We start from the raw sequence: 113,042 nt of genomic DNA on the forward strand, positions 1-113,042 counted from the left end.
CTCCTTGCGCAGGGATGGCCTCACCACTTTTTTCCAAGCGCTTCCTTCAGCAAATCGTTCTGCATGCTTTTCTCAGCATACATCTTCTTGAGCCGCTTATTCTCTTCGTCCAGTTCCTTCATGCGCGCCATCAAGCTGGCGTCCATCCCGCCATACTTGGATCGCCATTTGTAAAAGCTTGCGCTGCTCATGCCGTGTTCTCGGCACAGATCAGAGACCGGCACACCGTTCTCTGCCTGCTTCAGGATCGCCATGATCTGTGCATCGCTGTACTTCGACTTTTTCATCAGAATCTCCTCTTTCATCATTCGAGAAAATTCTACTTTCAGACACACCTAAATTTCGGGGGGATTACCTCCGCTGCTATGCCGCGTGAGAAGCGGTCATTGATGACACGTGCGGTAAAATCTTGGGGTTAGAGGGCAGCAATGCGGGACAAAGGGTGAATTCGCCGCAATCGCGCCTAACTCGCCTTAGGCACCGCACATGCGAAACCTTAAGAGCGCCCACCTCATAGCCCGCAAAAAGTGGGGTGCGCTTTGCCAAGAACTATTTTGCTGAAAATCTCGGACTCGGGCCATTGGTTTCGCGCCGTTTATTCGCCCCAATTGGGAGCCTCGTCCCAGCGTTTTTCTACGTTTAATCTGGGTCAGGTGTCCGCATCCTATCCAAAATATTTGATTTTATTACAAACTGTTGGAAGATCGCCCCGAGGATGTGGAGCCCTACAAAAATCAACATGATCACCCTTAAGACCCCATGCGCATCGCCCGCTGGAACAAAGTCTGCAAACACCGCAACCATGCCGGAAATCGGCATCAAGATAAGCATCAAATAGAGTGTCCAATGGGTTAAATGCGCCAATCCTTTGAGAGCTGGATGTTCTTCTTTGGGAAGCTGTGGTGCGCCTCGCTTCAGGCGAATAGTTAAACGCCAAATCACCAGCACCAAGACCAACAATCCACTGGCAACATGTTGAACAACAAGGGGATGCAGAACAGGCTCCTCCCCCTTCTTAATCAATTCCCAGCCAGCAGACATCGGGCCGTTCAAAGTGAACTGCAAAAGGACCAAAAGAAAAATTACCCAGTGCAATCTGATCTGGGCTTTGCTGTAACCTTGTGGCATGTGCAACATTTCCTTTGTATCGTTGAATGAATAATCCGAACTAAGTTGTATCCGAATTCGAATATTATGCACCCTTTAGATATTCTGGGGCCCTTTAAACCACCAAAGTTCGACATTGTTTTCACCAATGCGTAACCTTGGCTGACTGCGCCTACAGGCCAACGGCCAAACCTGCCATTCATGCATGACGCAGCACTGGTTGAAACGGGCTCAGACCTGCCTTTGACCACTGGAAACGTGATTTTCCCGTTTGAAAGTCAGCTTTCGGGAAGTCGAGGTTGTCTGCTTGCGCCTGCCGAATTGTCGATTGTGCTCGTCTGAAATTGGTCACTTTGGGCTGGGAGCTGCCATTAGACATCAAATCAAAGAATGGCAGGTATAGGCCGATTGCCTCATTCTTTTAACAACGATTTCTAATACGGACCAATCACCTTCCCAGTCCTTTCCTGGAACCGCAGCAACCGCTGGACATACCCCTCACAGGGACTCTGCTCCTTCCCGTAGACCGCCCAGCGCAAGTCGTGGACGTGCTTCTGCAGTGCCGCTTCATCCACATCCTCGAACTCTTCGCGCCCTGGAACGTTGTAGGACATCCTCAAGGGCCTCCCGGTCACTTCCTCTGATGCGTCCAGCATGACCTGCCTAAGTTCCCCAACATGCCGACAATCGACAAGGTAGCTGTCATGGACAGACAGAAGGCCCCCAGGAATGCCCCACTTTGGCTCTCTGGCAGGGTAAGCCGAAGAAAGGGAACATCAGGCTGGAATTCCTACCACCCCAGCCACTTTTCTTTAGTCATCGAATACGCGACCTGTCTGAGAAATGGTCTCGGATTCTTCTCGGTGCGCGCCTGCGTATATCGTCCTCAACAAACGGTTGGAAAATCGCGTGTCGCTGCGATGAGATCACCCAATCTTAACCATGCCGGAAATACCTTCGGTCCAAGATTCGACGCCTGCGTCGAGAACTGGAACTGGGGGCCAGAATGGCGGACAACATCGCGAGTGAATTGCGGAAGGGACGTGCCTTTGAGAAAATTGGCAACTGGGCAAGCGCAGAGCTTTGCTATCGAGCCATACTGTCAAAATTTCCCAAAAACGTGCGGGCGCGCAAAGCGCTGGCAGATGTCAAACACAAGAGCGGCGTGGCTCCAACCGAAACCCTACAGAAACTTAGCGATCTTTATCGGGCTCAAAAATTCGCCGACGTGGCTGCTTTGGCAGAAACTCAAAGCCGGGAATTTCCCCGTTCCGAAAAGCTCTGGAATTTACTGGGCGCTGCCGCGGAGCGGCTTGGCGACCTAAACCGCGCCAAACATGCCTTTTGCAAGGCGGCGGAGATCAACCCCAAGCGCGCATCGGGCCACGCCAACATTGGAGCCATTCTCGAAAGGCAGGGGCTCTTTGACGAAGCGCTTCCGCATTTTTCTCAAGCACTCCATCTGGCGCCGGCGACTCCGAAGTATCTACTGTTTCGCGGCAACGCGCTCTTCGCTCTGGAAAACTTTGCCGACGCTATCACCGACTTGGAAGCCTGCGTCGAATTGGACCCCAACAACCACAAGGCCCAACAACTTTTGGGCGATGCGCGGCGCAAATCCGGGCGACCTGCCAGCGCCGCCTCGGGGTTGCTGGACGCGGTCAAATTGCTCGAAGCCGACAGTCTTCAGGATCCTGGCAACGCTGGCATTCACACTCAATTGGCTGAAACCTATGAAAGTCTTGCCAACGCATATTGCGCGGAAGACAATAAAGATGCGGCGATTGCGGCCTATGAAAAAGCGCTTCACTTGAACCCCAAGAGCGAAGCTGCTCTTGCAAACAAATTGCATACCCAAATCCACCAATGTGACTGGCGGGCCTATCGCGAGTTTGACGAAGTCCACAAGGACATCGGCATTGACGGCGGCGGTCTGCAGCCGTGGGCGTTTCTAGGTTTTGAAGATAACCCAGCCAAGCAAAGGTTGCGTTCCGAGGTCTTCGCCCGTCAGTGGTCTTTGGCGCGACCGGCGTTCCCGCCTCGCAACGAGCCCACGAAATTGCGGATCGGTTACTTTTCATCAGATCTTTATGATCACGCCACCCTGGTGCTGCTTACGGGCATGCTGGAGCACCACGACCGCGAGTCCTTTGAAGTCTTCTTCTATGGCCTCACCAGACCACGAGAAAGTGCACTGTTTTCTCGCCTTTTGAGTGCGGTCGAGCATTTCCGAGATTTGAGCGATCTTGATGGTGAAGCAGCCGTCGCATCTGCCCGTCAAGATGCACTGGACATCGCCATTGACCTCAAAGGCTACACCGACGATGCCCGCACCGATCTCTTCTTTGCCGGCCTCGCTCCCGTTCAGATCAACTACCTCGGTTATCCCGGCACGCTCGGATCAACCGCCTTTGACTACATCGTTGCCGACGCGACGGTTGTCCCGGACTGCGCCCGCGCCCACTACACCGAATCTGTGATCGCACTGCCCCACTCCTACCAGCCCAATGATCGGGTACAGGGCGTGGCCCGAACGCCGACTCACGAAGAAGCCGGCCTGCCGGAAGACGTCGTTGTGTTGTGCTGTTTCAACAGCAACTACAAGATAACTCCAGCCGAATTTGATATCTGGATGCGCTTAATGCGCAAACACAACAACACCGTGCTGTGGCTTTTGGACGGGGGCGAAACACCCAAGCAAAACCTGCGGAAAGAAGCCGAACTTCGTGGTGTGAAGCCCGAACGCCTCGTATTTGCCACCAAGATCAGGCGCGACCGCCATCTTGCGCGCCATCGTCTTGCGGATCTGTTTTTGGACACCTTCAATGTCAACGCACACACCACAGCCAGCGACGCGCTTTATACCGGGCTTCCTGTCATCACGAGAGCGGGATCGCAATTTGCGGCCCGCGTCGGAGCCAGCCTCTGCTGCGCAGTCGGCATGGACAACCTCGTTGCCAGTGACAGCGCCGAATACGAAGCGATGATTGACCAACATCTGCAAAACCCCGACATCCTTGCGGCGACCCGCGACAGGCTTGCCCGCAATTTGCAAAACGCCCCGCTTTTTCAAACCGAGGCCTACACCCGCCATCTCGAAGCAGGGTTTCAGGCAGCTTGGGACAACTGGCTGGCCGGAAAGGCACCAACTTCAATCCAAATCAAAGCGGACTGACTTTCCTTCTTTCATTCCCTCCCCAGACCGAGCACTACACCATGATCATCTGTCACCCGCTCAAGCTAATCTTTATCAAGACAAAGAAGACCGCAGGCACCTCGCTGGAAATTGCGTTGTCGAAATTCTGCGGCCCGGACTGTGTCATAACGCCAATTGCTACTGAGGACGAACTGATCAGACAGGAACGTGCAGGTCGCTCGGCACAGAACCACCTCAACCAGAAATGGCCTGACGGAACGACTTCTGATCGTGTGTTTTTCAACCACATGACCGCACCTGCATTACGCCGGCTGGTGCCGACAAGTATCTGGTCAGAATACAAAAAGATTACAATCGTGCGAGATCCGTATGACGCGGCCATTTCACGGTACTGGTGGGAGGGAGGCGACGCGTCCGGATTGGATTTTGGCCGGTTTGCCGATCTCTACCGCGTAATGCTTGGCGAAAACGACATCATCGCGCCACTTGATGGCACCTGTGACTTGGATGTTTATTTGCGATACGAGCACCTTGAAGACGAGATCAAGGCCCTCAAAATTGACGGTCTTTGGCAGGAGTTTTCGGGCTTGCGGGCAAAGTCGACGCAACGCCCCTCCAAAGGCACCACTGTCGCCGATACATATGCGGCATTCCCCTCTGCTGCCGAAATGGTTCGTGATGAGTGTGCAGAAACCATCGCTCGCTTCGCTTATCCGTCTCCAGCGAAGGCTCCGACAGGGCCCGCAACCTCCCAGGTCAGAAACAAACCTTTGATTTTCGCCCTGTCAGCCGGGCGCACAGGCACAGCATGGCTGGCAGAACTGCTTGATCAGAATCTGAATATCCCTGCCATTCACGAACCTCTGCATCCTTCTGATTTCGGCACAAAAATGCCCGACATTCGCATCATGCGTGAATTCAACAGCTATGGATTGACTCGGCATGTACGTGGCTTTTGGAAGAACAAGCTCGCAGAGCTGCCCGATGGATATGCGGAGACCAATCACACGCTGGGAAAATGCGGGTTGATTGAGTCCCTCGCAGAAAGTGATCTGGCCGATCGCGCCACTGTTGTGATCCTCAGGCGCAATCTCGTGGATCAATGCGCCAGCTATATTCTACGCGACGATTTCGGTCATGCCACGCAGGAATGGCAATGGTATCTGTCGCCGCGATACCGAAACGCTTTGGTTGACTCCACTGCTTTTCTGTCGCGGGGAGCCCCTGGTCATGCCATGTGGTATTGCTTCGAAATGGAGGCCCGATACGCCTACTACAAACGCGCATTTCAAGACCGAATCCGATTTGTAGACGCGATGCTGGAGCCAGCATCGACACCTAAGGGAGCACAGACTCTGCTGGCTGATCTCGGCTATGGCGGCTTGGTCACATTGCCCGAGAAAACCAACGCCACGACATCTCAAGCCGAAGCTTTGGCACGCGTGAAGGAGCAAATCGCGCCCATCATAAATTCTGTACAATTTGATGCGGACGCGATTGCCGACACATATATTCGAGGCGGTAAAAAACTATCACTCATTTGACGCGTTCTTTTTCACGCAGCCCACCAACAGAGCCGCAATTTAGAGTCCCTATTGCAGCTGTTGTTTTTGCGGCACGTGTCCGAGGGCTTGTCGCCTTCTGGTTGCTCTCTCTGTTTTCCGATGCTGGTGTACGCTAATACATCAGCAAAGCGCCCTGTGGAGCGCGCAGGAGGCGGCACCAAAGATGCAGGATTATATTTCCCCAAACTCTCAGACAATTTCCAGTCTGCGCGCGTCAGTGCAAGAACGGCTGGCTGTGTCACTGGAACATCTCCTGTTCGACGTTTTCGCAGCCTTCAACACAGGCCAGATAAGCACGCAGGCGCTCAAGGGCACGCTTGACAAGGAATGCGGTTTCCCAAGCGCTTCGGTGTTCGCCCTTCACGGCGTTCTGCTCAAGGCTGCGTTGTCCCAGAACGTGTCGAAAGTTCCACAGGCGGCCAGCGCGTTGGCGGGTGTACTTGAGCGCAGTGCAGATCGGTCAACTGCCCTCCAAATTACCCCATTCGGCCTTCCTGACCTTCACAACGACGATTGCTGGGTTCTGCAAGATGCCTTTGCGGATGACATCGGCCTGACATCGGACCTACGCACACCGGACAAATCACTGGTTATGGGCGCGCAGTCCCTGATTTTTCAAGCCGTGGACTTGCTGAAAGCGGCCGCCCCTGAATGGTATCATGAATTCATTCTTCTCGCCGATCAGCTACTTCTTGCGGAATCGTCCTCAGACACTCACTGGTTTGTCGGAGCTGCCGTGTTTGACGCGTTTGGTGCAGTGTTGCTTAACCCTGCGGCCCTTACTGATTTACCTTCCACCGTGATGGCGCTGATCCACGAAAGCTCACATCAGCAAATGTTTTTGTATCACCTTGATGATCCGATTGTTTTGAACCCCGCAGAGGAAGGCTACCCTTCCCCCTTGCGCAAGGAACCGCGTCCGATGGAGGGGATCTTTCATGCGATGTGGGTCAGTGCCCGCATGGCATTGGCGGCGAACGCTCTGCTTACCCACAACGCCGCTGCAGAGTGGCACCAAGACCTGACACAACAAAAACTCCAAGCCATCGGTGCCTTTCGCGATTGTGAGGCCACCGTTGCGGCCCATGGCGATCTTTGCGAGTTTGGCAAGACACTGTTTGAAAACGCGCGCTCGGCCGTCAATGCAATTTGAAAACCGCAATATCGGCACGATAGTTCGGGAGTGGGCCGAACGCGCACCTGACGCCAGAAGTATCGAATATCAAACCGAAGTTTTCACCCGTCAGGATGTTCAAAATTCCGCTGCGCATCTTGCCCAACATTTTTCGCAGTTGGGTGTGCAACGCTCCGGCTCTGTCGCCCTTCTCGTTGGAAATCCAGTGCGCGGAATTGAGTCAATGCTTGCGCTTTGGTCACTGGGCGCCGCGGTTCTGTTTCTTGACGCCCGCCAATCAGATGAAGAAATTGACCGCGCCTTTCAAACCAATGGCATTTCCATAGGATTTAGCGACCTCCCCAGATTTCAAAAAACAGCACAATTTGAGGCGCTGCCACCTAGGCAAGACGACATCGTCAAACGGGAAATGTTGATATTCGCCGACGAAGCTGGAGAATTAGATGCGTTGATACTCAGCTCCTCAGGGACCACAAGTTTGCCAAGATATCGACGGGTTTCTCATCAGGCCTTTGTGCAGCAACTCAACGTTGCCGCAAATCTGATCGGCAATCCTGTCCCTTATCCGTCTTTGGTCTATGGCAGCCCTGCCTTTGGCGCGGTCATCGGCAATTGGGTGCGCCTGCTGATGCACGGGACTTTTGCCTTGAGCCTGCCTATGTTCCTTAAGACAGCGGAGCTGGATCGCGCGTTGCGCAGATCAGACGTTCTCGCCGCAGGTCTACCACCGGTTCTGATACGTGCATTGATTGAGTTCCACAAAAGCGAATCACCGCTTGCCTCAACTCCCGCATATGCCAATCTGAAACGTCTCATCTCGGTTGGCGGACCGATTTCTGCAAATGACCTGCAGGAGGCTTACGCACTTCTGAGCCGAGGCGTTCGCAATATCTATTCCATGACCGGCGTTGGCGCAGTGTCCCTACTTGAAGGCAACGACATCCCACAACGGCCCAATTCCGTCGGCAAACCTCTAAAAGGGGTCAAGGTACGCATTGTGGGAGCCAGTGGTGAAACGCTGCCCATTGGAGAAACTGGGCGGATCATGGCGCGCGCTACTTGGAAAAGCGGTGCGGACGAGATTGAAAGCGGAGACATTGGCCGCAAAGACGAGCAGGGTTTTCTCTATGTGGTTGGTAGATCGGAGCAAATAGCGACCCGCAACTCGGTCAATGTGAATCTGATCGACCTTGAAACAGACGTCAAAAAAATTGACGGTGTGCGCGATTGCATCGCTTTCTCCAAAGCCAGCGAAAACACGGCAGACGACGAGATCTTTCTTGCGGTCGAAACAAGTAGGCCCTTTACCGAAATGCGGAATCTTGTCCAACGATCTGCAGCAGTTTTCCGTCATCCAGACTATTTTCTTGTAAGCCCCCTATTGCCCAGAAACGCCGCGAACAAACTGTCGCTGCGCGCCCTGAAAGACGAAGTCACACAGAAGGAAACCCGTTTTGTCGCATTCTGAAACCGCTTTGTCATTGGTTCTGGACACGTTTGCCAGCGTGTTTCCCAACACGAAAATTCTTCCTGACAGTGACTTCTTCGACCTAGGTGGCGATTCCCTCGACTTGGTCACTTTGTGTGACCGTCTAGAGCGCCTTTCAGGCTGCGAACTGCATCCCTCTAGCCTGTTATATCATCCGACTGTGTCTGAACTGGCCGCCGAGTTGACAACACGTATGTCAGAGTAGGCTGCCGCGAAGGACGCAAATTCCCGCAAAATGTCTTTAAGCACACCCGGCTCGTAAAACTGACCGTGGCCCGCGTCCAAAAGACATCTTTGGTGGTTTGAAAAGACCTGCGCCGCGCGTTTCTCAGCCCTTGCCGCGTCTTTGGAAAACGGATCTTGAAGCGGATCGCCACTGCCATAAACCAGTAGCGCTGGCAGACCTGTTGCCACGTCCGGCAGCGAACAGTTTATGATACATAGCGCATTCACCAGTATCCCGGTTTCCCAAGAATTCTGTGCAAACCGCAAGGCGATCCCTGTTCCCTGACAGCTGGTCCCTAAATTCAGTGTTTCCCCTCCAAACCGTCGGTCCACTTCCGTCAAGAAATGATCCGCAAGGCAGTTGCGGGTTTCTGCGGGGTCTTGGCCTGGCGGCACCATAAGGTGCGCTGACCGTGTGAAAACCAATGGCTGGTCGCTCCCTAAAACACTCGCGAGGGCTTCGGGTTCATTGGCTGTGTTGAAAATCCACAGGATTGGCGGCTTGCTGCCACCTTCGTTCAGGACACGTACAACGCCTGCGCTCTCCAGATGATGGCCGCACCAGCTTCCCATCATCTTTTGTTGCCGAGCCAAAATCTCCTGACTGGACATGTTCCGGTTCGCCTCCTAACGTAATGGGGAATTTCTATCTCTCAATTTGGCCCACGACGAGGAAACAATGAGTATGCAGGAAAATAAATTGCTTAAGCTGCAAGGCAGCGCATCGGCACGCGCGCCCAAAGTCGGCATTCCGGAACCGTTGGATCGCACGCGCAAGCCCGATCAAGGCAAACTGTTGTCACTGAAAGGCAGCGCGCAAGCAAGCACCGCAAAAGTTGGCTCTCTCGAACCGACCGCGCCGACCAAATAATCAGCACAAACGCTACAAATTTGATTTCGCCGGGCGATAGCCCGGCGTTTTGCATTCTATGCATAACGCACTATTGAACGGGCTTGTTGCGGAACCAAAAACTGACAATCTGTTTTTGACCTGACTGGACCGGACGCCCTTCGTGCATACTCAAGGGATGAACCGCCACGTCCCCCGCCTTTGTGTTTTGCCAAAGCGCAAGACGCCCCGCCTTTGGTCGCAGCGTAAGATCCAATCTGGGAAATACCGTTTCACCGCCTGCAAATTCGTCATTTAGATAAAGAATGGCAGTCAGAACGCGCTGACTGTGTTCGGCTGCATCTGCCGGTGCTTTGTACATCGCACCTCCCAGCGCCGCATCAAAGTGGCGCTTGAAAAGCCCCCCCACACCATAGGAAATCAGTTCGGGGCTTTCACAATGGCTCACCGGCAACCCGAAGATTTTTGCAATCCGAGTTGCCACGGCGTCTAGAACCGGCAGAGAACCGTGCGGAATTTTCGCGCTGTCAGCGACACGCCTGGGATCAACCCCCTGCCCCATTACGCCTGTGACCTGCGCCGCAGCCTGACGGATGCTAGACAAACCCATCATCAAACCATGCAACTCCGCTTCTCCGACAAATTCGTCCAGCGTCGCAACAAGCGGACCAATACTGTAAAGCCGCGCCCCACGAAGGTCGCTCAAAGCCGTTTCTTGTGAATCATGCGTCAATCGTGTGCTCCCCTTGGCGGTGACTACACCACGATACTCAGCTTTCTTCCGCATTTATACGCTGCAAAGAAGCCTTTTGGCCTGGCCCCTTCCGCAATGAGAGAGCTTGGTAAAAACGAGACAGTGTACGCCCACTCATTCCGTTGCGAATTGTGAAGAGACTTCCTTCAGACTTTGTCTGAATCGAAGAGCCTTCGATTATTGCAATCGCCAAAAAACGCTACCGGTTGCGATCATGTTTTGCTGCTTCTGAAAATCCCGAAACTTGAAAGTGGCGCCCGAGCAGGAACATTGCAACTTCTTGAAACGGTTAAAAGATATCTGCCTTGCTCGGCAACCTTGGTGTTTCCGACACTAACAAAGAGGAACAAAAAGAGGGTGAAACCAGAACCTGTTAACGCTTCCTTATTCCCTGTGCAGCACCATAGCCCCAAGTATTTTGTTCAAAGGTTTATTGGTTATGGCACAAACACCCCCGGGCCCCGACGTTAACACTGTTATTGGCACAACTGGCGATGACACGATCTTGTCCGGCGACGGCAGTGTGGACTCTGTAAATGGTAGTGCTGGCAACGACACGATCGACACCGGCACTGGCAACGATCTGGCCGCAGGAGACATGGTCGGAGCGGAATGGATTTTCGTCGATGGAAAATGGGTCTACAACCCCGAGGCTATCGACACCACAAGTGCACCGGTTTCACGTGAATACGACGACATTATCTCGACGGGGGACGGCGACGATGTTCTCTTGGGCAATGGTGGCAATGACCGCCTAGACGCAGGGGCTGGCGAAGATATCGTCAATGCCGGCACCGGACGCGACTGGGCGGACGGCGGCACCGGTGATGACATCGTCAATCTGGAAGCGGGCGATGACACAGGTCAAGGGGGGCTCGGGGCCGATACGATCAATGCAGGTCGTGGAGACGATTTAGTCTACGGCGATCTGGAAAACGGGAATTTGCTTCAAGGCGGGCTGCCCAATTGTGGCGGCACCTTTGCCCAACACGCCGGCGCCGGCGATTGGAGCGTTGCCGACGTCGAGGGTGTCACCGAGATTTCGCAAGTGATTGAAACGGTCGAGGGCGAAAACTACAGCCTGAGTTTCGATATCGCCGCAAACCTGTCCGGCGGTTCCACGACCTGCGTGATGGAGGTACTGTGGGACGATGAAGTGGTTTGCGTGATGGATAGCAAATCCGGAGTCTACGAAACTGTGAAATTGGACCTTGTCGGCAAAGGGGGCGATTCCAAACTGACATTCCGGGAATTGTCGCCAAACGATGAAACTGGCCCCCAAATTGACATGTCAGGCCCAATCTTCAGCTATGATAAATCTGTTTCCATCGGCGGACAGGAAGTGGATGTTGCAGCCTTTGCACCGGGGCAGTCCAAGCTCTTTCAGATGATCGACGGTCAACTGAATGTCTTTGACCCTCAGAAGGAACAATATGAGGTGGCAGGCGATCCTACAGGTCTGCGCATCAACGCAATAGGGTTCAACACCGAAGACGATTTGATCTACGGCATAGCAAAGGCAAATGGCGTCGATGCCATGGGAAATCCGGTTTCGGTGCGCGATTTGGTTATGGTGGATGCCAACGGCGAAGCCTACCGCGTAGGCGCGACGCCTGTGGGCGACTACGTTGGGGATTTCGACAATGAGGGAAATTTATGGACGTTTCAGTCAAGCCTGAACCGCGTTACACGAATTGACGTGAACGACATAGGGTCTGACGGCAACCCGGCGGCGACAAATTTTGACCTACCCGACGGTTTGTTCCAAGGTCGAAGTTACGACATTGCCTACAACGCCGCGGAAGACGCATTCTATGCGGTGGAAAGCCCCGGAAGAAACGGCGGCAACGGCATGGTTCATAAGATCGATTTGAACGGACTGGAAGACGGCGGGACGCCGATCATCACATCCGTGCCGATCACCGCCACGATGTATGACGACGGTTTAACCGCCGGAATGCCCAAAGGGGCCTATGGCGCCGTGTTCCTGGATGGCGACGGTAATCTCTATTTCGGCCTGAACCGCGGCGATCATGATTTGGACGGAACCACCGATGCCGCGGGCGGCATATACAAGATAAACATAGATTGGCCCGCTGGCGCCGCCATGAGCGAATACATGGCTGAAGCTCAATCCACCAACAGCAACGATGGAGCCGTGGACCCTCGCGCGCCTGACCCATTCTCCGAAGTTGACCCAACCGGAAGTATTTTGTTGCGCTCGCCCGAGATTGAACCCACATCCGGCGGCAACGACAAACTACGTGGCGGTCAAGGAGACGACACTATGTTTGGTGGTGGAGGCGACGACACCCTGCACGGAGGATCCGACGACGACGTACTAAGCGGAGACGCGGACAACGATCGCGTCTATGGCGGAGACGGTTCAGATATCGTTGACGGCGGAAGCGGCCACGACCGATTGTTCGGTGGTGACGGAAACGACAAAATGGATGGCGCCTCCGGGCGAGATTTGCTTAAGGGCGGCAGCGGTAATGACTTCATGAGTGGCGGCGAAGGATCCGACAAGCTTGTGGGCGGCTCAGGATCCGACACACTCGAAGGCGGCGCTGGAAATGATCACCTTTGGGGCGGAAACTGGTGGAAGGACGGAAGTTCTGACACATTCGTAACGGCTGCAGGCGGCGGCAAGGATATGATCCACGACTTTGAGACCGACAAAGACGTCATTGATTTATCGTCCTATGGCATCGAATTCTCAGACCTGCAGACCCACATTCAGGATCAGGGATGGGCGACGGTGATCGACCTAAGCGCCCTTACCGGCGGCGAAGTGAACGACCGCCTTGTCCTCAAATCAGTTTCGCCTGATGACCTGGACGAGACCAACTTTCTGCTCTGAGGGAGTCTTCTGTGTCTCAGTCTTCCATTGGTCAGCTCAAGCGGCTCGCGGTGCCTCTTGTCGCGTTGAGCCTGATCACCAACCTGGCCATTCTAGTCAATCCGATCTTCATGATGCAGGTGCTCGACCGCGTCGTGCCGACGGGAAATCTCCACACACTGGCGATGCTACTTGCGGTCGCGTTGGGCGCGCTCGCGCTGCAGGCAACAGTGGAATATTTGCGGGATGTCAGCTTCAGACGTGCCTCGCACTGGCTTGAAAGCGCAAGCATTCCCATGGTGTTAAACAGTGCCGCTGATCTAAGAGACGGCGTAATGTCGGACCGTAACTGCGTTACGCAGGCCCTGTCGGGATCGACAGCCACAACCGCGTTGATGCTGCCATGGATACCATTGTTCCTGTTGGTCCTATGGCTCATACACCCTTGGTTTCTTGGACTCTCGCTTGGGTTGGCAGCAATTTCTGCGACCGTTCGTTTTACCAGAGACAGCCTTACCAACACCGCACAAACAGAACACATCCGTCTGCTAAAATTGGAAAAGCGTGCCTTGCGCGACGCCGAGACCGTGGTGTTGGGGTCCGGAATGCCCGGTGTCTTTCGAAATCTCCTAGACCGTTTTGCGGGCCTGGTCATGCAGCGCCTTGCTTCCGCCGAGCAAATGACCCGTCCAACGGTGGCAACAAACTCGATTGCCGGCTTTTTACGCGGTGGCACACAGCTTCTCGGGCTAAGTTTGGGGGCTGCGCTGGTTGTTTCCGGTGAATTGACCGCGGGAGGGATGATTGCTGCCAGTTTGATCCTGGCGCGGAGCGTCGCAAACTTCGAGCAAGTTCTGAACGGTTGGCCGGACATCTTGGCCGCCCGGCATGCGGCCAAAAGGTTGTCAGATTACTCTTTGGTGGCTCCGCCCACCTCCACCGATATAGCGGAATTGTCAGGGAGCATCGCGGCTCAGGGTCTTATTTTCCCACGCGGAGGCGGGGCGCCACCGCGCCTCGATCGCATCAGCTTTGAGGTGCCGGCCGGAAAATGCCTCGCAGTTGTCGGCTCATCTGGCGGTGGCAAAACGACTCTGCTTGAAGCTCTGAGCGGCATAGCCCCATGCCCAATTGGATCAGTGTTGTTGGATGAAACCGACATCAAGACACTGCCGGTGGACAGCCTCTCAAAACATGTGGGGTACCTGCCACAACACGCGCATTTATTCCACGGTTCTTTGTCTAACAATATCAGCGGGTTCTCATCGCACCCAGATAGCGGGCGCATCGTCGCAGCAGCCAAAACCGCCGGTGTCCATGGCCTCATCAGCGCTCTGCCAGAAAGTTACGACACCGACATTGGTGCACAGCCGTTTTTGTTGTCCGCCGGGCAAAAACAGCGCGTTGCGTTGGCGCGGGCAATTTACTCTGAGCCACGCTATCTGTTTCTGGATGAACCAAATGCGCTTTTGGACGCCGCGGGAGAACGGCAACTTTGCGCGGCTCTTGCCCGCCTCAAACAAATGAACACAACAATCGTCATGGTCATCCACCGGTCCGGGCTGATGGGGTTGGCTGACTATGTGTTAGCGCTCGAAAACGGGCGGGTAGCAGATTTCGGAAACCGGCCGGACGTGTTGGGTCGAATGAGTGGCGGGCGCAGGCGCATTGAGCTGCCAATACTAGACGCATCATTGCAGGATTTGGTGGATTGGATCGGAGCACAATTCACACGTGCCGGAGATGCCGAACTGGCTGGCCGCGCAGAGGTTCTTGCCAGCGAAATGTTCAATCTGGCGCTGGCCGACGTAGAGACGAACTCGATCCGGGCTGCAAGTTTCCAATTTCAATTCTTGGATGCAAAAAGCTGCGAAATTTGCATGACCGAGGACCGAGAAAGCAAAGCCAGCGCCAAAATTCGTAAAGTGGCCTCTTTGCTGCAACACCCTGACCCTGACCTCTCCTTGTTGGGTGATGACGAAGCAGCGATTGCCTCTATTTCCCGCATGAGCGATGCATTTGATGTACAGTCTGGCGACGGCCGGTCAGTTTTCCGCGCGGCGCTCTCCGCTCCAACGGCGCGCACCAACGGGGGGACATCACATTGACCCCAAAACCCGACCAATCAGGCACCGAAAATTTCGACGCCCCCCCCCCTGAGGCCCTCTCTCCCGTCACCGACCCGATCGTGCCAGACGCAGTAATGCGCCCGCTCAGAACAGGGTTCACCGTTGTCGTTTTGACGTGCATCGTCTTTGTAATCTGGGCGATGACGGCACCATTGACTACATCAATCCACGCCAACGGCCACCTCTATGCTCCTGAACCTAGCTTTGACATTCAACACCCCTTTGGCGGTGACATTGCCGAAGTACATGTGCGCGAACACGAAAATGTGGTCGCTGGCCAAATTCTGATGCAAATGGACGTCACCAGCGAGCAAGCTCAAAAAGACGAACTTGAGGAAAGCCTACGTCTTTTGCAAGAAGAGCGGGATGCGCTGGAATGGGCGCTTGATCACGATCGCGCCCAACTCTTGAAGCCCGATTGGCAAGGCTCAACATCCCCTTCAATCGGCCCCGTTCAGGCCAATCACATGACCGCTGCACCTAAAATCCCAGAAAATCAACAAGTCTGGCGTATCCGCAATATGCTTGAAACCCTCAACGTCAGGCGAGCAGCAACCGCCATGACCGCAGATGCGATGCGGGCGCGAGCCGAAGGGCTAGAGAACAGCCTGGCCGCTCGCCTAGACCGCAAAGCATCTATGGAGGCACGGTTTGATCGCTACAGTAGGCTGGTAAAGTCCGGTGCACTGCGGGCCACGGATAATGACACTCTGCTAGAATCGATGCTTGATCTGGATGCCAGCATCCTCGGTGAACGCGCGGAGGCCGCTGCCCTCAGGTCTCAAGCGGAGCAAGTCAGTCTTCAAGTCAAAGCCGACGCGCTTGACTTGCGGCAAAGGCTGTTGGATCGACAAAGTCAGGTAGCCGAGGCCATACCCAGACTGCGAGCACAGATCCTGCGTTTGGACGCGGTCATCCGCAACGCGGAGCTTCGTGCGCCAAGTGACGGAACAATCGCGCGCCTTTTCTATGATACAAATGAAATGTTTGTACCGCGCGGTGAAACAGTTTTGACTCTCACCAGTCCGACCAGGCAACATGAGGTGGCCTTTGTCGTGCCGCCCCACGCGATTGACCAAACCCGTGTCGGGCTACAGGGGACACTAACTGTGTCGAGTCTTCCTCAGCGCAACCACCCCAAGGTCGACGTAAAAATTCGCTCTCTGTCGCCTGAGGCCCGCCGCAATCGTGAAGGGGTGATCGTTGGATATGATGGCATCGCCGAAATTGACCCAAATGATCTTGTTGACCTTGACAAGCAACTCGGCAGCGACTTTGCACTGTTCATCGACATGCCAGTCACTTTGATTTTTGCTGGAAGAGAAACCACATTTTCGGACTATTTGGTCGGCCCGTTTCTAGATTTTCTGGCAAAGGCAATGCAGGATTGACTGCACAAAAGGCGCCGGAAATTGTGGAAGAGATCAAGTTTTCTTTGACAACGCACCACAATGAAGCTGACATTGGAGCAACATATCTCGAACCGAATATCAAATGCCCCTTCGCGCTCACCTTCTCCCCATTCTGCCATGCTGTCACCCATCGCACAGGCCCACAGCACTCAGAGGCCATGGCAAGCCGATGCACTATCAGCCACCTCCGAAGAAATGAGTTGAGACAACAAATCCCAACTTTTCATATCGGAGAATTTCATGACTCAGCGACCCAACATCGTCGTTATTATGGCCGATCAGCTTACGCCACACTTCACCGGCGCCTATGGCCATCGTACAGCAAAAACCCCTAACCTTGACGCGCTCGCGGCCCGCGGCATGAGGTTTGATGCGGCATATTGCAACTCGCCACTTTGTGCGCCCTCGCGGTTTTCACTCATGTCCGGCCAGCTGATCAGCCGCATTGCCGCCTATGACAACGCATCCGAATTTCGCGCCTCGGTCCCGACTTTCGCGCACTACCTCAAAGCGTTGGGATATCGCACCTGTCTTTCGGGCAAAATGCATTTTGTCGGACCTGACCAAAAGCACGGATTTGAGGACCGTGTGACCACCGACATTTACCCGGCTGATTTTGCCTGGACGCCTGATTGGGAAGCTCACGATGAACGGATCGACAAATGGTACCACAATATGCAAACCGTCAAAGAAAGCGGCGTGGCCCAGGCGACCTATCAAATCGACTATGATGACGAGGTTGGCTTTGCTGCCAAGCGCTGGTTGTTTGACGAAGGACGGCGGCGCGCGTCCGGAGATGACGCGCCTTTTGCCATGGTCGCGAGCTTTATCCATCCACATGATCCTTATGTCGCCCGACCGGAATGGTGGAACCTCTATTCAGATGACGATGTGGACATGCCTGCATATGTCCCTCCGATTGAGGAACAAGACGCCTTCTCCAAACGCCTTCTGGATGGCATCGAGGCGAGCTACATTCCCCTGAGCGACGAGGAATTGATCCGCGCCCGGCGCGCATACCTTGCCAACGTCAGCTATTTTGACAGCAAAATTGGCGAGATTGTTCAAACACTCGAAGACATGGGTGAACTTGACAACACCATTGTGATTGTGACCGCCGACCACGGTGACATGCTGGGCGAGCGCGGCCTGTGGTACAAAATGAACTTCTTTGAGTACTCCGCACGGGTGCCGCTGGTGATGGCAGGCCCCGGCGTGACGACCGGAACAGCCGGAAACGCCTGCTCTCTTGTCGATATGCTTCCCACGCTCATCGACATAGCCGGCGGGTCGCTCGACATGGTCGGAGAACCGGTTGACGGGCGCAGCCTGATGCCCTTGGCGCGCGGAAACACCGATCCTGTGGATGAGGCAATTGGCGAATATTGCGCCGAGATGACACCCTATCCGGTGGTGATGATCCGGCGCGGGTCCTTCAAATATGTGCATTGTGACATCGACCCACCTCAAATGTATGACGTCGTGAATGACCCTCTGGAAACCACCAATCTGGCCGCACATCCTGACCATGTACAGGTTGCGGCTGATTTTGCGGCAGAAGTTGCACGGCGATGGGATGGCGAAGCTTTGCGGGCCAAAGTCATAGCGACCCAAAAATCGCGTCGGGCATTGCACGCGGCGATGGAGGCCGGCGCTGGTGAGGATTGGGATTACAACCCGCCCTCAGACGCATCTCAGCAATACGTGCGCAACCATATGGATTGGGCGGAGGCGAATAATTTCTACAGGTTTCCCCCGCTCAAAGAAGAATCAACGTGAGCGCAGCGGGATGGTAAAAACCTGCGACTTGACCTGAAGTTTGGCCGGAGCCTTAGGCATCCGGCCAGCCTTTTTCACCGCCACCAAAGCCAGCTTATCCAGCCGCGCGTTGCCCGATGATTTCACCAGTTTTGCTCCAAGCACTTGCCCGTTCGCGGCCACCGAAATTCGAACATGCGCAACCCCTTTGCCTGCTCCCTCAGGAGCTCTATGAGCAACTCGTGCGCGCACCTGAGCCCCCCATTTCTTCAACAAGCTGACGCGTTTGCTATCCGAAACGCTCGCAATCTGATCCGAGCCGTTGTTGCCTTTAGCAGTCTCTCCTCCGCTCCCCTGCGCTGTCCGCCCAGCGCTGGCGCTGCTTGCAGCAGACCGCGTTTTTGCAACAGGCACGTCCTTGGGCTTTGGCTTGACAGCAGGTGGAGATGGCTTGGCTTGGGGGGCCATAGGCTTAACTGGAGGCATCGGAGTGGGTATCGGCGGGGGCACGGGCGAATCATCGGGCGCTACGGAAGCCACCCGCGGCGGGGCGGCCTCATTCTCGGGCTGCTTTGGACTGTCCTGCAAAGCTGGTGCAGCCGCGCCAGACACCGTTGCCGGAGGTGGAGAAGCCACTGGCAGAGGTGGCGCGTCAGCGCTGGTATGTTGCATGCTCACGGCCGGCAGCATCGCGGGCGCGACCGGCGTTTCCGGCTGCGGCGCCATCTGCGAGGGCGAAACTTCGGGGGCTGTCATCGCCGGCAACGGAGGAGGAGAATCGAGCGGTGGCGTCTCCCATGCCTCGACCATTGCCGCGACGGACGCAGTTGATGCCATCGCAGACAAAAGATCCTGACCTGCGGAACCGGCACTTTGCAGGCCCTCCTCAAGGTCCGGCGTCGCCAACGCAAGATGGCCTACAGCCACCAGCCCAACAAAGGCGGTTAGCTCAAGTGTTGTTCTTGTGCTCATCTGGAGGTGCTCACCAGTTTGAGGGCCCGCACGCCGTTTGCTGCAAGTTTTGGTAGCAAAGCCGCTATGGTTTCTGCTGCGACCCCCTGATCGGCCCGCAGCATCAGACTTTCATTTTCCGGAAAGCCCGCCAGTGCAGCCAAAACAGCATCTTCGCCACGTGCGTCTTCAAACGCCATCTCTCCGGAAGCGGAGACAAACAAAACACGACGACCCTCCGCCGGAGTATCAATTTCGGCTTCCGGCGGGGTGACGTCAAAGGGTTCTGGCGGCGCGATCTGCGCGGTCATCAGAAAGAAAACAAGCAGCAGGAAAACCACATTTATCATCGGAATGATGCTTTCGCCCTGAGGGCGACGGGGGGGTGATGTGATGCGCATGATCTACTCTACCAACACCAACGTTTCATAGCCTGCGTCTGTCAGGCGCTCCATAACGCTAACCACTCGTTGCAATTGCGCGCCATCGCGCGCCCTCAGTATGATTGCATCATCGTGGCTAAGCATCATCGTGCCCAAATCGGCCAAAAGCGCGTCCATCGGGGTCGCGGCTCCGTTAAGGCGCACGGTATCCGGTGCGATATCCACCAGACGTGGCGGCCCTTGATAGGGCTTTTCCGAGGCGGCAGTCAGCGGCAGGTCGATTTCAACGTCCATACCAAAGCGCGCCGCGAGCATGAAAAACACCAGCAGCAAAAAAACCACGTCAATCATCGGAGTGAGACTGGGTTTACGCCGTGCTCGATTGGGCCCGAGATGCATTTTATTGCGCTGCCGCCAAGGATGGCGCCGCCTGATCGCGCGTCATGATGCGCGTTGCGGCATCCTCCATGTCTCCTTGGGCGCGATCCACGACGCTTTCAAACCACGTCAGCGCAACTGATGCCGGAATGGCCACAGCCATGCCCGCAGCAGTGGTCAGCAGAGCCTCCCAGATGCCTCCTGCCAAGGCGGCAGGATCGGCGCGGGACCCCGCGGCCTGCAGTGTCTGAAATGCGGCAATCATCCCGAGCACCGTACCCAAAAGACCCAACAAGGGGGCGATGGTTGCAATAAGTTCGAGTGCCCTCAAACCGCTGCGGGCCTCACTCAGCTGGCGCCGTGCGACCCGCTCAACTTCCTCGCGCTGCTCTGCCTCGTCCAACGTGCCTTCAACGCGCTCCGTCATCGCGGCGCGGGCCACAACGGCGCGCAATGAACTGCGCCCCTCAAGTGCTGCGCGGGCTCCTTGACGGTCGCCTTGTGTCCAAAGGGTCACTGCATATTCCGTGTTTTTTCCGGCCCATGCACCGGCGAGCACAAACCGCCAAACCTTCCAGAGGATGATTGCTCCCGTCAAAACGGACAGCGCCGTAATCGCCCAGATTGCGGGGCCTCCTTGTTCAAGAAAGGCAAAGGCCTTGGTGATGCGGTCATTAAAAAGCATAGAGGACTCCAAGAGGTCAGCCGGCTCGGCGCGCAAGGTGCGGCAACAGGAAGGTGCCACTGTCCGGAGCGGCATTTACACGAAGGGTGCAGTGATATGCGGCACTGAGGTTTTCATTGGTGAAGACCGCGTTGGGCGCTGCTTGGGCGACCACCCGACCCTCACTGATCAACGCCACTTGATCGGCAAACATCGCGGTCAGATTCAGGTCGTGCATCACGGCGACAACTCCACCGCCCGCGTCGGCATAGTCCCGTGCGATCTGCATGACTTGAAGCTGATGGCCGATGTCGAGCGCCGACACAGGCTCATCAAGGAAAAGCCAACGAGGCTTGCCGTGCCCGACGGGATCCCAGACCTGCGCCAAAACACGCGCCAACTGCACGCGCTGCTGTTCGCCTCCGGAAAGCTCCTGATAGAACCGCGCGCCATAGGTCACGAGTCCAACACGATCCAGCGCGTGTTGCACCAGTTCGTGTCGCGCGGCCGAAATGCCCGAAGCCAACCCCAGCCGCACCACCTCCGAAACGGTAAACGGAAAGGCCAAAGGCGTTGCCTGCGGCAGGACACCCCGCATCGCCGCAAGTTCCCATGGTTTTGCTGTGTCGATATCCACGCCGTTCAATGTGACCACGCCGGTGTGATCAATTTCACCAGTGACGGCCTTGAGCAATGTGGACTTGCCAGACCCATTAGGGCCAACAATAGCAGTCACGGCGCCCCCTTTGGCGTGAAAAGCAACGTCATGCAAAATTTTGCGCTGTCCGTAACTGGCAGAAATGTGTTTCGCACTCAGCATGGCTTACAAGTCCAGAAGGCCGCGTTGCCGCAGCAAAATCCATAGGAAGAACGGTCCGCCGATGACCGCTGTGATGATCCCGATTGGCAACTCTGCCGGCGCGATCACGATGCGGCTGATGACATCGGCAAAAATCAAAAGAGACGCGCCCAACAATGCCGAATTGCGCAAGAGATATCGGTGGTCCGGACCCACGGCGAGGCGCAGCAGATGCGGCACCACGATGCCGACAAACCCGATGCCGCCACTCACCGCCACCGCGGCCCCGACCGCCAAAGCAACGGCCAGTATCGCGGTGTTTTTGACCCTCTGCACATCTACGCCCATATGGCTCGCGGCCGCCTCGCCAAGAGCCAGTCCATTCAGACCTTTTGCGATCAATGGCATTGCACAGAACGACAAGACAATAAGCGGACCCGCGACGGAGAGCTTGCTCCAGGTCGCGCCGGCCACAGATCCCATGCCCCAGAATGTCAAACTGCGAAGTTGCGCATCATCCGCGATGTACACCAGCAGCCCGGAAACTGCCCCAGTTAATGCGCCCAGCGCAATACCGGCCAGCAACATCGTCGCAATCGACGTACGCCCTTTGCGGGTCGAAACGCGATATAGAATGATCGTGCTGATCCAGCTGCCGGCAAAAGCTGCAAATGGCACAAGATGCGGGCCAACCAAAGCCGCAAGGGACGCGGGAAGGAAGCCGCCCAAGACAATTGCCGCAATGGCTCCAAAGCCAGCACCTGCACTGACCCCGATCAAACCCGGATCCGCCAGAGGATTGCGAAACAGGCCCTGCATTGCCGCACCGGAAAACGCAAGCGCAGCCCCAACCAGTGCCGCCATAATCGTACGCGGAAGCCGTATGTCCCAAAGCACCACGCGATCACGCACGGAGAGCGTATTACCCTGCAAACTTTCCCACAGAGCGTTCCACAGTGAAGCGCCCGACGCCCCGACCGCAAGCGACGTGATACAGGCCACCGCCAATAGCCCTATCAACCAAAGCGTCAACGCATTCGCGCGGGCGCTCCTGTCAACAGCTTGAGACGCCGCATGCATTTCCATTGTCATCGTCATGATGGTCAGCCCGACACGTCGGCCAGCGATTTGGCCAAAGTGGCAATGGCTTCACCAGTCCGGACCGAAAAGCCGAGCAACAGCATGCCATCCATCCGCACGACCGCACCCGCTTGCGCCGCCGGCGTTTGGCCCAACGCCGGATGGGCCAGAATGTCCGCGTCGGTCAAGCTGTGGTCGCCGGTTCGTGACATCATCAAAATCACATCCGCCTCACTGGTCACAATCGCCTCTTCGGTCATGGGCTTAAACCCGTCAAACGCAGTGGCGACATTTTCGCCGCCCGCCAACGAGATGATGGCGTCAGCAGATGTATTGGCCCCACCAACCATCACGCGACCGCCTGCGGCCGACAGTACAAAAATCACCTTAGGTTGGTGATCTCCGGTCACAGAGAACAATGCCGCTGCGATCTCCGCGTCCACTTTGGCCGCAAGCGCCGCTCCTTTGTCCGGCACATCCAGAACTTCAGCCACCGTTTCGATCCGCGCGCCGATGGCCTCTCGGGTAAAGCCGCCAGGAACTTCGGTGATCCCGATCGAGGCCTCCCGCAATAAATCCATTGCCTCGGGCGGGCCTGAGCCTTCTTCGGCGAGAATAAAGTCAGGGTTCACCGACAGGACACCTTCGGGCGACAACCGCCGGATGTAGCCAACGTCCGGCAACGCCAGAGCTTCGGCAGGGTAATTCGACGTGGTGTCGCGAGCCACAAGGCGATTTTCCTCACCGAGAGCATAGACAATCTCTGTCACGGCACCGCCTACCGAGACAATCCGGCTCGGCGCTTCCTCTGCCTTGACTGCTGTTCCCAACAACAGGGCCAGCGCGCCGATCATTGCGGATTGAACGCCAATAAGTTTGCTAATCGGGGTCATGCGGCACCTGCCTGAAAATCCGCCTCAAGCTGGTCAACAAGCACATTCCATTGCCCTGCTGCGTCCTCATCCCGAAGGACACCGAAGAACTGCACAATCAATGCGCCATCTGCGCCAAAGGCCTCTATCGAAATAGCAGCCCCTCGGCGGGTGTTTTTTGTCACGGCATAGACTTCGGCAATATGATCTTTGCGAAGGTGAAGATCATGCCCCGCATCCAGAACGTTGATCCAAGGCCCCATCTCGACGATGCGTTTGACCGGGCCTGCGTGAATTTCAATACAGCCACGATTGCCGACAAAAATCATGATAGGCGTTTCCGTGTCTGAGGCGCGGTGCAACAACGCCTCAACCGCCTCCGGACTAATTTTGCGCGCATAGGGGGCGCCGGCAATGCGATACGCACCAAGTCGGTTCATCTTTAACTTGCGGGTCAGTTGCATGAACTGATGCGTGTCCGTGAGCTTGCCCCACTCCAGTCGCAGCTTGTCGGCGTTCTCTGGATCGCCCTTGACATCTTCAACAGGCGCACGCACAGACACAACAAGCTGGTCGCACTGATCTTCCACCGCCAAATCGGCCACAATGGTTTTCCACCGCGCAAGATTTGATGTCTCACGCAGGTGAACCTTGTGAACCGCGTCACCCGCCGCGTCAAAAATCTGAACGGAACGGCGCACACCTTTGGGCGTCACTTTTTCCACTGCAAAGGCATGCACCCAAAGGCGCGGGAACATGCGAAGATCGATGTCCTCGTTCACCACCAAAGACGCGTGGTCTCCACCACGGTAATTTTCGTATTTCCCAACCTTTTCAATCACACAGCTCTCGTTTCGGGTCAGCGCCATTACCTCGCCGAGTTGACCGAAAGCTGCAAAAAGAGTGTCCAGATCATTGGTCACACGCGTCACCCCGTGCCCGATGTGAGCAGCCACAAGCTGCCCTTCTGAGATGTTGAGTTTGTCTGCGAGATCGCGCTCGCGCAGTGCGTCGTGCTCGACACGGGCTGCGCGAATTTCATGCGAAGAGATGGCAGTAGCCGTGGCCATTGTGCGCTCCTGAGTATCCTGTTTTCGGAAGAGGCAGTCTGGCATGCGATAAAAATGTCGCATTGGCTGGCGCCTGTGATTGGGTGTGAATCACATTGTTGACAGAATTAATCAGATTTCTTAATGCCGCGCAAGTCACCACGAAAATTCGTGGGGCAAACACTCACAATATCGCCAGCTCCTTAGCCAGCAGTTCTCAACTGGAAGGGGAAATTATGCGCGCCAGTTACACACTAAGATCCGCACTGCTTTGTAGCGTTGCCTTTGTTGCAGCCTTGCCTGCATCCGCTCAGGACATCATCGAAGGCGACGCGATCCTGCTTGATGAAATCTTGCTCAAAAAGTCAAAGCGCGACATCAAAACTGACACTGCCACCTCCGAAACCAAGATCGGACAGGAAGAAATCGACGACCGGCAAGCAACAACAATTGCCGAGCTCGTTGACTCCGTGCCTGGCGTGACGCTCGTAAACGGCAACACCCCCACCGGGTCTGGCATTAATATCCGTGGCTTTGGTGCAAACGGCACCTTTGGCACCGATCAGAAAGTGCTGATTCAAATCGACGGCGCCAGCGTTGGCGGTGAAGAGTTGTATCGGATCGGCACGCAATTGTTCACAGACCCCGCACTCTACAAGAGCGTTCGCGTCTTGCGCGGTATGGGTGGGTCTTTTGAGTACGGCTCCGGGGCAGTCGGTGGCGTCGTCCAGCTCGAAACCAAAGATGCATCTGACTTCACCGGCGGTGAAGTTGGGTTCCGTTTCCGCCAGACCCTACAGGGTTCCACAAACGGTTCGGGCCTGATTAGTTCGTCAATATTTGCTTGGCAACCAACCGACAACACGGAGTTTCTGGCAAATTACGTCTACAACACTTCAAAGGAATACAAGGACGGCGACGGCAATGTTGTCCCGAACACAGACTTCACAATGCCGTCTCTCCTGCTCAAAGGTACCGCCCATTTCGGCGAAGATCGCGCGCACAGCGTGACCCTAAGCTATAGCGACAGCACCCTGGAAGAGTTCGACGTTCCATATGACGCCATAGGCGGCAATCCGGCCTTCGGAAACGTGGACCGGAAATTTGATACACAGCAAGCCGTAGCCAAGTATCGCTTCAATCCGTCGGACAATGATCTGGTCGACGTGGAAGTTGTCCTGAGCTACGCGGATCAGTTCATCGAACAAAGCAGCGTCAGCGGTTCCGGGTCCAGTCTCTATAGAGATACGCAATACGAAACCACAAAGCTGCTATTCAAAAACACCGCGGCTTTTTCGGCAGGTTCAACGTCTCATGACCTGCGGACCGGCGTCGAGTTCAGCAATCGAAGTCGCCTTAATCAAGGCACATCTGCACCCGGTGGCAATGACCAAAGGTTGGCATTGTTCATTGTAGACGAAATCGACTTCGGTAACGGCTTGACCTTGACGCCCGGCCTCCGTTTTGAAGATCAGAAACTGACCGGCGACATCACGGACGCCTTCCCGGGCTCCTATAACAACTCTGCTTTGATGGGCGGGATTTCCGCGTTCTATCAGTTTGACAGCGGTTGGGGTCTTTTTGGTAGCGCAGGTTACACTGTTGGTATGCCGCCCATCGACGATCTTGGAAACCCGACCTACGCAACGCAACCCGAGAAAGCCACAAACTACGAGGTGGGTGTGAGCTATGCCAACACCGGTGTCTTCACAGACCTCGACACGGTTGGCTTCAAGTTGACGGCATACAAAACGCACCTTTGGGACGTAACTTCTTATGTTGTTCCCGGCACGTTCAGCACACCCATCGACACTGTTGATTTGCACGGCTTTGAACTTGAGGCTCTCTACTCGATGGACAACGGCTTCTACACTGACGTAAACGCAAACATTCAACGTGCGAAGTATTTCTCGACGGCTGCCGGCGGTTCAGGTTTCTGGGAAAACATACCTGCAGACCAGCTGCGCCTGACGCTGGGCAAACGTTTTGGCAACGAAATTGATCTGTCGTGGGAGGTCATTGCGACAGCGAAGATGGACCGGACAACAACGCCGTCGGCCTCCCATCTAATCAACAACGTGCGTGCGACCTACCGCCCGCAGGCGGGGGCTTTTGAAGGCACCGAAATCCGCTTTGGAATCGAGAACCTTTTTGACGTTGCTTACCAGCCTCACTTGGCTGAGCGGGCTGCTGCGGGTCGCACGTTCAAGCTATCGCTGGCAAAAACCTTCTAAGCCGTTCACCTGCACAAAATGCCAACGGCAGGGTGCTTTTGCACCCTGCCGTTTTTTTCATCCGGCCTGAGCAGCCTCGCCTTGAGCCCGTATGTCGGACAAAGACGCCATCGGGGTCAGCGCTTCAGGATCGACCTGCAATTCAATGAGATAGCCGACGTCAGACGCCTGCGCCCGCACAAGCGCGTCCGCGAAGTCTTCGGTACGACGCACCACTTCTCCCGCGATCCCGAACGATTTCGCATAGGTCACAAAATCCGGATTCTCCAGATCGGTGGAAATCACCCGCCCCGGATGGTTGCGTTCCTGATGCATCCGGATGGTCCCGTACATGCCATTGTTGACCACAAGGTAAATCACTGCGGCGCCGTATTTTTTTGCTGTCGCCATCTCTTGTGCCGTCATCAAAAAACAGCCGTCACCGGCGACACTGACAACGGTTCGATCGGGATGCGCGATCTTCGCAGCCACAGCGGCCGGAACCGAATACCCCATAGAGCCGCTCGTCGGCGCAAGTTGCGTGCGATAGGCGCGATGCGCATGGAACCGGTGCAACCAAACCGCATAATTACCTGCACCATTGGTAAAGACCGTATCAGCCGGCAAGCTGTCGGACACATAACGGATCACATGTCCCATGTTGAGATCTCCGGGCACCTCAGTTGGCGTCCGGTATGCCTCGTAGCGAGCATGAAAACCTTGGGTCCAAGCGCTGCGATCTATTTCCGGTGCATGCATCGCCAGCAGTGCGCGGAGGAAGTTCTCGGCAGACGAGACCACCGAAAGATCCGGCGCATAGACATGCCCGAGCTGCTCCGGGCCGGGATGAACGTGTACAAATTTCATTTGTGGCACAGGGCTTTCAATCAGCTCATATCCCTGCGTTGTCATCTCTCCCCAACGGCTGCCGATGGTGATCAATAGATCAACCTCTCCGCGCACGGCCTCCAGCAACGAAGGCAGGGCTGCAATGCCGATCACACCCGCATAGTTGGGATGGCCATTGTCAACATAATCCTGGCACCGGAAGGTGGTGGCGACCGGAAGATCAAATTTTTCCGCCACTTCTGCGGTCATCTTTGCGGCTTCCGCGCTCCAGCCTGGCCCACCAACCACAAGCATTGGCTTTTTGGCCTTACTCAGCATTTCGCTCAGCTGTGTCATCGCTTCCGACGCAGGCGCCCCAAAACCCGGATTGGCAGGCCGCGCATCGACCACTTCGGCAACGCTGGACAACATGTCCTCTGGCAAGGCCAGCACCACAGGGCCTGGCCGCCCAGACATAGCCACATGCCAAGCGCGTGATATATACTCGGGAATGCGGGCCACATCGTCAATTTGGGCCACCCATTTCGCCATTTCGCCAAACATTCGACGATAATCAATCTCCTGAAACGCTTCGCGGTCCATCATCGACGTCGCCACCTGCCCGATCAGAACTATCATTGGCGTGCTGTCCTGAAAGGCCGTGTGCACCCCATTTGACGCGTTGGTCGCGCCTGGGCCACGTGTCACCGCACAAACGGCGGGCTTGCCAACAAGCTTGCCATAAGCATCCGCCATATTGGCTGCACCGCCTTCATGACGGCAGGTGATCACATCAATTGTATCGCGATGGTCATACAAACCATCCAACAACCCGAGATAACTTTCTCCGGGGACGCAGAATATCTTTTCCACACCGAGAATGGCCAATTGATCTGCCAAAATGCGCCCACCATGGCGGGGTGGCTTGGGCGATTGCATGGTCGGGTTGGACATGTTGCGGGCTCCCTTTGGCGACATGGCATTCGCGCCATCTGACCAGCGCAAATGATGCTCAGCAATAGAAAAAACGTACAAAGGTGCCCGTGTCGCCAGACAATTTGTCTAGGCCGGCACACGAAGTGACATCTGCACGCACCGGCATGGATCAGCGCCCCAAACGCTCGACCTGTGAAAGCAGGACGCGTGCATGGTGCAACGCGGTAGTACAAGTGCTCACCATGGCCGGCAAAGTCATCCATTCCACCGTCCACGCGGCACCTGAGCGTTCCTGTTCATGCACCAAAGCACCGTGCATCAAGGGCAACTGCGCAGCATTGTAGCGTGCCAGCGCCACAAGGGTTTCAGCCAAAACCGGATTTTGTTTGTGAGGCATGGCGGAACTGCTCCCACCGCCGGAAAACTGCACCTCTTCAATGCCTTGCTGTGCCATCAAGGCCAGATCCTGTCCCATTTTAGCAAGACTCGCCGTGACCAGCGACAGCCAGTGCGCATAGTCCGCGAGCGGCGCGCGCATCGAATGCCACGAACGATCGGGGTTGTGCAGCCCCAATTCCTCGGCCATCGCCGCAGCCATTGCCTCGCCAAACGGTGCGACAGCGGCACGATCTCCTACTGCCCCGCCAAATTGCAGGATTTCGACCCGTTTTCGCAACTCGTCTAGACACCCCTGACCTTCGACCAGTGGCAGCCGCCAGGTTTCCATCCGGTCCCGGACAAGGATCGGCAACGCCGCCTGCATGCGGGTGCGCCCCATCAAGGGCTGATCGCCCCAATCCCCTTCGAGCGTTTGAAGCGCTGCAGTGACCTCAGAAAGCTGCGACACGAACATCACATTCGCTTGGCCCAAGATCAGCGATACCGCGGTGTCAATCAGGTCCTGACTGGTCCCGCCGACGTGAATCGCAGGCCGCGAGGCCTCGCGCGCATGAGCCTTGAGTTGGCCCACAAATGCCGGAACCGGCAGGCCGTCGCGCTTCACCCCCTCCTCTATTCCCACGAGATCGGGCACAAAGTCAGCAATGTCTTCAACCGCCCTCGCCGCCTGCTCCTGTGTGACCAGCCCAACCCGCGCCGCCGCGTTGGCCAAGGCGATCTCATAGGCCTTGAAATGCGCCAAAAACGCCTCACTGCTCCACAACGCTTCCTGACTTTTCTGCATAAACAGCGGACCAAACAGGTGATCGGAGCGGGTCATCGGAGTCATTGCACCAAATCCAACCCAAGGATTTCACGCGCCTGTGCCGGAGTTGCCACAGGGCGCTCATATTTTTCACAAAGCACGGCCGCGCGGGCAATCAGTGCCGCGTTTGATGGTGCCAGTGTGTCGCGGTCAAGCCGGACATTGTCCTCCAGACCGGCCCGCGTATGCCCGCCGGCCGCGATCGCCCACTCGTTGACGTCGATCTGCGCCGCGCCAATTCCAGCCGCACACCATTCTGCCTCCGGGGCACGCTCCCGCATGATTTTGACATAGAAATCAAACACCTCCCGATCTACAGGCATGGCGTTTTTGACCCCCATCACAAACTGCACGTAAAGCTTTCCAAACAGAAGGCCGTCCCTGTGCATCCGGATCGCCTGAAGAATGTGAGAAAGATCGAAGGCCTCCACCTCGGGGGTGATCCGATACTGCCGCATCTCAGACGCCAGCCACGCGATCAATTCCGGTGGGTTCTCATAAACCCGCGTCGGAAAGTTGTTTGATCCCACCGACAGCGATGCCATATCAGGCGCAAGGGACAACATGCCCCCCCGCTCTTTGCCCGCGCCAGAGCGGCCACCGGTCGAAAACTGGATGATCACGCCAGGGCAATGTGTTTCCAACCCTTCCTTCAGGCGCGCAAACTTTTCAGGATTGCTTGATGGCGTTTCGTCCTCGTTACGCACATGAGCGTGAATGATCGATGCTCCTGCCTCCACGGCGGCATGGCTGCTTTCGATCTGTTCGCTTACGCTGATCGGCACCGCAGGATTGGCCGCCTTGGTCGGCACAGAACCGGTGATCGCACAGCAGAGGATGCAAGGTTTTGTCATTAAGATGTCTCCGATAAAATCGCGCTCCGGTTTGGGCGCGCCGTGCCCCACTCAGATATCAAAGAAAACAGTCTCGTTGTCGCCCTGCAATTTGATGTCAAAACGATACACAATCTGCCCGTCTCGTGCATCACGCTTTGCAATCAAGGTTTCGCGGCGACGTTCCCACTCGATCAGGTTGATGACAGGATCAATGCCATTGGCTTCTTCCTCGTCTTCAAAATAGATCCGCGTGTTCAGGCCAACGTTGATGCCACGGGCCACAATCCAGAGATTGATGTGCGGCGCCATCATTTGTCCGTTCCGCCCCTCGACCTGACCGGGTTTTATTGTGTCAAACGCCCACTCTCCGGTCTCAAAGTCTGTGATCACACGTCCCCATCCGCGAAAGCCTTCTTCGACCTCAACGGCTTGTTCGGGATGCGCATAAACTCCCGCTGAATTGGCCTGCCATGTCTCAAGCATCACATCCTTGATTGGGCTGCCAGTACCGTCAACGACCACACCTTCGACACGGATGCGCTCGCCTTTGGCATTCGGGCCGGCAATATCCCATCCCAATTCCTGCTCATAAATGCCAAAGCCCGCAGCGCCAGGCGCAAGACCAATATGAACATAGGGGCCCGCCGTTTGCGACGGGGTCTCTTTGAGATACTTCAAAGGCTGCACCATTCTCAGTTCCCCTCTAACCGGTTTTCAAACAATGTCGAGCGCCGCCCGCGCAGTACAATGTCAAATTTGTAGGCAATCGTGTCCAACGGAATGGTCGCGTTCATATCCAGCGCCGCCACCAATTGTGCCCGCGCTACCGGATCGGGAATTGTTTTCACGATGGGGCACCGCGCAATTAGCGGATCCCCTTCAAAGTAGCACTGCGTGATCAACCTTTGAGAAAACGCCGTGCCAAAAACAGACAGGTGAATATGCGCCGGCCGCCAATCATTCACCCCATTGCGCCACGGATATGCCCCGGGTTTCACCGTGCGGAAAAAATAGTAGCCGTTTTCATCGGTCATAGTGCGTCCGCACCCACCGAAATTCGGATCAACCGGCGCCAGATAGGTGTCTTTCTTGTGCCGGTAACGTCCTCCGGCATTTGCCTGCCAGATTTCAACCAAGGTGTTTGGAACCGGTCGGGCGTTTTCGTCCAGCACGCGGCCGTGCAGAATGATCCGCTCGCCAATCGGGCTTTCGCCGGTTTTGGCATAGTTGCGCAACAAATCACAATCGAGCGGATCAATGTCGTTGTGCCCGAATACCGGCCCTGTGATCTCGCTGGCGGTTTGCTCAAGGCTGATCAACGCATATTGCGGCGATCGCGCCACGGAGGTTTTATAGGTCGGCGTCAAAGCGGGCGGATGCCAGTCGCGGTCTCGCTGATAGAATTCACCAGGTTTTCTCATTCAGCCGCTCCTTCATTGACTGGCACGTGTCGCCAAGTCATTTCATCTCTTCAAAGGTCTGTTTTGCAAGCTTGATCGCATGATTGGCCCGCGGCACGCCGCAATAAACCGCCACATGCTGGAATACTTCCATCACATCCTGCTGGCTTGCTCCGGTATTGGCACAGGCACGGATGTGCATGGGGATTTCCTCGAAATTTCCGGTCGCAGCCAACAAGGCCAGTGTCAGCATCGACCGCTCCCGCAGGCTAATGCGGTCATTGGCCCAAACCGAGCCCCACGCAGATTCTGTAATTAGCGCTTGAAATGGTTGATCGAACTCAGTTTTTGTGGCCTCTGCGCGGTCGACATGAGCGTCGCCAAGAACCTTGCGCCGCACTTTCATGCCCAATTCAAACTTGTCTGACATTTCTGCTTTCCTTCCCTGCGTCGCCGACTTGAGCACTCAATACGGCAGACCGACATAGTTCTGCGCAAAGGCTTTCTGAGCCGCCTCATTGCTGCGCAAAAACGCGACATCCGCCTGCTGCATTTTCAAATCAAACGCAGACTGGTCTGGATAACGATGCAAGAGGTTTGTCGTCGACCAACTGAACCGCTCAGCTTTCCAGACCCGCGCCAGCGCATTTTGTGAATAGGTTTTGATGCCTTCTCTGTCGCCGTCATCATAAAACCGCGCCAAACCATGATACAAATAGTGGACATCCGACGCCGCCGTATTCAGCCCTTTGGCGCCCGTGGGCGGCACGATATGCGCCGCATCACCACAAAGAAACAAGCGGCCCCATTGCATCGGCTCCGTGACAAAACTGCGCAGCGGAGCGATTGATTTTTCTATCGACGGTCCGGTGATCAGGGCCTCCGCATGCCGCTCGGGAATGCGCCGCTTAAGTTCTTCCCAAAATGCCGCGTCCGTCCAATCCTCGGGGGAATCACTTAGAGAACACTGGATGTAGTAGCGGCTAAGGTTGGCATTGCGCATTGAACACAAAGCGAACCCGCGCTCTGATCCGCTATAGATCAGTTCGTCATGAACCGGTGGGGTTTCCGACAGCACCCCGAGCCAGCCGAACGGATAGACTTTTTCGTACTCTCTCCGCACCGACAGAGGGATTGATTGACGACTGACCCCGTGGAATCCGTCGCAGCCGGCAATGAAATCACAGTCAAGTCGATGCTCAGTGCCATCCGCCACATAGGTCACATAGGGCGCATCTGTCCTGGCTTCGTGAATACAGACACCTTCAACATTAAAAACAGTGCGCCCGCCATCGACCTCTCGCGCCTCATATAGATCCCGCGTTAGCTCTGTTTGGCCATACACCATCACGTCCGAGCCAGTGTGTTGCTTAAAGGAGATGCCAAACTCTTCATCACCATAGGCAATCACCGTGCCGTCATGGCGAAACCCTTCGGCCTCCATCCGCGCTCCGACACCGGCCTCGCGCATCAAACCTACCAAACCGACTTCGAGAATACCCGCGCGAATGCGCCCCAGAACATAGTCACGCGTCTTGCGCTCCAGCACCACAGCCTCGATACCCTTCCGATGCAACAGCTGTGCCAACAACAGCCCAGACGGCCCCCCTCCGATGATGCAAACCTGCGTGCGCATGGCATTTCCTCCCCTCAGCGAGTTTGAAATACCAAAACAGAAATGTAAAATGAGATAACTGATAATATAGTTACCTGAAATGATAACAATCCAATGATCGATCGCCGCATCAAGTTCCGACACATTCAATGTTTCGTTGAAATCGTTCGGCGCAAAAGCCTCAAGGCCGCAGCCCGCCACCTGCTTTTGACCCAGCCTGCAGTCTCCAAAACACTCCGCGAACTGGAAGACATCTCCGGTGCCACACTGCTCATCCGCAACCGCAGCGGTATCGCTTTGACACCCCAAGGAGAGGTTTTCCTGCATTTCGCCGACATGAGCCTCGCGGCGCTGCAACAGGGGTTTGACGGCATCGACCGAATTGGCAAGGACGGTAAAACCACGCTTTCGGTCGGTGCCCTTCCCAGCGTCGCAGCCCGATTGATGCCGCAGGTGGTGGACGCCTTTTCAGCCCTCGCCCCCGACGTTACGCTGCACATCGTCGAAGGTCCCCACGGACATCTTCTCGACCTTTTGCGCCAAGGCAGCCTGGACCTTGTTCTCGGAAGATTGGGCCAGCCGGAGATGATGACGGGGATCGCCTTCACCACGCTTTATGACGAATACGCGACCTTTGTTGTGCGCAAAGGCCATCCGCTGGAAGGGGCGACTGACATGCGGTTGATCTGTGATTGGCCGGTGGTTTTTCCACCGTCCAGCTCGGCAATAGGCCCCTTGGTGGAGCGCGTTCTCATCGCGCACGGTATTGGCGAATTGCCCCACCGGATCGACAGCGTTTCGGGCGCTTTCGGGCGCACATTCACCCGCACCCGTGACGCTATCTGGATCATCTCCAGCGGTGTGGTTGCCAACGACATAGCCGAGGGATCATTGGTGCCCTTGCCATTTGACACGTCTCTGACCAAAGGCCCTGTTGGCCTGATGACACGTCCGGACCGCCAGATGTCTTCTGCGGAACATGTTTTGCGTGTCGCGGTCAACACCGCGGCAAAACAAGTCGACGACGCCACCAACGGACTTACAAAACTGTAAGGCTACGGCAATCCCAATCCCAAACTGAAGTCATCTAGTCGCACTGACAAAAAAGAAGGGTCTGCCTTCGTAATATGATCAGGAGCGCGCAATGACGGTGCCGAAACTTTCTATTATCATCATCACCCTGAACGAACAGGATCGGTTGCCGCGCCTTTTGTCGGACCTCGCAGCGCAAACCTTTGGCGACTTCGAAGTTATCCATGTCGACAGCAACAGCGACGACGAAACCGTATCCCGGTCAAGGCAAGCCGCATCTGGCTTTGATCGCTACAAAATTGTTGAGATGTCCCAGCGTGGCGTCAGCCTTGGGCGCAACGTCGGCGCATCCCATGCAAAGGGCAAAAGGCTTCTTTTTCTGGATGCGGACACCCGTTTACCCGCCAATTTCCTGGAGGAATCTTTGACGGAGCTTGCGCAAGCCCACGCTGATGTTGGCGTGGTCTGTATGTCCGCCGAAGGCCTGAACGTTCTTTATCGCATTGGTTTTGGCGCTTTCAATCTCGGCATTAGGGCAACTTCATTGTTTTTCCCCACTGCCATCGGAGCCTGCCTGTTTTCCACGCCCGAGGTGCACCGCACGATTGGCGGTTTTGACGAGTCCCTCAGCCTGTGCGAGGACTGCAACTATGCTCTCAAGGCGCACCGGTGCGGAATGTTCAGGACTCTGGTGCCCAAAAACAAGTTCCAGTTTGACCCACGGCGCCTGCGACAGGACGGATTTGTCGCAACCGGCTTCCTATACCTGCGCGCCAACCTGCACCGGTTTTTTATCGGAGAACTTCACAAAAAAGAAATTCCATATGCCTTTGGCCACTACAGCTAAGGGCGAGCGCTGTGACTGACCTTCTGACAATGGCAAACAGCGTCCCTGGCTATTTTCTCCTGGGGCTTGTGGCATTTTGCGACACACTCATCGGCGTCGGGTTCTTTGTGTTTGGCGAAGCCGCATTTCTTGCGTCGGGCGCTCTCTGGACATCGACTGGGCAAGCATGGCCAGTGGCCATGGTGTTTTGTCTCTCTTGGGCGGGAGACTTAACCAGTTTCACTCTCGGCCGCCGGTTCGGGCGTAGATTTTCTCTGCGCTACCTGAAACGCCTCAAGCGTCGGCGCGCGTGGCGTGGTGCGCAATCTGCACTCCACCGTAAAGGTGGCGCCTTTGTCATCGTGTCTCGGCTTCTCGGTCCGACGGCTTGGGTGACACCCTTTCTCGCCGGTACGATGGGCATGGCCACACCCATATTTGCCGCAGCCTCCGCCATTGGTGTAATACTGGGAGTCGGCCAATTCGTCCTGCTGGGCGCGTTGGGATACCAAAGCCTGCCTTACATCACCTCATTGTTGTCTGATCATATCTGGACGATCGCGCTCGGCCTGACCCTGCTTCTGTCCGCAATTTTCGTGTGGCGCCGTAGCGAGGCCAGCTGTGCCATGCGCGCCCTCAAGGTGGTCATAGTTGCCGCAGTGGTGTTTGGCGCCAGCAACCTTCTTTATTTCTTTGCCCTCAATCCCCATCCGGTCGCGGCCAGTCCGGCACTGTCCACTAGGTCGGTCTGCGACCTCGCAAACCGCCCCCTGCTGGCCCACCCGGGACACACCGACTGGCACCTTCCCCAGCCTGTGAACGTCGTCCTCTTGTCCGGTCGCAGAGGGTCCGATTTGATGTCTGCCCTGGGGTGGCACCAAAATCTCACGTTTTCGCAAAACGCGATCAGCTTCGTAGATTTTCTTCGCCAACTGGCCCGGCAAACCCCTCCGGTATCAGAATTGCTCTTTGACGGTCGGCCGGCCAACAGCGCATTTCAGATGTCAGGCACCATAAAAAAACGGGAACACATACGCTGGTGGGATGTTGGCCCCGACTTTTCAGTCGGCGCCATCAGCCGCGATGATGAACTTGCGATCAAATACTATCGTCACCTACCGGTTCTGCTGCATGACATTGACCCTCGCGTCGATCATTCGCGGGATATGCTGAGGTCTCAGGTCATCGAAAACAACCGCTTCGACGTGCTGGGATTTGCATCGCTTGCCCAAGAAGTTCCCGATGGTGTCGAGGCAGACTATCAAACCGATGGACGTGTACTGGTGATTGTAGATCGGGACGCAGACATTCCTCCTGATACTCTGTCATGCCTGAAAATCACTCCACTGACATAGGTCGAGGCGCGCTTACAAAACTGTAAGTGTCTCCTCAGGCAGGTGTAATTTGCACTTGTCAGATTTCACGAACATCGCACATCGCCTATAGGAGACCATCGTGAAGTCACGCGCCCTTCTCGCCGCCGCTTTTGTCCTGTCGCACATCGCACTGGTCGCCCCATTTGTTCCACTGGCAAATATTCTTCCTGCCGGTTTGGGTGCGTTGGCGATTTCATCAATGTCCCTCTCCTTGATCCTCGCCGCACGTTGGCGCCTTATAGATCGGCTGACCGGAGGTCCGGACAAATCATACGGCCTTCACCGTTATCTCGGCTTTTTTGCCTTGTTCGGCACCCTCGGCCATTGGGCGCTGGCTTCCTCGGTTGGCTCAGGCGTCTTGCCTTCGCTCGCCGAAAGCGGAGAAGACGTCGGCACCATTGCTGCCTTCGGTTTGATTGGCATGACGGCGGCCGCTTTGGCGCGGGCCCTGCCCTATCACATCTGGAAAATGAGCCACATGCTCATGGGGCCAGTCTTTTTGCTCGCGGTATATCACACGTTCTTTGTTGCAAGCCCACTGGCGCTTGGCGCCGTGCCTTGGGTAGTCCTCGCGGTAATGAGCGGCTTGGGCGGCATTGCCTGGGTTCAAACGCTTATGCGAAAACGCTCTCCTACACGTCTGATGACAGTCGAAAAGATCAACTCATTTAGCGGAGGGATCGATGTGACACTGCGCTCATCCAGTGCACTTCCCGCTTTTCACGCCGGTCAATTCGCCACTCTTGCAAAAAACGAGGCCGGTGCCGAAGCACATCCGTTCACCATCGCTGGAGGCGATGCTCACACCCGTCGCTTTGTGATCCGTGCCGCCGGAGACTGGACCAAAACTCTCGTCTCTTCTGCTCAACCTGGCACGCAGTTGCGGGTCGGGCGCGGAGAGGGCCGGTTTCTGCCACAAACCACTGCAAAACGCCGACAGCAACTCTGGGTTGCCGGCGGCGTGGGGATTACCCCGTTTCTGGCCGCCCTCGAAACGATGACGCCAGACGACAAAGCTCCGGTTACGCTTATCTACTGCATCCGGTCTGAAGACAGCGCCGGAGCCCTTAAGGATATAGAAACCCATGCCAACCGACTGCCTCAGCTGGACCTAATCGTGCTGTCTGCGGATTCAGGCGACACTCTGACAACAGAACGCTTGTCCTCCATTCTTACGGGCATTCCCAAATCCGCACACGCCTATCTGTGCGGGCCTGAAGGTCTCAAGACTCTTGTTACAGAGGCATGGGAGATTACCGGTATGACCGGCCGAATTCACAGCGAGCGTTTTGACTTTCGCGGCGCCTATGGCTTGAGCGATCTGATGACAATCGGCGAGCGCCTTGTTAAGTGGGGGCAAAACGTGGCTTTCAAAGTTGGAAGGAATGCCAATGCGCCTGCTGGTTCTTGAAGATGACACAACGCTTGGGCCATGGATCGAACAAGGCCTGAGCGAAGCAGGCCACGTTGTCGATCTGTTCGGTGACGGCAAAGATGCGCTCGTCGCGGCCACAACCCAGCCGTATGATGTTTTGATCCTGGACCGGATGGTTCCGGGGCTTGACGGTCTTTCGGTTCTCAAAGCCCTGCGGCAAGCCAAAATCGTCGTTCCCGCTATTTTTCTGACCGCCCTTGGCGACGTCGACAACCGTGTCGAAGGACTTCAGGCCGGCGGCGACGACTATTTGGTAAAACCCTTTGCCTTCAGCGAACTCAACGCAAGGATCGAAGCCATCACGCGCCGCAGAAGTGGTCAGGATATGGACAGCGCGATACTGACCGCAGGCGACATTTCCATTGATCTGCACAAACGGATTTGCACGCGTCAGGGACAAGTTGTGGACCTGAATCCGAAAGAGTTTCTGTTGCTCGAGGTGTTCATACGCTCCAAGGGGCGGGTTCAAACACGTACGATGTTGCTCGAACGGGTCTGGAACATGAATTTCGATCCAACGACCAGCGTGGTGGAAACTCACATCAGCCGCCTGCGCGCAAAAATTGAAAAACCTTTCAAAGATTCGGTCATCCGCAACATTCGGGGCACCGGCTATGTCTTCGAACCTGTTTAAGCGCATATTACGGCAATCAGCACTTCGTCAGGCCCTAAGCCTGATTGCCGTTTTCGCCGTCACGTCGTTGATCATCTGGTCCGCGACATACTGGTCCGTCAGGAGTGAGATCAATCGCTTGGTCGACGCGCGCCTGTCCACCCAGATGCAAGCTGTCGTGACAGCTTTGGCCAACGATGATCCCCTGCCCGTCGCCGGCTTCGGCCAATCCATCGCGGTGATTTCAGGCGATCGGGTCGTCCGGGGATCTCTGCCTTTCGCACTTTCGAGTGTGACATTGGAGGATGGTTTTTTCCGGTACGATACCAATTCCTATCGCGTGTCCGACGTCAGGTATCTGGTGCAGTCAGTCGATGATGGGCAGGTCATCGTTCTGGAAGATGTTGAGCGGCAAGATGAAGTGTTTGAAGTCATGCAAAACGGTTTGCAAGGCGCGCTCATCATTTCGCTGATCGCTGCTCTCATCACCAGTTTGCTCATCGCACGCCGTAACCAGGTACGTCTGGACGCCATCGGCGACGGGCTCGCCAAGGTCGCGCACGGCGAACTCAGCACCCGCATTGACTTACCCAAAGGTAACGATGACCTGAGCCTATTGGCGCTGCGGATTGACGCAACAACTGCAAGGCTTGAGCAAAGCATTGACCAGATCCGTGTCCAGTCCTCAAATATCGCCCATGATCTCCGGACACCGTTGGCGCGTCTGCGGGCCTTGATTGAATCTCGCTACATTGCGCTTGAGACCAAGAAGGATCCGGTAAAACTCGAGGATCTGGAAGCCGCACTTGCTCAGATAGACCGCATCGTCGGCACATTTGACGCGCTCCTGCGAATTGCCCGGATCGATAGTGGCGCACGCAAGTCTCGCTTCAGAAAGTTTGACCTTGGCGAGGTGGCAAAGGCCACCGAAGACACCTTTGGACCGGTCATCGAAGACGCCGGTCAAAAACTGCAGGTTTCCATTGATGCACCTGCGCAAGTTTCCGGGGACTTTGAGTTGTTGGTACAGCTGGTTGCCAATTTGCTTCAGAACGCGCTGAGATACGGGTCTGCTGATCAGACAATCAGTCTAAAGGTACACGGGCGATTGTTGCAGGTGACGGATCAGGGGCCCGGAATCCCGTTTGCGGAGCACGACAAAGTGCTTGAACCGCTTTACCAGTTGGAAAATGCCCGCCAAGGTGAAGGCTTTGGTCTCGGCCTGTCACTGGTACGTTCCATCAGCCAGCTCCACAACGCGCAGCTGTCCCTGTCAGATGGCCCCAACGGCCAAGGCCTTTCCGTCGCGTTGCGGTTTCCAAGACTTACAGATTTGTAAGCCACAGCAGAAAAAGAGTTCAGAAATGACGTGCACTTCATCCATATCCAAATGGAAGAAGGCAGCTAACTATGAACCGGTCTATACTCCGCGGAGCCCTTGCGCCTCTTTTTGTTGTGCTTGTGCTTGCACTGGCCACTTTTTACCCCAGTAATCTGTCCGAGGATTATTCCATTTCCCGAAACGGTCATGCCATGCCGGTCGTGCAAGGCACCGAAAACTTTGCTCGCCACATCAACATTGCTCTGCCACTTGCGATGGCAATCGTATTACGGGATTGGAACGGGCTCGGACAAATTTTCCTTGTCGCCGCCACAACCAGAGGCGCGACACTCGGGCAGAAACACCTGTTCAATGATGTGATGGTCGGGAATACACGCCTAGGGCAACGCCCGATTTCGCCCAACAGAAACCACAACATGCCGTCAGGACATTCTTCCGCCGCCGCCGCAGGCGCATGGTTCACAATGCGGCGGTATTCCATGTGGTTCGGATTGATTGTCATACCGGTTTTGTTTCTTACCATGTACGCCCGCTACATGATGGATGCGCACACGATTTCAGCCACAATCGCCGGCGCCGCCACTGGTATATTGGCGACATCCATCATTGTGCGTCACGCACCCGGCTTGCGCAGGCGGATCGGAGTTTGGCTCTCCAACGCGCTACGCCGTTTTCAATTCTCGGAAACACAACCTGCAAACCGCGGCACCTGACCAGGCGGCGATGTGAGGGCGCTTACAACTCTGTAAATTTCCCGTCAGGCATCTGTATGGGCCTCTGATTAGGTCATCTACAACAGCAAATCAAAGGAGACCTCTCATGGAAAAAGTCAAATCCACAATCCTCGTCGCGATCGGCGCCGCCATTGCCGCCGCTGCGTTTGGTTTTTTTGCCACCGTCGGTTTTGCCCTTGTCGGCGCGCTTGCCATTGCGACGCTGCTCGGCGCCGGCTTCACAACCGCCATGTCATTTTTTGCTCGCAAACAGCATCGACAAGAAGCCTAAGCACTTCGCGGCCAGAGAGGACAAAAAACGTGTGGTGATGTTGAGCGTTAAACCAGAATAAGCGCCTGATTTAAAAAAGGAAATCAACACCCATTTGTGGGTGGCGGAGGGGACGCGACTCGGATCAGACCCTCTCTACCCCTTAAGTCATTGTAATAATTGTCGTTTATGTGAGTTCGCGAGTTAACTGGCTTAAACGCGACTGACAGCGAACACCGTCTGCGGACCAACTTGAGCAAGGCAAATCTCATTCGGCGGCGTTCCAACCACGATACCAATCCACAAAATGCTGCACGCCCTCCCGAATGTCCGTACGAGGCAATTTCCCAACCAAAGCTTCTACCAGGCTCGCATCTGCCCAGGTTGAAGGCACATCCCCAGGCTGCATCGGCATCAAGTTGCGCTGCGCCTCACGCCCAGTCGCGGCTTCGATGGCCGCGATGAATTCATTCAGCGCAATGGGCATCCCGTTTCCAATATTAACGACCCGAAATGGTGCGACTGGCGAAAGGGTGTCCATCAGGCCAATTGGATCTGTTCCGGGGACAGTTCCAGCTAGACGCACTATTCCCTCGACCAAGTCTTCGACGTAGGTAAAGTCACGCTGCATGTTGCCATGGTTATAGACATCGATTGGCTCACCATCGAGGATCGCTTTTGTAAACTTGAACAACGCCATATCAGGACGTCCCCAGGTTCCATAAACAGTGAAAAATCGGAACATGGTCGTCGGAATACCAAACAAATGCGCGTAGGAATGCGCCATCGCTTCATTGGCAATTTTGGTCGCCGCATAAAAACTCATGGGATGAACGGCCCGATGCTTCTCGGCATAGGGCATCTCGGTGTTGGCGCCATAGGCAGAACTAGTAGACGCCATCATCAGGTGCTTGGGCTTGCAGGCCCGTGCCGCTTCCAAGACCTCGTGCGAGCCTATCAAGTTTGATGCAACATAGGACCTTGGTGCATCGATCGAATATCTAACACCTGCCTGAGCCGCTAAATGGACAATCACATCAGGATCAAATGTCCGGACCAGCTCAGTCAGGCGTCCCTCCTCCTCGAGCATTCCTTGCTCAAAAGAAAATCCTGGCTGAGCCTGCAGAAAAGATAAGCGAGCCTCTTTCAGTTTGGGACTGTAATACGGCGTCATGCCATCAAAACCCATCACCTTCCAGCCGTCACTCAGCATTCGTTTTGCAAGGTGGAACCCGATGAAACCGGCAGCGCCGGTGATGAAAACTCGCCCCGTCATCGTGCTGCTCCTTTCACACCAATCCGTCCCGTTGCGCCACATGCATGATGGCCTCGAGGAACCCCTTGACAGACCCGCAATCGAACCGTTGCCCGTTCAGCGCCACAGCCTCTACCTGACCGGCGGCTGCTTGAGTGTTGATCGCGTCTGCCAGTTGGATTTCGCCACCGGCACCGGGCGCTTGGCCACGCAGAATCTCGAAGATGTCAGGCGTGAGGACATAGCGGCCGATCGACGCCAGGTTTGATGGCGCCTGCTCGAAGGCGGGCTTTTCGACAAGGCCCGCGACACTGCCAGAAGCAGTTCCAGGCCGCACTACGCCATATTTCGAGATGTCGAGGCCGTTGACTTCCATGACCGACAGCTGCGTGTGACCTGAGACTGCATAGCCTTTGACAAGATCGGCGGTTACACCTGCCCCCTCGTAGGTCAGGAAGTCGTCGGCCAGGAGAACCGCGAAGGGAACATTACCTACAGCGCGTTCGGCGCAGAGGACTGCATGGCCCAGGCCCAGCTGCTCTGGCTGGCGCACGAAAATGCATTCGACGCCCTGCGGAAGGATATTCCGCACCATGTCGGCTTGGTCTGTCTTGCCCTTGGCCCGCAGCGCGGCTTCCAGTTCTTGATTGCTGTCGAAATGATCCTCAATTGCCCGCTTGTTGCGCCCCGTCACAAAGATCAGCGTATCAATCCCAGCTGCGATCGCTTCCTCGGCCGCATACTGGATGAGCGGTTTGTCCACGATCGGCAGCAGCTCCTTCGGCATGGCCTTGGTGGCCGGCAAGAACCGGGTGCCAAAACCGGCAACGGGAAATACAGCTTTGCGAACGGGTTTCATATTGAGGGAGACTTTCTGAACGTCGTCTTGTGTTGAAAATGCGGGATTGGTGGTCTTGGTGAGTTGTGACGGAAACTTGGGCGTTACCCAGAATACCCGCCGGTTTGATACCAGCGCCAGGCATCGGCGATCATGTGCTGCAGCGTCGAGCGCTGCGGTGACCAGCCCAATTCTTCGGCCGCACGCCTGCTGCCGGAAACCAGTGCCGCGGCATCACACGCCCGGCGCCGGCCAAAACTGTGCGGAACGTCATGGCCAGTCGCTGCCTTACATTCGGCAATCACCTCTTTGACTGAAAAGCCAGTGCCTGTTCCCAAGTTAAAAACTCGGCTGCCTTTGCCCTCAAGCAGCCATTCGAGGCCTTTGATGTGGGCGTCGACCAAATCCATCACATGGACGTAATCACGCACGCAGGTGCCGTCCGGTGTCGGATAATCCGTGCCATAGATGGTCAGGGCGTCCCGCTTGCCGGCGGCGGCCTCGATCATCACCGGGATCAGGTGCGTTTCTGGTTGGTGCCACTCGCCGACTTCTGCTTCAACGTCGGCGCCTGCAACGTTGAAATATCGAAACACCACCGCCTCAATGCCGTGGCTCACGCCAAAGTCTCGCAGGATCTCTTCGACTGCGCGCTTTGAGGCGCCATAGGCATTGAGCGGCATCTGAGCGCTCTGTTCATCCAGAACGACGCCATCTTGGTCGCCATAGGTCGCACAGGTCGAGGAAAATACCATGTGCTTGCAACCCGCTTCCACCATGGCTTCGACCAAGTTCAGCGAGCCCAGCACGTTGTTGCGCCAGTAGCGCCCCGGTTCTCGTGTCGCCTCACCCACCTGGCTCAGGGCTGCGAAATGCATCACTGCGACCGGTTCATATTTGGCAAACACCGCATCCAACGCGTCACGATCCAGCAGATCGCCCTGAACGAAGGGGCCAAACTTCACCGCACTGGCCCAGCCTGTGACAAGACTGTCGAAGGTCACTGGAATATAGCCCTGCCGCGCAAGCAGTTTGCAGGCATGAGAGCCGATGTAGCCGGCACCGCCCGTGACCAAGACATGTTTCATGCAATTGCCCTTCAAACACGCATTTAAGAAATATCCAGGTTCAAACCGACCGCAACTGATCGGCACCCACCGCAACCCGGGTCTGACCGCCCATGATCTCCATCAGGACCCAGACCCGCCGGTCGGATGCGATCTTTTCCACCTCTGCCACAAAATTGGCAAAGGGCCCCTTGGTCAGGGTGACCTGATCCCCGGGCTTCAAGAGCTTTGGTGGCAGCAATTTGCCCTTCGCATCGCAGCGCAGCATCAGCTGCGAGACCAGATCCAGCGGCACCGCCGTCGGCTCCTTGCCGAAGCTCACCAGCCGCGTGATGCCGTAAGTCGAGTTGACCGTTCGCCAGAACCCGCGCGCCACATCGAACGCCACGAAGATGTAACCGGGAAACAGGGGCCGCATCGCGGTGACAAACTTGCCGTTCCGCTGACGGGTTTCCTCTTCCATCGGCAGGAAGGTTCTGAAGCCCTGGCGCTTGAGGTTCTTGTCCGCGATGTTGGCGCAGTTCGGTTTCAGCTGCGCCAAAAACCAGCTTGTGCTGCGATCGTGGAATGTCATCTTGCAACCTCATTAAAACTTTACCACCCACATATCGCTCGAACTTGAACAGATGCAAGTCAGGTTTTCCGGAAGATGTGTGATATTTTGATGAAGACGACGGAGCGCTCACTGTCCAGATCATTGATATAATGAGATAATCCAGCACTATCAGCTTGATACGTTTTGCCACTCACGCAAACGTCCGACCGACTTGAAGACGGATCGGAGGCTGAGTTGGACGGGAGTGGCGAGATTACCGAGTTTCGGGCGGCGCAATATGTGCGCATGTCGACGGAGCACCAGCAGTATTCGACCCACAACCAGTCCGACAAGATCCGCGAATATGCCGAAAAGCGCGGCATCGAGATCATCAAGACCTATGCCGATGACGGCAAGAGCGGCCTCTCCATCGGCGGGCGCGCAGCTCTGCAGCAGTTGATCGCCGATGTGGAATCAGGGGCCGCCGACTTCAACGTGATCCTCGTCTATGACGTCAGTCGCTGGGGGCGGTTCCAGGACGCGGATGAAAGCGCCTATTACGAATACATTTGCAAGCGCGCCGGCATCAACGTCGCTTATTGCGCTGAGCAGTTCGAGAACGACGGCTCCCCCGTCTCGACCATAGTCAAAGGCGTCAAGCGCGCCATGGCTGGGGAATACAGCCGGGAACTCTCGGTCAAGGTCTTTGCGGGCCAATGCCGTCTGATTGAACTGGGTTTCCGCCAAGGTGGCATGGCTGGGTTCGGGCTGCGCCGCGTGCTTGTGAACGAACGCGGCGAGATCAAAGGCGAGTTGAAACGCGGCGAGCACAAATCGCTGCAGACAGACCGCGTCATCCTGATGCCCGGGCCCGACGAGGAAGTGGCCTGGGTCAACAAGATGTATCGCTGGCTGATCGAGGAGGACCTGTCCTTCCGCGAGATCGCCGATCGCCTGAACGAGGAAGGCGTGACCACCGATCTGGATCGCCCCTGGAATTCCGGCACCGTCCGCACGGTTCTGACCAATGAGAAATACATCGGCAACAACGTCTACAACCGCTCCTCCTTCAAACTGAAGAAGCTGCATGTGGAAAACCCACCTGACATGTGGGTTCGCAAGGAAGGTGCCTTTGAAGGGATCGTGCCGCTCGAGTTCTTCCTGACCGCGCAGGAAATCATCACGGCGCGGTCGGCACGCCTTTCCGACGAGGAACTGCTGGATCATCTGAAACGACTCTACGCCGACGCCGGCCAGCTGTCTGGGGTGCTGATCGACCAGACGCCGGACATGCCGTCGTCATCAGCCTATCGCAACAGGTTCGGCTCGCTGGCACGGGCCTATGAGATGATTGGCTATCGCTCGGACCGCGATCAGGAGCGGATTGCGCTCAACAAGCGTCTGCGCGGGATGCACCCGGAGATCATTGCGCGCACGGAGGCGGCGATCGCGGAAGTCGGCGGCACGGTGGTGCGTGATCCCAAAACGGATCTTCTGACCATCAACGATGAAATGGTGGTCAGCTTGGTGCTGGCGCGTTGCCAACCGCAGGGCGATGGACGGCTGCGCTGGCGGATCCGGTTTGACCCGATGCGTTATCAGGCTGACGTCACGCTGGCGGTGCGTCTCGATCCCGACAATCGCGAGGAGCTCGATTACTACCTGCTGCCCTGGCTCGACCTCCCCCGGCAGGAAATCCGCCTCTGCAACCGCACCAACATCGCCTTCGAGGCCTTCCGGTTTGAGAACCTCGGGTTCTTCTACGGCATGGCCGAGCGGGTCGGCATTCGCCGGAAATGGGGATGAGGGCCAGCATGATGCTAATCAACGCAAGCACAAAACATGAACAATTTTGCCGAAAAAGGAAACCAACCCAATGATGACTGACACACCCGAGAGCGTCACGCTCGTCCCCATCGACAGGATCGAGGTCCTGAATTCTCGGGACCGCAACATGAAGGTTTTCGAGGAGATCGTCGAAAACATCCGCTCCATTGGCCTCAAGAAGCCGATCACTGTCACCGAACGCGAGGGCGCCGATGGGGCGCCCGCCTATTTGCTGGTCTGCGGCGAAGGCCGATTGAATGCCTTCCGGCTGCTTGGCGAAAGCCACATCCCGGCACTGGTCGTCAATGTGACCGATGAAGACGCCTTCATTATGTCGCTCGCCGAAAACATCGCCCGGCGGGGCCACAGACCGCTGGAGATACTGGCCGACATCGAACTTTTGCTCGCGCGGGATTACACCATCGACGACATTATCACCCGCACGGGGCTATCCGAGAAATACGTACGCGACATCGTTTTCCTGCTGGAAAAGGGAGAGGAGCGCCTGATCGAGGCGGTGCAGAACGGCACCATTCCGCTGACCACGGCCCTCGAGATCGCCCGCGCCAAGCATGACGATGAAAACCTCGGCGACATGCTGGAAGAGGCCTACAAGACGGGTCAACTGAAAGGGCATCAGATCACGGATGCCAAGCGGCTGATCGAAAAGCGCCGCGAAAAGGGTCCGAAAACCGGTGGCGATCGCCCGAAGCTGCCGAATTCGGCGCATTCGCTGGTCAAGACCTACCAACGCGAGGTCGCCCGCCAACACAAGCTGATGCTGAAGGCCGATCATGCGCATCAGCAGCTGCTCTTGGTGGTCCAAGGGCTGAAACGCCTCTTTGCTGATGAGCACTTCGTGACGCTCCTGCGCGCCGAAGGCCTCGACAGTCTGCCGAAATACCTCGCCGACCGCATTGAAACTGCCTGAACTCCGAAAAGGATGATCCCATGAATGACCTTAGCACCGTGAAACCGCTTTACCCAGGGGCCTTTCCCCAGGCCGACACCGACGACAGCGACGCGCCCTATCCCAAGGCCCCGCTGAACTTGACGCTCGGTTTTGATCTGGAAACCTTCCAGATCCCTCTTGAAGAGCTCATGCCCTCGAAAAAGGTCCCAGACGGCGTAATGACCACGCGCAAGTTCAAGCAGATCGTTTCTTCGATCCGGGAGATCGGATTGATCGAGCCGCTTTCGGTGATCAAACCGGACCCGGAGGCAGCGGGATTTCTGCTGCTCGATGGCAATTTGCGCGTTCTGGCGTTGAAGGAACTCGGTCAAGACACGGCGCCCTGCCTGATCGCCAAAGATTTTGAGACTTACACTTACAATCACCGGATCAATCGGCTCTCGACGGTGCAGGAGCACTACATGCTACGGCGCGCCATCGACAAAGGCGTCAGCAAGGAACGGCTTGCGCGGGCCTTCAACGTCAACCTTTCCACCATCAACAGCCGGATCAACCTGCTGCACGGCATCTGCCCCAAGGCGGTGGAACTGCTCCAGGACCATCAGTTTACGCCGGATGTGACCCGGCACCTGCGCAAGATGAAAGCTGCTCGGCAGATTGAGGCGGTGGAACTGATGATCGCGGCGAACACCATCACGGCCGCACACGCGGACGCCCTACTGAAGGCCACGCCGCCTGAACAGCGCACCGACTACAAGCCGCCGCAGCCAGAGCAGCCGAAGGGCGACCCGCTGGAACAGATCGTCAAACTTGAGCGCGAGATGAGCCAGGTGCAGGAAAAATACAAGCATGCCGAGGAAAACTATGGGTCCGAGCTGCTAAATCTTGTCGTCGCCAAAGGCTACCTGAAAAAGCTGATGGAGAACGAAGCGGTCCGCTCCTACGTGGCGCGACATGCGTTCGAGATCCTCGAGCAGTTCGAACTGGTGCTGAATACAGTGAGCATGGAAGAAGCGGTGGAGCAGGCCGAACGAGAAGATGGACCGAGCGGAGCCGAGTCGGTGGCACGGACACATCCCAAGCAAGATGACAGTAGCGCAGCATCGGACCCGGGCATAGCTGGTTAACTCGGGTGATGGGATCGACTCGGGATGAGCTTACGAAATCTTTGCCCAAGTGCTTGAGCTAAAAGCGACATGTGGCCGTTTGTCGAGCAGCTAACGCCAAGCCACGCTAGTGATCTTCGACTAGCAAAGATCATGAAGCGGCCTTGTGCTGACAAGGTTGTTCAGTTATGAGCTTTATGGAGCGCAAGGGCTACGGCATGGAAGCGTGTGTGAATTCCAGCCGCAGCCGTCGACCTACGCCAGGCTCCGCCTACGTCTAAGCGCCAAACTCGCAGATCGACTACCGCGCGCGATTTGACGAAAACCTCTTTTATCTCTGAATTTCCCTCTTGTTTGCATGCGCAGCATTTGCTATCGCTCAGAGTTGAACGATGTTGAAGCTGCTCTCATCCTCACCTTTGCATCCAACAAGGCGCCCAGCGGGCAGTCCTTGTGCGGTAGCCTGAGAAAATCACAAAATGACCAGCAAGCGCACCAAGCTGCAAGAGGACACGCATTTTCGCGTTCTTCGCCTTCTGCAAGAAAACCCTGAGATGTCACAACGGGAGTTGGCCGCCGCGGTTGGGGTGAGCGTTGGGGGCATGCATTACGTGCTGAATGCTCTGATTGAAAAAGGGCTGGTGAAGTTGGGGAATTTCACGGCGGCGGAAGACAAGCGGCGGTATGCCTATGTGCTGACGCCGAAGGGTATCAAGGAAAAATCTTTGATCACCGGCAGATTCTTGAAGCGCAAGTTGGCGGAATACGAAGCGCTCAAGGCTGAAATCAATGTTCTGCGCAGTGAAATCGAAAGCGATGCCGCACCAGAGCAGGCGCCCACTCTGAAGGGGCGATAGTGTGGCGTTTGGGAGGTCCCCCGGTTTAATGGACACTTTTCACTTGAAGAACGAGAGTGTTTTTCATGCCGAGAACGAGGAACCCGTACCCTGCGGAATTCAGAAAACAGATGGTTGCGCTGGTGCGGCCCGTACTCCGCAGGCGTATCGCGCCCACGCAAGCTATTGGGTTTATGAATATCATGCCGCTCAACACACGCCTGTCGTCCACAAGAGGCTTGCCGTGAGACTTTGGGAAAAGGGTACCAGCTTGTCCATCTGCGTGTCGTTCAACCAGTATAGATCGTTGATGTCACCACTCCGTTTTCGGAGCCGTGAATCACGCAGCGCAGCGGAAATCAATGCGTCCTGACCCTATTCCGATCTGAAAGCAAAACCTATTGTACGATCACTTCCAAATAAAAATTCTATATCCGCTCGAATGACATATTAAATTAGTTTGATTGAGAGAACTTTGAAAACACTCATTATCGCATATGCCTGTGAACCCGGTAAAGGTGGCGAAAGTGAAATCGGCTGGACGCTAGCCCGCAAGTTGGCAAAGGACCACCAAGTTTGGGTTTTGACGCGCAGCAACAACAAGTCTGCGCTTGAAAGCGAAGATTGTGGTCCAAATTTGAAATTTCTATATTACGATCTACCCCGCTTCCTTACAGCGACAAAAGGTCGGGGGAAAAAGAATTTTTTGCTCTATTACTACTTATGGCAACTGGGGTCATCTGCAGCGATCCGCAGGTTTGATAAGGATTATGATTTTGACATCATCCATCACCTGACCGGAGGGATGGATTGGATGCCGTCTGGCGCAGCTTTCCAGAAAAAGCCGTTCATCTGGGGGCCGGTCGGCAGCGAGAACACGCATCCGCTAATCCGCAGGCATATGCCATGGCGCGCGTGGCTGAAGGATCTCGCAAGATCCGTCCTGCGCTCTGCCCTGCGCAGTCTGGATCCGAATGTCCGCCGTACCCGGGCCCGGGCTGATGTCATACTATCGCATACGCCGGGCAATTTCCCCGCCAGTGTGCAGAAGAAAGTGATGCCTTTTGTGCAGACCGGGATCGAAGCGTCTCCCCGTTTGGCGCTGCAAAAAACGGATCTGAAGCGTAACGGGCCGCTGCGGGTCATCTATGCGGGAGAATTAGTCGATTGGAAGGGCGCGTTGCTTGCGGTTAAGGCGTTTGCAAAGTTCCATGTGGAACACCCGGACTCATGCATGACAATGGTCGGCGCCGGTAACCTTGAAGGTGCGATAAAGGCGGAGATTCAGCGCAACGATCTTGGCGATGTGGTGTCCCTGACCGGCAAGCTGCCGATGGACCGGCTGCTGATCGAGCTGAACCGGGCCGATATTTTTCTTTATCCTTCCTATCATCACGGGCTGGCAACCATTTTGCTGCAGGCAATGCTGACAGGCCTGCCGACGATTTGCCTGGAAGGGGATGCGATCGGACGGGCTGTCGGGCAGGAGGCAGGCATAACCCTGCCACCTCCGGAAACCGGCCAGCTGGCCGGGGTCTTGTCCCGGGCATTGCTGGAGCTGGCCGAAAATGACGCTCTGCGGCAAAGAAAGGCACAGGCTGCAATTGAGCTCGCGCTTAACACCTATAATTATGACGACATCGTGATGCGGCACACGGAAGTCTATTGGTCTCTTGTGGGCAATGACGGCAAATCTGCCGGGCCGGTTTGAGGGTATTCAATGACGTCCAAAAGACACTCCAACCCACCGGGCAATCTTGTTTTTTATCTTCGCAGCGGGTCCGTTGTCGGTGGCATCAAACTGGTTTCCGTGCCGCTGGTTCTGTCGATTTCGGTGCTGCTGGCCCGCTGGCTGGGACCGGAGGAATACGGTGTCTATGCCATTTCCTGGTCCCTTGCCACAATCGGAGCCGCCGCTGTCTCGGGCGGGGTGTCGCAGTATCTGACGCGGCGGGTAGCCATGCTGAACACCAAAAACCGGCATCCGGATATCCGGCCGGCCATCACCGCCTCCATGCAGTTTGTTACGCTGGCCGCACTCTTGTTTCTGCTGGTGCTCGCCATCGGGTGGATGCTGGATGCGACCCCGCTAGAGCTGTCCGGCCAAACCATTGTCATGATCTTCCTGTGCGCCGCCTTCATTGGCGTGATGAATATTGGCAGCGCCGGGCTGCGCGGCCTGGAACGGGCCAGCGAAGGACAGCTGTATCTCCTGATCGTGGCGCCGCTGGCCTCGATTTTGCTACTGTTCCTGCTGATGCAGATGCCCATCCCCCGGACTTCCTGGGCCGCGCTTGCCGCGATGGCGGTGGGCTACGGTTTCGGGGCCTCGCTGTCGCAGCTCCGGCTGCGGCGGCTGACAAAGGATTTTGGCCGCTCCGGCTCGGCGCATGCCCTGATCCCCGCGCTGGCCGTTCAAAGCAAGGGCTATATTGCCTATACCACGCTGATGATCGTCGGGCTGCAGCTGAATTTGATCCTGGTCGGTTTTCTCCTGCAGGGAGAGCATGTCTCTTACTACAACCTTGCAGATAAAGCTGCGCAGTTCGTCTCGCTCCCGGTCGGTATCCTTGAACTGTTGATGGCCACCCGGGTTGTCAGCTTGCATTCTGAAGGTAATTTCGGCGCGCTTCAAAAACTCTACCGGACGCTGTCGCTGGCGGGGGTTGCGGCCGCGCTGCTGATTGCGGGGCTGCTATATCTACTTGGAGAGCACATCATAAGCCTGCTTTTGGGGCCGTCCTATGCGGGAAATATCTACCCGGTGCTTGTGCTTCTGCTCGTGGCGCAGTTGATCCGGGCGGCTTTCGGGCCGGTTACCATGACGCTGCTGATGACCGGCCATCAGAAATATTGTGTGGCCAGCCAGCTGACCGGCGCCGCAGCCCTTGCCGCCGCCACTTGGCTGCTTGTGCCCATTTATGGTCTGCAGGGCGCTGGCATGGCCGCGTCCGTCGGCATGCTGGCCGCCTGCCTGCCTCTGGCAATAGGAGGCTACCGGACCCTTGGCCTGCGGCCGCTGTTCTTGTGAGGCGCAGCATGTTTACTCTGACCCATCCAAATTTCGCGGAATTCATTGAAGAGCTGAGGCTGCTGGGCCTGGAGCAAAGCACGGCCGACGATCCGGAGGCTGCCGCTTTTGCTGTGCTCAAGGCGGCAAGCGTGGAGCGCTGGCTTCTTATTCCACTGCAAAGCCGGGCGGCCGCGGCGGCGGCGCTTCGGATGCTGACGCCGATATCGCCGCGTTCCCGCTTGGCGAAATCCGCGGTTCTTGCGCTCAATTCCCTGGGCTTGCACCGGCCATGGGCCCGCAACCGTATCTACCTCCGGGTGGCGGTGCCAAGGCGCTGCATTCACAATTGGCCCATGGCGGCGTTCTTCTCGGGCACGCCCGGCCCAGAACGTAAGATCACGGTTCAGCTGCGCAGTGCGGACAGCCGCCGGAACGCCTATCTGAAGATGGCTTGCTCGCCGCTTGCCAACCAGTTGGTCACCAATGAGGTCCGGGCCCTGCAAGTGGCCACGAAACTAGGGCTGAAAACGGCAATTTTGCCGACAGTTCTGGGGTTTACGAAGTTCGGATCCCGCAGGTCCTATATCTGCAGCGACGAGACGCAGCCCGGTTTCAAGGCGGTAATGATACTCGGCGGAATCCATTTTGCCTTTCTGGAGGAAATGGCTGCCAAAACGACGGTGCCGCTCAGTCGGCAATATGTTGATTCGTTGCGGCAACGGCATGAAGCGGGGGCGCAAACATTGGCCCCGACCTTGAACAAGCTCGCCGTCGGCGTGTTGGATGAACTCAGCAAGATCCTCGACCGCGGTACGGTTAACGGTGCAATGTCCCATGGGGATTTCACCCCATGGAACTGTGTCGCCGCTGGCATGCGGCTATATGTCTTTGATTGGGAACTCTCTGGGTTTCATCCGCTTGGTTATGACCATCTGCATTTCTTGACTAGCACGGGTGCGGCCGACGCTGACGTGCTCCGCAGCTTGTTGCAGGATCGCTGGCACGGCGGATCTGAGGACGGCGCCCAGTTCCTTATGCTGTCCTACTTCCTGGCCAAGATGTTCAGCGGCGCGGCGGGCGCAGACGACATGCTGCAGAAGTTGATGACGGAGACCGGGAAGACCACAAGATGGTAGAAACCGTGCACCTGATCTACTACGGGGTCGTTCTGGCCGCAGGGCTGTCTTTACTGGCGATCCAATCGCTGCACGCCGAGCGAGATCGGCAGCTACTTACTTTTCCGATTGTGGCGCTTGTCTCGCTGGCCGTCAGCCTGCGCGACATACGATTTGGTGCCGATACCCGTACTTATCTCGAGATGTACAACAGCCCAGAGGATTTCGAGGACTTTGTCGAAATCGCCTACCTCACAGCGCTTCGTCTACTACGGTTCATCAGCGACGACGAAACATTTTATCTTTTTGCCAGCGCCTTGGCCATCAATCTGACCGTCTATCTTGCTTTTGTACGGTTCAACCCCAGGCTGGCTGCATTTGCCTTTACTCTCTACTACGCGGCACCGGTTTTCTGGACCGCAAACACCCTGATCCTGCGGAACGGTTTAGCCGCAGCCTTTGTCATGCATGCGGCGATGATCCTCGTGACAGCGGGGCGGACGAAGGGTTTTTTCGCCTTTGCCCTAGCCGGAGGCGCGTTTCACTATTCCACCCTGGTTCACGCAGTTTTTTTGTCGATAGCGAATTTGTCGACAGCAAAACGCTTCGTGATTTCCGGGGCAACGCTAATCATCGCGGGGCTCAGTCTAGTCTTTATCTTTCCGTTGTTCTCAGGGATTTTCGGCCCTTGGATCGTGCGGTTCTCGGACTATCAGTTTTACGCTTCCACCGGACAATTTTCTTACGATAACTCTGGTTTCAAGCCCCAGTATGCGATACCCGTTTTTGTCGTTCTTGGGGCGCTGCTGTTACGGACACGCCTCCACGGCACTGAAATGCTGGTGCTCAAGTATTACTTGGCCATATTGATGCTATCTATCATTTTCTGGGGCAACGTTCTGTTCCGGGACAGGATGTACGTGCCAGCCCAGATGATGGAGCCCCTTATCATTGCATTTCTGATACGGCGCGCAATAAATGACAATTTCATGTTCGTGGCGGCAGGCGCAGCCTCTGTACTCATCTTGGCTGCCGTAACTATTCTCATTTGGGCACCCAGAAATGTACTCCAAATATACTGATCCGCTGCTTCCATTATGCGGCGATGTAAGTCACCTTTTCAAAGACGCGGAATTTGCGTTTCTCAGAGCTAGGCTACAATTATGAACGATCTCAGCCTTTATCAGCGCGATCAGCTGTTGATGCGTTTTCTGGCCTACCTGAATGATCACAGTATTTCATATTGTGTCCTGTCCAATTTGTCGAACGCGAACCCTGAATACGATCTGGACGTGGATATTTCGATAGCGTCAAAAGACAGTACCAAGGTTGCCAGGCTGATCCGAGAGTTCTCACACAGCAACGATCTTCTACTCATCTTTGACATATGGTCCGGAACTCATAGCCGCGCATATACGCTGGTAAAGCGCGGGAGCGCGGCGCGCGTTGTGCTCAAGCTGGACATAATGGTTGGCTACGCCTCCTTAAGGACCGGAGAACTCCTGCGTCATGAAGAGATCGCCCTGGACAGGGTCTTTAACGGATTTTTCTGGGGGCTTTCAGAAAGAAGCGAACTGGCCTATCTTTCGGTTCGGCATTTCATCAAAAACGACGGCCGTGCCTATCGTATCGAGCGGATAAAATTCCTTAGTGAAAAAGTCAGCCCAGAATCATGCAGGGAGGTTTTTCCACCTGTAATAGTGGAAGCTATCGGTTTGGCGGCATCAGGGTCTCCACAAACAGCGGATCGCGCCATACACCTGAAACTTAAGAATTACGGAAAAGCGCGAATGGGTCTCATTGGGCGGGCCGCGGCGGGAGTCAGTGAAATCAGGCGCGCAGTTCATCGGGTCAGCAGACCCGTAGGCAGCACGATTGCGTTTCTTGGCCCCGACGGAGCCGGAAAGTCGACGCTTATCGAAGCACTCAGAGCTAGAATGGCGCCGGTTTTTCACGGGAGTACGTCATTTTACTGGCGCCCACGCCTGCTGCCTTCCCCAGGTCGGCTCAAGTTTTGGAACCCATCACTCGAGAAACAAGAAAACCCCGATCCACATAATGTTTTTCCTCACGGCAAAGCCGCCTCGCTGGCCCGGCTTCTGTATTTTAGCTTGGATTATATTCTGGGGTATTTCGTGTTGGTCCGGCCCCGCACCATATGCAAAGATCTTGTGATTTTCGACCGCTTTCTCAATGATATACGCATCGATCAGCTGAGATATCGGATGAATGTTCCAGAGCTCATGCTAAGATTTGTTGAACGCCTCGTCCCTAAGCCAGACATCATCTTTGCTCTATATGGGCCACCCGAATTATTACATGCAAGAAAACCCGAGCTCAGCATAGAAGAAACTGCAAGGCAGGTGGCACTGTTATGCCAAATGGCCGATGAAAACCGTCATTTCACATTGGTAAGCGTGGATAATGACGTTGAGAAAATTGTTGATGAAATCATTGAGACCATCATGCTTTCTTGCGCAAAAGCTGGTGAGGGTTTGACTGGGAGCAGTCCACATGCCGTATGAAGACTCTCCTGTTCTGTTCGTCGATTCTGTTTCAGACATGTATGGTTCTTCCCGTATCGGGCGGCTGATCATTGGATTCATGCAGGGAGCGGGGCGGGAGGTTGACGCGCTGGTTGCGGTCGAACGGAACGAGCCCGATTTACGTTATGCCGAACAAGCTGAGCTGCCGATCCTTGTCATGCGGGACTTTCGGAGGGCCCCCGTCAAAAGCCTAGCAAAGGTGTGTGCCAACAGTGTCCGCTTCGCCACCCTGCTGCGTAGGCGCTTCCCCCGGCACCGGACTGTGTACTGCAATACCTTTGCGACCTTGCCCGCAGCCATCATTGCCCGTGTTATGCGCCGCCGGTGTTTTCTGCATCTGCATGAGACCTCACCTTCTCCGGCGGTGGCATCTTTGTTGAAGACGGCAATCCGGGTTTTCGGCCTGCAGACCGTTTTTGTGTCGCAAGCTATCAAGGAATCCTGGCGGTTGGAAAACCACGCGCAGGCGCAGGTGGTTCACAACGGGATTCCAGATTTGGACTGGACCGGTTTAGACAGAGCCAGTCCGGGCGGCTCTGATGCGGAGGAGGGTCGTGCAAACCCGAAACAGTCCCGCAACTGGGATATAGCCTTTGTCGGACGGCTTACGGAGAAAAAGGGTTTTCACGTTCTCCTGGAAGCACTGCGTATTCTAGACACTCCAGAGCGGGCGGGGACAAAGGTTTTGATCCTCGGTGGTTGCCTTCCCGGTGTCTCGCTGCCACCCGGAATCTTTTCGGACTTTGAGCATTTACAGATAGATTACTTGGGGGAGCGCGCGGATGCAGCAGTGTTTTTTGCGCAAAGTAAAGTCGCCTGTATCCCGTCCCTGTTTGCCGACCCGTTTCCGACAACCGCATTGGAGGCGCTTCGGGCAGGCTGCCTAGTTGTAGCCTCGGATACTGGCGGGCTGCCGGAGTCCCTGCAAGGAACGGCCAGCGTGTTGGTGAAGCCTGGCAATGCCGAAGAGCTTGCCAACGGCTTGGCGTTCATGTTGTCCAAACCTGTCGGCGGCAGAGCCGACCTGAATAGATCACAATACGAAGCCCGGTTTTCCCTGGACCGGTTCAAAGAGCGTTTTATGGCATTCTTTGCCCCACAGGCCGTCGCCTCGCTGCCATTGAAGGTCGCGGTTTTGGGAACAGTTGGCGTGCCGGGCCGCTATGGCGGATTTGAAACCCTGGCCGAAAACCTTGTCCGTTACCACAAAACGCACGGTCATAAGGCAGCACTTACTGTCTGGTGTTCTGCCAAGGACAATGTGGATCACCCGACGCGGTTCGAAAGCGCCGACCTGCGCTATGTGGGTCTGCGGGCGAACGGGGCGCAGAGCATCCTCTACGATGCTATCAGCCTTTGGCAAGCGGTGCGCAGCGGGCATGACCGCATCCTGCTGCTTGGCGTCTCGGGGGCACTTGCCCTCCCCCTGATCCGGCTCGTCAGCCGCGCGCGCATCCTGACTAATATCGACGGGATCGAGTGGAAGCGCGAGAAATGGAAAGGGCTTGCCCGCATGGTCCTGCACGCCTCTGAATGGGCGGCGGTGCGGTTCTCGCACGAGGTGATTGCCGACAACCAGGCCATCGCCGACCACGCCCGGGACACGTACGGAATTGAATGCCACGTCGTTGCCTATGGTGGCGACCACGCATTGGATCATGCCGGCGAAGCAAACGCCCCAGAGGGTTTGCCAGACCGCTTTGCGCTGGCGCTGTGCCGGATCGAGCCCGAGAACAATGTGCATGTCATACTCGAGGCGCTGGACGGGCGTGACACGCCGCTGGTCTTCGTCGGCAATTGGGACAACAGCGCCTACGGGCGCGACCTAAAGGCGAAGTATGGCGACAGCTCCAACCTCTACCTGCTTGACCCAGTTTATGATCCCGGCACACTCCATGCGCTGCGCGCGCGAGCATCCGTCTATCTTCACGGCCATTCGGCCGGCGGGACCAACCCGTCTCTGGTCGAGATGATGCATTTTAACATACCCGTAATTGCGCATGGCTGCGCTTTCAACCGCTTCAGCACCGAAGGAAAGGCGCGCTATTTCGAAACCCCCGCCGAGCTTACGGACCTACTAGAGGGCCTCGACCCAGACGAGGCCGCTCGGATAGGCGCTGACATGCGCGAGATCGCGCAACACCGCTACACCTGGGATCAAATCGGCAAAGCCTATTTTGAGCTTCTTGATCGCGTCTGAGGCGAAGTGTTGGGGCTGAAAACAAGATTTGAGAAAATCAGAAAGTCGAATACAAAGTGGAAATCACTGAAACAAAACTATCGGGCGTTAAGCTGCTGAAAGCTCATCGATTTGGTGATCACCGCGGCTTTTTTGCGGAAACCTACAGCCAGCGGGCTTATGCTGCGCTGGGGGTGGATGCCACATTCGTGCAAGACAACCACTCGGTTTCTGCGGCTGTGGGCACGGTGCGGGGCCTGCATTTTCAGGCGCCGCCACATGCGCAGGCCAAGCTGGTGCGCTGTGGGCGCGGTGCCATTTTCGATGTGGCGGTCGATATTCGGCGCGGCAGCCCCACCTATGGTCACTGGGCGGGCTATACGCTGAGCGCGGAGAACGGCGCGCAACTTTATATTCCCGTGGGCTTTGCCCATGGCTTTGCCACGCTCGAGCCCGACAGCGAGATTATCTACAAATGTAGCGATTATTACGCCCCGGAAACCGAGGGCGCGCTGCGCTGGGATGACCCGGATATTGGTATCAAATGGCCCCTTACCAGCGCCCCGGTGCTGAGCGGGAAAGACGCCGCAGCCCCGCTGCTGGCCGGCTTTAACAGCCCATTCACCTTTGAGGGATAACAGATGAAGCTACTGGTCACAGGGGGGGCGGGGTTTATCGGCTCGGCCGTGGTGCGGCTGGCGGTGGCGCGCGGGCATCAGGTGGTGAACCTTGATGCGCTGACCTATGCCGCCAACCTGGCCAATGTGGCGCCGGTGGCGGATAGCCCGCTTTATGCCTTTCAGCAGGCCGATATCCGCGATCGCGCGGCGCTGGATGCGGCCTTTGCCACGCACCAGCCCGATATCGTGCTGCATCTGGCGGCCGAATCCCATGTCGATCGTTCCATCGATGGGCCCGCCGATTTTATCGACACCAATATCACCGGTACCTTCAACATGCTGGAGGCCGCGCGTAAATATTGGCAGGCGGCGGGGCGGCCAGATAGCTTTCGCTTTCATCACGTCTCGACAGACGAGGTGTTTGGCTCGCTGCCCGCAGACCCCTCCGTGCAGTTTACCGAGGCCACAGCCTACGACCCGCGCAGCCCCTATTCCGCCTCGAAAGCCGCGTCAGACCATCTGGTGCGCGCCTGGTCTGAAACCTATGGCCTGCCCGTGGTGCTGAGCAATTGCTCGAATAATTACGGGCCCTATCACTTTCCAGAAAAGCTGATCCCGGTGGTTATTCTGAACGCGCTGGCGGGGCGGGCGCTGCCGATTTACGGCGATGGCAGCAATATCCGCGATTGGCTTTACGTCGAAGATCACGCCGATGCGCTGCTGCTGGTGGCCACGAAAGGCGCGCTGGGGCGCAGCTATAACATCGGCGGCGAGAACGAGCGCACAAACCTGCAGCTGGTGCACACGATCTGCGCCATTCTCGACCGGTTGCGCCCGCGCGATACGGGCGCTTATGCCGATTTGATCACCTTTGTCACCGATCGCCCCGGCCATGACGCGCGCTATGCCATCGACCCCACGCGCATTCGCGCCGAGCTGGGCTGGCGCCCCAGCGTGACGGTGGAAGAGGGGTTGGAACGCACCGTGCGCTGGTATCTCGAAAACGAGGCCTGGTGGCGCCCGCTGCTGGGCCGCCAGGGCGTGGGCCAGCGGCTGGGCCGGGCCGCACCATGAGCGGCCTGTTGATCTTTGGCCGCACGGGCCAGGTGGCGCGCGAACTGCAGCAGCTTGCCCCTGTTGTGGCCTTGGGGCGCGATGCGGCCGATCTGGCACAGCCCGGCGCCTGTGCGGCGGCCATCCAGGCCCACCGCCCCCGCGCGGTGATCAATGCCGCAGCCTACACCGCCGTTGACCGCGCGGAAGCGCAGGAAGACCTTGCCACCGCCATCAACGGTGCGGCGCCGGCGGAAATGGCCCTGGCCTGCGTTGCGCTGAATATTCCCTTGGTGCATATCTCTACCGATTACGTGTTTGCTGGCACCGGCCACCGCCCTTGGGCGCCCAGTGATATGGCACAGCCCGCCAATGCCTATGGCCGCAGCAAATGGGCGGGCGAAGAGGGCATTCGCGCCAGCGGCTGCACCCATGCCATTTTGCGCACCTCTTGGGTGTTTTCTGCCCATGGTGCGAATTTTGTCAAAACCATGCTGCGCCTGTCTGACACCCGCGACCAGATCAGCGTGGTTGATGACCAAATCGGCGGCCCCACGCCGGCGCGCGCCATTGCGGCGGCGTGTTTGGCCATCGCCGAGCAGCTGAAGGAGGCGCCGGAAAAAACCGGCACCTATCATTTTAGCGGCGCGCCCGATGCCAGCTGGTGCGCCTTTGCCCGCGCGATATTCACCCTGGCGGGCCGGCCCACCCGCGTGCAGGCGATTTCCACCAGCGCCTATCCCACGCCAGCCGCCCGCCCGCTGAACAGCCGTCTTGAGTGCAACACAACCACCTCCGTTTTTGGTTTGGCGCGCCCAGATTGGCACGCAGGGCTGAAGGAATGTTTAACACAGTTAGGGGTATCCACATGACACAGCGCAAAGGCATTATTCTGGCCGGTGGCTCGGGCACGCGGCTTTACCCCATCACTATGGGTGTGTCGAAACAGCTGCTACCGATTTATGACAAGCCGATGGTGTATTATCCCTTAACCGTGCTGATGCTGGCGGGCATCCGCGAGATCATGATCATCACCACCCCCCACGACCAAGAGCAGTTCATCCGCACCTTGGGCGATGGCAGCCAATGGGGCATCGCGCTGCAGTATAAGGTGCAGCCCAGCCCCGATGGGCTGGCGCAGGCCTTTATTCTGGCCGAAGAGTTCCTGGCCGGCAGCCCCGCAGCCATGGTGCTGGGCGATAACATCTTTTTTGGCCACGGCCTGCCGAACCTGTTGCAAGCGGCAGATCAAACCACCGCTGGCGCCACGGTATTTGGCTACCGCGTGTCAGACCCGGAGCGCTACGGCGTGGTGGATTTTGACGCCAATGGCACGGTCAAAAGCATCATCGAAAAGCCGCCCGTGCCCCCCTCGAATTATGCTGTGACGGGGCTTTATTTTGTCGATGCCACAGCGCCCGAACGCGCCCGCGCGGTGCGCCCCTCGGCCCGGGGCGAGCTGGAGATCACCACGCTGTTGGAAAGCTACCTGCACGACGGCCAGCTCACCGTGCAAAAAATGGGCCGCGGCTATGCCTGGCTAGATACCGGCACCCACGCCAGCCTGTTGGATGCGGGTAATTTTGTGCGCACCCTGACCGAACGCCAAGGCCAGCAAGTGGGCAGCCCCGATGAGGTGGCGTTTGAGATGGGCTGGATAGATGCAGCCCAGCTTGAGACTCGCGCCCGGCAATTCGGCAAGAATGACTACGGGTCATACTTGGAAGGAATCGCGCACAGACGAAGCTGACAACGTCTGACATACTATAGGTCGTCAAGAAGGCCAGCCATTCATGCGCTCAGTAGGCGCAAGTAGCACTGATCCTTCGCTTCTTTCGCCAGGTAAATGACCTGAAGTCCAGCCTGCTTGGCCTTATTGGGCAACTCCGAGGGCCCTTTCCATCGATCGGGACCGCCAGCGCGCTCCACCTCTCCGATCGACTTTGCCCGGTCCGCCGCATCGAACCGATCGATCAGGAGGCGCTGCTTGCAGTCTGGGTCCCGTTGATATCGTTTCCATTCTTCCAGCTTCCCTGCGGAGGAATAGGTGAACCCAAAGAGCACGGTTTCTGGTTCATCGCCATCGACGTAGAACCGGACGCCTTCTCCGTGCGACAGGCTTTCAAGGTCGACACCGTATCGTCGGGTGACGGCTCTCTCGATTTCAGCCGGGACCTGACCGGCAACATCGCGCAGGGCTTCAACGTCTTCGAACACGGCCGTGGCTGATAGGGACCCGCGCCTGTAACAAAACACGATTTCCACGAGCGCCGCGCGCTGGCATGCAGTCAGGGCATCCAGTGCAGCCGAATATCCCATCAAGGCATCAATGTTTAGAAACTGCATTTTTCTCGCCTCCTAGTCGACAGATACTGAGCCGCTAGCTGTAAAGCTGGCGGCTTTTTCGTCCCAGGTCAGGCGTGCGAAACCCGCGGCCCCGTCGCCTCCGCGATATCCCGCAGTGGAACCGAGACCACGCGCACCGATGCTGACCGTCAACAAGGCACCGTAAACAACCTCGATTGAGCCGATGCGCCGAGTCCCCGCCGAGCCGCCAAACCCGCCCGCACCGGAGGAGTCATAGGTTGATGGATTGTCACCTCCCCCTCCACCGCCACCTGCGCCATAGGATAAGCTGGGTGCCGCGTCGCCAGCAGAATTGACGTTTCCCCCGGCGCCACCAGGACCGTATGGTGTCCCTTCGCCGTTATTTCCGGAACGTGGCGCTTGACCGTTCAAGCCGCCCAATCCGCCTGCCGCCGAAACCAGCTGTTTGCCTGCCGATGTGATCGCTGTAGCACCACCGGAAACCGCTCTTCCTGAGGCAGTGCCATCCCCCACACCATGTCCGCCGCCCCCGCCACCACCGATGATTTCATAATCAACTATCGCCATACGAGCGCTGCCACGGAATGTGGAAAATGATATTGCGCCACTCGCGGGAATGTCACGATTGGGCGTACCCGCAGCAGGGACACGACCAGCCCCGCGATAGAAAGCGCTCAAGGACAACTCAGCATCGCCACCAAATTCAGCAGCGATGCTCGAGAGAGACAAAGCCCCAGATACCACGACTGCCATGATCAAGGTGCTCCAAATGCGGTGACATCGCCGGACACGATCAGATTTCCGTCTGGATCAAGACGCATTCGTGCGATGCCGTCATGAAAGAACCGCAGATTGCCGCTTGCATCAGCCGTGATGGTCCAGTCGCCAACTTGCCCATATGCAAGGGCACCAAGCCCCAGACTTGATGCGACCGCCTGCGGCGACCCGATCTCAACAATTGTAAATGTACCTTTTCCGTTATCGCGCTTAATAAAGAGCTTGCCGTCTCGGGTGTTGATTGCAAGCTCGCCAAGGTCGATTTGGGCCGTTGTTGGCACCTTACCGGGAACGGCCGACCTTTTGTTCAATACCCTGGACGTCATGACGACAAGCCTGCTTCTGCGCTCGCAAATTCAATGACTTCGGTGGGCGCTTCATCGACAACCGCTCTTGCGTCCGCCCGCTCGGTTTCGTCCCGGACGATCACCGGGTTCGGCACCATCTCGGTCTCGGTCTGCTCGCCGGTCAACTCATCGTAGATGGGCCTCTCTACCTCCGCCGGGAGCGGGTCGATCGCCGCCTGCACCACGACGGCCTCCATCACCGGCTCCCCGTTTGTCTCGTCGAACACGGGCTGGCCAAGGTCGTCAATCGCCTGCAGTTCCTCGGTGATCTCGGGGCGACCGTCCGCCAGCCGATACCGCGCCAGACGGGACTGCGCCTCCCGGTAGGCCGCCAGCTGGTGGTTAAACAGGTTGTGTTCTCCATTCACGAGGTTGTCGGCCTCCCAGCCCAATGCATAGGCTTGGTAGGAAACGTGCCCCAACGCCTGCACAACGGCCGCGAGCCTCGGAGTGAGGTCTGCGTGCGGGATCACCCGCAGCAGCTCTTCATCGCCCGTCCGTGCGCCCGCCTGCGCCAGTTCAGCCGCAACATGGGCCATGCCACGTTTGGTCGCCTGACGCACACTCAGGGGAGCGTCGCCCTTCTGGATGAACACGGTCATGGATCAGACCTCGCGCACGCAGATCACGCCAACGTCCACCGTGGCAGGGGCCACCGCGAAAACCAGCGAGTAGATGAACCCATCATAGGAGACGGTGTAGTCCTCACCCGTGCCGGGGCGCTTCAACGCGCCGCCGACATAGGCGAACTTCGGTTTCCACCCGCGCTGCAAAGCAAAGCTGGTGGTTGCGCCATCGCCAGAGAACCAGAAGGCCTCCTGTGCGACACCAGCCACCACTTTGCCGCGAAGAGCGGCGAGCTCCTCCCGCAAGTTCTGCACCGGTTTCGAAATGTTAACGGTCATATCGTCATTGCTCCGCAATCAGGCCGTTAACCGCCGAGATAGCGGTCCCGACCGGGGTTTCGGTGTTGGCCACCCGTTGGAGGCCGTCGAAGGTGGAGCGGCCCGCCGAAGTCCCGACGTGCAGCAGTTTGGTCTTGGGGTCGTGCGCCAGCGCCGTGACCGCATCGCTCGTGCCGTAGAGGGTGCACTGGGCACCGGGCTGGAACAGCTTGCGCTCGTCCTCGTAGATTTTGGCGATCTGTTCGGCGGTGGGGGCAGTGGCGGAGATCCGCCAGAGGGCGATGGAACCGTTGTTGAGGGCGCCTGCGCCGTTGCTTGCCGATCCGAGAGACATAATGTGGCTTGCGGGCGTTGTCGGGTCAACGTCCGTTGGCGCCGAAAACGTGAAGTCCAGAACGCCATTAACGTAGACCTGGGCCATCCCGCCGCTTCGAATTAGCGCGACAAGCGTCCACCGCCCCAGCACTTTATTTGAACCATATTGGAAGCCTGTAGATTTAACCAGACAGCCAATGCGATCGTTTGCACCGTCGATTGCGATGCTAAAACCCACGTCTGTCGCATTCGGCAATGCGCGATAAATCAGATAGTCAAAGGCGGCATCGGTGCTGATCACCCACCCCATCACGCAGAAGTCGCCGGTCCCAAAGTCCAGCGCGCTGTTGTAGGGCTGTTCGAGATAGTTGGCCGCCGAGAACCCCGAATACGCCGCCAGCTCCGCGCCGTCGGCCACCGGGCTGCGGGTCACATTGCCGTTGACGATCAGGCCGTTGTTGTTCACCGAGCGGTCTGCGTCTGCTCCATAAATTGTTACGCTATCCACGGAACCGTCGAACCCATTGAGTGCCAGCACCCGCAAGTGCGCAGAAGTGCAGGAAAAGTAATACGTGCCGTTGGCATCCAGTGCGCCCGTTTCCCCAAAAGCGAACACTTGGCTGTAGGCTGCTTGAAACGAGAGGTTCCCCTTCGTTCGGTTTGAAACAACTATTTTAACAATAATCGGTTCGCCGCTAGGGGATGGATCAGCACCACTAAACGTAAATGTTCCCGTTCCGGGGAAGTCCACTTGATCATTGGCGGCATCAAATGTGCAGCCTGAAAACTCATACCCCGCAGCCTCTGCCGCAGCTTGGTCAGCATAGCTTGTGAAGTCATCATCAAGATAAACCGAGCCAACCAAATCGGTGTCGTCAGTGTCAGCGAGGAAGGCACCCTTGATTGAGCCGGGCATCCAGCCTGTGGCATAGTCCGACGTCGCGTAGGCCACCATCGAGAGCCCGGTGCCAATCCGGGTTTCTTGAAGAAGCGCCAGATTTGTGTCGGCTGCGGCTGAGGCCGCAATGGCGGACTTCCCATCGCCGACGACGTGCCGAATACCAGAAAACGTGGTTCTCGGAGAAATCGACGGTCGGATTGCGTTGTCCCGCCAACCGTAGAATTCAATGGTATTTCCAACAAAGTTCGGAGCGGATATGCGGCGCAATTGGTGGTCGCCGTTTTGCCAGTAGTAGAGCATATCCTCTGAAAAATGAACGCACTGCATCCCGTAGGCGGTGAATGGATTGATGACGGTGCCATCCTGCTTAATGACGCTGACGCCTCCGTCCGTCGCGACCGCAATCGTGGGCACTGGAAGCCATGTGGCCGGATCGACGGGCGCCTCTGAGAGCGCAGTCATGGCAACGTCGCGTACTTGCGGCGCCAGAATTACCGGCAACCCCTCGACTAATGTTCGCAACTCGTTACGCTCGGAAATCGTCCCGGAGGTCCACCCACTGTAAAACGAGTTTGGCGCTTGGTTCCCAAATCGGTCTGACAAGAAATCCCAGCGCAGCAACGCCTGCGAGCTGTAGCCGCCAGTGCCACAAATGCAGATTTGACCGTTCAAAGCGGATACTGGCCCGAGATAGCTTGCCTGCCCACCCAAAGCCGTAATCGCATAAGGTGCGGTATTTTGCTCCCCGCGAGTATCAGCGACCATCCACATCGGCAGATCAGGATCGTCGGCATCGAAAATGGTCACTTTGTTCGGCAACTCAACGACAATGATCGCCACCGCCGGAAACTCACGCCGTGCCCCGCGAGTGGCAGTGTTGAGCGGCTCGTTATACCAGCTCGTGTGCTTACACCGCTTGCGCCATGCCCCACCGTCGCTGTCGTAGCTCGTGTCGTAGACAAACACGTCCACAGCAGTCATGGCCTTCGCGGCAAGGATCGCACTAATGCCCCGATAGGTCACGTCAGACTTCACGGTCGCAAGATGGTTGGCGGCGGCCGCCGCATGCGTGGCCGCCTCGTCCCGGGCCGCCTCAGTTGCCGCCTGCTCACCCTGCGAAGAAATAACCTCGGCCTCGGCCAGCGTCACCTTCGCGTCGAGTTGCGACTTGGTAACGTTTGCCTCGTCGGCCAGCTGATCGACCGAGGTGGTCAACTTCGAGATCGAGCTCATCAGCGTCATGTCTTTGTCCTTAGCGGGGGAGTGAGAAAAAGGGGCGCAAGCACGCAGTCAGCGCCGCCCCAAACGCTTATTGCTCGACAACCAGATCGCCTGCCGCCGCAATGGCCGTTGCCACCGGGGTCGTGGTGTTCGCCACCCGGCGCAGGCCTTTGAACACCGACCGGCCTGCACTGGTCCCAACGTGCAGCAAACCGGAGTCCGAATCGTGTGCGAGGGCTGTCACGGCATCCGAAGCCCCGTAGAGCGTGCAGGCGGCGTTTTCTTGAAACAGCGCCTTCTCGTCCTCGTAGATGCGGCGGATTTGGTCGGCAGTTGGGGCCGTCGCGCTGATGCGCCAAAGGGCAAGGATTGTTCCGCCTATGGCACTAAAAGTCTGGCTGTAAAAATACTGACCAAACCTAAGAGCCCCACCCGCAAGAGTCAGGTTTTCAGAATTCCCGGAAGATGCACGCAAGACACCATCAACCCACAATTCGGCAACGCCCGAACGACGAAGCGCAACAACATGCACCCATCGCAGCGAGCCAAGGGGCATTGCGTGGTTAAGGGCTAAAGAATTACCAAGTCGGAGTTTGATAAGCCCTGCATTGCTAAAAATGTTTACCGAGCCTGGTCCGTAGTTCGCTTCCACCCCGACCCCATCATTGCGGGTCAAAATAGCCGCCCCGTTTACTGAGCTGTCGTAAAACCAGCCCATATAGCAGAAGTCATCCGTGCCGAAGTCGAGTTCCGAATTATACGGCTGCTCAAGGAAGTTGGAGGCAGAGAACCCGCTATAGGCGACTAACTCTGCGCCAGTGGAGACCGGCGCCCGAGTGATGGTGCCGTTCACCACAAGGCCGCTATTTTTAATCGAGCGGTCGCGGTCGAGTTTGCGGAATGTGATGCTTTGGATTTCCCCTTCGAATCCGTTGGCTGTGACAAAACGGAAATTTCCAGCCCGCGTCCCTCGAAAAATATGGGTCCCGTCCGAGGAGAAGGCACCGATGCTCACGAAGTTGTCCTGAACGGAAAGGCTCCCAGCGACGAGGCCAGTCACGACAACCGTAACCTCGTAGGCGTCACCAGCTGCAATTCCAGCGGCGGTTAGCGTTGCCCAAGACAAAGTAATGTCACCTGATGCCGATCCGCTAAACACGACCGCATTCAGCGCGGCGTCAAACGCCGAGTTGACAAAGCTGTATCCTGCCGACTGCATCGCAGCTTGATCTGAATAGCCACTGAAATCGTCTGAAAACTCAGCCTCAACCAGATCGGTGTCATTGGTGTCTGCGAGGAACGCGCCCCGGATCGCCCCGTTCATCCAGCCAGTGTTGTAGGTTGAGGTAATTTTTGACACCATGTTTTTTCTCATGACATCCAAGGTGTCATCAGGGACGGCTTGGATTTGCCAGAAACCAACAGTCTTTCCTACGAACAGGGTTTTGTCGGACGCCACTGCATCCGTGCCTGCCTCGTATTGCGTGGTGTTGATGTATGGAGCGTCCAAAAAGGTAAACCCTACACCGTTGCCACCGGTGCTAGTACCTAGGTTTGTGACATCCGCGCTAGGGATTTCAAATAGGACAGGGAACCATCCGATGGGGTTTGTTACATTTGATGTTGTCGCAAAGACCCAATTATCAGCCGTAAAGTCGACCTTGCTGATATAGTTTCGAGATCCAACAAATGTTGCATCAACAACCGTCCCATCATCCTTAATCACAGACACGCCACCAGCAGTCGCCACAGCAATCATTGGCACCGGAAGCCCAGTCGCAGGATCAACTGGGGCATTGGGCAGGACCGTCATAGCCAAGTCGTAGGCGATGCTGCTAGCGATAGAAAACATCGACGGAGGAACGGTGTACTTCGGAAACACAACAGCATTGCGGAATGTGGCGATAGGAGCAGTGACCTTATACGAACCAAATCCAACGCCGGTGTAAGCCTTTTCAGTGAGGAAATTCAGGCGGCTTATAGACCGGGTGGATGAAGTTCCAACGAGCCAACCGTTTTTGGCAGATATTGCCGTTATCGCTCCCCCACCTGCGGTGTTGAAAAACTTGTCCGAACCACCTGAAACCACCATCCACATCGGCAATGACGGATCGTCGCCATCATAGATGGTTACAGCATCAGCCGTTGCCACGATCACCGCCACAGCCGGAAAGTCCCGCCGTGATCCCCGCGTTGGCGTATTCAGCGGCTCTCGATACCAACTTGTCCCGGCGCAGCGATGCCGCCAAGCCCCGCCGTCACTGTCCTTCGAGGTGTCGTAGATGAATACATCTACCGCCGTGACTGCTTTGGTGAGCGCTGCGGCAGAAAGGTCCTGATAGGCGACGGCTGAGGCAGCCGACTGCGCAGCGATGTATGAGGCATCCTTGAAAGCCCCAGCCTGGTCGCGCGCAGAAAGAGCGTTCGCTTTGGCTGCTTGCGCCTGCGCGGTCGCTGACTGCGCGTCGACAACCGAGGCATCAAGGGTGGCCTTCTTGGACACCACAGCCCCTCTCAGGTTGTCGACCGAGGCTGTCAGGGCGTCCACTTGCTGTTCAATTGTCACGGGCGGGGCTCCTTACGAGAAGGCGACGGCGGAGACATACCGCGTCTGCGAATTGACGAAGGCTGTCGCCATTTCGAACATTGCGGTCTGGATGTCAGTGAGTGGCCCGGCCGCGTCCTGCACAGTTCCGATGTTGGTCGCGATCACCTCAATTTCCTCGGCGAGAGGCTGCACGACGGCAGCGGCGGCGGATGCCGTGGCCTCGCTGGCGGCTGCATTGGCTTCGCTCTGAGCGGCAGCTTGTTCACTAGACAAAGCCGCTGCTTTGGAAGCTGCAGCTGCCTGTTCAGACCCCGCGGCATTGGTCTCGGATCCGGCCGCCTGCACTGCAGACGCCGCCGCATCAATTGCTCTCTGAGCCGCTTGCGATGCGCTCACTTCAGCCGCATCTTCCGAGAACTTGGCATTCCCGGCTGAAACAAAGGCCTCGGACGCTTTGGCCACAGACGTCGTGGCCGCATTCTGCGCCGCCGTCAGTTGGCTGGTAAACGTCGCAAGCTGCGTCTGCCCAGCCTCGATGGCGGCTTGGGCCGCCAACATCTGGCTGTAGGTCGCATAAGCCGGCAGGGTTGCATAGTCCGATGCACCATCGCCCACCTTGGTGATGCCCGTATCAATCTCGAAGGCAAATTCGCCCTCAGCCAAGATTGGATTGGCCGTGGCCCATTCGGCGGCAGTGCCGCGGCGCATCTGGATTTTGGCAAAGACTGTGGAGGTCATGGGGTTTCTCCCTGGACACGGCCATCGATGGTTCTAAGGTTTGGATAGGCGGCAGCGCCACCGCAGTCGATGATGGCAAGGCCGGCGTAATCGGTATCCGGTGCCCCGCCATCGAGGATCTGGGGGACGTAGGGCACCTCGATTTCAACGGAGCCTGACGTGCGCAGCCGAAATGGCGATTTGCCGAAGTAGACGACACCCGACATGCTGTTTCCTTGATAAACGGTGACGGTTGCAGGGGCGGTCTCCGCGCGCAGCCAAAGCGCCTCGAAGGGCGCGATGCCCCGAATGAGGCGCATCCCCCGGATCGTAAATCCGCCTTCGTTGGGCGGATCATCCTCCGGTGCCAACTGACCCCAAATCAGGGCGCCGAGTGGCGGCACCACCAGCGCGGCAGAGGCGTTGAAGGCGACCATGGTCCAGACATCCGGGGTCAGGTCATACTTGGTCCCATCCACAGATCACCTCGGAGGTTTCTAAACATCAGGGCCGCCAGCCGCAGAGGCGCGCGCCGATTTCATTGTGGGTGACGATCTGGGCCAGCGTGCCGTCGGTCAGTACATCGGCACGAGAGGGTCTGATGGGAGCTGCCCAATCGCAGGCATCGCGATCGCGCCTCGGATCAATCGCGCATCCAGCGCTCAAGACGGCGCTCAAGATCAGCGCGATCGGCGTTTTGCACCTCATTGGACACCTCCTTCGCTGTTTGCAGGGATCGGATCCTGGCATCGGCCCGACGAATGATGAATTCGGCCTCGGCCTCCAGGCGACCCCGCCGAAACGCCACCCAAAGCGCGGCGCCAATCGCAACGGCGATCGCGCCCCAAAGTGCGGCCTTGCGGCCGATCCCGGAAAAGATGGCGGTCAGGATTGAGATCATTCCCCACCCTCCGCAGAAATCGGTAAGCCCGCCGTTGTGACACAGTGGGTGTTGAGCGATAGCACGATGACATTGTCGGCCTCGGCGGCGGCCCGAATGTGGTCATGGGAGAGGACGGCGGCGTCCTCGCACTCGGCGAATGTGCGCATCGCCACGGGATGGATATCGGACCCGCAGGCCGGAGCCCCGCCGATCGACATGCATATGGAAACGATCAAGACCCACATCACGGGGTCTTCCCGGCGCGATGATCTTCGATCCGGGCGTTGCGGGCTTTCAGGGCGTAGAAGATGACGCCGATGAACACAGCCGCCCCGATCCAGGGCAAGGCCGCTTGCACCACGTCTGCAAGCCCAACCAAATCCAGCACGCGCTCAGCCGTATCGCGCGCCTCTTCGGCCTGGGTCAGCGCCGGCGCAATCTGCCCGGCCACAGATCCCGCAGCACCCAGAACGCCAAGCCCTACCTGCGCATTCGCCGCCGTGAGGATCCGACTGTTTTCTGGTACGCCCGTGGCCCGTTCCGGCGCGACCGACCTCGGTGCAGCTGTCGACAGGGCCTCCGTGAGCGCCACATCGATGATCGGCACCAGAGGCAGACCGTTATCATCGCGAAACGCCAAGATGGCTGCGCGGGTGCGAGGCCCGACCTGACCGTCCACGCGGCCCACCTCGTGATATCCAAGCGCTTTGAGACGCGCCTGCACCTCACGGACCGAGAGCGTCGCGGTCGGTGCCACATTACCGGCGCGCCGCACCCCGAGCAGCCGCGATTTCGCATAGCGCTGGATATTGACGGCATCAGATTGATTGCCGCCTAGCACTTCGATCATGGCGCCCGCCGTTTTCACGAAGAAGCCAACATGGCCCTGCCATGATTTCGAACCGCGTGAGAAGACAACGATGTCGCCCTCTTGGGCCTCCGCGAGGTCTACGGGAATGCCCCAGTCCAGATAAGAGCGCGCGTTGAGGCGTCGGGTGGAGCGCAGCCCGGCCTTTTCGAGGCAATGGCCCACGAAGGCTGCACACCAAGCGACAGAGTCATGCTCGACCCAGTCGTGGCCAACAGAGGCATACATCGCCATGATGGCTGGGTTGTCTTCAGTGCCTGGGCCTTCAGTGGTGCCGATGTAGCTTTGGGCGATTTCAAAAGGGGTCATTCTGGCCTCCTTGCAAAAGAAAACACCGCCCCGAAGGGCGGCGTGTGATCTGGCGATCGATGTTTGGTGGGTTTTATTTCTTGCGGCCAATCCAGGCGCAGAGCAGGCTTTCGGCACCGCGGGGGCCGAGATAGGCGAGCGTGGCCACGAACCCGGTTGAGACCGGCTGGGTCAGACCAATGTAATTCGCGGCCGCATCGCCAATGAGCGCCATGCCCACAGCGACGGGGATTTCCCAGAGAAGTTCCTTGCCGAAAAAGCGGCGATTTCCGAGCTTCACCTCGCCGGAGTGCCACATGAGCCGACCGGTGAAGGCACCAATCAATGTGGTGATGGCCCCGCCAAAGAGGTGGTTGATGGTTTCGATAAAACTGTTCTCCGGCATCTCCCTGCCTCCTTGGTCTCAGAACGGCCCGGTTGCATCCGGATCGATGATGGGCGGCACGTTTGCGCTGGCAGACACGGGTGCCGTGGTCTCCGCCCGCGCATCTGTGCCCGCGCCGAGCTGAGGCTGTTTCAGCTCCAGCGTGGTGACAAAGCCGCCCGCGCGGGTCAGCGTGTGGGTCACAGCCTCGATGCGATAGGACCCGTCCACGCCAGGCCGCGTGCCGGACACGGTGCAGATTCCATCCGGCACAGCAGCCGTGTTGCCCTCGATGACCACCGTGCCTTCGCCCGCATCCCGAGCCGTCGTTGCGGCATCACTCTTACCCTGCTGGGTGGTTTCCAGCGCGCCCGACCGGGCGAAACGATCCGCGTAGACTGAGGGCACGTCGATCCCCGTTGCCCGCTCGACGATCTGCCAAGCGCCCGCCGCTACATCATACCAGCGCCCACGGACTGCCCCGAATTGCGGGCGACCGAGCCTCGGGGCAATGTCCCAGCTGTGCAGGTTCTGGCCCCAGGTTGCCGCAATGGCCGTCGCGTAATCGGCATTGCGCTTTGAGAGCACAATCCGCCCGCCGGTGAGGCGGAAGTTGCCACCGATTTCGCGGGAAAGTCGCTCGCCCATGGCGATCAGGCTTTCATCGCGCATCTCGAAATAGCCGCGGGTCAGGTTGCGGAGCGCCGGATCAATTTCGATCTGTGTGATCCCTGCATGCGTCGCTGCCTCGCGCAGGATTTTCTCCACAGTCGCCCCATCCCAATGGCGCTGCTGGCCTTCTTTGGCCCGGCCTGTCGTATCCATGCCCTTGGCCGTAATGCGAAGTCGCCGCCCCGCGCTGCGGGTGCCTGAGGATTTCACCTCATCAACCGTGCCCTCAAAAACGACCCGCATCCCCTCGCTGTCCCAGCCGAGTGCAATCGCAACGGGCGCACCGATCTGCGGAAGGACAATGCGCCCATCGGTGTCATCAATCTCGAGATCCGCACTGTCGGTGTGGGTGCCGACCTTGTCCGAGACTTGCAGGCCCAAAAGGACCGGCATCAGCGCCGTGGTGATATTCGTGCCCGCCACGGTCACGTTGAAAAGCGCGCGCTTCGACATGGGTTCACGTCCTCACCAAAGCCGGATCGGATCCAGAACCTGCTGTTCCCGCGGGATCGGTATTGGCATCTCGAAGCTTGTGCCCACCGGTAGGGTCTGGCCGACATCGGCAAGTCCAAGGTTCTGATCGTAGATCGCCTCCACAAGCCCCGGCATCGGCCGTTTGAATCTGCGCCAGACGATCACCGACACGGTCAGCCCGTCGCCTTCGACGGTCACGGTTTCGATCACCTGGTCCATAGGAGCACATCCGCCAGAAGAGAGAAGAACGCCCCCGCACTTGGCGCGCTGGCCCGTTTCACGGTGATGTCGACATCAATGACCTTGCCGACGCCATTGCGGCCGAGATAGGAGGCGCGCTCTGCCACCGAGAGGATATTGACCCAGCCCATCAAGGCGCCATCGCCCCGCATCATATATTGCGGACGCCCCGAGGCGCGGGCTTGCGACAGAAGCGTTAGCTGTCCCATGCCACCGAACTTTTCTGGATAGAGCCGGGCCTTGATCGTCCAGCTTTCCGGGCCTTCGCCCACATATTCGAGGATGGGCCGCGCTCCGAGAACGGGCTTTTCGGCAAAGCCGGCCTCCGTGCCATGGCTGTAGCCATCGGTGTTGAAGGGCAGGATTTCAAATTGGACGGGTCCGAGAATCATCAGCATCAGGCAAACCTCAACCCGGTATCGGCATAAACACCCCGGAAGGCTTCGCGGATCTGATCGCGCAGCTGGCGAGTAATTTCTGCCGCAAGCTGTTGTGGGCCCGCCGTCGCACCCGTGATGGTGATGGGCGCATTGACCGAGACCTCCACTGGTCCCGCACCACCCATACTTCCCGCTGGGTTCACATAACCATTGCGGTTGGCGGTGATGAGTTCCGGACCGCGTTCCCCAACCAGATAAGTGCCGCCGCGCGAGATGGGCCCACCAGCCGCCCGCGTGCCGTCGACACCTGAGAATTCATCGACAGCCACGGCTGGGGCTTCATCGCCACCGCCAAGCCAAGCCGGCATCGAGGGCCAGCGGACAATGTTCGTCAGATCAATATTGCCGATCGCCTCAACGATGCGGGACGGAATACCCCGGATCCAGGCGATCAGTTCTTCGAACTTGGCCACCATCCCGTCCCAGAGCGCTTGGATCGCCTCGAGGCCCTTGTCGTAAAGCCCGGTGACCAGACTGGCAAAACCATCGATGATCCGGCCGGTCAGATTGGCCGCGTTCTGGGCAATCCGGGCCTGCTCTTCTTCCGACAAGACCTCCTGCTCGAAAAGCCCCGAGCTGAAAAACTCGGTGATGGCATTGACCGCCGTCCCGAGCGCGGAACCCAATCCCGAAAACGCGTTCGAAATCGCATCGGTGATCGGGGTCAAGAAGCTGAGCTTTTCGCCGAGCCAGTCGAGCGGGCCCTGGAGCCGCTCGGAAATCGCCTGGCCCACGCCAGACAAGGTTGCCGTGATCCGGTCCCAGTAGCGATAGATCGTGAAGCCTGCCGCAGCGACAGCGGCCGCCACAGCGGCAAAAGTCGCCCAAACCGGGGCCGAGATCGTTGCCACGGCCGCCCCGATCGCGGCAATGCCAGAGGACAGCGCCCCGACACCTGGGACCGCCAGGGCGATCCCGGTCAAGCCGGCGCGCAGCCGCCCGAGTGTCCCGAGGGGCTGTCCACCCATTGATGCCAAAGCCGATTGCAGCCCGATCATTTCTGTCGCGGCCGTCCGCGCGCCAATGGCCGCGCGCCCGATCGTGTTGTAGCCGGCAGCAATCATCGAGAGCACACCGCCGCGGCCCAAGAGGCCCGCGAATTGCAGCGCTGACATCGCGCCCTTGAAGGCGATGACCGCTGCTGTCGCGCCCACCACGGCAAGTGTCACCTCTGGATAGGCGGCCGCCAGCTCAGAAATCCGCAAGAACAGCGGGGTGATCGCCTCCGCCAGAGACGTGATCGCGGGCATCAGCGCATTGCCAATGTTGACCTGCAATTCGGTCAGCACGTTTTGGAACCGCTGGATATTGGCTTGGAAAGTGTTGTTGCGCGCTTCGAACTCCGCGAACGCAGAGCCTGCGTAATTGGCTCGGTCCCCCACCATGCCAAGCGTGTCTTCCACGAGGCCGAGGTTGGTCAGGAGCGGCCCAAGAGCGCGCGCTTCATTTCCAAAAAGCTGGCTCGAAATCGCCGCCTGTTGTTCACGCGGGATCTGACTGATGCGCCGCAGCACATCGAGCGTCGTGCCCACAGCGTCTTCCTGCATGCGCCGCGCGACAGCTTCTGCATCGAGCCCAAGCTCTTGAAACGCTTCCCGCTGTGCCCGCGTCGCGGCTGAGCCGCGCGTCAGTGCAGCCCCCATGTTGCGAAAACTCGTCGCCGCCACCTCGCTTTGCGCACCAGCGGCCAACATCGCGGAGGCAAAGGCCGAGGTCTCTTCCGCCGAAAACCCGAACAGCGTCGCTTGCGCCCCAACGCGGCGGACCACATCGAGAATATCGGCCGCACTCGAAGCCTGGCTGTTCGAGAGATGGTTCATGGCATCTGCCAGCGAGACCGTCTCGTCGATCGTGAGGCCCAAGGCCGTCATCAGGTTCGCCATGGAGGCGCCGGCCTGATCGGCACTGATGTCAAAGGCCACCCCGATCCGCGCGGCGGCATCGGTGAAGCGAATGAGGTCTTGCCCCGCAATGCCGGCTTGCCCCGCAGCCGCGGCGATTTCTGCAAGGCCCGTTACGGCGATGGGAATATCGCGCGAGAGGGCAAAGAGATCCTGTTGGAACTGAGCAAACCCTTCCGGCGTCGGGAAATCCACCACCTTGCGCACATCCGCCATGGCGCTTTCAAACTCGGAGGCCGCGGCAATCGGGCCACCGATCGCTTCACGCAGCGCGTAGAAACTCGCCGCTGCATCCACCAAACCACCCCGTGCAGCCGCAAGGGATCGATTGTTGCGAGTGATCGCCGCGTTCAGCCGGTCACCAAAGGTCATCGGTAGGCCGTTGTTTTCCCGGATGCGGGTGGAAATGCCAGCCAGCGCGCTGGCCGCTTGCCGCGCAGGGCTCGTCACGCGATCGAGAAGCTCGATCACCAGCTGGGAGGTCAGCGTTGCCATGGGATCAGGTTCACTTCAGCATTGCGGCGCGCGCCAAACGACGGGCCTCGGCGTGCCAGAGGACCAGCTCCGGCCAGTCCATGTCCATCAAGTCCGTGATCGGCGTGTTCAGCCAGTGGGCGGTTTCGGCTGTGATGGTGCGCCAGTCGCGGATGCCGTGCCCTGTGGGAAAAAACCCGCGATCACCTCGGAGATCGCGGTAAAATCGTCGGTGTCCATCTCTTCGATCGCCTCGCGTGGCAGATCGGTCAGAACGGCAGCCATGAGAATGCCCTGTTCCAGCTGATCCTCGATCCCAGCCAACGCATCCTGCAGGGTCTTGAGGTCCTTCACTTTTGGCTTCTTGACACTGACCTCCGTCAGGGTCTGATCCCCCAAGGCGATGGGTGCCGTGAGCGGTAGGCGTTTATTGCGATGCTGTGCCATGGGTCCCCTCAAAATCCGTTGGGAATGCGCAGGATGTTGCGCTCATCAGCGTTCTGGGAGGTGCCATCCACGCGCCAATCGGCGGTGAAAAAGTCCCAGTAGAGTTTCTCGACCCCGCCAAAATGCAGCTCGTAATGCAAGATTTCCGAAATCGAATAGTCAAAGCCCTGCATTTCACCGCGCTGGAAGGCTTCCGGATTTGCCGCCCCAAGCCGGCCTTCAAGCACGGCTTTCGCCTCGATAGCCTCGCCCGTCCGTTTTGAGCGGATCGAGCCATAGGCGGTGAATTTCTTGCGCGAGGCCGCGCCCAACCCAAACTGGGTCAGAAGATCTGGATCCCAGCCCGCCAGCTTGAAGCTGGCCTCCAATTTCTGGATGCCGACGGCCACTTCGATCTGCACGCGCGAGCCGCCCGGGTGATAATCCTGAAAGCTTTCCTGCAGATTGGGCAGTTGCAACTCGGTCAGCGTCAGGTGTTTCGAGGCTGTCGGATCCTCATCGCCGCAAAAGAGGTTTGCGGCTTCCATGATGTAGATATTGCTCATGTGAGGTCCTCTCAGCCGGTGATGGTGCCGACCTGCGCGAGCAGGTCATCCAGCAGCGCATCAAGCGCCGGGCGATAGCGGGCAGATTGAATGCCAAGATAGCGCAGCACCGGGGCCTCTTCAGCCGCAAAGCTGACGGTGAAGCGGCCTTGGCGCAGTTCTTCCGGCGTGTTTTGATCGCGTGTGAATTTCAGCTCGAAGCCCAGGATGTCCCCATCGGCCTTTAGGTTGCGCAGTCCCGTTTCCATGGTGTTCAGGATGGCCTGGATAGTCTGACCGGTGACGTTGAAGCGCCCGAGATAGAAGCGCAGGGTCCGAAGCAGCATCAGGTGAATGAAATCCCGTCCTCGGGTGACATTATAGAACCGCCAGAGATCATCCTCTCCGGCATTGTCGGTCCCGACAAAGATGAAGCCACCCTGGCCAATGGCGCTTTCGACACCCATCTCGCCGCGCAGGAGCACGCCAATATTGGCCGACAAAAGCCGCTGCCCCTCGGTCGCACCATCCGTCAGCGAAAAGCTGATGGGCCGAGAGGGGCCGACAATGCCCTGCACCGGCTGGTTGGCCCAGGAGTGGAACGGCCTGCCTTGTTTTTCGTGATCGCGGCGGACGCCGATGCCGATGATGGCAGGTGATGCGGGTTGGACCACACTCACGCCATTGTCGTAGACCTTCACTGCCGGATCGATGGGGATGAGGCGCGACGAGGAAATCTTCTCGCGCCAGTCGATGGCATCTTGCTCTGTCGTGGCCGGGCCGTCGACCACAGCATGGGCCAGGAGCTTTTCGCAGATGGGCGGCAAGGCTGCGCAAACCGGGTTCGCCTCAGCCCCCGTGCGCTGGCTGGTGAACCCAGGCGCGCAAAGGAGCCGCGGGATCATGCCAATCTCGGGCCCTGCGCGTCGGAAGGCAGAAAGCCCTGTCTGTGCGCCATCACCCACGACACTGGCAATCGTCGCTGCAGCGTCGACACCGTCTTCGACGCGAACCAGGACCACCTTGGCAGCGACCTGGAATTCACCAAGCTGCGCGTTGAGCAGAACCAGCGCGTCTTTGAGCGTGCCGGCGTCCCCGAGCGCGGTCAGCTTGGCCGCATCATCGGAATAGAGAAACACGGGCGTGTCAGCGGGAAAGACAGATGCATCCGCATCCGGTGCGGTGCCAATGATGCCGACCACCGACATATCACTCCAGACCGGTGGGCGCGGTTCATTGTCGATCCGCGTGATCGAAATCCCGAAAGTCGGGTCGGACATGGCTGTCCCTCCTTGAAAATGTCAGGGCAAAAGACGCGGGTCAGTAGGACCCGCCATCCACCGTGGTGATCTGGGCCTGCAACCCATCGAGCGTGCTTTGCAGGTTGGAGACCTGGGCGATCGTGTGCCCGTGGCTACTGGCCGCTTTACTCGCGAGCTGGGACGTGAGCGTCGGAATATCGCCGATCCCGAGCGCCACGGTGCCGGTCTGGCCATTCACCGAGGAGACCGGGCCATTGGCGAGCACGCTTTCCGCCACGGCTGCGGCATCTGCGGCATCTTGAGCGGCCTGTTGAGCCAAGAGCAGCGTGTTAGCCACATTGGCGGCGGCCTCGATCAGCGCCGTCGCGAGACCCGCGCTTGCGGAAATCACCCAGTCATTGTGCTGGGCAGCGCCAATCTCGCCGTGAATGGCGACAACCTCACCTGCGAGCCCACCGTTTTCCCGCGCGTAAGCTGCCACTCGAAACACTGCCCAGTCGTTCAGGCTGCCGGTCCCGTCTCGTGAGATCACCACATAGGGCGTGGGCGCAAAGAGCGCACGTGCCGGTGTGTCGTCGATCTCAAAGGTTGTCTCGAGCCCGACCGTGAGCGTGAGCGGCGTGGCCGATGTCGCGACCAGAAACCCGTTTTCTGCGGCGGCAGATGCTGTGGCCAGCGCAGGCCCCAGGACTTCATTCACCCGGGTCAGGCCCAGCGTGACCAGATTGTCGGTGGCCGTGCCGATCTGGGCGAGCTGAGCATTCAGTTCTGCGAGGCTTTCCGCAATCAGGCGATAGCGGCGGTTGAAGAAATCCCGGTCGAGATCCTGATTGTCGCGCACGCGTAGGTCTTCGAACCTCAGCATGGCGTCAGCCTTTCTTCAGCGGTTCGGATGTCGCGATGGCCTCGGGATGATCTGTCGACAAACTGTCGAAGATTGCCGTCGTGACGGTATAGCGCGCGCCCGGCCGAAACCGGGCGCCAGCGAATTCAAGGGGACGGTTCACCGTCACCCGGTAATGGGTCGGTTTGGAGGCCATGAGAGGTCTTTCCTTTATGGGATCAGCTTTGCGCGTATTCGATCAGCTCGCTCACGAGGAACGGCAGTGCCGCGCTGACGGTCGAGCCCACGATCTTGACGGCGTAGGTGCTGACCGAGGTCACATTGAAGATCGAGGTCCGCCGCACCGTGCCATCGGCCAGGACCACATCCTCAACCACATCGGCCGCCTCGGTGCCGGTCAAACCCGCTCCGGTGAGCAAGGTGATGGTGCAATCGTGGTTTGCCTCTTCGAAATGCTGCAAATCCGTGACCACCTTGACGCTGGTTGTAGGCGAGCCAAGCGTTCGAGCGTCTGACACCCAGGTGAAGGCCGTCTTGGGGCGCGTGGCCACAGCCTGCGATCCGGTCAAGCCAAAACCCGGCATCAGGTCGGTGGTGCCGGTTAGAGTCACCCGCAGCGGCAGGATCGCCGGCAGCCCCGAAAGGTCCGGCCCGTTGGCCTCGCCATCGAGCGCCACCCAGGCCCCGTTCACCTGTACCTCGATATCCGTGCGACAGGCCGGCGGCGTCACGCCTGGATGCAGAACATCGAGATCGAGGATGCCCCCTGCCAGCTGCAGGGCCGTCAGTTCGACCGAGAGCCGCGTGCGCTCAAACCGCGCGAAGTAAAGCCGCATCTTCATGTCATCGACGAGATTGCCCGCGAAAAAGGCGCCATCGGTTGAGACAAAGAAGGTGCCTTGCACCACACCGTTGTCGGTATTGGTCATAGCAACATAGTGATCGCCGGTGGTGACCAACACGATGGCATAGCGCCGCCCCGCCGTTAGGAAGGTTGGGGTGATCGGCAGCTTGGTTTCCACGAGCGACGGCAGCCCCACTTCTTTGGAAATTGCCCCCACCTGAATATCCAGAACCGGCAGGGTCGTGCGCGAGATGACCCGGGACAGATCCGGCATGCCAAAGGCCGTCTCTGTGACCAGCACTGTCACATCACCTGCCGCAGCCTTGCGCGAGAAATACAGCCCCACCTGGCTCAGCCAACCATCTTGCGAGTTCAGGAAGGTCTGAGCAACCTGCTGGCCATTGATCGTGGCCGTGGTTGTGACTCGGTCCCAGTACTGTTCCTCATAGGTATCGATCCAGAATCGGCGCACCCGGATCCAATGCACATTGCCATTGGGCACCCGCGCGCCATTGGGCATACGGTCCGGCAGGCCGTTCGTGACCTCCCAGGTCTCACCATCCCGGCGGAAGACATTGCCCGCGAGATCATAGGTGCCCTGGCGCCACCAACGGCTGTTTGTGCAGACCACCATCGAATTGCCATAGCGCCGCCGCGTGCGGGCGCGGGTGAGCTGGCGGATCTCGGTGGTCTCGAAGGTGTATTGGGCCAGCCGGGTCTCGGAGGCGTAGCCCGTCAGATCAAGCCGGACGCCATGGGCGTATTTGGGCAGCACAAACCCGCTGGTGTTGGCGATATAGACATTGTTGGGGTTCAGCAGTGCCAGTTCTGAGGTTTCCGCCCCAGCCCGCGGGAAGCGAATGCCTTCCTCGACCACCGCATCGAAACTGGGATGATCAACGTTCGACCCCTCCGCCGTCAGGAAGTGGTTCGTGCCATAGTAGATGTAGGCGCCCGGCGCATAGACTTCGGTGCGCAACTCATCGAGCTGTTCTGTCAGTTCGACGATTTCGGCCTTGGTGGCATAGCCTGCCAGCCGATCCGCCAGGGCCGAGAGGTCCGTGCGCAGCGTATCCACCTGACCGCTGATCTGGCCGCGCCAGTTTTCCAGTGCGATCGTGCGGTTCGCGATATTGCGCAAGTTCGGGAGTTGCGTCGCCTGCCATTGCTCAATCGCGACCACGCCGGAGGTGTCGAGGAGCACATAGGCGATGACCGTCACATTGGCATCTGTCGCCGGATAGCTCGGGTCCGGCCCTTCGGTGCCTGCCACCGTCGAAATCTCCGCGCGGCGCAGGCTTTCCATGGCCACGGACTGCGGCTCGGTGGTGCCCGTTTGCGCGTCGATCAGGAAATCCCGCGGCTGGATATCGGTCTCGACCTCTTGGCCGAAGCTGACGATCGCCACGCGTTTGCGGGTCACCAGCGGCAGCACGTTGAAGAGATCAACGATGATATCCTCGCCCCGCGCATAGATCGCGCCGCCTGCGTAAAGCCGACCTGCGGAGAGAGTCAGTTCTGTGGCGGCCGTTTTGGTGGCAGAAAACCCCGAATAGGCTTTGCCAGGTTCAAGCGCGTCACGCACGATGTGATCCATCGAGGCGCGGCCGAAATCCTGCATGTTGTTGAGATCGGCGGATTGCAGCTCCTGGCGATCGCGGTAGATGACGGTGCGTTCCATGCCTCAAACCTCTGTCAATGCGCCGAGCGTGATATCCCCCACAGCGCGGCGGTCGCCCGGTCGCGGCACGCGCCAGGTCTTTGTGTTGATCAGGACCTTGTCCCGGAGCGATTTGGCGACCATCACCGCCGCGCGCGCATCGGCGACGGGCTTGGTGCTAGCGGCCACGACATAACCATTGACGAACCGGCCCGCTGTCCGCGGGTGACGCTTCCCTTTGATGCGGGTCAGCACCTCGGCCGTATAGGGCGGCATTCCAAGGCGGGTGTAGCCCAGATGGGTGGAGCGTTTACGCTCATCGAGCACGCGGTCCGGGTCGTGGATGTGCCAGCGGTCATAGAGATGCTGCCAGGCGATTGTTTCCGGCAGGTAGGCGCCAGAGACACACTGCCCCGCGCCGCCCGGAAACAGGGACGTCGCCTGCTGCGGGTGTTGTTCAGCGACCTGCTGCGGACGCAAATCGATCAGATCGCCCTTGGGCAGGACGGTTGTGTATTGTTCCCGGCCAAGCCGATAGCTGTATGTCTCATCGCGCGGGATACGAACAATCCGCTGGCGCACGCCGATGTCATCGATCAGGAAAGCCTTTGGTTTTGGCGCTGCGCCGAGATGAATGGCCGCCGTGGGCTTGGGCGCGAGCACGACCTCATCATAGGAAATCGCGTTGGCCTCTCCAACGCGTTCGGGGGTCACCGAGCGAACCGTCAGATCGGTCTCCGCGCCCCGGTCAAAGAGCTTGGCCGTGCGGATGTATTTGCTCTCAGTAATCGAGACCGGGTTGTTTGGCCCCGCGAAAGCCGTGCCAGGCCCATCCGGCGCCGACAGAAACCGGGTGTTCCGGCCGGAAACACCCCGTGCGACGAAGGGATAGATCCGCAGTTGCGCGAAACGATCAAGGTACGCCGCACGTTCCGTCTCGGTCAGCGCCTTCGACAGATAGGTCTTGGCTGGCGGCACGATAAACCGTCGCGCTTCGGCGCCCATGACCGCAAGGGCTTCAGCGATCGCGGTTTGTGTGCCCTTTATCGCATGGAATGGCAGTGAACGTGCGGTGCGCGCGCGTTTTTTCTCCTCCGGCCAGTCTTTGTCCCAGAGATCGACCGATAGGCCCCAGGCGAGCCAAGGCAGATGGGGTGCCGGGACCGCCGCGGGCTGGATGAGTTCACGCAGTCCGATCGGCAGGTCTGCGATGCGTGCACCTGTGAGATCGGTCGCCTCCTCGAAGGAAGTTCGGTTGTCAGGCAGCAGGGTATCTTGGGCCATCATCGGCGCTCCTACGCGTCGCGCAGATCTGCGACCGTGATGGTAATCGCCTCGACGGCGTAGACCTCGGTTGGCCACAGAACGAGGTCCTCTGCCGGCGAGATCAGGTCCACCGAATGTACGCCTTCCTGGTGCAGTTTTGAGAAGATGGCCGAGCGGCGAAGGTTCATGCCCAGCATGCGGTTGCTTTCCACCCAAGTGGTCAGCGCTGTGAGCGCGCGATCGCGCACCAGGTTACCGTCTGGGCCGGGATAAAGCGTCAATGTTGCGTTGATCGTCACCGGATGCACCGACGGCCCCAGGACCTCAACCATGTCCGTGAGTGGCCGCACATTATTGTCGATGAGCGACAGGCGGACGATCTCGCGTTCTTCGAGGCTCGGTACTGGGTCATCGCCCGCTCGCAACATCGTCACGCGCACCCGGCCCGGCGTGGTCATGATCGCGGTGGCATCTCGCGCCCAAGGGGCGGCACTAAGGGCATGATAGACATAAGCCCCCTCTGGTCCCGCGACCGAAAAAGCATCAGGCGCCAACTGCACCCGACGGCGCAGGCGTGCATCGTCTTCAGCAACCAGCTTGCCGGTTTCATCCTCGACCTGCATACGCGCTGTGGCGAAAAGCGCTGCCAGATGATCGAGGTTTGACCCATAGGCGGAGGCTAGGAGCACGGACCGGGCGGCGTCATTGATCCGCGCGCGCAGAAGAAGTTCGCGGTAGGCAAAAGCCTCGATCAGCTTGCGCGCGGGCTCACTTTCGAGATCGATGACGCCGGCGATATCCGGAAATCGCGCGACAAGATCATCGCGCATGTTTCTTACGATGGTCTCGTAGTCCAGCGTCTCGATCACATCAGGCGGCGGCAGACCGGCCAGATTGATGGCGGTAAAGCGGCTCATGCCAGGGCCTCACGGGTTTCGATCAGGACGCCATCGGGATTGGCATAGGCATCAATGCGGCGCGCGCCCTCTACGGTATAATCACCGAACATCGCACGGGGGCGGTATTCACCCTCGAGGAAGACGTGCAAGGCGCCCGCGCGTGTGACCTCGACGACCTGGATGCGCGTCACCCGGTAGCGCGGCTCGAACTGCTCGATGGCCGAGGTCACAGCTGCGAAAAAGGGCGTGACCTCGTTTGGGCTGATCGTGCGCCCCATGAGATGCGGCACGAAAGACCCATACCATTCCCGCATGACCCGGCTGCCAAACCGTGTGGTGAAGATATCCTGCAGGCTTTGCACCACATGCGGCCAGCCCTCCAAAATACGGCCTGTCGTGGCATTCAGACCGACCGACGGATTGGGGGAACGGCGGGCCATAGTTTTGGGTTATTCCTTTGCCTCGGAGGCGTCAGGTTTTGCCGCAGCTTTTTCGGATTTCGCGGCTTTGGCAGCGGGTTTGACATCCAGCGCGCGCAGAGAACCGAGGCGGACCTCGTGTTCGGCCTGTTTTTCGGTGAGGGTCAGGATTGTCCCAACGCCCGTATTGGTTTGGCCCGCCACAAAGCGGCCGGCGGTTTCGGTGATGGCGTAGCGTGGCATTGGATTGTCCTTGTCAGTTTGCGGGAGTGCCCGTGACCGAAGGTCCGGAGCGCACGCCGCTATGGATGTGGCTGTCGCCGATATTCTTTCCGTTGTGGCGGACCTCGCCGCCGGTGATTTCAACGTTGGCGCCGTCAACCTTGAAACGGACCCCGCCGACGGCGATCTCGAGGCTATCTTCGGCCAGGGTCACGGTGACAGCGCCAAAGTGCAGCACATTCTGGTCGGCTGCCGTCGAGGGCGACGGGTTACCACTCGAGTGGGTCAGCGGCACGGCGACTGCTTGCTGAAAATCCCCGTTCGGCGACATCGCCGTGAACTGCTGCCCGATGCTGGGCGGTGTATGGACCCGCAGGGCGCCCGAGAATTGTGCATAGGGGATCCACGGCGACAGAAACCGCCCCGAAATCCCATGCGCAGGGCCGAAGTCCAGCCGGATCCGTTGGGCCTCGGTGTCAACCTCAGCCACAGTGCCGTGCCGCATCATACCCGAGAAGCGGCGTTCGAGCTCGGCGATGCGCGCGGCGAGTTCCACCAATTCGCGGATGGCCATGTCAGGACCCCGCTGCCGCAGTGATCGACGCATCAATTGTGGTCACACGGTCGCCTTCTTCATCGAAGATTACTGTATCCAAGGGCACTGGATCGCCTTGATCGTCGAGCGCGGGCATAACGCCAAGCTGATCCATGACGTCCAGTGGAACACCCAGCATCTGCGCAGTGCGCGCCCAATCGGGGACATCATTACCCTCGATCTGCTCGCGTAGCATGGCCGCGATCGGCGCCAATGTCTGATCCGCTTCCATCAGTGCAAGAACCTCGCCCCAGGCGGTGCCGGGCAGGATATCCGCCCCCACCGCTGGCGTGTCGACCAGATCGCAGGTCAGAACCAGTTGACGGGCTGCGAAGCGCACGCCGTTTTCTGAGGAGGCCCCGCGACGTGAAAGCCGCCGGGACACGCGGGGGACCAGTTTCATCCAGGCGCGCGCCCAGGCACTGTCATCGCGCGTCAGCGAGGTGATGACCTGATGCTCCATCATGTCGAGCGTCAGTTCCATCCCCTCATCTGTGTGCGGAATGGCGATGGTGATCTGGCCGCCCTGACCGTCACGGGCAGGCACCTCGACCCGCGCGGCGATGGCAAGTTCGATGATCAGATCGCAACGTTGCGCGCCCCCAGCAAGATCGCGACCAGTAATGTCGGCCTCGTGTTCATCCGTGGTCAGCACCAGAAGTGGCTGGCGGTTTTCGGCGATGGTCTGGTCGATTGGGTCGACCGCGCTGTCGAACACCCGGGTGCCCGCCAAGGTGCGATCCCGCAGCGCACGAGCCGCAGCCAATCGCATGACAAGGCGGGTCAGGCTCATGAAGTTTCATCCTCTCGAACAAGGATCAGGGTCAGATCCCCCAGATCCGAGGTGGCAACCCTTGAAATCGCATAGCTCGGCTGCCTGCTGCGTGCCGTCAGGACAACCGCGTCGCCGGTGATCGGCAGCGCAGTCAACGCATCCACCTGCGCCTTGGCGATCCAGAGCTCGGCGGCAGTGGTGGACAGCTTGGTCGTGCCCGACATTTGCCCACCACGCGCTTGCCCGCGTAAATCCTCCTGCGCGGGGCCAGCTGAGAATATGCCGTAGGTGGTTGACTCTGCGCGGCCTGGATCAGCGCTGCGTTCCGCGTATTGCGTGGACACACGCGGGCGCAGAAGGGCTGGTTCGGCGAAAACGCCCTTGACCGCTGCGCTGGCATACGCATCCAAGTCATTGAAAAGAGACATGAGATTATCACCACCGGGGGAAAGCACATGAAAACCGTGCTGATCACGAACCACGAAGAACATCGACAGGCTCTTCAGGAAATCGAACGGCTTTGGAACGCCGTCCCCGGATCAAAGGACGAGGTTTGGCTTGAAGAGTTAGTGAACGCCGTTGAAGCCTATGAATCTGCTAAATTCAGTGACCAACCCAAAGATGAAAGCCGCTGATGTTCAAGTGAGATGTCCGTCCCATTTGATCACGTCCGCTTACCCGGGATCAGGACCCGCGGCCGCGTGCAGTAATGCAGGGCGTTCATCTGGAACTCGAGGTTCACGCCTTTGCCGTTCTGCATTTCCCACTGTTTGCCGTAGAGGCGCTGGCCAGGCGTGTTTACCGTCTCGATGTAGTCCGCCGGAGCGTAGACTGTGCGGAAGAGCCCAGGCACGCCCGAGGGCACGAGATGGCATTTGTCGGTGTCGATGCCGACATTTTGCCCACCGCGATAGTTCATCCAGGTGATGCCGCCAAACTCGAAGGCACCGTAGATGCCGGAATTGCCCGCATTGATATAGGCGTTGCGCAGCGAGGCAGCGTCCGCATAGCCCTTGTAGGTTTCGCGCACCTCTTGATGGGCGATGAGATCGTCAAAGAAGGCATCTCCGCAAAGCGCCATAATGCCCGTATAGGGCAGCCCGTCGAGGATGCCGGCCATCTGGCGGATGACGCCCGCGCATTTCTTGCGCAGTGCCCCATCGGCGGCGCTGGCATTATCGAGATCGAAATCCACCACTGCCTGCTGGTTTTCGCCAAACTCGGTGAAATAGTCGAACAAAACCGAGCCATCAGCATCGAGCAACTGGCCGGTCTTGAGAATGTTCAGCCGGTGGTATTCTTCCGTGAGCGCGAAGAACTGGCTCGCCTCGGCTGCTCGGTCTGCGATTTTCTGCTGCAGCCGCTCGACCGCCACCTCCTGGCCGAAGGCGCGGACCTGCTGCACCTCGTCGGCATAGATCGCATCATCGACCTGGAAGTGCGGCACCTTCAGCATGCGCACGGCGCGCTTCGATTTGTCGAAGGTCTGGCCCGGGCCGCCGCGCGGGCTCGCGGAGACCAGCATGCGGTTTTGCTCTTTGTCCTTCTCGATCGCGATGTCGAGCGTGTCGATGCTGGTGGTCTGGAAGAGACCCATCTGCCCAATACGGGACGGGGTATATTTGATCTCACGAAGCGCATCCGTGAGCCGCATGACGCTGAAGGCGTCCTGACTGAAGATATTGAGGATCGACATGGGAGGTCCTTTATTGCGTCGGCGCGCCAGCGAATGGCCACGCGAGATCACCCCGCTGCCCGAGGGCGCAAGCGATCGATTTCAAAATGTAAGGAATGGGGACAGTTGGCGGTGGTTACCGCACGATGATCCCGACAGCCGCGAGATCGGCTTGGGCCGCGGCCGTTTCTGCCGCCTGATCGCGGTCGGGGTGGTAGGTCAGGATCTTGCCATTGACCTCGGCATCCCGCGTGATCGCGGCAATGCCAACATCACTGCCCGTGGCATCGCAGCCATAGAGCGCGATCGCCACGGCCGTCTGGCTACCATCGGTCGCGCCGACGGCACTGGCCAGATATTTGCCGGTCGCGGTGATTTTGCCAAGCACAGTGCCCGGGGCGATAATGCCTGCGCCGCTGGCGATGGTGATGTTTTCCCGCGAGCGCTGGCCATTGGCCTCGGTCATCAGGAATTCGCCGGGATGCCGGCCTTCGATGAGAACGGTCATGGACTGTCTCTCCTATTCAGCTGAAGCGCGCATTGGCTTGGGTGATGGCTTTTGCCCACCCAGCCGCGCTGCGTTCAGATCGGTTGCGGTGATCGGCCGGAGTTTCGGCCCCGAGTTCCGTCTCTTGGGCGGCTCGGTCGGCGATAGAGGCTGACATATTGGCTTTCGGCGAGGCTGCCAGCACCTTAGCAGCGTCGGCGGCTGTCATTTCGGTCTCGAGCGCCAAAACGAGCGCTTGAGCTTCACGGCCGTCCGTTTCCGGCGCCGTCAGAATGGATTTGATGCGCGCGGTAGCCTCTGCCTTACCGGCGCTGACGCCAGCCGCATGGGCTTCCGTCCGGGCTACATCGACAGCCGCCCGCAGATCTGCGGGGCTGATAGCAGAGACGTCACTCGAGGGCGCCTCACTTTGGGGTGTTTTCGTCATGGCTCCTCCCTTTCTCTGGGGGCTTGCCCCGGAGGGCGGTTGCGAGAGCGCGCCGATCACCTCCTCAAGGCTCGCCATGCGATCAGCGAGGCCCTGGGAGATGGCATCGGCGCCCAGATAGGTGCGGGCTTCCGTTGCACGGATCGCGTCCGGACTGATCCGACCGGCGCGGCCCTCGGCCACAAGGCCGACGAACTGGTGGTAGATTTTCATAACCTCGGCCTGCAGATCGGCGCGCACGGCGTCTGACAGCGGCCCAAATGGGTGGCCATCCACCTTGTGCGCGCCTGCGTGAATAAGCGTCGGTTTGACGCCGCGGTCCTCGAGCTCGCCTGAGCGATCGAGATGGGTCAGCACCACGCCAATCGATCCCACCATCGAGGTGGGTGAGACGATGATTTCACTGGCTGCGCTCGCGATGCCGTAGGCAGCAGAGGCCGCCACATCGTTCACGAACGCGACGACTGGCTTAGTCTTATTGACCGCACTGACCAGCTTGGCCGTGGCAAACATGCCGGTCGCTTCACCGCCCGGGCTGTCGATGTCCATCAGGATCGCACGGACATCCAGGTCGGCTTCCGCCTCGCGCAGCTGCGCAGCTATGCCCTCGTAGGACACCAGGCCGGAACTGGCCCCGATCCAGGCACCGCGGTTCACCAGGCTGCCGACGATCGGCAGGATAGCGACCCCGTTTTCCACGCGCATGGACCCGATACTGCCATTGTCGCGGCGGTATGTGCCGACGAACCTGTTGGTCTCAGGCGTGACGGTTTGCAGCGGCTCAATGCCAATCCGTCCCTGTAGCACATGCAGGATCAGATCGGCCTTGTCGGGGTGCAAAAGCAGTGGTCGGTTCAGAACGCGGCCGGCAATCTGCGCCAGAGACGGCCCCGCAGAGGTTCTTGTGTTATCGGGTGGTTCCGTCACCTCACCCCTCCTGTTCCAAGTGCAAAGCGTCGCGGACCGCGGCCCTGCAGTCGGGCGCATTGTTCTTCAAAACCGCGAATGACCGCCAAAAGCCGGTCGGGATGCGCTCGGTGATAGGTGACGGAGCGTTCCACCCCGTTTGATCCGGCGCGGAACCGCACCTCCATGGCCCCTTCGCCGGCGACAAGCCGGACATAGACCTGGCGAAGGCTGGCCGCTGCGGCGCAGGGATCCGCCTCATCGATGCTGATCGTCATACCTCGGCCTCATCGCCTGCGTCGTCCTGTCCATCTGTGGCCGCACTCGGCCCACCGCCCTGCGCCCCCATCATCTGTGGCTCGGGCAGGCCGTATTCGGCACGCAGCGCCTGTTCTTGGGCGAGTTGCTGGTAGACATCGTCCACATCCGCCCCGAGATCGGTACAGATCATCGCATCCGACATCACGCCGAGCCGTTTCCACACCTCGTGCGCCTTGGCCTTTTTGAGATCGTCAGCTTGCGGTCTGGGATCGCCCCGCCATTCCGCACGACAGGCCGCTGTGCGATTGGCAAGAAAACCCGCAATTCCACCGGGAAACGGCAGGCTGCCCGCCTCAATCTCTTCCTCGAGCCAGGCCTCGTAGATCGGCTGGCAAAACGGCGCCATGATGTTGCGCCGGCGGGCCTTGGTGATGGCGAAGATCTCTGTCGTTGCCGCCTGCAGCGAGGAATAGGTCGCCCCCACATTGTCACCCGTGGCGCTTTCATAAGTCAGCCCCAGACACCGCGCGAGTTCACGCAGCAAATGCATGGAAAAGGCCGCGTAATCCGAAGACGGGTGGTTCGAGGTATGGAACTTCAGCTCCTGACCCGGAAATAGGTGGGCCAAGCGGCCGTTAATCCCCACATCCAACGTGCTGCCGTCATAATAGCCCGCCACCATCTCAATATAGGCCTCCATCGGCGAGATGCCCTGTGCCAACATCTGCGCCTGTTCCTGGGGCGTCAGCAGCCCCTGGAGCACCTGTTCCGTCGGCTCGTCCGAAGTGATGGTCACCGCGAAGAGCGTCTGCACGATCGCGGCCATCAGCGTGGCATCAGCCAGCTGGTCGAACTGACGGGCAACCTGCAGCGCCGGCACCAAGGGCGAGATGCCGCGATGCGTGCCCGGCGCCCCCTCAAAGATGTGGATCACCCGCGGGCGTCCCGCGGCATCGCGGGCGCGCACGTCATATTCCACGTCGTGTTTGAACAGGTCCTTTCGGATCGCGCGGTAACCCACCGGCATGCCATCGGCATCCGTATAGACCCCGTTGATCAGCCGCCGCATGCTTTCCGTCTTGCGCGAGAGCCGCTGCGGCGGAAGCAGGCGCACCTTTGTCCCATATCGGTTCCACGGCCGCTTGCGCCAGGGCAGTTCGGCGAGGATTTCGCCCGTGATGATCCAGGAGCGGAAGGCAGCGGCCTGCATCTGCCCGAAGGTCCGAAGGCCTTGGATATCGCATTCCTGGGCATTGCGCGCCCATAGTTCAAAGCGACGCTCGACCGTTTTGGCCCAGTCCGAGGCCTCGACCGGCGTCATGCCAAAAGTCTCGTTCTCCGGCAGTGCTTTCAGCTGGAGCCCGGTACCGACGGTGTTGGCCACACATTGTTCCAGCGCGCCGGCCAGCCAGCCGCTGTTGTGCAGCAGATCGTTGACCCGAGCCGCGGCATCGTCCCAGGCCTCACCAATATCATCCTGCGCCTCGCGCAAGGTGGGCTTCCAGCCGGCAAAGGTCACGCCTCGTCCACCGCGCATGTATTTGCCGGAGGGTCTGGGGAGGTTCATCCCCTCCGGCCCTGCCGCCGGAGGCAGTGCCTCAGCCAGCAGATCTTTCAACTTTGCGATCACGGACATGTGCGTTATCCATTCAGCCTGCTGCCATGGCGGGCAAACCGCCCGCGCAGAGCGCCGCTGCCGCCGCGTCCTGGGGAGGAGCGCGATGCCGGCGGCGGCGCCTTTGATCCGTCAGGCTCTGGCGCCGTTACCTGTGTCGGGTCATGCCCATCCGGTACGGATGCCTCGATTGAGGTTTTGCGTTCGATCCCTTCCGGAATGCGCTGGACGTTCAGCGTGTAGCCAATGGCCGCACAGAGTGCCTCGCAGTCCAGAAAGTGGTTGTTGCGCGAGCGTTTCACCCAGATAGGCTTACCCTCAACCACGACCCGCGCCTCCGAGGTCAGCTGCTTGCAGTAATCCTCCGACACCGCCTCATGCACATGAAACGCCCCAGGCTGATCGGCCGGTGTACGAATGCGCGACATCACGAGCGACTTGAAGAAATCCGTCGAGAGCGTCACCAGGTCGATCGAATAGAGCGCTTTTTTGCCGTCGGGCTTCACCTCGATTTTTGACACGCGGTATGGCGGGCTCTGGACATCCTTCCCCTTGGTCGGCGCACACAGCCAGCTGTAGCGGCGGCAAAACTCATAAACCTTGTGCTCATTCCCCAGCTCCGGCTTGTCCGGCCGGAAGCCTGAATCCACAAAGACCTTCTCGATCTGCATGCCGCTCACCGGCGTCAGCATCAGGTCCGCCAGCGCGGACCAGACATCGTCATCTTCCGTGGGCCCGTAAAGCTGGCCATTGTCGATCAGCCAGGACGTGCCCCGCGCCCCGAAGGCCCGGATCACATAGACCAGACTGAACTTCTGCACGTCCACGCCCATCACGAGGCGCAAGCCGCCCGCGGGGACATCGCCCGGCCGGTAGGGCTCGCGACGTTCCATGATTTCTTGCCAGTCCGGCACATCGCCCGAGGCTGTCATAGCGTAGCATTCGCCAAAACCCGCATTCATCGCCGTCTGGATGCGGTCGTGATCGCCTGATTGCAGCGCCGTCAGATATGTTTCGGCCCGCTGCCCCCAGGTGACAAAGGGCGAGCAAAGCCCCGATGTCCACATCGACAGCGTCGAGCTGTCGGCGGGCGCGCCGGTCACTCGCGGGGCGTCATCCTTTAATTCGACCCGCTGTCCTGGCGCCACCATTGCGCCGCGCGCGTTCATCCAGGGCTTGTCGGCCTCGCTGTGTTGACCGTCGCAGCGGGGGCATTCCAGTGTCGCGGCGAGTTTGGCCTGCGCGGGCGTGGCGCGTTCCGGCCAGCGCAGCTGCTTGAACCGGGGAACGAAGAACTCCCGGCAGTGTTTGCACGGCCAGGCCCAGTGATGCCGCGTCCCCTCCTGCCAGAGTTTCCAGATCGGGCTTTCGAGATCCTCCGGCGCCGATCGCGCCCAGAACTCAAGGCCTGTCGTGTCATCCGGTTCGATTTCCACGAGGCCTCGCGCCGGTGTGCTGGTGATTGCCGTCACAAAATCGGCATAGGTTTCACCGCGGGCTTCCACGAGGCCCAGAACATCGCCTTGGCCTTTCACATTGGCCATCATCTCATCGTATTCGTCGATCAGCGCCAGCGCGGCAGGGTCAGACTTCAGGGCCGTGGAGGAGCCGGCATGCGCCAGACGCAGCCGGACGCCCGCGACATGCTTCAGCGTCTTTTTCATTCGGCGGCCGCGCACCACCTTGTTTGCCAGCGTGTCGGCCTCGTCCAATAGCGCCATCAGCCGCGGTTCAAACTGGTCAGTCAGAAACTCCTTCGTCGGCCCCACGTACAATATTGGTGCCGGTCGCTGGTCGAGCCGGGCGCCGATTATGTCCAGCATGCTGTCGGTCTTGCCCGACTGTGCCGAAGTCACCGCCACCACCCGGCGATAGCCGCCGCGATGCACGGCCGCAGACCATGGGATCATGTAGGGCGTCAGCCCCGGATCACGGGGGCCGGGAATACCGGCAGTTTCCGGGTATATTCTGTGTGCGGCCGCCCAAGGCGCCGGGTCACGTTTCTCGCTCGGCCTCCAGATCGCTGCTGCCAGCGACCAGAGCTGCCCCTGCTTTGTCGGCCGCCCCTGCAATACGTCCCAGCGCGCCATCGATCACCTCTTCGAGCGCGCGCCGCGCCTCCATATCGCGCGTGTACCGCGCGGCAAGTCCGGCAAGCTCTGCCCGCACCAGCGCCGCCATCTCACCCACGACGGCCTTTGCATCCTCCATCGGGATCAGTTCCCGGCTGCGTTCCTGGATCCTGAGTTCAATCTCGCGCGTGCGCGCTTCTGTGGCACGGCTTGCGACCGCGGCCTTGTTGTTCTTGGAGAGTTGGTCTTCGTAATAGGCCAGCGCCCCGCGGATCACGCCCACCAGAGTGTATTCTCCCCGCTGTGCCCGATCCATGTAACCAGATTTGACCAGGCCCTGGACCCAGCGGTCCGAGCGACCGAGCAGGGCCGCGGCCTGGGATACCGTGATGGTTTGGCCGCGCGTGCGAGGTTCGGACATCAAGCTGCCTCCTGCTCAATACGGGAGGACAGTCGATCTTCCCGTTATTATCGGCGGAACCGGCGGATCAGACCGGGCGCCGCCGCATAACTCGCAAAGAACAGCACCCCAAAGACCACGACGGCCAGAAACGCGTTCTGATTTTGGTTCCACAGCAGCACACCCGCGATTGGCGGTGCGATGACGAAGGGCGACAAGACAAGTGTCGTGAGCGGGTTTGCAATTTGACGCCGGTTTCGGCCGAGGATGCAGATTTCCAAAGCCCGCATCACCATTTGATGCACATGCAACCGATCCGGGGCGGAAACGTCCTTGTTTCTGCGAGACCGGCGATAGATAGCCAGCAATGTATCAGCCACGGGCCAATAAAGTGTCAGCAAAATGGCCCAGGGCGAGACATCAGGCGCATTGAGCAGAACCGCTATTCCGAACCAACTCAGCACAAATCCGATGGTGTATGCCCCAGCATCGCCGAGGAAAATCAGACCAAAGGGATAGTTCACGAGGAAGAACCCGAATATCCCTGCGGCAATCATCATCGAGAGGTGGACCATCGTGGCGTAGCCTGCCAGCTCTGCAATATAGCTCAGTGCAATAGCTGCTGCGATAGCCGTCATAGACGCGAGGCCGTTCACCCCATCGATCAGGTTGAAACCGTTTGCGATCCCTGCCGTCACCAGAAGGGTTAACGGAACGCCGATCACCCAGTGATTGACAAGCAGGTCAAGCCCGGGGATGCCGGCGCGTGGAAGCCAAACGCCCAAGAGCCAGATCGCCAGCAAACTCGCGCCCATGGCAGCCAACATGCGCCTGCGTGGTGACATGTGGAAACCAAGGTCCTCTGCCAGCCCCACCACGAAGAGCAGCGAGTTCGCAAGAACGAAATTGGCATAAGGCCCAGAGATTGAAACGGGCGCAAAGATCACGCTCAAACCCAGTGCACCGAAGATCGCAACGCCCCCAACACGTGGGGTGAGCCGCGTGTGCATGGATTGCACCGCCCGTAAGTCTTCCCTGCGCCCGCTGAGCCGCGGGAAACGAGAGCGCAAAAGGACAATCGACACGCAAAGGCCAAACGAAAGCGCAGCCAAAGCGAACTCGTGCCATTCAAAATGCAACATGGCTTGGTGAACCAAGGGCCGCCCCAATTAATTACAGCAGAAGGGTTTCAGATTGATTGCAGTCCGATTAGCCCAATCGGCACAATATTTCCAACGCGCCAGATCGACGAAGTTCCTCTACCCCCCCCCGTTACATTTTTACAACACTTCGATGGTGTATCTGCCGTTGGCGCCTTGTCAGAGCCTCCAGCGGTTGAACAGCCGGCGCAGGGCGTAACCACGGGCAAGCGACACGGTTGTAAAGATCAGCCCAAGGCCAAGGTTCTCGACCACACCGACGCGCAACCCAAAGGCCGGAAACACTGCGAACTGCGTGGCAACCGCCAACGCGTAGCCCACCACCGTGTTGGTCACGGCCTCGATCAGCGACCCGCGTTTTGATTGCGCCATGCGCGCCTCTAAAGCCATGTAATTGCTACGATTATAGTGGATATACTTGGCCGTCAGAGCGAAGATTCCTGAACGCAAACGACGCACCCAAGGACCTCGCCCATGACCATCGCCGAACGTTACAACGAAGCCGCCGCCAAACTCCTGCCGCATATGGCTGCCGACCTGACGGTCGATCCGGCCATCACGGATGCCAACCACATCGACGAGATTGTATTTCGCCGCAGCGAATACCTCGGCGGCATGGCCATCGCCATCCTCGCCATGATCGACCAGTAGAACTGAGGGACCCAACGATGAGCACCCGCGCACAAATCGCTATCCAGACCGGACCCGAGGAATGGGCCCATGTTTATACGCATTTCTACGGCTACCCCGCGCACATGCTGCCCGCGCTGGCGGCTTGGACGCCCGAGGACATCCTCGCCGCTCGGGAAATCCGCCAAGTTCGGGCCGACGAATTGGACTGTTTTGATCCGCCCCGCGCGCCCCGCATCCTGCCCCGTCCGACCTGCGAGCTCTCGTATCTCTACATCTGGCAAGACAGCGGCTGGGTCGATTTTCCGGACCACGCCGAATGATCAATTAGCAACAATAGAACACTGATTTTGCTATACTTTTCGGCTCAGTGGAGCGACTCTGACCTCATAGAACGAGACGCAACTCAGCCCGCGGAGTCCGCCATGACCAACGCCACCGTCCTTCCCAGCCGCAACACCGATTACGGGTTCTTTGGAACCCTGACCAACTGCTCCGAACGCGATCGGCGCATGGCCGACATCTGGATCCTCGCCAGCCGGCTAATCGCCCAAGCCGTCAACGCCACCTCCGAGGAGGAGATGATCGGCATTCGCGACTTCCTCGATAGCCGCTCGGGGCGGCATTTCGCGGACGAGGTGGTTGGCGCACTTCACTGCGGCGCGCCGGATTGCGAAGCCGCCATTGCCAAATGGCAGGACTGGCGCATTACCCGCGCGACAGAGCGCAGCGACGGAATTCCCGCTGGCCTAGCTTACCTAACCGGCTGGGTTCAGCATTTCGCAGTCACCGCTGCAATGGAAGAGCAGCACTGACCTTGCGCGAGACCGAGCCAGCCCGCCCGCGTGGCGGGCTTTCGGCAGTAGAAGGCGTTGCATGCTGCCGCGCCGAACTGACGGAGAACACTATGGCCAAGGCGACACAGACCACTAACCCCGAGATACCCGAGGAACAGGACGCCTCGGCCCCCAAGGCCCCTCGTGTCACTAAGCAGCAGATCATGATCGACATGCTGTCGCGGCCCGAAGGCGCCACTATTGAAGAGCTGGTCGAGGCCACACAATGGTTGGGTCACACCGTACGAGGCGCCATGTCCGGCGCGCTCAAAAAGAAGCTCGGGCTGACCATCACCTCCGAGAAAGAGGATCAGCGAGGCCGGGTCTACCGCTTGGAAAAGTAACCGTCAGGAACCCCGATAGTGTGGCGGCGTCAGAATGTAACGTGACAGAGCGGTTCCAGTCACCGCACCCACAACAGCACCGATCGCATCAGCGACGAGATCAACCCATTCGGCCTGCCTGCCGAAGAAGGGCTGGATCACCTCAATGACACCTCCGTAGGCGATCACGCCCAGAATAACCCAAACTGTCCAGCGCGGCCTCACAAGCGGCAGGGGGAAAGCAAGACAGGCAAATGCCAGGACGTGGTAAAGCTTGTCAGACCCCGCAGGGCCGCCAGAAGGCATCGGCGCCAGGGTGAGCACGGCGATGATGGCCGCCAGTACCATTGTTGCCGCGCTGCCGATCGCCATCCGTCTCAATTTCTTGTACCCTTGCGCCACACATCGCTCCTCTGGGTGAGCGCCCATCAGCGCGGTATTTGCATGGAGTGTCAATGGCGTAGCCTCTTCAGGCCCCTGCTTCGGCGTCGACCGGCATGGTTTCGCCGGAGTTCAGATCATCAAAACTCTGGCCGCTGCTTTCCAGCACCGCAGTTTCACCCGTGAACTCCTGCCAGCGGCGGACAATGACATCCACGTATTTCGGGTCGAGCTCAATCAGGGACGCGTGCCGCCCGGTCTTTTCGGCGGCGATGAGCGTGGTGCCGCTGCCGCCGAAAGGATCGAACACAAGATCGCCCTTGCGGCTCGAATTGCGTATCGCGCGTTCGACTAGGGACACCGGCTTCATCGTCGGATGCAGATCGTTCTTGTGGGGCCGTTCGATGTTCCAGACATCGCCCTGGTCACGATCGCCACACCAGTGACGCTTAACGCCCTCGGGCCAGCCGTAAAGGATGGGCTCATACTGGCGTTGGTAATCGGCGCGACCCAGCGTGAACCGGTCCTTTGCCCAGATGATGAAGGTCGACCAATGACCACCAGCAGACTTGAACGCCGATTGCAGCGTCTGCAATTCGCTCGACGACATGCAAATATAGACCGCGCCATCGGTGTGCGCGTTGATCAGCACGCAGGCATCGTAGAGGAACTGACCGAAGCCATCGCCCAAGGCATCATTCTTGATCCGCCGACCCTTTCCGGCCTTTTCGGCGCCAACGCCGCCGGCGTAGTCCACATTGTAGGGCGGATCGCAAAAGCAGAGATCGGCTTTCACATCGCCCAGGACCTTCTGAACATCGGTGGCCACCGTACTATCGCCACAGAGCAGCCGGTGCTTGCCCATGACCCAGACATCGCCGGGGCGTGTGATCGGGGCCTCGGGCACCTCCGGCACATCGTCGGGGTCCGTCAGGCCGCCCGTGGTGTCGATCAGCGCGTCGGGCAAAATTTCCGCAAGATCCTCGGCGCTGAAGCCGATCAGCGACATGTCCTCGATCCCGAAATCTTCCCGCAGCTCCCCGATCTCGATGCGCAGCATCTCCGGGTCCCACTCGGCGATTTCCGCGAGGCGGTTGTCGGCCAGCGTGTAGAGCCGCCGATCCTCTTCCGACCAGCCGCGCGCCACCATCACCGGCACCTCGGCCAGTCCCAGCTGGGCCGCCGCCATCAACCGGCCGTGGCCCGCGATGATCGTCCCGTCCTCGGCCACTAGCATCGGGATGGTGAAGCCGAACCGCTCCATCGAGGCCGCGATCTGGTCGATCTGCTCCGGTGGGTGCTGGCGGGCGTTTTTTGCGTAGGGGACCAAATCGGCCACCTGCCACATCTCGACCCGCGCCGCGGGCCAGGCCTGCGGGGTGATTTTGGATTGGGCTGTCATCGGGATCCTGTCGGGCATGGGCCAACGCCCCGCTGAAACGAAACGAACCGCAGGGGGTCATTTCGTTTCGCAGCAAGCGAAACGTCCATGTTTTATTGAGGTTTAGCGCGTCTGATCGGGGCTCAGCTTGCGCGAAACGAAGTGGGTTTCAGGGGGGTGCATTTCGCCAATTAAGGGCCTAAACCCCTGATTTCATTGAGGCTGACCCTCTTTGAAACGAAGCGAAATGGGTTTTTGAAACGATAAAAAAGGCTCAAATATCGCGAGGCGGCGGCCCCGCATCGAACTTTCTCTACGAAGGGACCCAAGGGGTCCCCCGTCTGTCTGTGTCGTGGCCCGTCAGCACGCTGATTTGGCCCTTGCAAGTGTTTTATCGCGGTCAAGACTCGCGGTCCAACAAATAAATGTCCCGCTGTTTTCTTTTCTTGTTGCCATTGGAAAGACTCACCTTTTTTGTCCCGCTCGGCCTTCACACGTCCAAAAGCTGCTCAATTTGACGCGTGGCCTCGGCCAGCACATCGGGCTGCGCGGCCTCAAATGCGTCGCGTGTTGCATCCTGCACCATCTCTTTCGGGATGGCTGGGCCGAACATTTTCCGTATCGGCAGCCGGGCACTCCCCTCGCGCACGAAGGCGTTGTTGGCAAGCGAGCCCACGAGGAAGGCACTGTCAAACCGCTGCCACCGGCCCCAGGGCTTGGCACGCACACCGTAGGCAAACTGCCGTGGGCTGAAATGCGACAGGCCCAGATAATCGCCGCGGGCTTCAATCGTGTAAATCAGGTTTGAGAACGTCGATCGGATCGAGCGTGTCTCACGGTTGATGAGCGCGGCCTTTGCGCCTGTTTGCTGACGCAGGGCACGGCGCACCTGGGTGCGGACCTTGTTGCCCTCGCTGTTCAGTGCACGATTGAAGGCCCGAGTTGCCGTCTGTTCCCCCAGTCGGGCGACCGCGGCTTCGAAGTGGATACGGGTCTGATCGAGGTCGCGGATGATGACATTCATGGACCCTGCCTCTCACGCACACGACACCGAGTATATCGTTTTTATAGCCTCCTGGACCGGATCTGTCTCGCCTTCCAATGTCCCGCTGAAAAGTGTCCCGCTGGAACGAAAGGGGTTGACAGGCTTCAAAAGGATAACATTGCGCCCGTCACATTTTTCCGGTAAATGTTTCCGGAAAGGAGAGCGTCATGATCACAAGTCAGTCCAACACGACCCAATGGCGTAAGCGCCAGGCGGCACTCGGTTTTGTCCGGGTGGAGGTCCAAGTGCGCAAAGAAGATGCGAGCTTGGTTCGAGAGATTGCCAACGCACTTGGCGATCCAGCGCGGCACGATGCCACCCGCGCGATCTTGCGCCAAAAGATCACGCGCTCACCCTCCAAAAGCTTCAAGGCGCTTCTTGCCTCTGCACCCTTGGAGGGTATCGAGCTTGATCGTCCAAGCGATTTCGGTCGTGAGATTGATTTGTGAGTTACCTGATCGACACCAACGTCATCTCCGAGCTGCGCAAAGGCGACCGATGCGACCCGGCGGTTGCCGCCTGGTGGGCAAAGGTGGACGAGGATGAACTCTGGACTAGCGCGCTCGTTCTCGGCGAAATTCGTAGGGGTATCGAACTTGCGAGGCGTCGCGATCCACAAAAAGCAAAGGCTTTGGAAGCGTGGTTGGAAGAAGTAATCTCTGGATTTGGCGACCGCGTTCTCCATGTAGACGCGCAAGTAGCCGATGAGTGGGGTCGGATGAATGCTATTCGTCCACTTCCTGTCATCGATGCCTTACTTGCCGCCACCGCGAGAGCCAATGGTCTCATCTTTGTCACCCGAAACGGAACGGATGTGCAGGGCGTTGGCGTCGACATCCTCAATCCCTTCGCAGACTGAGTAAGTGCGACCTCATCACCACGCTATGTCGGCGTCTCACTGCGGGCGACAATTGCGAACTTCAGCCCGCCAAGCCAAGCTACGAAGGTTTCCTCGGACATCAAGCCAGAGGCCAAGTCTTCCATCGCCCTAACGCCGTCGAGCGGATCTGGACGCAAGCCAAAACCATTTAGACGCAGAAACGTGGCGGAAGTCACAAAGGCTGTCCGCTTGTTGCCATCAACAAAGGCATGCGCCTTCGCAATCCCAAACGCATAAGCCGCGGCAATTGCCTCAAGGCTCGGCTCGCCATAGGCAGCCTTGTTGCGGGGACGCTCCACCGCCGCCTCGAGAAGCTGGATGTCGCGCATGCCTGACGCACCGCCGTGGCGCGCAATTTGGCGATCATGGATGATCAGAACCGCCTGCAACGGCGCCCACACTGGCTCGCTCACGCAAGCGCCTGCAGCATGTCACGGTTTTCGTCCATGACGATTTGCGCCGCAGCGAGAGCCGCGGCCAGTTCAGGATTCTGTAGCGTGATCTTCAGGCTGCCATCGTCGCCGCGGACCAAGTAAACCGTGTCTCCTTCGCGGGCATCGAGTGCTGCGAGCATTTCCGCTGAAAGCGTAACCACTGCTGAGTTGCCGACTTTGCGGATGCGGGTTTCGAACATGACGGGCTCCTTCGTGAATACACCGGTATATACGACCATCAAGCTTGGCAGTCAACGATGCGCCATGGCAGCACACCTCCACCCCGCATGACGAAGCCCTTACTTCCAGCAAAACCAAATTCGATGCCATCTCGCTGTTCCGCGTCAGAATATCAGCCAGAACGATGTGGACGCAGCTGATCCCGATGGCACCCTAACTGGTCAACGGTTCCACGACGAACCACCCGGTCCGGCGAAAATTTCCGCCAATGGGTGACCATGGCGGTCGTGCCAGTCAGCCTGCTCTGCAAATTTGCGCTCGTCTTCATTAACCTCTGGTGCGCGTTCTACCGAAGCTCCGTCAGGCATGGGAGAGGTCATTCGCATTGTTTTCTTAGCCATTTTCGTGCTCCCACCAACATCGGCAGGGTATTTTCAACATTCTCCCGGCGCAACATCGATCAGCATGCAACTGCAAGAAGGGCATTTTTCCAGTCGAGCCGCGCCATCCTTTAACAACGTTCGTCCACTGTTAAAGGTTTTGGCGCTAAGCTTTAATAACGGGCAAATTTCATGAAATCCTACACCGTCTGCTCAATGACGTACTCCATCGACCGCTTGCGCGGCACAGTTCTGCCGTTGAGCTTCCAGACGATCACGGCCAGCCCGTACTCGTGCCGCCGATTAGCAGCCGATCGGCTGATGCCGTGGTGCCAACTGATTTTCTTCCAGGCGTCGCGGTTGGCGCGCGCCCAGAGGATTTCGCCGATGTCCTTGTCCACCCACCGCAGCCAGAGCATCGCCTCATCGGCCTGCGTGATCATCCGTGGCGATGGCAGCGGCTTTTTCATCCGCGGCTCCTGCTCGACCTGATCGGCGAAAGTCGAGACGTATTCCGGCCAAGCGCTGACGTAACCCCGTGGGCGGACCGGCGGCATCGACCGCATGACGTCTGCCGCGAGGTCCAGCCGGTCGGCTACCATTGCCCGTGTCCATTCATCGGCCATGGCGCACCTCCCTTACGGTTGGCAGCTTGCCATAAAGTTTTTCGCCCAGCTGGCGAACCAGTTCGCGTTCTGGCCAGGTGAGCCGATGATCGTCGAGCGAGACCGCCAGCATGTGCTGCTCATGCCAACCATCGCGCTTGACTTGATCAGGGTCACGGCGATTGCCGCCGTAACCCTTGGGAGAGAAGCGCATACCCATCAGGCCAGCCCTCCCTGCGTCTCAATCGCCCATAGCAAGATCGCGATAGCGTCTGCCTCGTTGTCGTCAGCCGGGCTGAAACCGCGCTTGCGGGCAGCATCGATCATGGCCTGTTTGTTCGCATTGCCGTGGCCGGTGGCGTGGCGCTTGATCGTGCCAACTGGGACGCCTTGGTACGGCACACCGCGTAATTCGCCCCAGCTGGTCAAAACCGCCAGCAGACCTCCAAAAACATGGGCTGCGTCGGTGCCTGCGTGCCGACGGACCTCTTCGAAGTAGATCGCCTCGATTGGACCGGACAGGCGATCGATCTCGGTCAGCCAGTTGGTGAAGCGCAGATAGCGCATGCCGCAACCGTCGTAGCGGCCTGGCTTGAAGCTGACAGTGCCGCTGGTGATGAGGCCATCGAAGCCACGGATGGCCCAGCCGGTTGTGGTGCCGAGATCAAGGGCAAGGATCGTGCGCGCGGGTTCTGCCGACATCGGCATTTTCGGGGTTGCGCCGACATCGGCGCTGGCGAGAGTCAGGTCAGCCATGGGTGGTCTCCTTTTCTGGTGGGCTGCTCAGGTGGAAGACGACGGTGGTCATGTGCTTGGCGGTGCGGGCCGCCGTCGTCGGATTGATCTTGAGCCAGAACTTCGGCCCGAGAAGAATGCCCAGGGGTGGGTGGTGGAGCTCCCGCCTTGCGGGGGAGTCCACCCACCCCTTTAGGGGGGCTTTTCCGAAATCTTGGAATCCTGAATAAGCTATTGAAATCGCGTCACTATTCAGGATTGCGCCAGGATTTCGGAATGAGGCATCCGAAATCCTGAGGGAGACACGCAACACACTGTAATTGCTGGATAAAAGCCAGATTTCAGATTTCGGCAGGATTTCAGATTTCGGATTTTTGGCCGGAATTCCGGATTTTGTGGCCAGGATTTCGGGTTCTTTTTGGGGGTGAAACCTCATGGATTTGCCCCCTCGGGGTAGACCCAGATGTCGGGATTTTCGACCGGGAGAACGGCACCGGTCTGGGCACATTTGTAGTGGCTGGGACGCACGGGCGTGACAGTCGGGAAGACCTCGCCAGTGCTTGGATCGACCAATTCCTCACTGCTCCCCAGTTCCATTAATTCGGTGCAGAGATAGCCGAACTTGCTGCGATCCACCGGCAGCCCGAGACCCGATGCGGCGTCGCCTTTGACGAACTTGATCACCCCTTTGGTGGTCAGCACATTCAACCGATCGCGGATGCTCGTCTGGCCGCTGAGGCCGCCCTGGTTCTCGAAGGACTGGGCAAACAGTGTCATCGTATACATGCGGCCCGCGCGCGCTTCGCGTTCCAGAATATCGGTAATGACCTCTCCCTTGCGTTCGCGCTCAGCATCGTGCCGTGCCCCGAGTTCAGCCCGCACAAGCCGCTCGTTCATCGGGTTGATCTCGACCCACTCGCCCTTGACCTTGTCGATGATCTTCGCCGCCAAAGCCGGCCCGTTGCGCAGCTCAATCTCCAGCTTGCGCTGCGGGCTTTCCTCGTCGGGTCGGTGCAAGATCAAGCCTGAGGTGTAGAACCCCCGTAGGGCGCTGGCGCCGGAGAGCGCCAGAAACGGATCATCTTTCACTTGCTGCTTCGAGAGCTTCTTGGTGTGGTGGGCGAGAATAACACCGCAGTCCGGGTTGATATGATCGCGCAGCACCTCGACCCGGTCCTTCAGGAAGAACATCATTGCGCTGTTATCATTTTCGCCACCGCCATCGGGACCGCCGTCAAAGAGGTTTCGGATTGGGTCGATGCAGATGATATCCACGGGTTCGGCCGGGAACGCCCGCCGGATGGCCTCAGCGACGCGGACACTGCCCTCGGTATCGAGCAGAAGGTTCAGCTTGGGCGTGGCGACCAGATTGTCGCGTGCGCCGGCCAACACCTTTGGCGGGAGGGTGATCTGCCTCATCCGCTCGCGCAGGTAGTGATACTGGATCTCGGCCTGCAGATAGAACACGCGCAAGGGACGCGGTGGGGTGAAGTCGAGGAACGGTTGGCCGGCAGCCATGTGCACGAGCCATGAGATCAACAGGTCGCTTTTGCCAACCTTGGGCGCGCCACCCAGCACCAAGAGCCCGCCAGGCGTCAGCACACGCGGCGCAATGATGTCCGCAGGCATTGGGCTGTCGTCGTCCAGCAGTGCGCCCAGCGTGAACGCCGGCATTTCGTTTGGCGCCGGCGCCGCGCTGTCGAGTCGGATGAGCGGTGGCCCGTGCTTTTCGACATGGATGGCCCAGAGGCGCTCAGACTCGCGCTTCAGGCGCTCCACGGGCCACTGGGGGCGCAGCATCGCCGCGTTGTAGCCGCAGATTGCCTCCCAGCCCTCATCCTTTGAGAGGCGGCCATCGTGCACCATGCGAATGAAATACCCGATGGCGGCTGAGGCGCCCTCGAAGCGGGACCAGTCATCCTGACCACCCTCGCGCACGGGCGTGACCAGCACCTCGTCTGTACGTGGTTTGTCCGGCGTGGTGAAGTCCGGCGCAAGGTTGACACCCGGCGCGGGCGGCATGTCGGCCACGGCCTCGACGAATTCAGCCAGATCGCGCTCGCGGTCGGCATTTAACTCCACGATTTGGACCTGGGTCTTCAGGCTGTTCTTGTAATAGACCGAGCCTGCCACCCGGATCGGCTGGTGAGCGGAGCGGAAGTGCATGTCGCCGCCAACCTTCGCGGCGATGTCACCACGCAGGCGCGTCACCCGCGCAATGTCGCTGCCCTCTGCGGGTTCCGTCAGCTTCCACCAGACATGGGCCTTGCGCTGGCCCTCGGGCGTGATGCCGCCGCTTTCCACCACCATCGTCGGCGGGCCGAGGTGTCGCTCCAGGTGGGCGCGCTTGGCGGCGATATCACCGGTGTCGATGTCGACTACCACCGTCTGCATTTGCAGGATGTCGGCCGCCTTGGCTTGGCCGCTCATCGCAACAGTGCCAGGGATCACATAGACCGCCGCGCCTTCGCGTGCCGCCCAATTGGCGAAGGTCACCATCTTGTCGGTGGTGTTGTCGCAGGCCTCGATCCAGATATTGTGCGGGCGCCCATCAATGCCTTGGCCTTTATCGATGAAACTGCGGACCGGGATCAGCCCGTCGCAATAGCCGAAGACCACCTCCATGAACTGGGCGATCTGTTCAGGGTCTGGCTCATCACCGAAGACATCGGCCATGGGCGCAGCGTCGTTGAAATCACGCCACGGGTTGAAATGGATCAGGTTTTCCTTCGGTGCCCCCGGCGTCTCTGGGCGGTCATCATAATCGTGAGCCATTGTGGCCTCCTTCCCTGTGTCGTCGTTTTCGGGCGGGTCTTTCGGGGCATCGGTCATGCGGACAGCCCCCAACAGCGCTCAGCCCAAGAGCAGAACCGGCATTCAAAGAAGTCACGGTTGGCGCCGACGCGGGGCAGCAGCTCCCCGGCATCTGTGGCACGCAGGATGCGCACACCGCGATCCGACATGCGCTGCGCCAGCTCTGCATCGAACGGGACCTGCTCGTGGTAAAGCTCGGCCGTGTCCTTGTTGATCGCGGTGAACATGGCCGAGTTCGCGGAAATACCTGGCACCTGCGCTTCCATATAGGCTTGATAGACGGCGATCTGGGCGGCGTAGACCGGCTTCGATTTGGTCACGCCATCCTTGACGCAGGCACGCCAGTTCTTGGCGTTCATCGTCTTGCATTCCCAAAGAGCGGGAACGGCGAGACCAAAGCCCTCTGGCCCTGCAGCGATAATGCCATCGACATGGCCACGGATACGCCCACCGGCGATGGAGAAACCGAACTGCCCGCCGTCGGGTCGGTTGCCCTTTTGGGTGTAAAGATCGAAACCCGCACCGCGCAGCCAGCGGATGGCAAGCTCCTCCAACTCGTGACCAATGGCGAAAATGCGCAGAACCTGACCTGAAAAGTCCTGGCCATCGTCCTTCGGCGTGGCCGTGAACTCGAATTGCAGGGCCCGTTCACAGGCATGGCCAAGGCGGGATCCGCCAAGATAGTCACGTGGTGTCCGAGTGGCGTTTTCAGCTGTAAGTGCCGCGTCGACGGCTTCGTTAACACGGTCGGCGAAGTTGGGCGTATGGTTGAAATCGAGGGTCAAAACGGCACCCCCCCCACCGAATTCGGCATTGATTTCGTACATTTCATGGCGGAACGTATCGATAGCGACGATCAACAAGAACCGCATTTCAAGTTCGGTCAGGTCAGCGAAGCTGCGATCCCAGCCAATTTCATCAATTTTCCGGCCCACAGCGCGCATCACTGCGGGTATTGCCAACGACTCTTCTTCGGTTATCTCTGCCACGGGCTGCCCTTTCTTTGCTTTTCGGGTGAAGGCCGACTGGCATTGCACAGAGCAAAACCAGCGGTATGTGCGTTTGCCGCGAGGCATGTTTGGATCGAACCAGCCGAAGCCGCGCGTGCGGGACAAGCAGACGGCGCAGAGTTGACCTCGCGGATGCCAGAGGCGATCAAAGCCCGGGCGATCCGCAGCCTCTGTGGGCAGGTATTGCATTTGCGCGACATGGTTCATGCCGCCTCACGTGCGGTTGGCGCCGCCTGCATGATCAACCCGCGGATCTCGCGCTTGTTGAAGGTGAAGGTCATCAAGGCCGAGGCCTTATAGCGGGTCAGGCCGTAGTCGCTGCGCGCGGCGGGAGAGAGATATTGCAGTTGCTTGTCGGTGGCGGGCTGGCTCAGCCAGCCGCGGGTCTTGAAGGCGCTCTCGTCGGTTTCATGCTCATTGAGCCAGTCGTCAGCCTGCGCCAGGCATACAGACCGTTCACCGATGCCCAGAAGTCGGGTCTTGGCGCCTTTGCGGCCGCCGACCGCGTACCATTGGCCCTCAAACCAGAAGATGCCGCCCCAGGCCGTGAAGCCCGTGGCCATCAACGCATCCTCAGAGCCGAAGAGATCGACCCAGGAGAAGCTTGAGCGCTTCAGGAGGTCGATTTCTGTCATCACGAAGCCGGAGAGCGCACCACCCAGCTCGCCCTCGCGGCTTTCAAGCTCATCCTCTTCGACCAGAAGCGCGCCGCAGATCGGGCATTCGCGGCAGGCGAGCGGGATCTGAGCTTCGCATTCAGGGCAGGTCTTGGTCGGGGCCTCGCCGTTTCCAGTGCTGCCGTCGAGGTCGACATCCTGTTCCAGCGTGCCATGGGTCAGGCTCGAGGTGCCGAAGTCGAGGACGATGCAGTCGGTTTTGACCACGCCCGGGAACTCGGCCGGATCGACGGTCCGCAGTCCGCGCCCCACCATCTGGATCATGGTCGATTTGTACGAACTGGGCCGCAGCAGCACGACGCAGGAGGTGGGCGGATGGTCCCAGCCTTCTGTGAGCACGGCTACGTTTGTGATGACGCGGATTTCGCCGGCGGCGACGGCGGCAAGGATATTGCGCCGCTCCTCCCCGGGCAGATCGCCATGGATCAGGCCGGTCGGAATACCAGCCGCGTTGAAGGCTTCGGCCACATGGGCTGCGTGGGCAACGGTGGAGCAGAACACGACTGTCGGGCGACCTGCCGCCTTTTCCTGCCAGTGGCGGATCACCTCCTCGGTGATCGGCGCGCGGTCCATGATCTCGGCCACTTCACCCATGTCAAAGTCCGACACGGTTTTGCGCACGGCCCGCAGTTTGTCCTGCACGCCCACATCGATGACAAAGGTGCGTGGCGGCACCAAATGCCCCGAGGCGATCAATTCCCCAAGCCGGACCTGATCCGCGACATTGTCGAAGACCGCCCGCAGGCCCTTTTTGTCGCCCCGGTTCGGCGTTGCGGTCACACCGAAGATCCGGGCATCCGGGTTGGCATCCCGCACATGGTCGATGATGCGCCGATAGCTGTCGGCCACGGCGTGATGGGCCTCATCGATGACCAGAAGGTCCAGCTTCGGCATGGCGGCGAGATTGCCCTCGCGCGCCAGCGTCGGAACCATGGCGAAGGTCACCTGACCGCCCCAGGACTTGGTCGTCGCGTCCACCACCGAGGTCGTGATGGCCGGGTTAACGCGCCCGAACTTCTCGCGGTTCTGCGCCGTCAGCTCATCGCGATGGGCCAGCACGCAGGCCTTGGCATCGCGGTTGCCGATATTTTCGCCAGTGACCGCCGACAGCATGATCGTTTTGCCTGCCCCGGTCGGAGCGATGCCGAGCGTGTTGGCTCGGGTGGCGAGCGCAGCAAGACTGCGCTCGACGAAGAGTTTCTGGCGGGGACGCAAACGCATGGGATTTGGCCTCACTCAGCCCAGCTCGGGCGACCGGTAAACCCAGGCGCCGGTGACTGTTGGGGCTGCTGCGGTTGTCCCTGATGCGTGGGCGCCCCATAGTTGGGCGTCGACGGAGCATGACCCTGCTGGGGATGAGGCGCGGCATAAGATGGAGCCGCGGCCCCCATGACTTGCGCATAATCCCGATGATCGGGCGTCACGGCGCTGCGGATTTCGTTTTTCTCATCCCCATTGGTGTCCGTGCCGACATCGATCCGCGCGACGAATTCCAGCCCGTCCAGATCCGCAAAACCATTGATCCGGCGCCGGGCCTGAGCCTCAGGGGATTTATCCTTGTCGGAAAGTCCCCGCGCCGAGTTCAGGATGCCACGCACAAGGCTGCGCCCCATATTGGCCCAGTTGGGACCATTTGGGCTGTAGAGCCCAATCATCGACCAAATCTTGCGCTTGGCGTATTGTCCGTCGAGCACGGTATATTCGGCATCGAGGTAAACGGCGCCGGTATTGCCGCGTTTGGCATAGCCGCCTGTCCAACCCTGGGCAGGGTCATCAAACCCGCCCGGACGGATCGTCAGGCGCACCTTGGCCAGCGTGCCTTTGGGGATGACGTTGGCATTCGACTGCGCGTCGTTGAAATCGTTCCAGAGAGACATGGCTCGGGTCCTTTCAGTTGGAGGAAACGTTAGGGGTGTCAGCCGTCGCAGGGGACGGCTTTGGAAGCTGAGGTGACTGGTAGGTTAGCCGGCGCTCGGCAGGCACGAGGGGCCCGCGGATCTTGTCCATCAGCTGACCCAGATGCGGCGGTTCGATCAGATCGAGGCGGCCGGATCGGTCCTTGGCGGGGTAGCCCCAAGGGTTAAGAGTTTGACAAACGAAGCCGCGTTGCAGCTGATCGCCGTCGCCCTTGATCTCGGCCATGGTGATGACCTGATCGACGATCCCCGGCAGTTCGAGCCCGGTTTTGCTGCCATCGATCTGCGGCACGAAGACCTTGCGATTGAAGTCGTCGAGCTTCTCGTCGAGGATGCCCACAAACCAGATGTTCTTACCGCGCGTGTGCTGCAGATGGGTCAGCCAGGCGATCATCTCGCGCCCGTGCAGGCCGTAAGCCCCGCGCACATCGGGCTTGCCGGTTTTTTCCGAATGCGCCTCGGGTTGGCCCTTGCACCACTGAAAACAGAGCCGCCCGGCCACGGTAATCGAGTCGATGAACACCGTGTCGTATTGATCGAGCGCCGCAGGGTCGCCGAACTTCTGGCAAACGGCGGCATAATGGGCGGCGCTGTAAACCTGATCGTCGCGCAGCGCAGGGTTCGGCCCGCCGATGAAGACCGCGAAATCCCGACATTCCGTCCAGGTGCGCGGCCGGATCGCATCGACCGCAAGCCCTTCGATCGCCAGATCACCGGCTTCGAGATCGAAGAAAAGCGTCGTGGAATTCCGCAGCGTCCAGAGCAGGCTGGTTTTGCCAATTCCGGAGCCGCCAAAGATCACACCCTTGATGCCACGGGATTCCGCCATGCGCTGATCGGCGGTGATGATGGGGAGCGCGCCAGTCATGACTGCACCTCATCCTGCGCAACATCCGCCTGATCTTTGCCGGTCACGGCCGCGTAGAGCACGTCGAGCCGATCGGCTTCCGCGAGGTGTTCGAGGGCCTGACTCCGTATGGCGCGCCGCATTTCATCCAGCCGAGTTAGATCAGCCGCCGGATCGGTGGGGCTGATAGGAAACGTGTTCATTGTACTGCCTCCCCACCAAGCACCTTGCCGCCCTTGGCCAAGATCGCGTCGAGGCATTCGCCGAAGTTCCAGTCCGGGTTTGCCGTCCAGAACTGATCGGCCTGCCGCAGGGCGTTGCGCCATTCGCGAAGGGCGCGCTGGTCATTTGCAATCTGAAGGCGGCGAATTTCGATGGCGCGCTCGAACCCGGCGCGAGACAGCTGGCGCGTGGCGACCAAATGCGTGCCCTCGATATCCATGGCCACAGCAACCGGCAGCTGGAAGGGCAAGGCCGCCTGCTTGGGCGCTGCGGATTTTTCCGCCTTTAGCTTGAGACTGCGAGCACGCTGATCGATCCGCGTCACCACACCGTCTATTCCAGCGAGATATTGGCCATCCGCATCGATATCGTCCCAGCGATTGACCGCCGCTTGCCGCTTGTTGATCGCGCGGCCCGCGATCACTTCGCCGACGATCTCGCCGACAACATCATTCAGTCGCATATGTCCCATTGTGGACCTCCTGTTCGTATAGGGTGGTGAAATCGGTGAGCCAGGCCGCGGCGCGGCGCATGGGCGCAATCTCCACAGCGTGGCGCGAGGCTGGCGGAATGCGGCGGACCGCTTCCGCGGGGCTCGGCTGCTCGTCGATGCGTTCGACGATCTCGACGAGGCGCTCGTGAATGGCGCGATCCTCTTGCGTCCCGAACACCGCGATCTGGCGCGCCCGCATTTCTGGCGTCAGGGGTGGTGGGCGATCTTCCTCAAGGCGTCGGACGCTTTCCTGGATGCGCTGCAACCTATCGAGAGAGCGTTGAAGCCGATCCTCTGCGGCGCGACGGACCGCGGAGCGGGTTGGTTCTTCCCCGCGCTCGAGCTTTTGGTCCAAAGTGCGGCGTACGATGCCGGGGTCGGCAGCTTCGGCGTCCCGGATCAGGCGTGCATCGTGAACCTGGTCCCGGCGCAGGCCGAGATCGGCCATGGTGACGATCGCGTTGTCGCCGCCAATACGATTTGGGCCATCGGACTGCGTTTCAACGTTGGGGTCGCCAACCTTGAAATTCCGACCACCGCCATGTCCTGCAACGTCACCACGTTCCTGTGCTGCATCGTATTCGTCCGCAAGGCGCCGCTTGGCAGCCGCTTCAATTTCGAGGGCATCAGCCTGCGCGCGGTGGGCGGCAGCGACGAGGTCGTCATGGGCGGCTTTTGCGTTTTTGAGCCGCGCGGCCCGTTTGGCGACATCATAGGCCAAACCGGCAGCTTCACGGGCCTCGAGCACCTCAGCGGCGGTCTTTGCGCTGGCCAGCATGGTGGCGGCACGATCGATCAGGCCCGGAAGGTTTTCGCCGGCCAAGGAAATGGGGGCGAGCGCAGTCATTTCTGCGCCTCCGCCGGCTCCAGCGTGACCTTCAGCGCCCCCACCTTCACGGTGCGCGCAGGCTCAAACCCCTTGCGCCAGGCCTCGGGCAGTGCGCCGTACTTGCGCTCCGAGACGGTCAGCTTGGTGTCGATAAACTCGGCCGGGTCCTCGCCGCTGTCAGCAATGTTCCGGGCAATCTGCGCAAGCTTCTCCTGGCTCCAGTCGACGCGTTTCGGCAGATCGGCCACCACGGTGTAGTCGCCATCAGCGATGCGCACCGTGCCGGTATCCTTACCGCAAGCCCGGCGAGCTTCGGCCGCGCGGGTGGCGTAGCGCACCTCGAGGGCGGCGCTGAACCGCGCAGTCGCTGCCTTCAACTGTTTGCTGGCGTGATCAAGCTCGGCCTGAAGTGTGGCCAGCAACTCGACCGGCATCTGTGCCAGATCGCCGGTGGGCATATTGAGCATGTCATCCACGCTCGGGGTATTTTCGGGATAAGTCATGAGGGCTCCTTTTCGGGGGATGGGTCAGGCAGCTGCCGCCAGCTGCTTCACGGATGCGGAGGGAACGGTGCCCTTGTGCGGGCGGGCGATGGCGAGATAGGCGAACCGGTCCGGACCCAGGCGCTCCTGGACAAGGTGGATGCGGCCCAGTTCTGAGAGCCGGTACGCTGCGTTTGCCGTGGCACGCAGGTCTTCGAGCGCGGGTTTGCCGAGCGTCGAGACATTCGGCGTCGTGTCGACCACCAGAAAGCCGCGGTGATAGACGAGGCGCGCGCCGGGCTCGGCGACATCAACCCAAGCCATTAACGTGATTT

The 113,042-nt window shown here is 58.6% G+C and carries 121 protein-coding genes and 2 pseudogenes (1 of these 123 running past the window's edge); 40 read left to right on the forward strand and 83 right to left on the reverse strand.

Annotated elements, in window-relative coordinates:
* Together BM069_RS05290 and BM069_RS05295 are read right to left on the reverse strand one after the other, a co-directional pair.
* Positions 1–287: pseudogene (locus tag BM069_RS05290) on the reverse strand (transposase); the annotation flags it as partial.
* Between the two features lie 352 nt (positions 288–639).
* Complete coding sequence (locus tag BM069_RS05295; RefSeq protein WP_170846682.1) at positions 640–1,128, reverse strand: cytochrome b; 489 nt, start codon at positions 1,126–1,128, stop codon at positions 640–642.
* A gap of 985 nt (positions 1,129–2,113) precedes the next feature.
* Here BM069_RS05295 and BM069_RS05305 point away from each other — a divergent pair.
* The 5 genes from BM069_RS05305 (at position 2,114) to BM069_RS20190 (ending at position 8,658) form a co-directional block, all read left to right on the forward strand.
* Positions 2,114–4,282: an O-linked N-acetylglucosamine transferase family protein gene (locus tag BM069_RS05305; protein WP_093321406.1), complete on the forward strand. Its 2,169-nt coding sequence runs from the start codon at positions 2,114–2,116 to the stop codon at positions 4,280–4,282.
* A 41-nt stretch (positions 4,283–4,323) separates the two neighbouring features.
* On the forward strand, positions 4,324–5,808 hold the full coding sequence (locus BM069_RS05310; protein WP_093321409.1) for a hypothetical protein: 1,485 nt from the start codon (positions 4,324–4,326) through the stop codon (positions 5,806–5,808).
* Positions 5,809–5,992: 184 nt separating this feature from the next.
* Positions 5,993–6,982 (forward strand): aKG-HExxH-type peptide beta-hydroxylase, encoded by a 990-nt coding sequence (locus tag BM069_RS05315; protein WP_093321411.1) that lies wholly within the window; start codon positions 5,993–5,995, stop codon positions 6,980–6,982.
* Positions 6,972–8,432 (forward strand): class I adenylate-forming enzyme family protein, encoded by a 1,461-nt coding sequence (locus BM069_RS05320; RefSeq protein WP_170846683.1) that lies wholly within the window; start codon positions 6,972–6,974, stop codon positions 8,430–8,432. The genes BM069_RS05315 and BM069_RS05320 overlap by 11 nt, the downstream gene beginning before the upstream one ends.
* Before the next feature lie 37 nt (positions 8,433–8,469).
* Complete coding sequence (locus BM069_RS20190) at positions 8,470–8,658, forward strand: acyl carrier protein (protein WP_425288670.1); 189 nt, start codon at positions 8,470–8,472, stop codon at positions 8,656–8,658.
* Here the strand turns inward: BM069_RS20190 and BM069_RS19625 are convergent.
* A complete protein-coding gene (locus BM069_RS19625) occupies positions 8,604–9,290 on the reverse strand; it encodes a hypothetical protein (protein WP_139216143.1) in 687 nt (228 codons plus the stop codon). The two genes, BM069_RS20190 and BM069_RS19625, sit on opposite strands and share 55 nt — an antisense overlap.
* A 73-nt stretch (positions 9,291–9,363) precedes the next feature.
* On the opposite strand from BM069_RS19625, the gene BM069_RS05330 reads away from it, so the two are divergent.
* Positions 9,364–9,549, forward strand: coding sequence for a hypothetical protein (locus BM069_RS05330; protein WP_093321418.1), 186 nt, complete (start codon positions 9,364–9,366; stop codon positions 9,547–9,549).
* A gap of 70 nt (positions 9,550–9,619) precedes the next feature.
* Here BM069_RS05330 and BM069_RS05335 read toward each other — a convergent pair whose 3' ends face one another.
* The gene (locus BM069_RS05335) at positions 9,620–10,315 is read right to left on the reverse strand and encodes a prolyl hydroxylase family protein (RefSeq protein WP_093321421.1); all 696 of its coding nucleotides are present in this window, start codon (positions 10,313–10,315) and stop codon (positions 9,620–9,622) included.
* A 406-nt stretch (positions 10,316–10,721) separates the two neighbouring features.
* Here BM069_RS05335 and BM069_RS05340 point away from each other — a divergent pair, with 406 nt between their 5' ends.
* The 4 genes from BM069_RS05340 to betC all read left to right on the forward strand — a co-directional run bounded on the left by BM069_RS05340 (position 10,722) and on the right by betC (position 18,444).
* Complete coding sequence (locus BM069_RS05340) at positions 10,722–13,145, forward strand: calcium-binding protein (RefSeq protein WP_139216144.1); 2,424 nt, start codon at positions 10,722–10,724, stop codon at positions 13,143–13,145.
* An 11-nt stretch (positions 13,146–13,156) separates the two neighbouring features.
* A complete protein-coding gene (locus BM069_RS05345) occupies positions 13,157–15,232 on the forward strand; it encodes an ATP-binding cassette domain-containing protein (protein ID WP_093321424.1) in 2,076 nt (691 codons plus the stop codon).
* On the forward strand, positions 15,229–16,644 hold the full coding sequence (locus BM069_RS05350; protein WP_139216145.1) for a putative HlyD family type I secretion protein: 1,416 nt from the start codon (positions 15,229–15,231) through the stop codon (positions 16,642–16,644). The genes BM069_RS05345 and BM069_RS05350 overlap by 4 nt, the downstream gene beginning before the upstream one ends.
* A 261-nt stretch (positions 16,645–16,905) precedes the next feature.
* The gene (gene betC / locus BM069_RS05355) at positions 16,906–18,444 is read left to right on the forward strand and encodes a choline-sulfatase (RefSeq protein ID WP_093321430.1); all 1,539 of its coding nucleotides are present in this window, start codon (positions 16,906–16,908) and stop codon (positions 18,442–18,444) included.
* Here betC and BM069_RS05360 read toward each other — a convergent pair.
* The 8 genes from BM069_RS05360 to BM069_RS05395 are packed head-to-tail and all read right to left on the reverse strand — an operon-like array spanning position 18,436 to position 24,620.
* Positions 18,436–19,395 (reverse strand): TonB family protein, encoded by a 960-nt coding sequence (locus tag BM069_RS05360; protein WP_093321433.1) that lies wholly within the window; start codon positions 19,393–19,395, stop codon positions 18,436–18,438. The genes betC and BM069_RS05360 overlap by 9 nt on opposite strands.
* Entirely contained in the window at positions 19,392–19,775 is a 384-nt protein-coding gene (locus BM069_RS05365) for a biopolymer transporter ExbD (protein ID WP_093321436.1), read from the reverse strand. Before BM069_RS05365 ends, BM069_RS05360 begins: the two co-directional genes overlap by 4 nt.
* A gap of 3 nt (positions 19,776–19,778) precedes the next feature.
* Positions 19,779–20,156: an ExbD/TolR family protein gene (locus BM069_RS05370; RefSeq protein WP_093321438.1), complete on the reverse strand. Its 378-nt coding sequence runs from the start codon at positions 20,154–20,156 to the stop codon at positions 19,779–19,781.
* 1 nt (position 20,157) lies between these two features.
* The gene (locus tag BM069_RS05375) at positions 20,158–20,820 is read right to left on the reverse strand and encodes a MotA/TolQ/ExbB proton channel family protein (protein ID WP_244503544.1); all 663 of its coding nucleotides are present in this window, start codon (positions 20,818–20,820) and stop codon (positions 20,158–20,160) included.
* Positions 20,821–20,836: 16 nt separating this feature from the next.
* Positions 20,837–21,619: a heme ABC transporter ATP-binding protein gene (locus BM069_RS05380; protein WP_093321444.1), complete on the reverse strand. Its 783-nt coding sequence runs from the start codon at positions 21,617–21,619 to the stop codon at positions 20,837–20,839.
* A 3-nt stretch (positions 21,620–21,622) separates the two neighbouring features.
* Positions 21,623–22,696 carry a FecCD family ABC transporter permease gene (locus BM069_RS05385; RefSeq protein ID WP_093321447.1) on the reverse strand — a complete coding sequence of 358 codons (1,074 nt, stop codon included), beginning with the start codon at positions 22,694–22,696 and terminating at the stop codon, positions 21,623–21,625.
* A gap of 5 nt (positions 22,697–22,701) precedes the next feature.
* Positions 22,702–23,571, reverse strand: coding sequence for a heme/hemin ABC transporter substrate-binding protein (locus BM069_RS05390; RefSeq protein ID WP_170846684.1), 870 nt, complete (start codon positions 23,569–23,571; stop codon positions 22,702–22,704).
* Positions 23,568–24,620: a hemin-degrading factor gene (locus BM069_RS05395; protein ID WP_093321450.1), complete on the reverse strand. Its 1,053-nt coding sequence runs from the start codon at positions 24,618–24,620 to the stop codon at positions 23,568–23,570. The genes BM069_RS05390 and BM069_RS05395 overlap by 4 nt, the downstream gene beginning before the upstream one ends.
* A gap of 215 nt (positions 24,621–24,835) precedes the next feature.
* Between BM069_RS05395 and BM069_RS05400 the strand changes: the two genes are divergently transcribed.
* On the forward strand, positions 24,836–26,833 hold the full coding sequence (locus BM069_RS05400) for a TonB-dependent receptor domain-containing protein (protein ID WP_093321453.1): 1,998 nt from the start codon (positions 24,836–24,838) through the stop codon (positions 26,831–26,833).
* 57 nt (positions 26,834–26,890) lie between these two features.
* Here the strand turns inward: BM069_RS05400 and BM069_RS05405 are convergent, their stop codons facing one another.
* From BM069_RS05405 to pobA, 7 genes are all read right to left on the reverse strand, one after another.
* Complete coding sequence (locus tag BM069_RS05405; RefSeq protein ID WP_093322750.1) at positions 26,891–28,594, reverse strand: thiamine pyrophosphate-binding protein; 1,704 nt, start codon at positions 28,592–28,594, stop codon at positions 26,891–26,893.
* A gap of 151 nt (positions 28,595–28,745) precedes the next feature.
* The gene (locus tag BM069_RS05410; protein ID WP_093321456.1) at positions 28,746–29,804 is read right to left on the reverse strand and encodes a 3-carboxy-cis,cis-muconate cycloisomerase; all 1,059 of its coding nucleotides are present in this window, start codon (positions 29,802–29,804) and stop codon (positions 28,746–28,748) included.
* Positions 29,801–30,634 (reverse strand): 3-oxoadipate:acetyl-CoA acetyltransferase, encoded by an 834-nt coding sequence (locus BM069_RS05415; RefSeq protein WP_093321459.1) that lies wholly within the window; start codon positions 30,632–30,634, stop codon positions 29,801–29,803. The genes BM069_RS05410 and BM069_RS05415 overlap by 4 nt, the downstream gene beginning before the upstream one ends.
* 51 nt (positions 30,635–30,685) lie before the next feature.
* Entirely contained in the window at positions 30,686–31,306 is a 621-nt protein-coding gene (gene pcaG, locus BM069_RS05420; protein WP_093321462.1) for a protocatechuate 3,4-dioxygenase subunit alpha, read from the reverse strand.
* A gap of 2 nt (positions 31,307–31,308) precedes the next feature.
* The gene (pcaH, locus tag BM069_RS05425; protein WP_093321465.1) at positions 31,309–32,037 is read right to left on the reverse strand and encodes a protocatechuate 3,4-dioxygenase subunit beta; all 729 of its coding nucleotides are present in this window, start codon (positions 32,035–32,037) and stop codon (positions 31,309–31,311) included.
* Between the two features lie 37 nt (positions 32,038–32,074).
* A complete protein-coding gene (pcaC, locus tag BM069_RS05430; protein WP_093321468.1) occupies positions 32,075–32,446 on the reverse strand; it encodes a 4-carboxymuconolactone decarboxylase in 372 nt (123 codons plus the stop codon).
* 36 nt (positions 32,447–32,482) lie between these two features.
* Positions 32,483–33,652 (reverse strand): 4-hydroxybenzoate 3-monooxygenase, encoded by a 1,170-nt coding sequence (gene pobA, locus BM069_RS05435; protein ID WP_093321471.1) that lies wholly within the window; start codon positions 33,650–33,652, stop codon positions 32,483–32,485.
* Between the two features lie 93 nt (positions 33,653–33,745).
* On the opposite strand from pobA, the gene pcaQ reads away from it, so the two are divergent.
* The 8 genes from pcaQ to BM069_RS05475 all read left to right on the forward strand — a co-directional run bounded on the left by pcaQ (position 33,746) and on the right by BM069_RS05475 (position 41,260).
* The gene (gene pcaQ / locus BM069_RS05440; protein WP_093321474.1) at positions 33,746–34,684 is read left to right on the forward strand and encodes a pca operon transcription factor PcaQ; all 939 of its coding nucleotides are present in this window, start codon (positions 33,746–33,748) and stop codon (positions 34,682–34,684) included.
* Between the two features lie 91 nt (positions 34,685–34,775).
* Positions 34,776–35,510, forward strand: a complete 735-nt coding sequence (locus tag BM069_RS05445) for a glycosyltransferase (protein WP_212611513.1) — start codon at positions 34,776–34,778, stop codon at positions 35,508–35,510.
* A gap of 11 nt (positions 35,511–35,521) precedes the next feature.
* On the forward strand, positions 35,522–36,844 hold the full coding sequence (locus BM069_RS05450) for an LssY C-terminal domain-containing protein (RefSeq protein ID WP_093321476.1): 1,323 nt from the start codon (positions 35,522–35,524) through the stop codon (positions 36,842–36,844).
* Positions 36,845–36,944: 100 nt separating this feature from the next.
* Positions 36,945–38,276: a ferredoxin reductase family protein gene (locus tag BM069_RS05455; protein WP_093321479.1), complete on the forward strand. Its 1,332-nt coding sequence runs from the start codon at positions 36,945–36,947 to the stop codon at positions 38,274–38,276.
* Positions 38,257–38,934, forward strand: coding sequence for a response regulator transcription factor (locus BM069_RS05460; RefSeq protein ID WP_093321481.1), 678 nt, complete (start codon positions 38,257–38,259; stop codon positions 38,932–38,934). The genes BM069_RS05455 and BM069_RS05460 overlap by 20 nt, the downstream gene beginning before the upstream one ends.
* Complete coding sequence (locus BM069_RS05465) at positions 38,915–40,252, forward strand: sensor histidine kinase (protein WP_093321484.1); 1,338 nt, start codon at positions 38,915–38,917, stop codon at positions 40,250–40,252. The genes BM069_RS05460 and BM069_RS05465 overlap by 20 nt, the downstream gene beginning before the upstream one ends.
* Before the next feature lie 71 nt (positions 40,253–40,323).
* Positions 40,324–40,968 (forward strand): phosphatase PAP2 family protein, encoded by a 645-nt coding sequence (locus BM069_RS05470; RefSeq protein WP_093321487.1) that lies wholly within the window; start codon positions 40,324–40,326, stop codon positions 40,966–40,968.
* A 106-nt stretch (positions 40,969–41,074) separates the two neighbouring features.
* A complete protein-coding gene (locus tag BM069_RS05475) occupies positions 41,075–41,260 on the forward strand; it encodes a hypothetical protein (RefSeq protein WP_093321489.1) in 186 nt (61 codons plus the stop codon).
* A 247-nt stretch (positions 41,261–41,507) separates the two neighbouring features.
* Here the strand turns inward: BM069_RS05475 and BM069_RS05480 are convergent, their stop codons facing one another.
* The 4 genes from BM069_RS05480 to nusG form a co-directional block, all read right to left on the reverse strand.
* Positions 41,508–42,515, reverse strand: a complete 1,008-nt coding sequence (locus tag BM069_RS05480; RefSeq protein WP_093321492.1) for an NAD-dependent epimerase/dehydratase family protein — start codon at positions 42,513–42,515, stop codon at positions 41,508–41,510.
* A gap of 13 nt (positions 42,516–42,528) precedes the next feature.
* Complete coding sequence (gene galU / locus BM069_RS05485; protein WP_093321496.1) at positions 42,529–43,353, reverse strand: UTP--glucose-1-phosphate uridylyltransferase GalU; 825 nt, start codon at positions 43,351–43,353, stop codon at positions 42,529–42,531.
* A gap of 83 nt (positions 43,354–43,436) precedes the next feature.
* A complete protein-coding gene (gene galE / locus BM069_RS05490; RefSeq protein WP_093321498.1) occupies positions 43,437–44,420 on the reverse strand; it encodes a UDP-glucose 4-epimerase GalE in 984 nt (327 codons plus the stop codon).
* Positions 44,421–44,460: 40 nt separating this feature from the next.
* The gene (gene nusG, locus BM069_RS05495; protein ID WP_093321501.1) at positions 44,461–44,973 is read right to left on the reverse strand and encodes a transcription termination/antitermination protein NusG; all 513 of its coding nucleotides are present in this window, start codon (positions 44,971–44,973) and stop codon (positions 44,461–44,463) included.
* Between the two features lie 216 nt (positions 44,974–45,189).
* Here nusG and BM069_RS05500 point away from each other — a divergent pair, with 216 nt between their 5' ends.
* The 4 genes from BM069_RS05500 (at position 45,190) to BM069_RS05515 (ending at position 49,637) form a co-directional block, all read left to right on the forward strand.
* Positions 45,190–46,740 carry a recombinase family protein gene (locus tag BM069_RS05500; RefSeq protein WP_280137033.1) on the forward strand — a complete coding sequence of 517 codons (1,551 nt, stop codon included), beginning with the start codon at positions 45,190–45,192 and terminating at the stop codon, positions 46,738–46,740.
* A 70-nt stretch (positions 46,741–46,810) separates the two neighbouring features.
* Entirely contained in the window at positions 46,811–47,692 is an 882-nt protein-coding gene (locus BM069_RS05505) for a ParB N-terminal domain-containing protein (protein WP_062214569.1), read from the forward strand.
* 20 nt (positions 47,693–47,712) lie between these two features.
* A complete protein-coding gene (locus tag BM069_RS05510) occupies positions 47,713–48,801 on the forward strand; it encodes a plasmid partitioning protein RepB C-terminal domain-containing protein (protein WP_093321502.1) in 1,089 nt (362 codons plus the stop codon).
* A 458-nt stretch (positions 48,802–49,259) separates the two neighbouring features.
* Positions 49,260–49,637 (forward strand): MarR family EPS-associated transcriptional regulator, encoded by a 378-nt coding sequence (locus BM069_RS05515; protein ID WP_093321505.1) that lies wholly within the window; start codon positions 49,260–49,262, stop codon positions 49,635–49,637.
* An 89-nt stretch (positions 49,638–49,726) separates the two neighbouring features.
* Here BM069_RS05515 and BM069_RS05520 read toward each other — a convergent pair.
* Positions 49,727–49,928 (reverse strand): annotated as a pseudogene (locus tag BM069_RS05520) (IS5/IS1182 family transposase); the annotation flags it as partial.
* A 163-nt stretch (positions 49,929–50,091) separates the two neighbouring features.
* On the opposite strand from BM069_RS05520, the gene BM069_RS05525 reads away from it, so the two are divergent.
* From BM069_RS05525 to rfbA, 10 genes are all read left to right on the forward strand, one after another.
* A complete protein-coding gene (locus BM069_RS05525) occupies positions 50,092–51,327 on the forward strand; it encodes a glycosyltransferase family 4 protein (protein WP_093321507.1) in 1,236 nt (411 codons plus the stop codon).
* 9 nt (positions 51,328–51,336) lie between these two features.
* Complete coding sequence (locus tag BM069_RS05530; RefSeq protein WP_093321510.1) at positions 51,337–52,647, forward strand: lipopolysaccharide biosynthesis protein; 1,311 nt, start codon at positions 51,337–51,339, stop codon at positions 52,645–52,647.
* Positions 52,648–52,655: 8 nt separating this feature from the next.
* The gene (locus BM069_RS05535) at positions 52,656–53,765 is read left to right on the forward strand and encodes a phosphotransferase (protein WP_093321511.1); all 1,110 of its coding nucleotides are present in this window, start codon (positions 52,656–52,658) and stop codon (positions 53,763–53,765) included.
* The gene (locus tag BM069_RS05540) at positions 53,759–54,826 is read left to right on the forward strand and encodes an EpsG family protein (RefSeq protein WP_093321514.1); all 1,068 of its coding nucleotides are present in this window, start codon (positions 53,759–53,761) and stop codon (positions 54,824–54,826) included. Before BM069_RS05535 ends, BM069_RS05540 begins: the two co-directional genes overlap by 7 nt.
* An 81-nt stretch (positions 54,827–54,907) precedes the next feature.
* Complete coding sequence (locus tag BM069_RS05545) at positions 54,908–56,269, forward strand: nucleoside/nucleotide kinase family protein (protein WP_093321516.1); 1,362 nt, start codon at positions 54,908–54,910, stop codon at positions 56,267–56,269.
* On the forward strand, positions 56,259–58,490 hold the full coding sequence (locus BM069_RS05550) for a glycosyltransferase family 4 protein (protein WP_093321519.1): 2,232 nt from the start codon (positions 56,259–56,261) through the stop codon (positions 58,488–58,490). Before BM069_RS05545 ends, BM069_RS05550 begins: the two co-directional genes overlap by 11 nt.
* A 56-nt stretch (positions 58,491–58,546) precedes the next feature.
* Positions 58,547–59,107 (forward strand): dTDP-4-dehydrorhamnose 3,5-epimerase, encoded by a 561-nt coding sequence (rfbC, locus tag BM069_RS05555; protein WP_093321523.1) that lies wholly within the window; start codon positions 58,547–58,549, stop codon positions 59,105–59,107.
* A gap of 3 nt (positions 59,108–59,110) precedes the next feature.
* Positions 59,111–60,163: a dTDP-glucose 4,6-dehydratase gene (rfbB, locus tag BM069_RS05560; protein WP_093321526.1), complete on the forward strand. Its 1,053-nt coding sequence runs from the start codon at positions 59,111–59,113 to the stop codon at positions 60,161–60,163.
* Positions 60,160–61,014, forward strand: a complete 855-nt coding sequence (rfbD, locus tag BM069_RS05565) for a dTDP-4-dehydrorhamnose reductase (protein ID WP_093321529.1) — start codon at positions 60,160–60,162, stop codon at positions 61,012–61,014. Before rfbB ends, rfbD begins: the two co-directional genes overlap by 4 nt.
* Complete coding sequence (gene rfbA, locus BM069_RS05570; protein WP_093321531.1) at positions 61,011–61,892, forward strand: glucose-1-phosphate thymidylyltransferase RfbA; 882 nt, start codon at positions 61,011–61,013, stop codon at positions 61,890–61,892. The genes rfbD and rfbA overlap by 4 nt, the downstream gene beginning before the upstream one ends.
* 41 nt (positions 61,893–61,933) lie before the next feature.
* Here the strand turns inward: rfbA and BM069_RS05575 are convergent, their stop codons facing one another.
* The 30 genes from BM069_RS05575 to BM069_RS05715 all read right to left on the reverse strand — a co-directional run bounded on the left by BM069_RS05575 (position 61,934) and on the right by BM069_RS05715 (position 87,011).
* Positions 61,934–62,488, reverse strand: coding sequence for a hypothetical protein (locus BM069_RS05575; protein ID WP_093321534.1), 555 nt, complete (start codon positions 62,486–62,488; stop codon positions 61,934–61,936).
* Positions 62,489–62,500: 12 nt separating this feature from the next.
* Positions 62,501–63,223, reverse strand: a complete 723-nt coding sequence (locus tag BM069_RS05580; protein ID WP_093321537.1) for a hypothetical protein — start codon at positions 63,221–63,223, stop codon at positions 62,501–62,503.
* Positions 63,224–63,225: 2 nt separating this feature from the next.
* Entirely contained in the window at positions 63,226–63,573 is a 348-nt protein-coding gene (locus tag BM069_RS05585) for a hypothetical protein (protein WP_093321540.1), read from the reverse strand.
* Positions 63,570–64,196: a hypothetical protein gene (locus tag BM069_RS05590; protein WP_093321542.1), complete on the reverse strand. Its 627-nt coding sequence runs from the start codon at positions 64,194–64,196 to the stop codon at positions 63,570–63,572. The genes BM069_RS05585 and BM069_RS05590 overlap by 4 nt, the downstream gene beginning before the upstream one ends.
* A gap of 3 nt (positions 64,197–64,199) precedes the next feature.
* On the reverse strand, positions 64,200–64,499 hold the full coding sequence (locus BM069_RS05595) for a hypothetical protein (protein WP_093321545.1): 300 nt from the start codon (positions 64,497–64,499) through the stop codon (positions 64,200–64,202).
* 4 nt (positions 64,500–64,503) lie between these two features.
* Positions 64,504–66,957: a LamG-like jellyroll fold domain-containing protein gene (locus BM069_RS05600; protein ID WP_093321548.1), complete on the reverse strand. Its 2,454-nt coding sequence runs from the start codon at positions 66,955–66,957 to the stop codon at positions 64,504–64,506.
* A gap of 67 nt (positions 66,958–67,024) precedes the next feature.
* Positions 67,025–69,439, reverse strand: coding sequence for a LamG domain-containing protein (locus BM069_RS05605; protein WP_139216146.1), 2,415 nt, complete (start codon positions 69,437–69,439; stop codon positions 67,025–67,027).
* Positions 69,440–69,514: 75 nt separating this feature from the next.
* On the reverse strand, positions 69,515–70,222 hold the full coding sequence (locus tag BM069_RS05610; protein WP_093321553.1) for a hyaluronate lyase N-terminal domain-containing protein: 708 nt from the start codon (positions 70,220–70,222) through the stop codon (positions 69,515–69,517).
* A complete protein-coding gene (locus tag BM069_RS05615) occupies positions 70,219–70,680 on the reverse strand; it encodes a hypothetical protein (RefSeq protein WP_093321555.1) in 462 nt (153 codons plus the stop codon). Before BM069_RS05615 ends, BM069_RS05610 begins: the two co-directional genes overlap by 4 nt.
* A gap of 164 nt (positions 70,681–70,844) precedes the next feature.
* A complete protein-coding gene (locus BM069_RS05620; protein ID WP_093321558.1) occupies positions 70,845–71,102 on the reverse strand; it encodes a hypothetical protein in 258 nt (85 codons plus the stop codon).
* Entirely contained in the window at positions 71,099–71,332 is a 234-nt protein-coding gene (locus tag BM069_RS05625; RefSeq protein ID WP_139216147.1) for a hypothetical protein, read from the reverse strand. The genes BM069_RS05620 and BM069_RS05625 overlap by 4 nt, the downstream gene beginning before the upstream one ends.
* Positions 71,329–72,261, reverse strand: coding sequence for a C40 family peptidase (locus BM069_RS05630; protein WP_093321563.1), 933 nt, complete (start codon positions 72,259–72,261; stop codon positions 71,329–71,331). The genes BM069_RS05625 and BM069_RS05630 overlap by 4 nt, the downstream gene beginning before the upstream one ends.
* A gap of 73 nt (positions 72,262–72,334) precedes the next feature.
* Complete coding sequence (locus tag BM069_RS05635; RefSeq protein ID WP_058122349.1) at positions 72,335–72,646, reverse strand: phage holin family protein; 312 nt, start codon at positions 72,644–72,646, stop codon at positions 72,335–72,337.
* 18 nt (positions 72,647–72,664) lie between these two features.
* Complete coding sequence (locus tag BM069_RS05640) at positions 72,665–73,750, reverse strand: phage late control D family protein (RefSeq protein WP_093321566.1); 1,086 nt, start codon at positions 73,748–73,750, stop codon at positions 72,665–72,667.
* Between the two features lie 12 nt (positions 73,751–73,762).
* Positions 73,763–73,990, reverse strand: a complete 228-nt coding sequence (locus tag BM069_RS05645) for a tail protein X (protein ID WP_093321569.1) — start codon at positions 73,988–73,990, stop codon at positions 73,763–73,765.
* Positions 73,978–74,409 (reverse strand): phage tail protein, encoded by a 432-nt coding sequence (locus tag BM069_RS05650; RefSeq protein WP_093321570.1) that lies wholly within the window; start codon positions 74,407–74,409, stop codon positions 73,978–73,980. The genes BM069_RS05645 and BM069_RS05650 overlap by 13 nt, the downstream gene beginning before the upstream one ends.
* A complete protein-coding gene (locus BM069_RS05655; protein ID WP_093321573.1) occupies positions 74,409–76,847 on the reverse strand; it encodes a phage tail tape measure protein in 2,439 nt (812 codons plus the stop codon). The genes BM069_RS05650 and BM069_RS05655 overlap by 1 nt, the downstream gene beginning before the upstream one ends.
* Positions 76,848–76,955: 108 nt before the next feature.
* Complete coding sequence (locus tag BM069_RS05660; protein ID WP_093321575.1) at positions 76,956–77,273, reverse strand: phage tail assembly protein; 318 nt, start codon at positions 77,271–77,273, stop codon at positions 76,956–76,958.
* An 8-nt stretch (positions 77,274–77,281) separates the two neighbouring features.
* Entirely contained in the window at positions 77,282–77,818 is a 537-nt protein-coding gene (locus BM069_RS05665; protein WP_093321578.1) for a phage major tail tube protein, read from the reverse strand.
* An 11-nt stretch (positions 77,819–77,829) separates the two neighbouring features.
* Entirely contained in the window at positions 77,830–79,077 is a 1,248-nt protein-coding gene (locus tag BM069_RS05670) for a phage tail sheath family protein (RefSeq protein ID WP_093321580.1), read from the reverse strand.
* 40 nt (positions 79,078–79,117) lie between these two features.
* A complete protein-coding gene (locus BM069_RS05675) occupies positions 79,118–79,924 on the reverse strand; it encodes a phage tail fiber repeat family protein (RefSeq protein WP_093321583.1) in 807 nt (268 codons plus the stop codon).
* 4 nt (positions 79,925–79,928) lie between these two features.
* Entirely contained in the window at positions 79,929–80,099 is a 171-nt protein-coding gene (locus BM069_RS19630; protein ID WP_139216148.1) for a cytochrome c biogenesis protein ResB, read from the reverse strand.
* Positions 80,100–80,121: 22 nt separating this feature from the next.
* On the reverse strand, positions 80,122–82,428 hold the full coding sequence (locus BM069_RS05680; protein ID WP_093321585.1) for a hypothetical protein: 2,307 nt from the start codon (positions 82,426–82,428) through the stop codon (positions 80,122–80,124).
* 3 nt (positions 82,429–82,431) lie between these two features.
* Complete coding sequence (locus BM069_RS05685) at positions 82,432–83,691, reverse strand: phage tail protein I (protein WP_170846685.1); 1,260 nt, start codon at positions 83,689–83,691, stop codon at positions 82,432–82,434.
* Positions 83,692–83,702: 11 nt separating this feature from the next.
* Complete coding sequence (locus BM069_RS05690; RefSeq protein WP_093321590.1) at positions 83,703–84,590, reverse strand: baseplate assembly protein; 888 nt, start codon at positions 84,588–84,590, stop codon at positions 83,703–83,705.
* Positions 84,587–85,012 carry a GPW/gp25 family protein gene (locus BM069_RS05695; protein WP_093321592.1) on the reverse strand — a complete coding sequence of 142 codons (426 nt, stop codon included), beginning with the start codon at positions 85,010–85,012 and terminating at the stop codon, positions 84,587–84,589. Before BM069_RS05695 ends, BM069_RS05690 begins: the two co-directional genes overlap by 4 nt.
* Before the next feature lie 9 nt (positions 85,013–85,021).
* A complete protein-coding gene (locus BM069_RS05700; RefSeq protein WP_093321595.1) occupies positions 85,022–85,234 on the reverse strand; it encodes a hypothetical protein in 213 nt (70 codons plus the stop codon).
* A 13-nt stretch (positions 85,235–85,247) separates the two neighbouring features.
* Positions 85,248–85,787, reverse strand: coding sequence for a phage baseplate assembly protein V (locus tag BM069_RS05705; RefSeq protein WP_212611514.1), 540 nt, complete (start codon positions 85,785–85,787; stop codon positions 85,248–85,250).
* 1 nt (position 85,788) lies between these two features.
* Positions 85,789–86,601 carry a hypothetical protein gene (locus tag BM069_RS05710; protein WP_093321596.1) on the reverse strand — a complete coding sequence of 271 codons (813 nt, stop codon included), beginning with the start codon at positions 86,599–86,601 and terminating at the stop codon, positions 85,789–85,791.
* Positions 86,598–87,011 (reverse strand): hypothetical protein, encoded by a 414-nt coding sequence (locus BM069_RS05715; protein ID WP_093321599.1) that lies wholly within the window; start codon positions 87,009–87,011, stop codon positions 86,598–86,600. The genes BM069_RS05710 and BM069_RS05715 overlap by 4 nt, the downstream gene beginning before the upstream one ends.
* 27 nt (positions 87,012–87,038) lie before the next feature.
* Here BM069_RS05715 and BM069_RS05720 point away from each other — a divergent pair, with 27 nt between their 5' ends.
* The gene (locus tag BM069_RS05720) at positions 87,039–87,218 is read left to right on the forward strand and encodes a hypothetical protein (RefSeq protein WP_093321601.1); all 180 of its coding nucleotides are present in this window, start codon (positions 87,039–87,041) and stop codon (positions 87,216–87,218) included.
* Between the two features lie 29 nt (positions 87,219–87,247).
* Here BM069_RS05720 and BM069_RS05725 read toward each other — a convergent pair whose 3' ends face one another.
* From BM069_RS05725 to BM069_RS05765, 9 genes are all read right to left on the reverse strand, one after another.
* Positions 87,248–88,279, reverse strand: a complete 1,032-nt coding sequence (locus BM069_RS05725; RefSeq protein ID WP_244503545.1) for a major capsid protein — start codon at positions 88,277–88,279, stop codon at positions 87,248–87,250.
* A gap of 115 nt (positions 88,280–88,394) precedes the next feature.
* The gene (locus BM069_RS05730) at positions 88,395–88,766 is read right to left on the reverse strand and encodes a head decoration protein (RefSeq protein WP_093321604.1); all 372 of its coding nucleotides are present in this window, start codon (positions 88,764–88,766) and stop codon (positions 88,395–88,397) included.
* A gap of 16 nt (positions 88,767–88,782) precedes the next feature.
* Entirely contained in the window at positions 88,783–90,120 is a 1,338-nt protein-coding gene (locus tag BM069_RS05735) for a S49 family peptidase (RefSeq protein WP_170846686.1), read from the reverse strand.
* Positions 90,117–90,377 carry a hypothetical protein gene (locus BM069_RS05740; protein ID WP_093321607.1) on the reverse strand — a complete coding sequence of 87 codons (261 nt, stop codon included), beginning with the start codon at positions 90,375–90,377 and terminating at the stop codon, positions 90,117–90,119. Before BM069_RS05740 ends, BM069_RS05735 begins: the two co-directional genes overlap by 4 nt.
* Positions 90,374–91,996: a phage portal protein gene (locus BM069_RS05745; protein ID WP_093321609.1), complete on the reverse strand. Its 1,623-nt coding sequence runs from the start codon at positions 91,994–91,996 to the stop codon at positions 90,374–90,376. Before BM069_RS05745 ends, BM069_RS05740 begins: the two co-directional genes overlap by 4 nt.
* Positions 91,997–92,001: 5 nt before the next feature.
* Complete coding sequence (locus tag BM069_RS05750) at positions 92,002–94,065, reverse strand: terminase gpA endonuclease subunit (protein ID WP_093321612.1); 2,064 nt, start codon at positions 94,063–94,065, stop codon at positions 92,002–92,004.
* Complete coding sequence (locus tag BM069_RS05755) at positions 93,971–94,468, reverse strand: hypothetical protein (RefSeq protein WP_093321615.1); 498 nt, start codon at positions 94,466–94,468, stop codon at positions 93,971–93,973. The genes BM069_RS05750 and BM069_RS05755 overlap by 95 nt, the downstream gene beginning before the upstream one ends.
* Before the next feature lie 47 nt (positions 94,469–94,515).
* Positions 94,516–95,457, reverse strand: coding sequence for an MraY family glycosyltransferase (locus tag BM069_RS05760; protein ID WP_170846687.1), 942 nt, complete (start codon positions 95,455–95,457; stop codon positions 94,516–94,518).
* Between the two features lie 309 nt (positions 95,458–95,766).
* Positions 95,767–95,979 carry a DUF7220 family protein gene (locus BM069_RS05765; RefSeq protein ID WP_093322767.1) on the reverse strand — a complete coding sequence of 71 codons (213 nt, stop codon included), beginning with the start codon at positions 95,977–95,979 and terminating at the stop codon, positions 95,767–95,769.
* 102 nt (positions 95,980–96,081) lie between these two features.
* Here BM069_RS05765 and BM069_RS19780 point away from each other — a divergent pair, with 102 nt between their 5' ends.
* The 4 genes from BM069_RS19780 (at position 96,082) to BM069_RS19785 (ending at position 97,417) form a co-directional block, all read left to right on the forward strand.
* Entirely contained in the window at positions 96,082–96,258 is a 177-nt protein-coding gene (locus BM069_RS19780; protein WP_170846688.1) for a hypothetical protein, read from the forward strand.
* A gap of 17 nt (positions 96,259–96,275) precedes the next feature.
* Positions 96,276–96,560: a hypothetical protein gene (locus BM069_RS05770; RefSeq protein WP_093321621.1), complete on the forward strand. Its 285-nt coding sequence runs from the start codon at positions 96,276–96,278 to the stop codon at positions 96,558–96,560.
* 102 nt (positions 96,561–96,662) lie between these two features.
* A complete protein-coding gene (locus BM069_RS05775) occupies positions 96,663–97,052 on the forward strand; it encodes a hypothetical protein (protein ID WP_093321624.1) in 390 nt (129 codons plus the stop codon).
* Positions 97,053–97,144: 92 nt separating this feature from the next.
* A complete protein-coding gene (locus BM069_RS19785) occupies positions 97,145–97,417 on the forward strand; it encodes a DUF3489 domain-containing protein (protein WP_093321626.1) in 273 nt (90 codons plus the stop codon).
* Between the two features lie 3 nt (positions 97,418–97,420).
* Here BM069_RS19785 and BM069_RS05785 read toward each other — a convergent pair whose 3' ends face one another.
* From BM069_RS05785 to BM069_RS05795, 3 genes are all read right to left on the reverse strand, one after another.
* Entirely contained in the window at positions 97,421–97,768 is a 348-nt protein-coding gene (locus BM069_RS05785) for a VanZ family protein (RefSeq protein WP_093321629.1), read from the reverse strand.
* Between the two features lie 97 nt (positions 97,769–97,865).
* The gene (locus tag BM069_RS05790; RefSeq protein ID WP_212611515.1) at positions 97,866–99,197 is read right to left on the reverse strand and encodes a site-specific DNA-methyltransferase; all 1,332 of its coding nucleotides are present in this window, start codon (positions 99,195–99,197) and stop codon (positions 97,866–97,868) included.
* Between the two features lie 451 nt (positions 99,198–99,648).
* Positions 99,649–100,182 carry a hypothetical protein gene (locus BM069_RS05795; RefSeq protein ID WP_093321634.1) on the reverse strand — a complete coding sequence of 178 codons (534 nt, stop codon included), beginning with the start codon at positions 100,180–100,182 and terminating at the stop codon, positions 99,649–99,651.
* A gap of 188 nt (positions 100,183–100,370) precedes the next feature.
* Between BM069_RS05795 and BM069_RS05800 the strand changes: the two genes are divergently transcribed.
* Together BM069_RS05800 and BM069_RS05805 are read left to right on the forward strand one after the other, a co-directional pair.
* The gene (locus BM069_RS05800; RefSeq protein ID WP_093321636.1) at positions 100,371–100,652 is read left to right on the forward strand and encodes a hypothetical protein; all 282 of its coding nucleotides are present in this window, start codon (positions 100,371–100,373) and stop codon (positions 100,650–100,652) included.
* Positions 100,649–101,062 carry a type II toxin-antitoxin system VapC family toxin gene (locus BM069_RS05805; RefSeq protein ID WP_093321639.1) on the forward strand — a complete coding sequence of 138 codons (414 nt, stop codon included), beginning with the start codon at positions 100,649–100,651 and terminating at the stop codon, positions 101,060–101,062. Before BM069_RS05800 ends, BM069_RS05805 begins: the two co-directional genes overlap by 4 nt.
* Before the next feature lie 23 nt (positions 101,063–101,085).
* Here BM069_RS05805 and BM069_RS05810 read toward each other — a convergent pair whose 3' ends face one another.
* From BM069_RS05810 to BM069_RS05885, 17 genes are all read right to left on the reverse strand, one after another.
* Positions 101,086–101,496, reverse strand: a complete 411-nt coding sequence (locus BM069_RS05810; RefSeq protein ID WP_093321641.1) for a type II toxin-antitoxin system death-on-curing family toxin — start codon at positions 101,494–101,496, stop codon at positions 101,086–101,088.
* Positions 101,493–101,717: an AbrB/MazE/SpoVT family DNA-binding domain-containing protein gene (locus BM069_RS05815; RefSeq protein ID WP_093321644.1), complete on the reverse strand. Its 225-nt coding sequence runs from the start codon at positions 101,715–101,717 to the stop codon at positions 101,493–101,495. Before BM069_RS05815 ends, BM069_RS05810 begins: the two co-directional genes overlap by 4 nt.
* A 201-nt stretch (positions 101,718–101,918) precedes the next feature.
* Entirely contained in the window at positions 101,919–102,098 is a 180-nt protein-coding gene (locus BM069_RS19640; protein ID WP_139216151.1) for a hypothetical protein, read from the reverse strand.
* Positions 102,099–102,277: 179 nt separating this feature from the next.
* Positions 102,278–102,703: a DUF6362 family protein gene (locus BM069_RS05820; protein ID WP_093321647.1), complete on the reverse strand. Its 426-nt coding sequence runs from the start codon at positions 102,701–102,703 to the stop codon at positions 102,278–102,280.
* Positions 102,693–102,902, reverse strand: a complete 210-nt coding sequence (locus BM069_RS05825; protein ID WP_425288664.1) for a hypothetical protein — start codon at positions 102,900–102,902, stop codon at positions 102,693–102,695. Before BM069_RS05825 ends, BM069_RS05820 begins: the two co-directional genes overlap by 11 nt.
* Entirely contained in the window at positions 102,902–103,438 is a 537-nt protein-coding gene (locus BM069_RS05830) for a crossover junction endodeoxyribonuclease RuvC (protein ID WP_212611516.1), read from the reverse strand. Before BM069_RS05830 ends, BM069_RS05825 begins: the two co-directional genes overlap by 1 nt.
* Complete coding sequence (locus BM069_RS05835) at positions 103,431–103,853, reverse strand: hypothetical protein (protein ID WP_093321649.1); 423 nt, start codon at positions 103,851–103,853, stop codon at positions 103,431–103,433. The genes BM069_RS05830 and BM069_RS05835 overlap by 8 nt, the downstream gene beginning before the upstream one ends.
* Entirely contained in the window at positions 103,850–106,249 is a 2,400-nt protein-coding gene (locus tag BM069_RS05840; RefSeq protein WP_244503546.1) for an AAA family ATPase, read from the reverse strand. Before BM069_RS05840 ends, BM069_RS05835 begins: the two co-directional genes overlap by 4 nt.
* Positions 106,246–107,448, reverse strand: a complete 1,203-nt coding sequence (locus BM069_RS20000) for a DUF6511 domain-containing protein (RefSeq protein WP_244503547.1) — start codon at positions 107,446–107,448, stop codon at positions 106,246–106,248. Before BM069_RS20000 ends, BM069_RS05840 begins: the two co-directional genes overlap by 4 nt.
* The gene (locus BM069_RS05850; RefSeq protein ID WP_093321652.1) at positions 107,445–109,139 is read right to left on the reverse strand and encodes a DEAD/DEAH box helicase; all 1,695 of its coding nucleotides are present in this window, start codon (positions 109,137–109,139) and stop codon (positions 107,445–107,447) included. Before BM069_RS05850 ends, BM069_RS20000 begins: the two co-directional genes overlap by 4 nt.
* Positions 109,140–109,150: 11 nt before the next feature.
* Positions 109,151–109,795: a hypothetical protein gene (locus BM069_RS05855; protein ID WP_093321655.1), complete on the reverse strand. Its 645-nt coding sequence runs from the start codon at positions 109,793–109,795 to the stop codon at positions 109,151–109,153.
* Between the two features lie 13 nt (positions 109,796–109,808).
* Positions 109,809–110,702, reverse strand: coding sequence for an ATP-binding protein (locus BM069_RS05860; RefSeq protein ID WP_093321657.1), 894 nt, complete (start codon positions 110,700–110,702; stop codon positions 109,809–109,811).
* On the reverse strand, positions 110,699–110,884 hold the full coding sequence (locus tag BM069_RS05865; protein WP_093321660.1) for a hypothetical protein: 186 nt from the start codon (positions 110,882–110,884) through the stop codon (positions 110,699–110,701). Before BM069_RS05865 ends, BM069_RS05860 begins: the two co-directional genes overlap by 4 nt.
* Complete coding sequence (locus BM069_RS05870) at positions 110,881–111,375, reverse strand: hypothetical protein (RefSeq protein ID WP_139216152.1); 495 nt, start codon at positions 111,373–111,375, stop codon at positions 110,881–110,883. Before BM069_RS05870 ends, BM069_RS05865 begins: the two co-directional genes overlap by 4 nt.
* Positions 111,353–112,243: a hypothetical protein gene (locus BM069_RS05875; RefSeq protein ID WP_093321664.1), complete on the reverse strand. Its 891-nt coding sequence runs from the start codon at positions 112,241–112,243 to the stop codon at positions 111,353–111,355. Before BM069_RS05875 ends, BM069_RS05870 begins: the two co-directional genes overlap by 23 nt.
* Positions 112,240–112,728 (reverse strand): hypothetical protein, encoded by a 489-nt coding sequence (locus BM069_RS05880; protein ID WP_093321666.1) that lies wholly within the window; start codon positions 112,726–112,728, stop codon positions 112,240–112,242. The genes BM069_RS05875 and BM069_RS05880 overlap by 4 nt, the downstream gene beginning before the upstream one ends.
* Before the next feature lie 24 nt (positions 112,729–112,752).
* Positions 112,753–113,042, reverse strand: the 3' portion of a protein-coding gene (locus BM069_RS05885) for a hypothetical protein (RefSeq protein ID WP_093321669.1). The gene runs 40 nt beyond the window's last position; 290 of the gene's 330 nt are visible here — the last part of the coding sequence; its start codon lies beyond the right edge, outside the window — the gene reads right to left on this strand; it ends in the stop codon at positions 112,753–112,755.

This window comes from Shimia haliotis (genome assembly GCF_900114415.1).
In the GTDB taxonomy this organism is placed as follows: Bacteria; Pseudomonadota; Alphaproteobacteria; order Rhodobacterales; family Rhodobacteraceae; genus Shimia; species Shimia haliotis.

Bases quoted from the DNA above. Each gene is read 5' to 3' on its own strand.
- BM069_RS05840 (WP_244503546.1), bottom strand. From the start codon at position 106,249: ATGACCGATGCCCCGAAAGACCCGCCCGAAAACGACGACACAGGGAAG.
- BM069_RS05695 (WP_093321592.1), bottom strand. From the start codon at position 85,012: ATGGCCCGCCGTTCCCCCAATCCGTCGGTCGGTCTGAATGCCACGACA.
- BM069_RS05330 (WP_093321418.1), top strand. From the start codon at position 9,364: ATGCAGGAAAATAAATTGCTTAAGCTGCAAGGCAGCGCATCGGCACGC.
- BM069_RS05630 (WP_093321563.1), bottom strand. From the start codon at position 72,261: ATGACCCCTTTTGAAATCGCCCAAAGCTACATCGGCACCACTGAAGGC.
- BM069_RS05875 (WP_093321664.1), bottom strand. From the start codon at position 112,243: ATGACTGCGCTCGCCCCCATTTCCTTGGCCGGCGAAAACCTTCCGGGC.
- BM069_RS19780 (WP_170846688.1), top strand. From the start codon at position 96,082: ATGACCATCGCCGAACGTTACAACGAAGCCGCCGCCAAACTCCTGCCG.
- betC (WP_093321430.1), top strand. From the start codon at position 16,906: ATGACTCAGCGACCCAACATCGTCGTTATTATGGCCGATCAGCTTACG.
- BM069_RS05680 (WP_093321585.1), bottom strand. From the start codon at position 82,428: ATGGAACGCACCGTCATCTACCGCGATCGCCAGGAGCTGCAATCCGCC.
- BM069_RS05600 (WP_093321548.1), bottom strand. From the start codon at position 66,957: ATGACGCTGATGAGCTCGATCTCGAAGTTGACCACCTCGGTCGATCAG.
- BM069_RS05405 (WP_093322750.1), bottom strand. From the start codon at position 28,594: ATGTCCAACCCGACCATGCAATCGCCCAAGCCACCCCGCCATGGTGGG.
- BM069_RS05655 (WP_093321573.1), bottom strand. From the start codon at position 76,847: ATGGCAACGCTGACCTCCCAGCTGGTGATCGAGCTTCTCGATCGCGTG.
- BM069_RS05645 (WP_093321569.1), bottom strand. From the start codon at position 73,990: ATGGACCAGGTGATCGAAACCGTGACCGTCGAAGGCGACGGGCTGACC.
- BM069_RS05670 (WP_093321580.1), bottom strand. From the start codon at position 79,077: ATGTCCGACCCGACTTTCGGGATTTCGATCACGCGGATCGACAATGAA.
- BM069_RS05465 (WP_093321484.1), top strand. From the start codon at position 38,915: ATGTCTTCGAACCTGTTTAAGCGCATATTACGGCAATCAGCACTTCGT.
- pcaH (WP_093321465.1), bottom strand. From the start codon at position 32,037: ATGAGAAAACCTGGTGAATTCTATCAGCGAGACCGCGACTGGCATCCG.
- BM069_RS05870 (WP_139216152.1), bottom strand. From the start codon at position 111,375: ATGGGACATATGCGACTGAATGATGTTGTCGGCGAGATCGTCGGCGAA.
- BM069_RS05815 (WP_093321644.1), bottom strand. From the start codon at position 101,717: ATGTTCGAAACCCGCATCCGCAAAGTCGGCAACTCAGCAGTGGTTACG.
- BM069_RS05400 (WP_093321453.1), top strand. From the start codon at position 24,836: ATGCGCGCCAGTTACACACTAAGATCCGCACTGCTTTGTAGCGTTGCC.
- BM069_RS05580 (WP_093321537.1), bottom strand. From the start codon at position 63,223: ATGGCAGTCGTGGTATCTGGGGCTTTGTCTCTCTCGAGCATCGCTGCT.
- BM069_RS05610 (WP_093321553.1), bottom strand. From the start codon at position 70,222: ATGACCTCCACAGTCTTTGCCAAAATCCAGATGCGCCGCGGCACTGCC.
- BM069_RS05415 (WP_093321459.1), bottom strand. From the start codon at position 30,634: ATGACAAAACCTTGCATCCTCTGCTGTGCGATCACCGGTTCTGTGCCG.
- BM069_RS05445 (WP_212611513.1), top strand. From the start codon at position 34,776: ATGACGGTGCCGAAACTTTCTATTATCATCATCACCCTGAACGAACAG.
- BM069_RS05690 (WP_093321590.1), bottom strand. From the start codon at position 84,590: ATGAGCCGCTTTACCGCCATCAATCTGGCCGGTCTGCCGCCGCCTGAT.
- BM069_RS05365 (WP_093321436.1), bottom strand. From the start codon at position 19,775: ATGCGCATCACATCACCCCCCCGTCGCCCTCAGGGCGAAAGCATCATT.
- BM069_RS05725 (WP_244503545.1), bottom strand. From the start codon at position 88,279: ATGTCGATCCTCAATATCTTCAGTCAGGACGCCTTCAGCGTCATGCGG.
- BM069_RS05385 (WP_093321447.1), bottom strand. From the start codon at position 22,696: ATGACGATGACAATGGAAATGCATGCGGCGTCTCAAGCTGTTGACAGG.
- BM069_RS05720 (WP_093321601.1), top strand. From the start codon at position 87,039: ATGAAAACCGTGCTGATCACGAACCACGAAGAACATCGACAGGCTCTT.
- BM069_RS05795 (WP_093321634.1), bottom strand. From the start codon at position 100,182: ATGAATGTCATCATCCGCGACCTCGATCAGACCCGTATCCACTTCGAA.
- BM069_RS05825 (WP_425288664.1), bottom strand. From the start codon at position 102,902: ATGGGTATGCGCTTCTCTCCCAAGGGTTACGGCGGCAATCGCCGTGAC.
- pcaG (WP_093321462.1), bottom strand. From the start codon at position 31,306: ATGGTGCAGCCTTTGAAGTATCTCAAAGAGACCCCGTCGCAAACGGCG.
- BM069_RS05835 (WP_093321649.1), bottom strand. From the start codon at position 103,853: ATGAGGTTTCACCCCCAAAAAGAACCCGAAATCCTGGCCACAAAATCC.
- BM069_RS05660 (WP_093321575.1), bottom strand. From the start codon at position 77,273: ATGGCACAGCATCGCAATAAACGCCTACCGCTCACGGCACCCATCGCC.
- BM069_RS05480 (WP_093321492.1), bottom strand. From the start codon at position 42,515: ATGACGGGGCGAGTTTTCATCACCGGCGCTGCCGGTTTCATCGGGTTC.
- BM069_RS05380 (WP_093321444.1), bottom strand. From the start codon at position 21,619: ATGCTGAGTGCGAAACACATTTCTGCCAGTTACGGACAGCGCAAAATT.
- BM069_RS05770 (WP_093321621.1), top strand. From the start codon at position 96,276: ATGAGCACCCGCGCACAAATCGCTATCCAGACCGGACCCGAGGAATGG.
- pcaC (WP_093321468.1), bottom strand. From the start codon at position 32,446: ATGTCAGACAAGTTTGAATTGGGCATGAAAGTGCGGCGCAAGGTTCTT.
- BM069_RS05665 (WP_093321578.1), bottom strand. From the start codon at position 77,818: ATGAGCAATATCTACATCATGGAAGCCGCAAACCTCTTTTGCGGCGAT.
- BM069_RS05760 (WP_170846687.1), bottom strand. From the start codon at position 95,457: ATGCACACGCGGCTCACCCCACGTGTTGGGGGCGTTGCGATCTTCGGT.
- BM069_RS05640 (WP_093321566.1), bottom strand. From the start codon at position 73,750: ATGTCGAAGCGCGCGCTTTTCAACGTGACCGTGGCGGGCACGAATATC.
- BM069_RS05855 (WP_093321655.1), bottom strand. From the start codon at position 109,795: ATGTCTCTCTGGAACGATTTCAACGACGCGCAGTCGAATGCCAACGTC.
- BM069_RS05505 (WP_062214569.1), top strand. From the start codon at position 46,811: ATGATGACTGACACACCCGAGAGCGTCACGCTCGTCCCCATCGACAGG.
- BM069_RS19640 (WP_139216151.1), bottom strand. From the start codon at position 102,098: ATGGCTAAGAAAACAATGCGAATGACCTCTCCCATGCCTGACGGAGCT.
- BM069_RS05335 (WP_093321421.1), bottom strand. From the start codon at position 10,315: ATGCGGAAGAAAGCTGAGTATCGTGGTGTAGTCACCGCCAAGGGGAGC.
- BM069_RS05790 (WP_212611515.1), bottom strand. From the start codon at position 99,197: ATGCCCGACAGGATCCCGATGACAGCCCAATCCAAAATCACCCCGCAG.
- BM069_RS05820 (WP_093321647.1), bottom strand. From the start codon at position 102,703: ATGGCCGATGAATGGACACGGGCAATGGTAGCCGACCGGCTGGACCTC.
- BM069_RS05880 (WP_093321666.1), bottom strand. From the start codon at position 112,728: ATGACTTATCCCGAAAATACCCCGAGCGTGGATGACATGCTCAATATG.
- BM069_RS05310 (WP_093321409.1), top strand. From the start codon at position 4,324: ATGATCATCTGTCACCCGCTCAAGCTAATCTTTATCAAGACAAAGAAG.
- BM069_RS05865 (WP_093321660.1), bottom strand. From the start codon at position 110,884: ATGAACACGTTTCCTATCAGCCCCACCGATCCGGCGGCTGATCTAACT.
- BM069_RS05370 (WP_093321438.1), bottom strand. From the start codon at position 20,156: ATGCATCTCGGGCCCAATCGAGCACGGCGTAAACCCAGTCTCACTCCG.
- BM069_RS05305 (WP_093321406.1), top strand. From the start codon at position 2,114: ATGGCGGACAACATCGCGAGTGAATTGCGGAAGGGACGTGCCTTTGAG.
- rfbB (WP_093321526.1), top strand. From the start codon at position 59,111: ATGAAGCTACTGGTCACAGGGGGGGCGGGGTTTATCGGCTCGGCCGTG.
- BM069_RS05545 (WP_093321516.1), top strand. From the start codon at position 54,908: ATGAACGATCTCAGCCTTTATCAGCGCGATCAGCTGTTGATGCGTTTT.
- BM069_RS05395 (WP_093321450.1), bottom strand. From the start codon at position 24,620: ATGGCCACGGCTACTGCCATCTCTTCGCATGAAATTCGCGCAGCCCGT.
- BM069_RS05800 (WP_093321636.1), top strand. From the start codon at position 100,371: ATGATCACAAGTCAGTCCAACACGACCCAATGGCGTAAGCGCCAGGCG.
- BM069_RS05295 (WP_170846682.1), bottom strand. From the start codon at position 1,128: ATGCCACAAGGTTACAGCAAAGCCCAGATCAGATTGCACTGGGTAATT.
- BM069_RS05575 (WP_093321534.1), bottom strand. From the start codon at position 62,488: ATGCAGTTTCTAAACATTGATGCCTTGATGGGATATTCGGCTGCACTG.
- BM069_RS05650 (WP_093321570.1), bottom strand. From the start codon at position 74,409: ATGCTGATGATTCTCGGACCCGTCCAATTTGAAATCCTGCCCTTCAAC.
- BM069_RS05830 (WP_212611516.1), bottom strand. From the start codon at position 103,438: ATGGCTGACCTGACTCTCGCCAGCGCCGATGTCGGCGCAACCCCGAAA.
- BM069_RS19785 (WP_093321626.1), top strand. From the start codon at position 97,145: ATGGCCAAGGCGACACAGACCACTAACCCCGAGATACCCGAGGAACAG.
- galE (WP_093321498.1), bottom strand. From the start codon at position 44,420: ATGAAACATGTCTTGGTCACGGGCGGTGCCGGCTACATCGGCTCTCAT.
- BM069_RS19630 (WP_139216148.1), bottom strand. From the start codon at position 80,099: ATGGCCTCCAAACCGACCCATTACCGGGTGACGGTGAACCGTCCCCTT.
- BM069_RS05705 (WP_212611514.1), bottom strand. From the start codon at position 85,787: ATGGCCATCCGCGAATTGGTGGAACTCGCCGCGCGCATCGCCGAGCTC.
- nusG (WP_093321501.1), bottom strand. From the start codon at position 44,973: ATGACATTCCACGATCGCAGCACAAGCTGGTTTTTGGCGCAGCTGAAA.
- BM069_RS05730 (WP_093321604.1), bottom strand. From the start codon at position 88,766: ATGACCGTTCTCATCGAAGGCCGGCATCCCGGCGAATTCCTGATGACC.
- rfbD (WP_093321529.1), top strand. From the start codon at position 60,160: ATGAGCGGCCTGTTGATCTTTGGCCGCACGGGCCAGGTGGCGCGCGAA.
- BM069_RS05750 (WP_093321612.1), bottom strand. From the start codon at position 94,065: ATGGCGCGCTGGGACGTATTGCAGGGGCGGCCGACAAAGCAGGGGCAG.
- BM069_RS19625 (WP_139216143.1), bottom strand. From the start codon at position 9,290: ATGTCCAGTCAGGAGATTTTGGCTCGGCAACAAAAGATGATGGGAAGC.
- BM069_RS05675 (WP_093321583.1), bottom strand. From the start codon at position 79,924: ATGCTGAGGTTCGAAGACCTACGCGTGCGCGACAATCAGGATCTCGAC.
- BM069_RS05375 (WP_244503544.1), bottom strand. From the start codon at position 20,820: ATGCTTTTTAATGACCGCATCACCAAGGCCTTTGCCTTTCTTGAACAA.
- BM069_RS05320 (WP_170846683.1), top strand. From the start codon at position 6,972: ATGCAATTTGAAAACCGCAATATCGGCACGATAGTTCGGGAGTGGGCC.
- BM069_RS05850 (WP_093321652.1), bottom strand. From the start codon at position 109,139: ATGCGTTTGCGTCCCCGCCAGAAACTCTTCGTCGAGCGCAGTCTTGCT.
- BM069_RS05765 (WP_093322767.1), bottom strand. From the start codon at position 95,979: ATGGCGCAATCAAAACGCGGGTCGCTGATCGAGGCCGTGACCAACACG.
- BM069_RS05785 (WP_093321629.1), bottom strand. From the start codon at position 97,768: ATGGCGATCGGCAGCGCGGCAACAATGGTACTGGCGGCCATCATCGCC.
- BM069_RS05510 (WP_093321502.1), top strand. From the start codon at position 47,713: ATGAATGACCTTAGCACCGTGAAACCGCTTTACCCAGGGGCCTTTCCC.
- BM069_RS05460 (WP_093321481.1), top strand. From the start codon at position 38,257: ATGCGCCTGCTGGTTCTTGAAGATGACACAACGCTTGGGCCATGGATC.
- BM069_RS05755 (WP_093321615.1), bottom strand. From the start codon at position 94,468: ATGTCCGAACCTCGCACGCGCGGCCAAACCATCACGGTATCCCAGGCC.
- BM069_RS05340 (WP_139216144.1), top strand. From the start codon at position 10,722: ATGGCACAAACACCCCCGGGCCCCGACGTTAACACTGTTATTGGCACA.
- BM069_RS05535 (WP_093321511.1), top strand. From the start codon at position 52,656: ATGTTTACTCTGACCCATCCAAATTTCGCGGAATTCATTGAAGAGCTG.
- BM069_RS05410 (WP_093321456.1), bottom strand. From the start codon at position 29,804: ATGACTCCGATGACCCGCTCCGATCACCTGTTTGGTCCGCTGTTTATG.
- BM069_RS05635 (WP_058122349.1), bottom strand. From the start codon at position 72,646: ATGCCGGAGAACAGTTTTATCGAAACCATCAACCACCTCTTTGGCGGG.
- BM069_RS05685 (WP_170846685.1), bottom strand. From the start codon at position 83,691: ATGGCCCAAGATACCCTGCTGCCTGACAACCGAACTTCCTTCGAGGAG.
- BM069_RS05595 (WP_093321545.1), bottom strand. From the start codon at position 64,499: ATGACCGTTAACATTTCGAAACCGGTGCAGAACTTGCGGGAGGAGCTC.
- BM069_RS05515 (WP_093321505.1), top strand. From the start codon at position 49,260: ATGACCAGCAAGCGCACCAAGCTGCAAGAGGACACGCATTTTCGCGTT.
- BM069_RS05860 (WP_093321657.1), bottom strand. From the start codon at position 110,702: ATGACTGGCGCGCTCCCCATCATCACCGCCGATCAGCGCATGGCGGAA.
- BM069_RS05745 (WP_093321609.1), bottom strand. From the start codon at position 91,996: ATGTCCGTGATCGCAAAGTTGAAAGATCTGCTGGCTGAGGCACTGCCT.
- rfbA (WP_093321531.1), top strand. From the start codon at position 61,011: ATGACACAGCGCAAAGGCATTATTCTGGCCGGTGGCTCGGGCACGCGG.
- BM069_RS05775 (WP_093321624.1), top strand. From the start codon at position 96,663: ATGACCAACGCCACCGTCCTTCCCAGCCGCAACACCGATTACGGGTTC.
- pobA (WP_093321471.1), bottom strand. From the start codon at position 33,652: ATGCGCACGCAGGTTTGCATCATCGGAGGGGGGCCGTCTGGGCTGTTG.
- BM069_RS05715 (WP_093321599.1), bottom strand. From the start codon at position 87,011: ATGTCTCTTTTCAATGACTTGGATGCGTATGCCAGCGCAGCGGTCAAG.
- BM069_RS05590 (WP_093321542.1), bottom strand. From the start codon at position 64,196: ATGACCGTGTTCATCCAGAAGGGCGACGCTCCCCTGAGTGTGCGTCAG.
- BM069_RS05315 (WP_093321411.1), top strand. From the start codon at position 5,993: ATGCAGGATTATATTTCCCCAAACTCTCAGACAATTTCCAGTCTGCGC.
- pcaQ (WP_093321474.1), top strand. From the start codon at position 33,746: ATGATCGATCGCCGCATCAAGTTCCGACACATTCAATGTTTCGTTGAA.
- BM069_RS20000 (WP_244503547.1), bottom strand. From the start codon at position 107,448: ATGAACCATGTCGCGCAAATGCAATACCTGCCCACAGAGGCTGCGGAT.
- BM069_RS05475 (WP_093321489.1), top strand. From the start codon at position 41,075: ATGGAAAAAGTCAAATCCACAATCCTCGTCGCGATCGGCGCCGCCATT.
- BM069_RS05550 (WP_093321519.1), top strand. From the start codon at position 56,259: ATGCCGTATGAAGACTCTCCTGTTCTGTTCGTCGATTCTGTTTCAGAC.
- BM069_RS05530 (WP_093321510.1), top strand. From the start codon at position 51,337: ATGACGTCCAAAAGACACTCCAACCCACCGGGCAATCTTGTTTTTTAT.
- BM069_RS05360 (WP_093321433.1), bottom strand. From the start codon at position 19,395: ATGAGCACAAGAACAACACTTGAGCTAACCGCCTTTGTTGGGCTGGTG.
- galU (WP_093321496.1), bottom strand. From the start codon at position 43,353: ATGAAACCCGTTCGCAAAGCTGTATTTCCCGTTGCCGGTTTTGGCACC.
- BM069_RS05620 (WP_093321558.1), bottom strand. From the start codon at position 71,102: ATGATCTCAATCCTGACCGCCATCTTTTCCGGGATCGGCCGCAAGGCC.
- BM069_RS05700 (WP_093321595.1), bottom strand. From the start codon at position 85,234: ATGCCACGCTACGCCATCACCGAAACCGCCGGCCGCTTTGTGGCGGGC.
- BM069_RS05710 (WP_093321596.1), bottom strand. From the start codon at position 86,601: ATGAGCCTGACCCGCCTTGTCATGCGATTGGCTGCGGCTCGTGCGCTG.
- BM069_RS05470 (WP_093321487.1), top strand. From the start codon at position 40,324: ATGAACCGGTCTATACTCCGCGGAGCCCTTGCGCCTCTTTTTGTTGTG.
- BM069_RS05540 (WP_093321514.1), top strand. From the start codon at position 53,759: ATGGTAGAAACCGTGCACCTGATCTACTACGGGGTCGTTCTGGCCGCA.
- BM069_RS05740 (WP_093321607.1), bottom strand. From the start codon at position 90,377: ATGACGATCAGCATCGATGAGGCGGATCCCTGCGCCGCAGCGGCCAGC.
- BM069_RS05585 (WP_093321540.1), bottom strand. From the start codon at position 63,573: ATGACGTCCAGGGTATTGAACAAAAGGTCGGCCGTTCCCGGTAAGGTG.
- BM069_RS05390 (WP_170846684.1), bottom strand. From the start codon at position 23,571: ATGACCCCGATTAGCAAACTTATTGGCGTTCAATCCGCAATGATCGGC.